The organism is Corynebacterium sp. HMSC069E04, assembly GCF_001813175.1.
GTDB lineage: Bacteria > Actinomycetota > Actinomycetes > Mycobacteriales > Mycobacteriaceae > Corynebacterium > Corynebacterium aurimucosum.
The window spans coordinates 57,672-144,841 of sequence record NZ_KV811627.1; the positions used below are offsets into that span (position 1 = coordinate 57,672).

Annotated in this window: 95 protein-coding genes and 4 tRNA genes (1 of these 99 only partly in view); 44 read left to right on the forward strand and 55 right to left on the reverse strand. The window is 60.7% G+C overall.

What is annotated here, in order from left to right; genetic code table 11:
• A protein-coding gene (locus HMPREF2896_RS13020; RefSeq protein ID WP_012714759.1) for a PMP-22/EMP/MP20 family protein crosses the window boundary here: on the reverse strand, positions 1-248 show its 5' portion. It extends 436 nt beyond the left edge of the window; 248 of the gene's 684 nt are visible here — the first part of the coding sequence; it begins with the start codon at positions 246-248; its stop codon lies off the left edge, out of view.
• 418 nt (positions 249-666) lie between these two features.
• On the opposite strand from HMPREF2896_RS13020, the gene HMPREF2896_RS01200 reads away from it, so the two are divergent.
• Positions 667-1,401: a queuosine precursor transporter gene (locus HMPREF2896_RS01200; protein WP_010188418.1), complete on the forward strand. Its 735-nt coding sequence runs from the start codon at positions 667-669 to the stop codon at positions 1,399-1,401.
• Positions 1,402-1,581: 180 nt separating this feature from the next.
• On the forward strand, positions 1,582-2,322 hold the full coding sequence (locus HMPREF2896_RS01205) for a sortase family protein (RefSeq protein ID WP_070717043.1): 741 nt from the start codon (positions 1,582-1,584) through the stop codon (positions 2,320-2,322).
• On the opposite strand, the gene tgt is transcribed toward HMPREF2896_RS01205, so the two are convergent.
• Positions 2,310-3,593 (reverse strand): tRNA guanosine(34) transglycosylase Tgt, encoded by a 1,284-nt coding sequence (gene tgt / locus HMPREF2896_RS01210; protein WP_070717045.1) that lies wholly within the window; start codon positions 3,591-3,593, stop codon positions 2,310-2,312. The genes HMPREF2896_RS01205 and tgt overlap by 13 nt on opposite strands.
• A gap of 6 nt (positions 3,594-3,599) precedes the next feature.
• A complete protein-coding gene (locus HMPREF2896_RS01215; RefSeq protein ID WP_070717046.1) occupies positions 3,600-6,032 on the reverse strand; it encodes an MMPL family transporter in 2,433 nt (810 codons plus the stop codon).
• Between the two features lie 181 nt (positions 6,033-6,213).
• On the opposite strand from HMPREF2896_RS01215, the gene HMPREF2896_RS12765 reads away from it, so the two are divergent.
• Positions 6,214-6,381, forward strand: coding sequence for a hypothetical protein (locus tag HMPREF2896_RS12765; protein WP_010188407.1), 168 nt, complete (start codon positions 6,214-6,216; stop codon positions 6,379-6,381).
• A gap of 47 nt (positions 6,382-6,428) precedes the next feature.
• Here HMPREF2896_RS12765 and HMPREF2896_RS01220 read toward each other — a convergent pair.
• The 4 genes from HMPREF2896_RS01220 to HMPREF2896_RS01235 all read right to left on the reverse strand — a co-directional run bounded on the left by HMPREF2896_RS01220 (position 6,429) and on the right by HMPREF2896_RS01235 (position 7,882).
• Positions 6,429-6,519, reverse strand: a tRNA-Ser gene (locus tag HMPREF2896_RS01220).
• Between the two features lie 91 nt (positions 6,520-6,610).
• Positions 6,611-6,808: a CsbD family protein gene (locus HMPREF2896_RS01225; RefSeq protein ID WP_010188406.1), complete on the reverse strand. Its 198-nt coding sequence runs from the start codon at positions 6,806-6,808 to the stop codon at positions 6,611-6,613.
• Positions 6,809-6,900: 92 nt separating this feature from the next.
• On the reverse strand, positions 6,901-7,344 hold the full coding sequence (locus tag HMPREF2896_RS01230) for a nucleoside deaminase (protein WP_070717048.1): 444 nt from the start codon (positions 7,342-7,344) through the stop codon (positions 6,901-6,903).
• Positions 7,345-7,378: 34 nt separating this feature from the next.
• The gene (locus HMPREF2896_RS01235) at positions 7,379-7,882 is read right to left on the reverse strand and encodes a tRNA adenosine deaminase-associated protein (RefSeq protein WP_070717054.1); all 504 of its coding nucleotides are present in this window, start codon (positions 7,880-7,882) and stop codon (positions 7,379-7,381) included.
• Between the two features lie 39 nt (positions 7,883-7,921).
• Here HMPREF2896_RS01235 and HMPREF2896_RS01240 point away from each other — a divergent pair, with 39 nt between their 5' ends.
• Positions 7,922-8,950: a prephenate dehydrogenase gene (locus HMPREF2896_RS01240; protein ID WP_070546946.1), complete on the forward strand. Its 1,029-nt coding sequence runs from the start codon at positions 7,922-7,924 to the stop codon at positions 8,948-8,950.
• Between the two features lie 281 nt (positions 8,951-9,231).
• Here the strand turns inward: HMPREF2896_RS01240 and HMPREF2896_RS01245 are convergent, their stop codons facing one another.
• From HMPREF2896_RS01245 to HMPREF2896_RS01270, 6 genes are all read right to left on the reverse strand, one after another.
• Positions 9,232-9,420, reverse strand: coding sequence for a hypothetical protein (locus HMPREF2896_RS01245; protein WP_046648858.1), 189 nt, complete (start codon positions 9,418-9,420; stop codon positions 9,232-9,234).
• Between the two features lie 11 nt (positions 9,421-9,431).
• Positions 9,432-10,550 (reverse strand): trypsin-like serine protease, encoded by a 1,119-nt coding sequence (locus tag HMPREF2896_RS01250; protein ID WP_070717055.1) that lies wholly within the window; start codon positions 10,548-10,550, stop codon positions 9,432-9,434.
• On the reverse strand, positions 10,550-11,455 hold the full coding sequence (locus HMPREF2896_RS01255) for a DUF418 domain-containing protein (protein ID WP_070717058.1): 906 nt from the start codon (positions 11,453-11,455) through the stop codon (positions 10,550-10,552). Before HMPREF2896_RS01255 ends, HMPREF2896_RS01250 begins: the two co-directional genes overlap by 1 nt.
• Positions 11,456-11,570: 115 nt before the next feature.
• Entirely contained in the window at positions 11,571-12,050 is a 480-nt protein-coding gene (locus HMPREF2896_RS01260; protein ID WP_070717061.1) for a hypothetical protein, read from the reverse strand.
• Positions 12,051-12,219: 169 nt separating this feature from the next.
• Positions 12,220-12,295: transfer RNA gene (locus HMPREF2896_RS01265), tRNA-Arg, on the reverse strand.
• 225 nt (positions 12,296-12,520) lie between these two features.
• The gene (locus HMPREF2896_RS01270) at positions 12,521-14,095 is read right to left on the reverse strand and encodes an SLC13 family permease (RefSeq protein WP_070444291.1); all 1,575 of its coding nucleotides are present in this window, start codon (positions 14,093-14,095) and stop codon (positions 12,521-12,523) included.
• 468 nt (positions 14,096-14,563) lie between these two features.
• Here HMPREF2896_RS01270 and HMPREF2896_RS12285 point away from each other — a divergent pair, with 468 nt between their 5' ends.
• Positions 14,564-15,394, forward strand: coding sequence for a DUF559 domain-containing protein (locus HMPREF2896_RS12285; protein WP_246823956.1), 831 nt, complete (start codon positions 14,564-14,566; stop codon positions 15,392-15,394).
• A 106-nt stretch (positions 15,395-15,500) separates the two neighbouring features.
• On the opposite strand, the gene HMPREF2896_RS01280 is transcribed toward HMPREF2896_RS12285, so the two are convergent.
• The 6 genes from HMPREF2896_RS01280 to HMPREF2896_RS01305 form a co-directional block, all read right to left on the reverse strand.
• Positions 15,501-15,800 carry a DUF202 domain-containing protein gene (locus HMPREF2896_RS01280; protein WP_070717063.1) on the reverse strand — a complete coding sequence of 100 codons (300 nt, stop codon included), beginning with the start codon at positions 15,798-15,800 and terminating at the stop codon, positions 15,501-15,503.
• Positions 15,797-16,159 (reverse strand): YidH family protein, encoded by a 363-nt coding sequence (locus HMPREF2896_RS01285; RefSeq protein WP_046648866.1) that lies wholly within the window; start codon positions 16,157-16,159, stop codon positions 15,797-15,799. The genes HMPREF2896_RS01280 and HMPREF2896_RS01285 overlap by 4 nt, the downstream gene beginning before the upstream one ends.
• A 60-nt stretch (positions 16,160-16,219) precedes the next feature.
• The gene (locus HMPREF2896_RS01290) at positions 16,220-16,903 is read right to left on the reverse strand and encodes a potassium channel family protein (protein ID WP_070444297.1); all 684 of its coding nucleotides are present in this window, start codon (positions 16,901-16,903) and stop codon (positions 16,220-16,222) included.
• A 1-nt stretch (position 16,904) separates the two neighbouring features.
• Positions 16,905-18,269 carry a TrkH family potassium uptake protein gene (locus HMPREF2896_RS01295; protein WP_070717066.1) on the reverse strand — a complete coding sequence of 455 codons (1,365 nt, stop codon included), beginning with the start codon at positions 18,267-18,269 and terminating at the stop codon, positions 16,905-16,907.
• 104 nt (positions 18,270-18,373) lie between these two features.
• Positions 18,374-20,422, reverse strand: coding sequence for a YhgE/Pip domain-containing protein (locus HMPREF2896_RS01300; RefSeq protein WP_070717068.1), 2,049 nt, complete (start codon positions 20,420-20,422; stop codon positions 18,374-18,376).
• A complete protein-coding gene (locus tag HMPREF2896_RS01305) occupies positions 20,422-22,962 on the reverse strand; it encodes a YhgE/Pip domain-containing protein (protein WP_070717071.1) in 2,541 nt (846 codons plus the stop codon). The genes HMPREF2896_RS01300 and HMPREF2896_RS01305 overlap by 1 nt, the downstream gene beginning before the upstream one ends.
• A 185-nt stretch (positions 22,963-23,147) precedes the next feature.
• Between HMPREF2896_RS01305 and HMPREF2896_RS01310 the strand changes: the two genes are divergently transcribed.
• Positions 23,148-23,540, forward strand: a complete 393-nt coding sequence (locus HMPREF2896_RS01310) for an NUDIX hydrolase (protein WP_070717073.1) — start codon at positions 23,148-23,150, stop codon at positions 23,538-23,540.
• 350 nt (positions 23,541-23,890) lie between these two features.
• Here HMPREF2896_RS01310 and HMPREF2896_RS01315 read toward each other — a convergent pair.
• Positions 23,891-23,979 (reverse strand) — tRNA-Ser (locus tag HMPREF2896_RS01315).
• A 45-nt stretch (positions 23,980-24,024) separates the two neighbouring features.
• A complete protein-coding gene (locus HMPREF2896_RS01320) occupies positions 24,025-25,179 on the reverse strand; it encodes a PucR family transcriptional regulator (RefSeq protein ID WP_070717076.1) in 1,155 nt (384 codons plus the stop codon).
• 113 nt (positions 25,180-25,292) lie between these two features.
• On the opposite strand from HMPREF2896_RS01320, the gene HMPREF2896_RS01325 reads away from it, so the two are divergent.
• From HMPREF2896_RS01325 to HMPREF2896_RS01340, 4 genes are read left to right on the forward strand one after another with little or no spacing between them, the layout of a single operon-like run.
• Positions 25,293-26,690 (forward strand): amino acid permease, encoded by a 1,398-nt coding sequence (locus HMPREF2896_RS01325; protein ID WP_083311436.1) that lies wholly within the window; start codon positions 25,293-25,295, stop codon positions 26,688-26,690.
• 13 nt (positions 26,691-26,703) lie between these two features.
• Positions 26,704-28,377, forward strand: a complete 1,674-nt coding sequence (locus HMPREF2896_RS01330; protein ID WP_070717080.1) for an alpha-keto acid decarboxylase family protein — start codon at positions 26,704-26,706, stop codon at positions 28,375-28,377.
• Positions 28,378-28,387: 10 nt separating this feature from the next.
• Complete coding sequence (gene hisC / locus HMPREF2896_RS01335) at positions 28,388-29,446, forward strand: histidinol-phosphate transaminase (protein WP_070717082.1); 1,059 nt, start codon at positions 28,388-28,390, stop codon at positions 29,444-29,446.
• Positions 29,447-29,467: 21 nt separating this feature from the next.
• Positions 29,468-29,839 (forward strand): phage holin family protein, encoded by a 372-nt coding sequence (locus HMPREF2896_RS01340; RefSeq protein WP_039673133.1) that lies wholly within the window; start codon positions 29,468-29,470, stop codon positions 29,837-29,839.
• On the opposite strand, the gene HMPREF2896_RS01345 is transcribed toward HMPREF2896_RS01340, so the two are convergent.
• Entirely contained in the window at positions 29,836-30,090 is a 255-nt protein-coding gene (locus HMPREF2896_RS01345; protein WP_070717191.1) for a MoaD/ThiS family protein, read from the reverse strand. The two genes, HMPREF2896_RS01340 and HMPREF2896_RS01345, sit on opposite strands and share 4 nt — an antisense overlap.
• 40 nt (positions 30,091-30,130) lie before the next feature.
• On the opposite strand from HMPREF2896_RS01345, the gene HMPREF2896_RS01350 reads away from it, so the two are divergent.
• From HMPREF2896_RS01350 to HMPREF2896_RS12290, 7 genes are all read left to right on the forward strand, one after another.
• A complete protein-coding gene (locus tag HMPREF2896_RS01350; RefSeq protein WP_070717085.1) occupies positions 30,131-31,282 on the forward strand; it encodes a molybdopterin molybdotransferase MoeA in 1,152 nt (383 codons plus the stop codon).
• Complete coding sequence (locus HMPREF2896_RS01355; RefSeq protein WP_070717088.1) at positions 31,279-31,749, forward strand: MogA/MoaB family molybdenum cofactor biosynthesis protein; 471 nt, start codon at positions 31,279-31,281, stop codon at positions 31,747-31,749. Before HMPREF2896_RS01350 ends, HMPREF2896_RS01355 begins: the two co-directional genes overlap by 4 nt.
• Positions 31,739-32,158: a molybdenum cofactor biosynthesis protein MoaE gene (locus HMPREF2896_RS01360; protein ID WP_070717091.1), complete on the forward strand. Its 420-nt coding sequence runs from the start codon at positions 31,739-31,741 to the stop codon at positions 32,156-32,158. Before HMPREF2896_RS01355 ends, HMPREF2896_RS01360 begins: the two co-directional genes overlap by 11 nt.
• Before the next feature lie 216 nt (positions 32,159-32,374).
• The gene (locus HMPREF2896_RS12605) at positions 32,375-33,376 is read left to right on the forward strand and encodes a hypothetical protein (RefSeq protein ID WP_141754744.1); all 1,002 of its coding nucleotides are present in this window, start codon (positions 32,375-32,377) and stop codon (positions 33,374-33,376) included.
• Between the two features lie 66 nt (positions 33,377-33,442).
• On the forward strand, positions 33,443-33,658 hold the full coding sequence (locus HMPREF2896_RS01370) for a hypothetical protein (protein ID WP_070444330.1): 216 nt from the start codon (positions 33,443-33,445) through the stop codon (positions 33,656-33,658).
• 21 nt (positions 33,659-33,679) lie between these two features.
• On the forward strand, positions 33,680-34,762 hold the full coding sequence (locus HMPREF2896_RS01375) for a ThiF family adenylyltransferase (RefSeq protein WP_168165678.1): 1,083 nt from the start codon (positions 33,680-33,682) through the stop codon (positions 34,760-34,762).
• Complete coding sequence (locus tag HMPREF2896_RS12290) at positions 34,746-35,009, forward strand: type II toxin-antitoxin system RelE family toxin (RefSeq protein WP_083311434.1); 264 nt, start codon at positions 34,746-34,748, stop codon at positions 35,007-35,009. Before HMPREF2896_RS01375 ends, HMPREF2896_RS12290 begins: the two co-directional genes overlap by 17 nt.
• Here HMPREF2896_RS12290 and HMPREF2896_RS01380 read toward each other — a convergent pair.
• Positions 35,006-35,320, reverse strand: coding sequence for a DUF4288 domain-containing protein (locus HMPREF2896_RS01380; protein ID WP_070520233.1), 315 nt, complete (start codon positions 35,318-35,320; stop codon positions 35,006-35,008). The two genes, HMPREF2896_RS12290 and HMPREF2896_RS01380, sit on opposite strands and share 4 nt — an antisense overlap.
• A 252-nt stretch (positions 35,321-35,572) precedes the next feature.
• Here HMPREF2896_RS01380 and HMPREF2896_RS12770 point away from each other — a divergent pair, with 252 nt between their 5' ends.
• The 5 genes from HMPREF2896_RS12770 to HMPREF2896_RS12300 all read left to right on the forward strand — a co-directional run bounded on the left by HMPREF2896_RS12770 (position 35,573) and on the right by HMPREF2896_RS12300 (position 37,993).
• Complete coding sequence (locus HMPREF2896_RS12770) at positions 35,573-35,713, forward strand: hypothetical protein (RefSeq protein ID WP_168165679.1); 141 nt, start codon at positions 35,573-35,575, stop codon at positions 35,711-35,713.
• A gap of 197 nt (positions 35,714-35,910) precedes the next feature.
• Positions 35,911-36,642, forward strand: a complete 732-nt coding sequence (locus HMPREF2896_RS01390) for a DUF1648 domain-containing protein (protein WP_070717192.1) — start codon at positions 35,911-35,913, stop codon at positions 36,640-36,642.
• Positions 36,643-36,646: 4 nt separating this feature from the next.
• On the forward strand, positions 36,647-37,402 hold the full coding sequence (locus HMPREF2896_RS01395; protein ID WP_070717096.1) for an NAD-dependent deacylase: 756 nt from the start codon (positions 36,647-36,649) through the stop codon (positions 37,400-37,402).
• A gap of 57 nt (positions 37,403-37,459) precedes the next feature.
• On the forward strand, positions 37,460-37,714 hold the full coding sequence (locus tag HMPREF2896_RS12295) for a prevent-host-death family protein (RefSeq protein ID WP_371325882.1): 255 nt from the start codon (positions 37,460-37,462) through the stop codon (positions 37,712-37,714).
• Positions 37,715-37,723: 9 nt separating this feature from the next.
• Entirely contained in the window at positions 37,724-37,993 is a 270-nt protein-coding gene (locus HMPREF2896_RS12300; protein ID WP_070444336.1) for a type II toxin-antitoxin system RelE family toxin, read from the forward strand.
• 79 nt (positions 37,994-38,072) lie between these two features.
• Here HMPREF2896_RS12300 and HMPREF2896_RS12775 read toward each other — a convergent pair whose 3' ends face one another.
• On the reverse strand, positions 38,073-38,213 hold the full coding sequence (locus HMPREF2896_RS12775; RefSeq protein WP_168163677.1) for a type II toxin-antitoxin system Phd/YefM family antitoxin: 141 nt from the start codon (positions 38,211-38,213) through the stop codon (positions 38,073-38,075).
• A 352-nt stretch (positions 38,214-38,565) separates the two neighbouring features.
• Positions 38,566-38,653, reverse strand: a tRNA-Ser gene (locus HMPREF2896_RS01405).
• Positions 38,654-38,799: 146 nt separating this feature from the next.
• Here HMPREF2896_RS01405 and HMPREF2896_RS01410 point away from each other — a divergent pair.
• Positions 38,800-39,696, forward strand: a complete 897-nt coding sequence (locus HMPREF2896_RS01410; protein ID WP_070710431.1) for an NAD(P)/FAD-dependent oxidoreductase — start codon at positions 38,800-38,802, stop codon at positions 39,694-39,696.
• A 15-nt stretch (positions 39,697-39,711) separates the two neighbouring features.
• On the forward strand, positions 39,712-40,668 hold the full coding sequence (locus HMPREF2896_RS01415; RefSeq protein ID WP_070717097.1) for an NAD(P)H-quinone oxidoreductase: 957 nt from the start codon (positions 39,712-39,714) through the stop codon (positions 40,666-40,668).
• Here the strand turns inward: HMPREF2896_RS01415 and HMPREF2896_RS01420 are convergent.
• Positions 40,665-41,876 carry an aminotransferase class V-fold PLP-dependent enzyme gene (locus HMPREF2896_RS01420; RefSeq protein WP_070444342.1) on the reverse strand — a complete coding sequence of 404 codons (1,212 nt, stop codon included), beginning with the start codon at positions 41,874-41,876 and terminating at the stop codon, positions 40,665-40,667. The two genes, HMPREF2896_RS01415 and HMPREF2896_RS01420, sit on opposite strands and share 4 nt — an antisense overlap.
• A 195-nt stretch (positions 41,877-42,071) precedes the next feature.
• Between HMPREF2896_RS01420 and HMPREF2896_RS01425 the strand changes: the two genes are divergently transcribed.
• Both HMPREF2896_RS01425 and HMPREF2896_RS01430 read left to right on the forward strand, forming a co-directional pair.
• Complete coding sequence (locus HMPREF2896_RS01425; protein ID WP_070444741.1) at positions 42,072-42,923, forward strand: galactan export ABC transporter permease subunit Wzm/RfbD; 852 nt, start codon at positions 42,072-42,074, stop codon at positions 42,921-42,923.
• Between the two features lie 12 nt (positions 42,924-42,935).
• A complete protein-coding gene (locus tag HMPREF2896_RS01430; protein ID WP_070444344.1) occupies positions 42,936-43,733 on the forward strand; it encodes a galactan export ABC transporter ATP-binding subunit Wzt/RfbE in 798 nt (265 codons plus the stop codon).
• On the opposite strand, the gene HMPREF2896_RS01435 is transcribed toward HMPREF2896_RS01430, so the two are convergent.
• Positions 43,730-44,620: a Fic family protein gene (locus HMPREF2896_RS01435; RefSeq protein WP_070710439.1), complete on the reverse strand. Its 891-nt coding sequence runs from the start codon at positions 44,618-44,620 to the stop codon at positions 43,730-43,732. The two genes, HMPREF2896_RS01430 and HMPREF2896_RS01435, sit on opposite strands and share 4 nt — an antisense overlap.
• A 63-nt stretch (positions 44,621-44,683) precedes the next feature.
• Positions 44,684-45,289, reverse strand: a complete 606-nt coding sequence (locus tag HMPREF2896_RS01440; RefSeq protein ID WP_070644682.1) for a GNAT family N-acetyltransferase — start codon at positions 45,287-45,289, stop codon at positions 44,684-44,686.
• Between the two features lie 197 nt (positions 45,290-45,486).
• Between HMPREF2896_RS01440 and HMPREF2896_RS01445 the strand changes: the two genes are divergently transcribed.
• Together HMPREF2896_RS01445 and HMPREF2896_RS01450 are read left to right on the forward strand one after the other, a co-directional pair.
• On the forward strand, positions 45,487-45,945 hold the full coding sequence (locus HMPREF2896_RS01445; RefSeq protein WP_070717101.1) for a hypothetical protein: 459 nt from the start codon (positions 45,487-45,489) through the stop codon (positions 45,943-45,945).
• 60 nt (positions 45,946-46,005) lie between these two features.
• On the forward strand, positions 46,006-46,911 hold the full coding sequence (locus tag HMPREF2896_RS01450) for a galactofuranosyltransferase GlfT1 (RefSeq protein WP_070717103.1): 906 nt from the start codon (positions 46,006-46,008) through the stop codon (positions 46,909-46,911).
• Here HMPREF2896_RS01450 and HMPREF2896_RS01455 read toward each other — a convergent pair.
• The 4 genes from HMPREF2896_RS01455 to HMPREF2896_RS01470 are packed head-to-tail and all read right to left on the reverse strand — an operon-like array spanning position 46,908 to position 49,106.
• Positions 46,908-47,363, reverse strand: coding sequence for a GtrA family protein (locus HMPREF2896_RS01455; RefSeq protein ID WP_070717105.1), 456 nt, complete (start codon positions 47,361-47,363; stop codon positions 46,908-46,910). The genes HMPREF2896_RS01450 and HMPREF2896_RS01455 overlap by 4 nt on opposite strands.
• A gap of 2 nt (positions 47,364-47,365) precedes the next feature.
• A complete protein-coding gene (locus HMPREF2896_RS01460) occupies positions 47,366-47,776 on the reverse strand; it encodes a GtrA family protein (protein ID WP_046647042.1) in 411 nt (136 codons plus the stop codon).
• An 11-nt stretch (positions 47,777-47,787) separates the two neighbouring features.
• Positions 47,788-48,663, reverse strand: a complete 876-nt coding sequence (locus tag HMPREF2896_RS01465) for a plasmid pRiA4b ORF-3 family protein (protein WP_070717108.1) — start codon at positions 48,661-48,663, stop codon at positions 47,788-47,790.
• A gap of 20 nt (positions 48,664-48,683) precedes the next feature.
• Positions 48,684-49,106 (reverse strand): hypothetical protein, encoded by a 423-nt coding sequence (locus HMPREF2896_RS01470; protein WP_070717111.1) that lies wholly within the window; start codon positions 49,104-49,106, stop codon positions 48,684-48,686.
• A gap of 36 nt (positions 49,107-49,142) precedes the next feature.
• Between HMPREF2896_RS01470 and HMPREF2896_RS01475 the strand changes: the two genes are divergently transcribed.
• The 5 genes from HMPREF2896_RS01475 to HMPREF2896_RS01495 all read left to right on the forward strand — a co-directional run bounded on the left by HMPREF2896_RS01475 (position 49,143) and on the right by HMPREF2896_RS01495 (position 57,095).
• The gene (locus HMPREF2896_RS01475) at positions 49,143-49,421 is read left to right on the forward strand and encodes a hypothetical protein (protein ID WP_070644676.1); all 279 of its coding nucleotides are present in this window, start codon (positions 49,143-49,145) and stop codon (positions 49,419-49,421) included.
• Positions 49,422-49,569: 148 nt separating this feature from the next.
• Positions 49,570-50,985 (forward strand): decaprenylphosphoryl-beta-D-ribose oxidase, encoded by a 1,416-nt coding sequence (locus HMPREF2896_RS01480; protein ID WP_070717114.1) that lies wholly within the window; start codon positions 49,570-49,572, stop codon positions 50,983-50,985.
• A gap of 14 nt (positions 50,986-50,999) precedes the next feature.
• Complete coding sequence (locus HMPREF2896_RS01485; protein ID WP_070710451.1) at positions 51,000-51,758, forward strand: decaprenylphospho-beta-D-erythro-pentofuranosid-2-ulose 2-reductase; 759 nt, start codon at positions 51,000-51,002, stop codon at positions 51,756-51,758.
• A 38-nt stretch (positions 51,759-51,796) separates the two neighbouring features.
• Entirely contained in the window at positions 51,797-53,737 is a 1,941-nt protein-coding gene (locus HMPREF2896_RS01490; RefSeq protein ID WP_070717117.1) for a galactan 5-O-arabinofuranosyltransferase, read from the forward strand.
• A gap of 31 nt (positions 53,738-53,768) precedes the next feature.
• Positions 53,769-57,095 (forward strand): arabinosyltransferase domain-containing protein, encoded by a 3,327-nt coding sequence (locus HMPREF2896_RS01495; protein WP_070717120.1) that lies wholly within the window; start codon positions 53,769-53,771, stop codon positions 57,093-57,095.
• Between the two features lie 2 nt (positions 57,096-57,097).
• On the opposite strand, the gene HMPREF2896_RS01500 is transcribed toward HMPREF2896_RS01495, so the two are convergent.
• The gene (locus HMPREF2896_RS01500; RefSeq protein ID WP_070717123.1) at positions 57,098-57,928 is read right to left on the reverse strand and encodes an alpha/beta hydrolase; all 831 of its coding nucleotides are present in this window, start codon (positions 57,926-57,928) and stop codon (positions 57,098-57,100) included.
• 14 nt (positions 57,929-57,942) lie between these two features.
• Entirely contained in the window at positions 57,943-59,859 is a 1,917-nt protein-coding gene (locus tag HMPREF2896_RS01505) for a M13 family metallopeptidase (RefSeq protein WP_070717126.1), read from the reverse strand.
• 42 nt (positions 59,860-59,901) lie between these two features.
• On the opposite strand from HMPREF2896_RS01505, the gene HMPREF2896_RS01510 reads away from it, so the two are divergent.
• Positions 59,902-60,393, forward strand: coding sequence for a hypothetical protein (locus tag HMPREF2896_RS01510; RefSeq protein ID WP_070644670.1), 492 nt, complete (start codon positions 59,902-59,904; stop codon positions 60,391-60,393).
• Complete coding sequence (locus HMPREF2896_RS01515) at positions 60,390-61,232, forward strand: PrsW family intramembrane metalloprotease (protein ID WP_070717130.1); 843 nt, start codon at positions 60,390-60,392, stop codon at positions 61,230-61,232. The genes HMPREF2896_RS01510 and HMPREF2896_RS01515 overlap by 4 nt, the downstream gene beginning before the upstream one ends.
• Before the next feature lie 74 nt (positions 61,233-61,306).
• On the opposite strand, the gene HMPREF2896_RS01520 is transcribed toward HMPREF2896_RS01515, so the two are convergent.
• Positions 61,307-62,074, reverse strand: coding sequence for a hypothetical protein (locus tag HMPREF2896_RS01520; RefSeq protein ID WP_141754745.1), 768 nt, complete (start codon positions 62,072-62,074; stop codon positions 61,307-61,309).
• Between the two features lie 273 nt (positions 62,075-62,347).
• On the opposite strand from HMPREF2896_RS01520, the gene HMPREF2896_RS01525 reads away from it, so the two are divergent.
• Positions 62,348-63,655: an HNH endonuclease signature motif containing protein gene (locus HMPREF2896_RS01525; protein ID WP_246823957.1), complete on the forward strand. Its 1,308-nt coding sequence runs from the start codon at positions 62,348-62,350 to the stop codon at positions 63,653-63,655.
• Between the two features lie 82 nt (positions 63,656-63,737).
• Here HMPREF2896_RS01525 and HMPREF2896_RS12305 read toward each other — a convergent pair whose 3' ends face one another.
• The 6 genes from HMPREF2896_RS12305 to HMPREF2896_RS01550 form a co-directional block, all read right to left on the reverse strand.
• Entirely contained in the window at positions 63,738-63,998 is a 261-nt protein-coding gene (locus tag HMPREF2896_RS12305) for an MGMT family protein (protein ID WP_246823959.1), read from the reverse strand.
• Positions 63,970-64,674 (reverse strand): VOC family protein, encoded by a 705-nt coding sequence (locus HMPREF2896_RS01530; RefSeq protein ID WP_070717138.1) that lies wholly within the window; start codon positions 64,672-64,674, stop codon positions 63,970-63,972. Before HMPREF2896_RS01530 ends, HMPREF2896_RS12305 begins: the two co-directional genes overlap by 29 nt.
• The gene (locus HMPREF2896_RS01535; RefSeq protein WP_210384562.1) at positions 64,674-64,952 is read right to left on the reverse strand and encodes an RNA-binding S4 domain-containing protein; all 279 of its coding nucleotides are present in this window, start codon (positions 64,950-64,952) and stop codon (positions 64,674-64,676) included. Before HMPREF2896_RS01535 ends, HMPREF2896_RS01530 begins: the two co-directional genes overlap by 1 nt.
• 19 nt (positions 64,953-64,971) lie before the next feature.
• The gene (locus HMPREF2896_RS01540) at positions 64,972-65,619 is read right to left on the reverse strand and encodes a LysE family translocator (RefSeq protein WP_070644664.1); all 648 of its coding nucleotides are present in this window, start codon (positions 65,617-65,619) and stop codon (positions 64,972-64,974) included.
• A gap of 80 nt (positions 65,620-65,699) precedes the next feature.
• Entirely contained in the window at positions 65,700-66,392 is a 693-nt protein-coding gene (locus tag HMPREF2896_RS01545) for an SDR family oxidoreductase (protein ID WP_070717141.1), read from the reverse strand.
• Positions 66,393-66,397: 5 nt separating this feature from the next.
• A complete protein-coding gene (locus HMPREF2896_RS01550; RefSeq protein WP_070444398.1) occupies positions 66,398-66,934 on the reverse strand; it encodes an NADPH-dependent FMN reductase in 537 nt (178 codons plus the stop codon).
• Between the two features lie 99 nt (positions 66,935-67,033).
• On the opposite strand from HMPREF2896_RS01550, the gene HMPREF2896_RS01555 reads away from it, so the two are divergent.
• Positions 67,034-67,657: a sugar O-acetyltransferase gene (locus HMPREF2896_RS01555; RefSeq protein WP_070717144.1), complete on the forward strand. Its 624-nt coding sequence runs from the start codon at positions 67,034-67,036 to the stop codon at positions 67,655-67,657.
• Positions 67,650-69,830, forward strand: coding sequence for an ATP-dependent RNA helicase (locus HMPREF2896_RS01560; RefSeq protein WP_070717146.1), 2,181 nt, complete (start codon positions 67,650-67,652; stop codon positions 69,828-69,830). The genes HMPREF2896_RS01555 and HMPREF2896_RS01560 overlap by 8 nt, the downstream gene beginning before the upstream one ends.
• Here the strand turns inward: HMPREF2896_RS01560 and HMPREF2896_RS01565 are convergent.
• Complete coding sequence (locus tag HMPREF2896_RS01565) at positions 69,827-70,597, reverse strand: TSUP family transporter (protein ID WP_371325884.1); 771 nt, start codon at positions 70,595-70,597, stop codon at positions 69,827-69,829. The two genes, HMPREF2896_RS01560 and HMPREF2896_RS01565, sit on opposite strands and share 4 nt — an antisense overlap.
• Positions 70,598-70,613: 16 nt before the next feature.
• On the opposite strand from HMPREF2896_RS01565, the gene HMPREF2896_RS01570 reads away from it, so the two are divergent.
• On the forward strand, positions 70,614-71,660 hold the full coding sequence (locus HMPREF2896_RS01570; RefSeq protein ID WP_246823961.1) for an AbrB family transcriptional regulator: 1,047 nt from the start codon (positions 70,614-70,616) through the stop codon (positions 71,658-71,660).
• A gap of 47 nt (positions 71,661-71,707) precedes the next feature.
• Here the strand turns inward: HMPREF2896_RS01570 and HMPREF2896_RS01575 are convergent, their stop codons facing one another.
• Positions 71,708-73,369 carry a DUF885 domain-containing protein gene (locus HMPREF2896_RS01575; protein WP_070444406.1) on the reverse strand — a complete coding sequence of 554 codons (1,662 nt, stop codon included), beginning with the start codon at positions 73,367-73,369 and terminating at the stop codon, positions 71,708-71,710.
• Positions 73,370-73,439: 70 nt separating this feature from the next.
• Positions 73,440-74,009: an LOG family protein gene (locus tag HMPREF2896_RS01580; protein WP_070710523.1), complete on the reverse strand. Its 570-nt coding sequence runs from the start codon at positions 74,007-74,009 to the stop codon at positions 73,440-73,442.
• Positions 74,010-74,106: 97 nt separating this feature from the next.
• Here HMPREF2896_RS01580 and HMPREF2896_RS01585 point away from each other — a divergent pair, with 97 nt between their 5' ends.
• On the forward strand, positions 74,107-75,183 hold the full coding sequence (locus HMPREF2896_RS01585; protein ID WP_070444410.1) for an ROK family protein: 1,077 nt from the start codon (positions 74,107-74,109) through the stop codon (positions 75,181-75,183).
• On the opposite strand, the gene HMPREF2896_RS01590 is transcribed toward HMPREF2896_RS01585, so the two are convergent.
• From HMPREF2896_RS01590 to amn, 6 genes are all read right to left on the reverse strand, one after another.
• Positions 75,180-75,749 carry an HAD-IA family hydrolase gene (locus HMPREF2896_RS01590; protein ID WP_070444412.1) on the reverse strand — a complete coding sequence of 190 codons (570 nt, stop codon included), beginning with the start codon at positions 75,747-75,749 and terminating at the stop codon, positions 75,180-75,182. The genes HMPREF2896_RS01585 and HMPREF2896_RS01590 overlap by 4 nt on opposite strands.
• Entirely contained in the window at positions 75,691-76,077 is a 387-nt protein-coding gene (locus HMPREF2896_RS01595) for a hypothetical protein (RefSeq protein WP_070444414.1), read from the reverse strand. The genes HMPREF2896_RS01590 and HMPREF2896_RS01595 overlap by 59 nt, the downstream gene beginning before the upstream one ends.
• A 64-nt stretch (positions 76,078-76,141) precedes the next feature.
• A complete protein-coding gene (locus HMPREF2896_RS01600) occupies positions 76,142-76,624 on the reverse strand; it encodes a ferritin (protein ID WP_070444417.1) in 483 nt (160 codons plus the stop codon).
• 133 nt (positions 76,625-76,757) lie between these two features.
• Positions 76,758-78,206: a SulP family inorganic anion transporter gene (locus HMPREF2896_RS01605; RefSeq protein WP_070717152.1), complete on the reverse strand. Its 1,449-nt coding sequence runs from the start codon at positions 78,204-78,206 to the stop codon at positions 76,758-76,760.
• Entirely contained in the window at positions 78,206-78,721 is a 516-nt protein-coding gene (locus HMPREF2896_RS01610; protein WP_010188260.1) for a phosphoribosyltransferase, read from the reverse strand. The genes HMPREF2896_RS01605 and HMPREF2896_RS01610 overlap by 1 nt, the downstream gene beginning before the upstream one ends.
• Positions 78,722-78,774: 53 nt before the next feature.
• The gene (gene amn / locus HMPREF2896_RS01615) at positions 78,775-80,178 is read right to left on the reverse strand and encodes an AMP nucleosidase (protein WP_070717155.1); all 1,404 of its coding nucleotides are present in this window, start codon (positions 80,176-80,178) and stop codon (positions 78,775-78,777) included.
• A 167-nt stretch (positions 80,179-80,345) separates the two neighbouring features.
• Here amn and HMPREF2896_RS01620 point away from each other — a divergent pair, with 167 nt between their 5' ends.
• On the forward strand, positions 80,346-81,095 hold the full coding sequence (locus HMPREF2896_RS01620; protein ID WP_070717157.1) for an esterase/lipase family protein: 750 nt from the start codon (positions 80,346-80,348) through the stop codon (positions 81,093-81,095).
• Here the strand turns inward: HMPREF2896_RS01620 and HMPREF2896_RS01625 are convergent.
• Genes HMPREF2896_RS01625 through bioB form a run of 3 tightly spaced genes read right to left on the reverse strand, consistent with a single transcriptional unit; the run spans position 81,092 to position 83,261 of the window.
• Positions 81,092-82,015 carry a Sir2 family NAD-dependent protein deacetylase gene (locus tag HMPREF2896_RS01625; protein ID WP_070717160.1) on the reverse strand — a complete coding sequence of 308 codons (924 nt, stop codon included), beginning with the start codon at positions 82,013-82,015 and terminating at the stop codon, positions 81,092-81,094. The two genes, HMPREF2896_RS01620 and HMPREF2896_RS01625, sit on opposite strands and share 4 nt — an antisense overlap.
• An 11-nt stretch (positions 82,016-82,026) precedes the next feature.
• Positions 82,027-82,281: a biotin synthase auxiliary protein BsaP gene (locus tag HMPREF2896_RS01630; RefSeq protein WP_070717164.1), complete on the reverse strand. Its 255-nt coding sequence runs from the start codon at positions 82,279-82,281 to the stop codon at positions 82,027-82,029.
• The gene (gene bioB / locus HMPREF2896_RS01635; RefSeq protein WP_070717167.1) at positions 82,281-83,261 is read right to left on the reverse strand and encodes a biotin synthase BioB; all 981 of its coding nucleotides are present in this window, start codon (positions 83,259-83,261) and stop codon (positions 82,281-82,283) included. Before bioB ends, HMPREF2896_RS01630 begins: the two co-directional genes overlap by 1 nt.
• A 77-nt stretch (positions 83,262-83,338) precedes the next feature.
• On the opposite strand from bioB, the gene HMPREF2896_RS01640 reads away from it, so the two are divergent.
• Complete coding sequence (locus HMPREF2896_RS01640) at positions 83,339-84,655, forward strand: M20/M25/M40 family metallo-hydrolase (RefSeq protein ID WP_070717172.1); 1,317 nt, start codon at positions 83,339-83,341, stop codon at positions 84,653-84,655.
• Positions 84,656-84,696: 41 nt separating this feature from the next.
• The gene (locus HMPREF2896_RS01645) at positions 84,697-85,212 is read left to right on the forward strand and encodes a hypothetical protein (protein WP_371325883.1); all 516 of its coding nucleotides are present in this window, start codon (positions 84,697-84,699) and stop codon (positions 85,210-85,212) included.
• Positions 85,213-85,216: 4 nt separating this feature from the next.
• Here the strand turns inward: HMPREF2896_RS01645 and HMPREF2896_RS01650 are convergent, their stop codons facing one another.
• A complete protein-coding gene (locus HMPREF2896_RS01650) occupies positions 85,217-85,513 on the reverse strand; it encodes a CHY zinc finger protein (RefSeq protein WP_010188246.1) in 297 nt (98 codons plus the stop codon).
• Entirely contained in the window at positions 85,513-86,340 is an 828-nt protein-coding gene (locus HMPREF2896_RS01655; RefSeq protein ID WP_070717176.1) for an esterase/lipase family protein, read from the reverse strand. The genes HMPREF2896_RS01650 and HMPREF2896_RS01655 overlap by 1 nt, the downstream gene beginning before the upstream one ends.
• Before the next feature lie 104 nt (positions 86,341-86,444).
• Between HMPREF2896_RS01655 and HMPREF2896_RS01660 the strand changes: the two genes are divergently transcribed.
• The gene (locus HMPREF2896_RS01660) at positions 86,445-86,978 is read left to right on the forward strand and encodes a lipoprotein (protein WP_070717179.1); all 534 of its coding nucleotides are present in this window, start codon (positions 86,445-86,447) and stop codon (positions 86,976-86,978) included.
• Positions 86,979-87,170 lie beyond the last annotated feature (192 nt).

An 87,170-nucleotide genomic window follows, 5' to 3' on the forward strand; every position in this document is an offset into this window, starting at 1 on the left:
CTAGGGTTAGCCCCCGCAGGGCTTCCCGGGGCAGAGCCGAAACCGGAGCCCCGACCAAAATCAGTACCGGAGGAAGGCTTCTGCGCTGGGGTCTGGGCAGGATTCTGTGCTGGATTCGGGGCACCAAAACCACCGGGACCCCCAGCCCCACCGGGCGCGCCGAACCCGGAACCTGCACCTGGCTGATCAGCCCCTTGCGGCGGGCGCCCGCCAAACTGTGGCGACGAGCCTGGGGAACCAAACGTCATATCGATGACCTTCCCTTAAACGAAGTTGGGCCACCGGCGAACCTGGTACCTTCCCCATCTAGCGACGCAGAAGGTAGAAGATCCGCCGGAAAGCTCTAAGGACCAGAAACCAAGGTAGCCGCACCCCCTGACATGACGTGTCTTTCTCTGGCCTCGAAATTCGAACGCGCCCGAATCTCTTCGAGCGCGCGCCATGCACACAATAGACAGGAAACGTTCAGGGAATACGAAAACGTTGCAAGCAAAAGAATGCCATACTGCGTGCATTATTTCTGCCCAGTTCATAGATCTTTATGGGCACAGCACCAAGAGCGCACCCCCGAAACAGCCAGTTCCGCTGCAGGTTCTCAGGAAACAGCCGGGTGAGGGAGCACTCCCCATTTCTGCTTCCCCCAGTTTCGTGGAAAAATGCTGTTCCATGACAACTCAATCGGCAACCGCAACCACCACAAACGGTGGCGAGAGCATCCGATTCATCCCGGTACATTCCACTTTGTACCCGTGGCTGGTCGCGGTGTTCGTCGTTACCTTCCTCATTTCGAACATCAACGCCACGAAGGGTGTCCAGCTCGGCCCGCTCATCACCGATGGCGCCTTCTTCCTCTTCCCCATCGCCTATATCGTGGGCGATGTTCTCTCTGAGTGCTATGGCTTCAAGTCCACCCGCCGCGCCGTGTATATCGGTTTTGCCATGGCGCTTCTGGCCGCAGTTTCCTTCTATATTGCGATCTGGCTGCCCGCGGCTGATTTCTACGAAGGTCAGGAAGCCTTCGCCGCCACGCTGGGCCTGGTTCCGCAGATCCTGCTGGCTTCCCTGGTCGGCTACGTCGTAGGCCAGCTGCTCAATTCCTTCACCTTGGTCAAGATGAAGGCCCGCTCAGGCGAGAAGGGTCTCATCGCCCGTCTTGTGGCTTCCACCGTCGTCGGCGAATTCGGCGATACCCTGCTGTTCTGCGCCATCGCCGCACCCGTCATCGGTATCGATTCCTTCAGCGGCTTCCTGAACTACGTCATCGTGGGATTCCTGTGGAAGACCGCCTGCGAGGTGATCATGCTTCCACTGACCACCCTGGTTATCTCCTGGGTCAAGCGCCGCGAGGACTACGTGCCTATCGACGAGGCCGACGCCCCTACAGCAGCGCCGTCTAAGTAGCAGCGACCCGTCCCGATCTTTCACCCCCTTAGCACGCACTGTGCTGAGGGGGTCTATTTCTCTCTTCCTTTCACCCATCATGCGTAATACGATGCATTCACAGTGACAAAGGAGAATAAATGGCTGCAGAGGATTCCGGCGAGCGCTTTAACCTCGATGAGGTCTTAAAGGACATCTACGATGCATAAGCATCTTCGAGCTTCCTTCCTCCCTATCCTTGGCCTAGCCACAGCCTTAAGTCTTGTGGCGTGCTCGGCGGGGACGGAAGAAGACCCGTCGCCTGAAACGACGAGCCACGCGGCACCGGAAACGACGGCGGTGAGCAGTGAGGCGTCGCCAAGCACAGCACCCAGCACCACCCCTACCCCGCCGCCGCTCAATGAGGGCCCGGCACCCGCACTGACCGGAACGTTTGAGATGGACGGCCCAGCCACCATCACGGGCGCGACCTATGATTCAATGCCCTTCGTCGTGCCCCTCAACCCCGCCGGACCGCAAGAAACCATGGTGCGCTGGGTGCAAGACTGGGGTGAGTCACCCGCCACGGCAGAACAGGGCACCACCTACGTCTTGGGCCATGCCTGGGGCCAACAGCAACTGGTGTTCAACCCTTTCTCCGAGGTGGTCACTGCCAACGTTGATCTGAGCAACCCCACCACCGTGGAGGGCCTCGACGGGCCGCAGGTGCAGCGCTTTACGACGCCCATCCTCAACGGCTCCCACATCCGCATGACCTCCGAGGGCGGTGCCGGGCGCGAGTGGATCGTGGATAACGCCTTCCTGGTTGATAAGGAGCAGCTGGGCAGCGACGCCGACCTCATGAATACCGAGGTCCCCGGGCGTATCGTGCTCATTGCGTGTGCGGTGGACGGCACATCAGACTTGGAGTACAACGTCATCGTCACCGGTCACTTGGCGTAATAGCGCCCCAGGAATTCATCGCGATAAGCCTCGTAATAGCCGCCGTCGATGGACTCCCGAATGTTATCTACCAGGCGGATCATGAACTCCAGGTTGTGGATAGTGCACAGCGTGCCAGCCAAGAATTCCTTGGCTTTGAGCAGGTGGTGGAGGTAGGCGCGGGAGTAATTCTCCGACACATAGCCGCCGAATTCCTCATCCACACCAGCAAAGTCGCGCTTGAAGCGCGCATTAGTGAGGTTCATGCGGCCATCAAGGGTGTAGACGCCACCGCGGCGCGCCAGGCGGGTCGGCGCCACGCAGTCGAAAGTATCGGCACCAGCCTCAACGGCGGTAAAGATGTCATCCGGTTCAGAGATACCCAGCAGGTGCCGGGGCTTATCGACGGGCAACTCATCGCATACCCAGCCCACAATCGTGCCCAGGTTCTCCTTCTCCAATGCGCCACCGATGCCGAAGCCACCGAATCCGCGACGGCCATTCGCTTCGGCGCGATCGGAGAGCTCCACCAGCCCGCGCGCGGCCTGACGGCGCAGGTCCTCATACTGCGCGCCCTGCACCACGCCCCACAGGGATTGGCGCGGTTTCTGCGGGCCGCGGGCGAGCGTCAACCGGTCGTGCTCATCCAGGCAGCGCTGCGCCCAGCGGCGCGTGCGCTCGACGGATTCCTCCTGGTAGGTGCGGGTATCCACGAGCGTGGTGAGCTCATCGAAGGCAAACACAATGTCCGCGCCCAAGCCATGCTGGATCTGCATGGAGACCTCTGGGGTGAAGCGGTGTGTGGAGCCGTCGATGATGGATTTAAAATCCACGCCATCCTCATCGACCTGCGCCATACGCTCCTTCTTGGCCGCACGGATATCGGAGTCCGTTAGGTCCGCCACGTCCATGGCGAGGACCTTTTTGAAACCCACGCCGAGGGACATGACCTGGAATCCGCCTGAGTCGGTATACGTCGGCCCATGCCAATTCTCGAAGGCAGCCACGCCACCGGCCTCGTCCACGATGTCGTGGCCCGGCTGCAGGTAGAGGTGATAGGCATTGGACAAGATAGCCTGGGCTCCGGTCAAGCGAATCTGCTCCGGGGTCAGCGTCTTCACCGTGGCCTTGGTGGCCACCGGGATGAAGGCCGGGGTCTGGATATCACCGTGCGGGGTATGGATAACACCGGTGCGGCCGTGCTTTCCCGGTTGTGCTGGACCGCTTAAATCCAGCTCCTTCTTCACGTCGAAGGAAAGGTCGGTCTCAAGCTGCGGCTTAGGGTGAGTCATAGGGAACTATTCTACGGGCTGCGCTGCCTTATCCTCTGCTTCACGGGATGCTGCCGCGTGTTTGCGCTCCCATTCTTCTTCCAACGCCGTGCCCTCGATGTCGAGCTGTGGGATCAGCTTGTCCAGCCACTTCGGCATCCACCAGGTGGTGTGCCCCATGAGGAACATGGTGGCGGGGACAAGCGACATGCGGACTAGGAAGGCGTCGAAAAGCACGCCCGCCGCCAGCGCGAAGCCGAAGATCTGGATGAAGGGCAGCGGCTGGCTGATAAAGGCCACGAAGACGGAAATCATGATGATGGCCGCGGCGGTGACCACGCGGGCACCGGCGGTAAAGCCGGCGATGGTGGCCTCATCATTGGCGTTGTACTTGCTGTACTTGCCACCGCTGCCCTGCGGGTAGCGGGAGAAGTGCTCACGCATGCGGGTGACCAGGAAGACCTGATAGTCCATGGCTAGGCCGAAGGTCACGCCGATGAGGAAGATGGGCATGAAGGAAATCAGCGGGCCCGGCGCGGGCACCAGGCCGGTGAGACCGTCCTGCCACACCAGCACGGTCAGGCCAAAGGCGCCGCCGACGGAAAGCAGGAAGCCTAAGCCCGCCACCAGCGGGACCAAGATGGAGCGGAATACCGCCAAGAGCAGGAAGATAGCCAGGCCCACCACGATGGCGAGGTATGGCCCCATGGCCCCTTCAAGGCGCTCGGTGATATCGAGCTGCACCGCAGTCAGGCCTGTCATGCCGATCTCGGCACCGGTGGCATCCTCCAGCTCCGCACTAGCGGTGCGCAAGGCGGAGGCGGTGCCAACCGTGGCCTCATCCGTCGGCGCGGTAGTGGGACTGACCATGATCTGCGCTGCCTTCATATCCTTGCTCACGCCCACCAACTGGGCGTGCTTGACCCCGCCGACCTGGTTCAGGCGCTGCACGGAATACATAAAGGAAGAAAGAGCGGCCTTCTTCTGCTCATCCTCTTCGCCCTCCTGGCCCTGGATATAGGGCTGCAAAGCCGCGGAATCCGGGTTGGCGTTAGCGCCATCCACGATCACTAAGAAGGGGCCGTTGATGCCGGGGCCGAAGCCCTCGGACAGCAGGTCCGCCGCCTTGCGCTGGGTGGTATCCGGATTAGACGTGGTATCCGCCGGAAGCGCCAGCTCCATGTGCAGAACCGGAGCGGTCAAAGCACCGAGGCCGAGCACCACCAAGGCCATGACGACACCGGGGACACGCTGCACCGTGCGCACCCAACGGTTACCCATCGTTGGCTTCGTGCGGCGCGGTCGGCGCTTCGTCGGATTTCCGGCCACGCCGGGGATGCGCCCGGCGAAGGCCTTATCACCGAGCAGGCCCAGCATCGCGGGCACCAAGGTCAGCGCCACAAGCACGGCCATGAAGACCGTGCCCGCAGCCGCCAGGCCCATCGCCGTCAAGAAACTAATGCGTGCCACCAGTAGGGCGAAGAGCGCGATGAAGACCGTCGCACCGGCAAAGACCACCGAGGAACCCGCCGTACCAACGGCCATGCCGGCGGCATCCGGCCCGTCCATGCGGGAGCGCTCCTGCCGGTAACGCGACATGATGAACAGCGCATAATCGATGCCCACGGCCAGGCCAATCATGACGGCCAGCACCGGGGTGAGGTTGTTGAGCTCCATCCAGTGGGTCGCGATCATGACGCCCATCGCACCGAGCCCCACCCCCACAACCGCGGAGATAAGCGGCATGCCCGCGGAAGCCAAGGAACCGAAGGTAATGATGAGGACGATAAACGCCACGGCCAGGCCGATGACCTCAGAAATCGAGTTGACCTGGATTTCATCACCGAAGCCTGCGCCGCCGGCCTCTACCTCCAAGCCCACCGCACGGCCGATATCCATGGCCTCATGGACCACGTCTTTATCCGCGGGGTCCACCGAATAGGGGCTCTCCGCGTCAAAATCGAAGGTGGTATAAGCAATGGTCTCATCGGCATTGACCATGGCCAGGTTGTCGGCATCCGCCCGTGCGGTCTCCTCCGGCAAGCCCATGGAGGTGAACTGCTCGATGACCTGCTGCTGCAGTGCTGGCGATACGTCGAGCGGGTTACCCCAGCGCTGCTGGCTGCCCTCCGGGATATCCAAGCCTTCTGCAATGTGGTGCACCACGTCCTCGACCGCTTCTTTATTCTGCGGGTCACTGAGCTTCTGCCCTTCCGGGGCCTTGAAGACGAGGTTGACCGACGGCGCATTGGCCGGGTTACCGTTCTCCGGGAAGAGCTCCACCGCGCGGCGGGTGGCATCAATAGCGGGCGTGCCGCTGATGGAGTACTCCGTGGTCATCGGCTTCATCAAGCTCAAGGTCGCTCCGCCCGCGGCCGCCACGATGAAGATCCAGGCAATGATGACCTTCCATCGGTTGATGTAAGACCAGCGGCCTAGGTGGTAGAGCAGCTTTGCCACGGAAATTCCCCTTCACATGCGCGATTATTGCTCGCGGAAGCTTTGGTGGTGGACACGAATGTGCACCAGTTTAACCAGTTGGGCTGTGAAGCCCTAACGGTCTCGTAAGAGTTCAACGACCCCTCCAGAGTGTGGCCAGCGCTACAATACGGAATTACTGAAATACTCTAGGAGCACCACCATGTCTACTTTCGTCATTGTCGCCGTCGCGGCCATCCTTCTCATCGCCATCCCAGCGGGCATGATGAGCCGGCGGATTCACAAGCGCACTGAAGACCACGACCCCGAGGCACGCCAAGCCGCGCTGGATTTCCAAAGAGATGTTGATAGAGGGCGAGCTGGCTTCTAAAACACAAAAGACCGGCACCCCAGAGCTAAGAACTGGAGTGCCGGATGTGGCGGTGGCGGCGGGATTTGAACCCGCGGTTGGGGGTTACCCAACAATCGCTTTCGAGGCGATCACCTTCGGCCGCTCGGACACGCCACCGCGTTCCAGATTACGTCGAGTAGCCCCGAGCGACAAAATCGCTGCCCACGCCAGGCGGCGGGACAGCGATTCAGCTACTTAAGGCTAGGAATTAGTCCTTGAGGTTTCCGATGACCTCGTTGGCCTTGTCCTTGACGCCCTCAACGGCGTCGGAAGCCTTCTGCTTGGCCTCGGAGGTGACCTGGTCGGCCTTGCCCTCGTTCTCCAGCTTCTCGTTGTCGCTTACGTTGCCAGCGGCTTCCTTAGCCTTGCCAACAAACTCGTCCTTCTTGTTCTCGAAATCACCCATGGTTTTCTCCTTACTCTCTACGTCTCTCACGTGGACCACCCAGCCTACACGCGAATCGGAAGGTGGATCCGAGACCACGTCCAAACTCAGGGCTACTCGCTGCTTCCGCGCAGACCCCCGAAGAAGCTCGTGAGCAGCTCTGCGCATTCTTCCTCCAGCACACCGCTGCGTACCTCCGGCACGTGGAGGGTGCCAGGGGCGCGCAATACCTCCACCAGCGAACCGCACGCCCCCATCTTCGGCTCAAAGGCACCAAAGACCACCGAGGACACCCGGGAAGCCTGAATCGCACCAGCGCACATCGCGCAGGGCTCCAAGGTGACGACCAGCTCGCAGCCTTCCAGCCGCCAGCCATCGCCATGCACGCGCACCGCCTGACGGATGGCTTCCACCTCTGCGTGCGCGGTGGGGTCATTCAGCTGCTCGCGGCGGTTAACGCCGGTGGCGAGTTCGTTACCGGAGGCGTCGTACAGCACGGCTCCTACCGGGATATCCCCCGCCGGCGTGGTGCGTGCGACCTCCAGGGCGCGACGCATGCGAGACTCCGCGCGGACCAGCCCCGCCGCTGGTTTAAGAATCATCCGAGTCGAGGCCGTCGATGAAATCCTCCAGCTCATCACCAAAGCCCAGCTCGCCGGCGATGCGCAGGAGCATATCGGAAGGCCAGTCCTCATCGTTGTCGATGATGTAGCCCACCTGGTCCTCATCGAGGCCGAGGTCCGCGAAGATGTCGAAGTCACCGTCACCGTACGGGTCGGCGTCCTCCCACTCGTCTTCGTCCAAATCCGGGATATCGATATCGCGCAGGTCCAGGAAATCCGCGGCGAAATCGTCTTCGGAGGCATAGGTGGCGTCGGAAAGCAGCATGCGCACATCCCCCGGCACCGGGCGCACGACGACGAAATAATCATCCTCCACGCACAACAGCGCAAATGCCGCTCCCTCCGAACGCAGGTTGCGCACCGCCTTGATGGAGGTGTTGACGTCGGTAAAGTCATCCTTGAAGGGGCGAATCACCCACGCGCCTTCGGCGCTGGGGACGGTGATAGCAAAGGACAGATCGTCGTGGCTCATACCTCGTCAGATTAGTCGGATTGTGCGACAATTGTCACCGTGAGTTCTCAAGATGTTCAACGCCCCGTCTGCATTATCGGCCTCGGTCTCATTGGAGGTTCCCTCCTGCGAGACCTAGCTGCTGCACGCCATTCCGTGTACGGCTATAACCACTCGACTTCTGGTGCGCGAACGGCCATTAAGCAGGGCTATGACGTCACCGATGATCTGCCGGCTATCCTGCGCCGCGCCGAGGAGGACAATGCGCTCATCGTCATCGCGGTGCCCATGGATGCGGTTGCCTCGGTCCTCGACGTCATTCAGGAACACGCCCCGAGCTGCGGGCTGACGGATGTCGTCTCGGTCAAGGCCGAGGTTCGCCAGCTCATCGTGGAGCGCAACATGGAGTCACGCTACGTGGGCGGCCACCCCATGGCCGGCACCTCCAAGTCCGGTTGGGAGAACTCCCACACCGGACTATTCAACCGCGCTGCTTGGGTTATCACCTACGACTACGCCGCTGAATGCGATGCGCGCGGCGAGCGCATCCCCACCGAATGGGAGAACATTTTTGCCGACGTGGTCCGCATGACCCAGATGGTTCACGCTGAGGCGGTTCCGGTGCGTGTGGCGAACCACGATGCCGCGGTCGCCCGCATTTCGCACCTGCCACACGTGCTGGCGGAGACCCTCGCGGTGGTCGGCGATAATGGCGGCATTCTGGCACAGTCCCTGGCGGCTGGCTCCTTCAAGGACGGCACTCGCGTGGCGGGCACTCGCCCGGACCTGGTGCGCCAGATGTGCGAGACCAACTCGACGGCGCTGGTCCAGGCCCTCGACGAGGCCCTCGAGTTGCTGCAGGATGCGCGCGACTCGCTGGCCTCGGAGCAGCCTTCCATCGCCGCGCTTGCCGACGCTGGCTTCCGCGCCCGCACCCGCATCGAAGCCCGGTCCGGCGCTCGGAAGGAATCGGTCTCCCCGGTGAAGATCTCGTCTCGCCCGGTTCTGCGTTTGCACCCGGGTGCGCCGAACTGGGTGGCGCAGCTGCGCCAGACCGAGTCTTTGGGCGGGCGCATCGAGATCTTCTAGCCCGCTCTGACAGCGAATATCAGCCGGAAGGCGGTTCTGTCCACGGGGCAGCCCGCAGTTAGCAAAAGGCATCTTGCAGATGGCATCTGCCAAAAGGCGTTTTCAGGCGAGAAAACGCCTTTTGGGGTGTTCACATGGCGTTTTTGGCCCCTAAAACGACTTCTAGCGGATGCCTTTTGTGGGGCGCCATGTGTCGACGGTTTGTGGGGGCCATCTAGCGACCGACCGTGAAGCAGCGTGCGCGGCAGCGTAGTGCGGTGGCGTGGAGCGGCGTGGGGCGCTTAGTCGCGGAAGGTGTCGTCGCGGCGCTTGCGGGCTTGGGACTCATCGCGTGTGATGCCCAGCAGCGGGTAGCCAGCAAGGCCCGCCGCTAGGCCCACCGGCAACATCCAGAGCATGCCGGAAGCCAACCACAAGACCACGCCGAGGATGGCACCAGCGATCAGACACGGAACGAGTTTCTCCTTCATGGAGATTCAGCCTAGTTGGTACTCCGCGCGGCGACAGACTTGCGGTTGAGCAGGCGCGAGATGATGGCTATGGCGATAAGTCCTACTACCGAAGCAACGCCCGCTGGCCATGCAACCGGGGCGCTGACCTGCATCGTTGTCGGTGGTGCCGGGGAGTTATCGGCGTTGAGGACGCCGTCGGTATCGCGGCCGCTGGTGGCGTCCTCGATCCAATCGCGGACCTCGACCACCGACGTAATCGCCGCGGTCGGGGAAGGCAGATCCGGATCCGCGTTCGACGTTCCAGCCGTGGCCACGCCGACGAGGCGACCGTTGACAAAGAACGGACCACCTGAGTCGCCGCCTTGCATGCCCTCACCATTAAGGGACTTCACGTCCATGATGGCAGCGGCAATCATCGGGCCTACTCCCCCGAGTTCACCGGCCGGGATACTTTCCGCGCCGTCGGGTCCAACGGCGATCTCTGGCATGTCGCCGCCCTTCATCACCTGGGGCGCGTCGGATGCGTCGGGGGCGGGAGCGACCATTCCACCGGGGGCAGGCACAGCCATGTCGCCAGGTGCCGCGGCGCCGGAATCGCCCGGCGCCACCGGTGTCATCTTCTCACCGGACTCGTCTGGGCTCGCCGGCGGGGTGCCGCCGGATAGCAATTCACCTACTTCCATCTCAGCCATCGGCAGCTGGCCTTTGCGGGCCATGCGGGAGCTGCTGCTCCAGCCGTAGAAGTGGCCTTTCTCACCAGCGGTAGGAACAGCGTCCGCGAGCTTGGCGGGCTTAACGCCCTTGACGGGCTCGGTCAGGTGCATGAGGCCGGCGTCGATAGTCGGCGAAACAGCCCATGAATCCACGTCATAGACACGGGTGTCCTTGCCCTGGCCAAAGCGTGCCTGCGAGCCCTCGTTGTTGACGGACTCCAAGCAGTGGCGGGCGGTCAGCACCCACTGCTCAGCCACCAGCGTGCCGGTGCAATCGCCGAAGTTACCAATCTTGCCCATACGCAGCGCAGCTACGGCAGCGCTTTCCTCCGAGTGAGGTGCGGTCTGTGCAAATTCCAAGGCCATGGCCGGTGCAGCGCCCAGCCCCACGACCACAGAGCTGGCCAGAACAGCAGTTATCTTTCGTGCCGCCATTACGCGGCCACCTCCTTGATTGCCCAAGCCACGACCCTCTCGGCCGGACCCTTTCCACAGAACTTCTTCCACAGCGCGCTCAACAGAAGGAACGCGAGCACAAAGCCCAGTGCCGCCGTGGTGTTGTGCAGCGAAACGTTCGCCTGCCAATAACGAGCGGTGAGAATGTGCAGGATATAGATGGTCAACGACATCGAGCCCAATGCTGCGAAGGGGAAAGCCAAGCGTGGCAGCTGACGGCCAATGATCAAACACAGGTGCAGCACCACCGCGGTGACTGCCACGGAGAGAAGGATTTCACCAAGCACACCCGTATGCCCGGTAAAGCGCAGCCAGCCGGGGATATCCGGGTTGAAGCGCTGCCACAGGCCAATACCGGTGACAACGGCAGCCACCGCGGTCGTGACGATCTGGGTGCGGGTGGGGCGGGTGAGGTAGACGTCGTAAAGCAGCATGCCTGCCACCATGTACGCCAGGAAAGCCACGAGGGGGTAGACCTGCGGGAGGGTGTACGGCGCGTAGAGCACCGTGGCGCCCGCGGTGGCCAGCGCGAAGAGCAGAACCTTCCACACGGTAGCCAGCGGTGGGACCCAAGCGGTAAGAGCCATTGCCGCGCCCATCACCACGAGAACGACCTGAATCTCACCACCCACAGGTAGCAAGGCCACACCGATGAGCATGACTATCATACCGCGGGCAACCAGCTTGAGGAAGACCCGCAGCGAGTAGTCGCGAGCAAGAATCATCATCGTGGTACCTGCAATGATGGCGAACCCCGCCGCCGGCAGCCCAGAGAGCACCACTTTGGTGCTCCAGACCAGGTTGGCCATGTGCAGAATAATCATCCCGATGATGGCCAAGGAACGAGCAATATCGAGGCCCACTATTCGGGCGCGCGCTGACACCTATTCATCTCCTTGCAGTTGAAAACGTTTAAGACCGACCAGTGGCTCTGGCCGGTCTTCTTATTTGTGTTTGTTTTCAGCTCTGCATTTCACTCAGCTCTGCGTGATATGCGTCTCAGTGGCTAAGGGCGATGGATTTCTCATCGCGCACGAGGTAAATGCGCTCAGGGGTTGCGGAGGCATCGGGGTCCACCATCACCGTTACTGGTCTTTGAAGAAAGCCAATGAGAGTCCCGTCCGATTGCGGGCCAAAGCAGATATTGTCCGACATCAAATCCCACGTGATATCTATCTCACTAGCCTCGTTACTCTCAAAATGGAAACCGGCATTATCGCAAGAGAACTCCAAGTACTGATCCCTAAAGTTCACGTAAAAGGAATCCGGCTGCTGCGCGGACTTCCACTCGGAATTCACCACAAACTCCAACTGCTGCGCATTGGCGGTGACCAAGCCTGCGGGCGTGCTAGTAATAATGTTGCGGTGTGAGGATCCAGCTTCCGCTATGTCCGAGCTCCCCGGCAGTTCCGAGGAGCCAACAAAAGAGAAGAGGGAGGAAATGAAAAGCAGGATAGCGGAGAGAATCGCTTGAATCATGGGCCAAAGTATAGCCCCAGGTGAAGGACCGGTGTTTGCAATCTGTTTGCACCGTGTTTGCACCCACTTCGGTTTACCTGGGATTACTCGGGCCTACTTTTAGGCGACCAAAACGCAAATAAACCCCCAAGCTATCCGGCGTTTATACCGTTTGACCTGGGGGTTTAGGTGGTGCGCCCGGAGGGATTCGAACCCCCAACCTTCTGATCCGTAGTCAGATGCTCTATCCGTTGAGCTACGGGCGCAGTCCGTTGGTAAGCAGTGCGTGTGCTCTGCCGTGCAACGAGGAATAACTATACCTACGGTCTGAAAAACTAACAAATCAGCAGTTCACGACCATTTTTCACCTTGAGTTTCGAGCTTCCACTTTACCCACTGTTCACCTAACCGGTAGGAGCCTTGAGCTTAAAACGCACTCTGTCCCCGGCACCGAGTCATCGCTTCGGCGCCAGGGACAGAACTACCAGAAACTAGACCGCCAGGCCGAAGATGGGCACAGCCAACAGATAGACAGTCAGGGTGATGAGGAAGATGCCCAGGATGTTGAGGCCCAGACCACCCTTGATCATCTCACCAATCTTGACGTAGCCGGAGCCGTACGCGATGGCGTTCGGCGGAGTAGCAACCGGGAGCATGAACGCACAGGTTGCAGCCAGCGCCACCGGGATGGTGAGCAGCAGAACGTTGATGTCACCCTCCGCAGTCAGGCCAACACCCACGGCAACACCGCCCATGATCGGGATGAAGGTCGCGGCGGTCGCAGTGTTGGAGGTGATCTCCGTCAGGAAGAGCACGAGAGCGGCCACTGCGGCAACGATGAGAACAGTTGGTAGGACACTGAGTCCCTTGGCCATCTCACCAATCCACAGGGACAGACCGGACTTGTTGAACATGGCCGACAGCGACAGGCCACCGCCGAAGAGAAGGAGCACGTCCCAGGGCATCTCGTTGGCGGTCTCCCAGTCTAGAAGGCGAATGCGGCGCTGGTTATCCGCAGGCAGGATGAACAGCAAGATGCCGGCCGCGATGCCCACGATGGCATCGTCGTAGTTCTCGAATTCCTTGAGCACGAGCGGCAGGGTCACCCACGCCGCCGCTGCGAACAAGAAGATAATGCCCGTCATGATCTGGGGACGGGTCCAGGGGCCGAGGGCCTTAATTTCATCGTCGATAAGCTCGCGACCGCCCGGAATTTCGGTCATCTCCGGCTTGAAGACGGTGATGAGCAAAAGCCATGCGATGATCAAGAAGATTGCAGCCAGCGGCACACCAACGGCCATCCAGCGACCAAAGCCCAGGGTCACGTCCCAGGTGTCTGCCATGTAAGCATTGAGGAAGGCATTCGGCGGAGTACCAATAAGGGTTCCCAGCGAACCGATAGATGCAGAGTATGCGATACCCAGCATGAGAGCGGTGGCGAACTTCTTCTGCTTATCCCAGCCGCCGACGGTCTCCGCGGTCAGCGCCAGCACCGAGGTGCCAATCGGCAGCATGACCACAGCGGTTGCGGTGTTAGACACCCACATGGACAAGAAGCCAGTAGCGAGCATGAAGCCCAAAATCAGGCGCTTCGGCGAGGTACCGATCAACTTCACCACATACAGCGCGAGGCGGCGGTGAAGGTTCCAACGCTGCAGGGACAGTGCGATGAGGAAGCCACCCATGAACAGGAAGATGGTCGCGGACGCATACGGCGCGCCGACTTCCTTGATGGCCCCTACGCCCGCCAGCGGGAAGATGACCAAGGGCAAGAGCGCGGTAGCGGCCAGCGGGATGGCCTCCGTCATCCACCACACGCCCATGAGAATGGTCACGGCCGCCACGGCACGCAGCGCACTCTGGGTGTATTCAACATCATCCTTGGCGCCGGGTGATTGCAACACCGTGTCGACGGCGTTACTAGGGAAGAGAAACCACACAAGTGCGGCGAGGACGAGTCCGACGATAAGGCCAATGGCCATGCGCCGCCATTCGCGTGTATCGACGCCGCGGTCGTCTTCACCCTCCGTGTGTGCGGTTGAGACGTGAGTTTGCGGGGTAGTCATCTGCCCCCTCCTTTTCCTGGTTAACCAGCCCCCATTCAGTTGAGAGAGTTACTGAAATCACTGAATGGGCCTACACGTTCAGGCTATCGAGACCACAGACAGCCAACAAACACTTTCGCCCCATTACCCCCACTAAGGCCACAGATTCACCCCTGTTAGCAAAATCTTTTGCAGATTAGCTGCAAAGAATGCTCACCAATGTGTGGGCAGTCCGCAGCCAATTCCCCTCCCCCAGATCCCCAGACCTCGATCCCGCAACCTGCAGGTGGGCGTCGCCAAGCGCTTGCCGACGCCCACCACCCACCAGGGGGTTGCGGGATCGAGGTCTGGGGGTTTGGCCCTGAATGCTGCTCAGCGCGCGCGAGCTGCTCGAATGCGCTAAAAGTAAGCCATGAACAACCTAGGCATCTTTCACTACATAGACACCCACATGGTCGATCTGCGCACGCTCACCAACGACGACCCCCGATGGGGAAAATTCACGCAAGGAAATTCCATAAGCTCGCGTGGTGCTATGTCATTCCCCTGCACCGATGGCTGCACTTGAAACCCTGGGAGCGAGAAACCGCAGAGGTTTATGCCCATGCGCGTGCCGCACCGCGGGCAACTCTCCTGGGCAAAGCGGCTGCTCGCATCCATGGCATCCCTACGCTCACAACGCCGAGCGAGTATTTCGCGACAGTCCCCTCCAACTCCGTTCCCCAAAGGTCCAAGCGCCAATACTTCCGTTACAAGCAGACAAAGCTCAACAATCAAGTCACAGAAGTCCACGGGATCCGGGTTACGTCCCTGGCACGCACAGCGATCGACATCGCGCGTTTCGATGGCTTCGTCGAAGGTCTCGTCGCCGCAGACTACGTACGGTCACGCCGGGTATCAAAGGACACCCTCAACTGGGTTCTTGGCAACATGGGTCGCGTGAAAGGAGTCGCGGATGCCCGGCGGGCCGTGGAGCACAGCGTCAACAGCTCCGAATCTCCTTGGGAGTCTTATGCGCGGGCGCTTATTCTTGACACGGGCCTTCCCGCGGTTCGCAGCCTGCGCGCCCAATACCGGGTCAATCAGTACTACGCCGACCTCGCGATTAATGGCTGGCTGCTCATTGAAATTGACGGCAATGTGAAATACGAAAACGAACTGGAAGAGGTAATTCGGGCCGAACACCAACGCCAAAAGGCGCTCCTCAACCAGGGCTTTGTCGTCTTACGCTTCTCACCCCAAGAATTGCGCGAAGCTCCAAAAGACTTTATCGCCACCATCGCGCGGCACTTAGCTGCGGGGCCTAGGAACCTTCGCTAGATCCCCAGACCTCGATCCCGCAACTCCCTGGTCGGCGGTGGGGCGTCGGCAAGCGCTTGGCGACGCCCACCTGCAGGTTGCGGGATCGAGGTCTGGGGGTTTGGCTCTACCAGATAGCGGCAAAGGCAACTGCCCCGAGGAGCATCGTCCCCAGCGCAACGGCGGCAAGCGCCGGAGCTCCGGGCAGGGCAGGTGATTCGGCCCGAGCCAGGATCTCGTCAGCATGGCGGAGCTTGGCGGTGGCCAACCACAGCACCACGGCCACCACTACCCCTACAATCAGGGCGGCCCATGGCGCAACGGAACGAACGACCAGCAAACCCGCGATGAGGCCGGCTAGACCCGTGCGCTGCCAGGCTAAGCGGGTGCGCTCGGGTTGGAGGCCGGGATCAAAAAGCTCGCTCACGCTAGCAGCTCGCCCACCAGAATCATCAGGCCGATGATGATCACCACACCAACAATCAACGCCAACGCTGGGCTAGCCGGGAGCGGACGCCCATGGCGCATCGCGCGCTCAGAGGCACCCCAGTGAAACCATGCCACTGCCGGCAGGATGATGGCCACGATCAGCATGATGACAGAAACGACGCGAGTCAGCGTCGTGTTCAGCGGCAGTTCGAAGGTCTCCAGAGCCACACCACCGGCGATAAAGGCCAGCGACGTGCGGATCCACGCCAAAAAGGTGCGCTCATTAGCCATGCTGAAGCGCGGGTCGGGTTCCTCCCCTGTTCCATACACCGAGCCCGGAAAACGTGCCTTCGTCATACGCGCCACTGTAGCGCCCCGCTCCTCGCTCCACAGTGCGAGGCACCCCAAGCACCGCGCTTAGGACTGCGAGAAGGCCTCAAGATCCGCTGGGCTACCGGCGACGACGATGAGGTCGCGGTGGGTGAGCTCGGTGCCGTCGACAAGCGGGCGCCACTGGCCAGGCCCCTCACAGCGGGAGATGAGCTGAACGTTGTGCTCTTCCCACACCTGGTGCAGGTTGAGCGGACGCTTACTTATCGACGCCGGCGGGGTCATCGCCGTCACACCATAGTCGGTGGCGATCTCCGCAAAATCCTCGAAGCGCCCGCCCAACAGGTGCGCCACGCGGCGGCCCGTATCGCGCTCTGGGCGGATCACGTGGTGCACTCCCAATTGGCGCAGGATACGGGCGTGCGCATCCGAATCTGCCTTGGCCCAGATATCGCCTACCCCCAGTTCCACCAAGTTCGAGGCGGTGAGGATGGAATCTTCCAAATCGGAGCCGATGGCCACGACCACGCGTTCCACTTCATCAACGCCCAGCTGGCGGAGTGCCTCGGCGTCGGTCGTATCCGCGGTCACGGCCTCGGTGAGGTACGCGGCGTGCTCGCGCACGTGCTTCTCCTCGGCATCGATGCCAAGAACCTCCACGCCATGCTCCATCAATTCACGGGCCAGGGAAGAACCGAACCGCCCCATGCCAATGACGACGACCGGCGGAATATTGATGGAAGACTTCTCACGCCGCAGGGCGCTGAACATGTTAGCCAATGAACGGCCTTTCTTCTGGGTAGCGGTAGCGCAGGCTAATAGTCCGGGCGGCCAGTGCCGCCACGAAGGTGGTGGGGCCTACGCGGCCAACGTACATGATGAGACACAGCATGAGTTGTGATGGTGCGGACAAACTTGCGGTAATACCCGTGGACAAACCCACGGTGGCGAAGGCGGACATGACTTCGAAAGTGACCTGGTCCGCGGTGAACTCGGGGTCCCAGATGCGCAGCGTTGCCACGCCTACAGCAACAACGATCATTCCGGCGGCGGTCAGCGCGAGGGCCTGGCGGAAGGTGGACAGCGGCAGGCGACGGGGCCCGATGGAGGTGTCTTCCCGGCCCAAGAATTCAGAGATCATCGCCGCGCCCAGAACGCATGCGGTCGTCACCTTGATGCCACCCGCCGTACCGGCGGAGCCGCCGCCGATGAACATCAGGATATCCGTGACCATCAGCGTCAACGGATGCGCTTCCCCGTAGTCAATGGCGTTGAAACCGGCCGTGCGGGGCGACGCACTCATGAAAAAAGCGTTAGTGAGCTTCTGTCCCAGCGGCATCCCGTGTAGTACCCCAGAGTTTTCTGCGAGGAAGAAAACAACGGTGCCGCTAAGCAACAAAAACGCTGTGGCACCCAGCGTCATCCGGGCGGTCATGGACATGCGGTGAATGCGTGGCGTGCCACCACGCCAGCGTGTTAGCCGTGCGCGGGCCCGTCGCACGAACTCCGCCAGCATGGGATAGCCCAAGCCACCCGTAATCAGGGCGCAGGCGAGGGGCAACAGGATCCAAGCATCGGCGGCAAAGGAAACGACGCTATCGGAATAGGTACTAAACCCGGCGTTGTTGAAAGCCGAAATAGCGTGGAAGATGCCTTCCCACACCGCGCGTCCTGGTGCTACTCCGTGTTCGGTGGCTAAACGCACGCCGATAAATACGGCAACGATGGCCTCGCAGATCAGAGTCATCACCAAGGTAAGCAGCAAGGCGCGGCGAATTCCGCCAGAGACCACGGCGCGGCCCTCCGCAGCACTAGTTCTGCGAGCTTTGAAGCTGATGCGTCCGGTCAGAAGCATGCCCGATAACGACGCCAAACTCATGATGCCGAGGCCGCCCAGCTGGATGAGCGTAATAATGACCACTTGGCCGAAGGGCGTCCAGTAAGTTCCGGTGTCCTCCACCACGAGACCCGTCAAAGAGACCGCTGAGGTTGCCGTAAAAAACGCAGGCAAGAACGGAGTCCACTGCGGAACGTTGGCGGAAATCGGCAGCATAAGAAGCACCGTTCCCACGAGGATAAGCAGAATAAAGCCCGCGGCGGTGAGCCGAGCTGGGCCCAGGAAATGACCGCGTTTCACAGCGCTTCAGCTTACCGCTGGGTGCCGTTTCACGGGACCCCACTAACCTGTGAGTATCTCCAGAGTTTTATGTAAATAGCATCGGCTGCACCGTGCGGTAAGCACTACATCAGCTTGGTCTTCTCCAAGGTCTCCACCCAGCCATTGGTGAACTTCTCCAGCGGCTTGTGGAAGACCACGCCCAACACGAGCATCGGTACGGCAAAGAGCAAGAGAGCGAACAGGGATAGCCAGAAATCACCGTGGTAGGTTCCGGCGATGGCCGCGCGGAAGGCGCGGATGGTGTAGGTCGCTGGCAACCAGGGGCTAATGTTCTGGAACCACTCCGGAAGCACCGGCAATGGGTAAGCACCGCCCGAAGAAGAGACCTGGATGACCAGCATGAGCACCGCTAACGCCTTGCCCGCGTTGGCAAACGACACCACAAAGGTGTAGCAAATCAGCATAAAGATGAGCGAGCTTACCCAGCCCGCCAGCAGCATGAGGATGGGGTGCGCGGGCTCGATGCCTACGAAGAAGATGAGGCCCAGGATGAGCATCGTCGACTGCACGAGGCCGACCGCCGCGAAAATACCGAAGCGGCCAAAGAAGCGCTGCATCGGCGAATACTTGTCCTTGTCCACAACATCCGTGCGCACGCTCACCGCAGTCAGCAGCGCGCCGACCCACAGTGCTAGCGCCGTGTACATGGGCGTCATGCCGGCGCCGAAGCTCTTGACCGGGTAGACCGCTTGCCTGTCGACGTCCACTGGGGCCGCAATCGCGTGCGCCAGAGCGTCCGGATCGGATCCAATGAGGTCCGCCAGCTTCTTCAGATCCCCGGATGCCGCAGCGGAGTCGATATCCTTCCGCAGGTCGCCGAACTTGTTGGCTTTATCCTGCAGGCCAGAGGCGAGCTTCTGTACCGCATCCCGGGCATCCGTCAAGGAAGAGGAATCAATGGTGACGGGAGTCTTCGCGGTATCCAGATCCGCGCTTACCTGGCCCAGGGAATTCTGCAGCGCGCGCAAGGATTCACGCAGACCGGAGGTGGAGATTCCCTCCACTGCCTTCTTGGCATCATCGAGGCTGGAGAGATCCGGCTTCGTAGGTTCGGGTGCGTTGGCGGCGGCCGTAAGGCGCGCGTGAAGGGCACGCTCGGCGTCGATAGCGTCCTCGATCCGGCTGAGCGCTTTCTCCTTATCCCCTACGGGAATCGGGAGGGCCTCAATGTGGCCATGCAGGTTCTGGTACTGCGCAATGGTGCCTTCTACCTGGCCGGCCAAGGTGTTGAGCGCGGCGACGCGGTCGGCGCGGGAGGCGGAGGCGTCGTCGTAAAGCGCATCAATGCGTTGGCGCACCACATCATAGCTGGCGCTGGTCGCATCGAGGGATTGTTGCAGCGCATCCGTCGAAACATTGAGTGAGGAGGACTGGACCTCCGGCAGCTCCAGGTCCGCCGAGTCCGCAATGCGCTGGGCGCTTTCCATGAGCGGAACCGCGGTATCCACAAGTCCAGCCAAGGAACGCGCGGTACGTGCCGCCATATCCAGCTGGGTCTGCACACCATCCGCGCGCGCCTGCATCCGGTCCAACACGGCCTTGGTATCGCCCTGGCTCAAGAAGTCGGAGAGTGAGGTAACCAGGTCGAAGGAAACATCGCCGACCGTCGTGGTGAAGGCCTCGGCCACCTGCGCCGACACGCCCTCTGCACCCTGACCTGTAATCTTCGGCGCCAGCGCATTCTTCTTTTCATTCATATAGAAGGACAAATCCGCAGGCTGGGAACCATCCGTGTAGAAGTTCATCATGTCGGTACTGAAATCTTCCGGAAGCACGATGGCTGCGTAATACTCACCGGACTTGGTACCTTCTATCGCCTCATCGGAGGTGGTCACAACCCAATCCAGCTGCTCGTTTGCACGTAGCTCATTGAGCACCTGGTCGCCGACGTTGATGGGCACCGGCAACAGATCGCTTTTGTAGCCGGTGTCCTTGCTGGCCACCGCCACCTTGAGCTGGCTGGTGTTATCGAAGGGATTCCAGCTGGCCAGAACGTTAAACCAGGTGAACAGCATCGGGATAACGACGAGGCCCACGAGCATCACCGCGCTCATCACGTTGCGGCATGCGGTGCGCATGTCATTCAGAAAAAGATCGAGTGTTCCACGCATTAGTTATCCCCCTCCGTGGACTCCGCGCCAATGCGCGCTGGATGTTTGATGTCATCCTCATCCAACGTCACCAGCTCTGCGGACTGCTTCAGGCTAATGCGCAGGTACTCCAGGGTGACCGCGGCGATAATGATGAGGAAGCACCATGCCGTCCAAATAGCCAGAAGCAGCGGCTTCTGGTCGGGCAAGAGACCCGAGACGACGATGAGGATCACCACACCGATAACACCGGCGATGCCCACCAGCTTGAGCCAATAGCCCCAGTTGTGCGCGCGGCGGTCCAGATCCTTCTTCAGGCCACTGCGGCTATCCAGCGCCTGGATGACGTCCGCGATGCGGTAGCCGGAGCCCACAACCTGCACGTTTTCATAATCAAAGAGCTCGGTATCCCGCAGCTCGCGGTTGAAGATGACATTGAAGTGCGCCAACGCCTTACGCAGCAGCAGGCCGAAGACGAAGAACAGAATGAACATGAAGGCGAGCACGGCCATGTTCTTGAAATAGTGGTTGCCGTAGAACCCACCGATGGTTTCGCGCATGGCATCGATGCCGTACGTGAATGGCAGTAGTGGGTAGATGGTGTGGAAGAAGTTGGGCAAAAGCTCAATCGGGTACAGGCCCGAAGCACCCGGAATCTGGATAATGACAAAGACCACGCAGAGGCCACGCCCCAGGTGTCCCAGGGATGAGGACAGTGCGTAAATAATGCTCAAGTAGGCCAGTCCCACGAGTATGCTTGTCAGGACGAAAGCCGGCGCATTCACGGTCTGCACGCCAATGAGCAGGTCACCGACGGTCACCGTGATGGCCTGGACGATGACCATCAAGGCCATGAGGAGGAAGCGGCCCAAGTAGGCCTGGCCCACTGTGACGCGGTCGAAGCCTTCCTTATCCACCTCGACGCGGAAGATCACCATGAGGACGAAGGCACCGATCCACAGGGAGAGGTTGGTAAACAGCGCCGCCATAGCGGAGCCGTAGCTGTCCACCGGGTACACGGTTTCGGTCTTCAGCTCGATGGGCTCGGCAAAGAATCGACCGATCTCTTCCGCATCCAGCCCCGTGACGTCTTCGACCACCTTGGAGTTCATTGCGGCCCGCAGCGAGCCCACATCGCCCTGCATAGCGCGCAAACTGTCTTGCAGGGCAAGAAGGTTGGCATCGAAATCAGACAAGGTGTCCTTCGTGGCACGCAGCTGCTGGGCCACACCATCTAGGAGACCGTCTGCCTCCTGCATGGTGCCCTTCTGGGCTTCCAGGGTGGAGCTCAAAGCGCTCGCCATGGAGCTCAGATTGCTCATGGCGCGGTTGATTTCGGGCACGGCGGATGTCACGGTATCGCGCAGCGTCTGCGAGGTGGCCTTGGTATCGGCCGCCGCCTGGTTGATGGCGTCCGCGCTAGCCTGCACGTTGTCCGCCGCGGCCTGCGTATCCTTGCTCAGCGCGCTGAGGTTTCCCACCAGCTGGCGGTTGGATTCATTACCCTCATCAAGGCGCTGGATGGCGTCATCAATTTCCTTAGCCACCTGTGGTGACAGCGTTGCGGAATCGCGCAATGCCTTGAGCTGCGCAATCGATTCTGCGCTCGCATCAATGGCGGTATTAGCCCGCTGCGTGGCGTAATCGAAGCGGTCACCGGCCTGGTTCAGGCCAGCGGTGACATCAGCGATGGATTCCTGCGCCTGGGCGGTGCCGTCCGCCACCGCAGTCGCACCGTTGACGAAGGCGCCGGTGGTCTGGTCGGTGAAGTCCCCAATACCACCTTGGGCCTGCTCGACCAGGGAGGAGACCTCGGCGAGGGCGGTTTGGGCGTCGCCCAGCGCAGCACTCACATCAGCCACCGTGGACTTAGCTCCCAACGTGGAGTCAGCAGCGGCGTCAAGCTTTCCCTGGATCCGCGCGAGGTTCTCACGGTTGCCGTCGATCTCCTGCGCGGTCTCCCCAAAAGCGGAGCTGGTGTTGTTCATCGCGCGCGTGACTTTTCGCTCAAAGTCGGTACCGGTGTCCTTGACGTTCTCCGCAGCGACGGTGGCCACCTGCTCCTTAAAGGCCGCCGTGATCTGCTTGTCCAGACCATTGGCACCGGTATCCGTGATCTTGACGGCGATGGCGTTGTTCTTCTCGTTGACGCGGTAGACCAGCTGCGGCTGCGTGAACTTCCCGTCGAGCATGCTCACGAGGTTCTCACTGAAGTCCTCCGGAATCGTCACCGAGGCATACACGTCTCCCTCTAAAAGGGCTTTCTCGGCTTCGTCGCGCTCAAGGAATTGCCAGCCTATCTGGTCATTCTTTTTCAGTTTCTCAATGACCTCGCTGCCGACATCAATGTCCCCAGTGAGCTCATTGTTAGCACCCTTGTCCTCGTTGACCACGGCCACCTTAATGTTGTTGGTATGGCCATAAGGGTCACGAAAAGCCGCGATGTTCACCCATGAATACAACGCGGGGGTGATGATGAGTCCGATGAGGATGATCCACGCCCTGGGGACGCGGCCAAGCCTGGCTACATCTCTGATAAAAATCTTCCAACTTTGGCGCACTGAAGGCAGTGTACCCGTTGAAGCTTCGAGTCTCTAACCTGCCGAAACCCATAAAGTAATTTCCATGATTAACAATTAAAGGTTGATATGGTTTGCTAAAACAAAACCCTTGCCCACACCCCGCCAACTTGTATTGATAAACAAATTTTTCTAGCACCCTCACTACCCCACTACAATCGGCGGCCATGATTGAAGTCGCAGCCGTCGTTATCCGCAACCCACAAGGCCACGTGCTTACCGTGCGCAAGAAGTCCTCCACCAAGTACCAGCTGCCCGGCGGCAAGCCCGAGGCGGGCGAAGCGCTTGTCGACGCCGCCCTGCGCGAAGTCGCCGAAGAAGTAGGCCTCACCCTCGACGCCGAGAGCCTCAACGAACTCGGCACCTTCGACGCTCCCGCCGCCAACGAACCAGGCGAGGTCGTCGTCGGCACCATCTTCACCTGCACCCGCACCGTCACCGCCGACGAACCCCATGCGGCCGCCGAAATCGGCGACACCGCCTGGGTCGACCCAGCAGCGCCCGACCGCGAGCTTGCGCACCTGTTGCGTAACCGCGTCTTCCCCGCGCTGGCTGGGTAGGTCCGTTTTCGTAAATAAGGCCTCAAAATCTCGAAAATCAGGGCCTTAGATGCGAAAATGTACCCCAACCGGGGACAATTGGAGAGACTTGGCTCCAGATGACATCATGTGTCACGTTTTCTACAGCGACCAGCGACCGCCAGTGCCCCCTCGGCTAACATAGACTGCATGAATGCTAAGGCTGAACTCCCCTCTTTCGATTGCGGAGGGCCGGCTCTTATCGATCTCAACGACAAAGAAGCCGTGTGGGAAGCACTCGATGCCCACTAGAAGTCAGAAATGCCTATCTAAAACAACAAAACGCAGAACCCGAGTCACCAGTGAAACGATGACTCGGGTTCTGTAGTTTGCGGAGACGAGAGGATTTGAACCTCCGGACCTACGCAAGTAAGTCAACTCCTTAGCAGGGAGCCCCATTCGGCCGCTCTGGCACGTCTCCAGCGATTCGCAATGAATCGTCCATCACTCTACCTGAGCGCTTCCCCTATGGACAAAATGGGGCTTCCCTATTCTTTCCCTGAAGCGCCGCGTGCAGCTTGAGGGCAACGTAAAGAGCCGCGCAACGCCAGCCATCATCGAGCACGCCGGGCCCGAGGATCTCACGCACGCGGTCTAGGCGGTAATGCAGAGTAGCGCGGTGAATGTAGAGCGCATTAGCGGTCGCAGAGACATTGCGGGAATGCTCAAAATAGGTCAGCAGGGTGTGCCAGTAGGAGTTGCGGGGGTCGTCGAGAAGCACCGCGGCATCCGGGCTCATCGCCACCACCGTCGCGGGGGTCAGCTCCCATCCGCGCAGCAGGCGCCACGCGCCCGCCTCCTCCCAGCGCAGCGAGTCCTGGCCGCAGAGTTTGGCCACGTCCGCCATGAGTCGCGCCTGCGGGGCCGTCGGCGCCGAGCCGCGGGCCACTACCTCGGCGCCGGCGACGAGCGACGCACTCTGTAGCTCCTCCATAAGGGCCTCGGTGTCCTTGTCATCGCGACGGCACTCGACAAGCACGAGGGAATCATGAGAGTCCGCGACCAAGAAGGGCCGGCGCACCAGCGGGCGGGCAAGTTCCACGGCCACCGCGCGCTGATCGCCTTCCACCAGCACGCGATGCACGGTCAGCTCGCCATCAGAGGGCAAAAGATCGCGCTCACGCGCCCCGGCCAGCGCGGCCAGATCACCGGTAAGCACCTCGCGGGCCAGCTCACCGAGCTGTTGGGCGCGGGCGGCGAGGGGCGCATCGCGTTCGTCGATAAGCCTGGCCAGGGGCGCAAGCAACGAATCCAGGCGGACCAAGGGGGCATCACCCAGCGCGGGCTCATCAATAATCCAGAGGTAGCCCACGAGCCGATCCTCGTGGCGCAAGGGGATGACCACGCGGGGCAGCATGTCATAGCGCGGGTTGGCGGGCAGGCGCACCGGCAACACAGCCTCCTGAATACCGAAGCTCAACATCCACGGGATCGGCTCTGGGGGCGGGGTGCGGTTAAGAATAGAGGCCGCACGGTTCTTATCGATGGCACCAATCTGGGCACTAGCGGCAATCACCGCGATGGCGGGGGTAGTCACCTCGACGGAGCGCTGCAGGATCTGGGCGCATTCGTCGACGATATCCTGAATGCTCGTCAGCTGCGGGGGTGTCACTTTTGACATATGTCAAAGATACTTCCGAATATTGTCTAGTGACAAACAAAACTGTGGTGCGCAATAATCTCCTACAGTTCAATGACTCACGTCACAGATATACGTTCATGAAGGGCGTCTACATGACCACAACCAACAATTCCGTCAGGGCACAGGACGTTGTCGCCAGCGACAACGCCAGTACAGACGACGGCCTGCAGCGCGGCATGAAGTCGCGTCATCTGCAGATGATCGCTTTTGGCTCGTGCATCGGCACGGGCCTCTTCTTAGGCTCCGGCGCCTCCATCCAGGAGGCCGGTCCGGGTGTTATCGCCGCCTATGCCATCGGCGGTTTCATCATCTTCCTCATCATGCGCATGCTCGGTGAGATGGCCGTGGAGCACCCCGTCGCCGGCTCTTTTAGCGCCTACGCCCGCGAATACATCGGCCCCATCGCCGGCTTTGTCACTGGTTGGAACTGGTGGTTTACCACCATCGTTGTCGGCATGGTGGAGCTTACCGCCGCTGGCACCATCATGGATTTCTGGTTCCCCGGCATCCCGCACTGGCTCACCGCCCTCGTCGCTCTTGTCATCGTCACCGCCATCAACCTGGTGCACGTCGGCGCCTTCGCCGAGGCAGAATTCTGGCTTTCGCTCATCAAGGTTGCCGCGCTCATCCTCATGATCGTCGTCGGCGCGGCCATCATCTTTGGCCTCACCCCGGAGCCGGCCCTGGGCTTAAGCAATATCACCGAGCACGGCGGTTTCTTCCCCAACGGTGCCTCCGGTGTGCTCTTTTCCCTCGTCGCTGTTATTTTCTCCTTCGGCGGCATCATCTCCATCGGCACCGCCGCGGGCGAGGCGCAGGATCCCGCTAAAAGCCTGCCCAAGGCCATCAACAACGTGATCTGGCGCATCCTCATCTTCTACGTCGGCGGCATCGGCATCATCGTGCTGCTCGCTCCGTGGAACGAACTCGATACTTCCACCTCACCCTTCGTACGCGCGCTGAGCACCCTAGGTATCACGGCTGCCGCCACGGGCCTCAACCTCGTCGTGCTCGTCGCCGCCGTCTCCGTGTTCAACACCATGACCTTCTCCGGCGCGCGCATGTTGCGGGATCTCTCCCGCGGCGGCCAAGCTCCGCCCTTCTTCAACTCCGTCAGCGCTAAGGGCGTGCCGGTTCGCGCCCTGCTCTTCAACTCCCTGCTCATGGGTTCTGCCGTGCTGCTTAATTTCCTCTTCGAGGGCAAAATCCTGATTGTTCTCCTCGCCATCATCGTGGGCGCGGAGCTCATCTCCTGGTCCGCCATCGCCGTAGCTCACCTGAACTTCCGCAAACGCTGCCCGGATGCTGCTTTCCGCGCGCCCCTCTGCCCCATCGCTAACTACCTGTGCTTGGCCTTCTTCGCCCTCGTCATCGCTTTGATGTTCATGCTGCCGGACTACCGCACCGGTGCCATTGTCCTACCCTGTTGGATTGTGACCTTGGCACTCATCTGGCTGGGGAAGAAGCGCCACGACGCACGAAACACATAGAAAGGACCCTCTCATGCAGACCACCATTGGTGATTTCATCCTGGACCGCCTCAAGGCCATCGGTATTACTGAAATCATCGGCGTGCCCGGTGATTTCAACCTGAGCTTCCTCGAGCAGATCGAGGCCTCCGAGGGCATCCGCTTCGTCGGCGCCTGCAACGAGCTCAACGCCGCCTATGCCGCTGACGGCTACGCCCGCCAACGCGGCGTGGGCTGCCTGCTCACCACCTATGGCGTGGGCGAGCTTTCCGCGCTCAACGGCATTGCGGGCGCACGTGCCGAGCACGTCCCGCTGGTGTCGTTGGCAGGCGCGCCGCCGCAGTATGCGACCGAATTCCGCTGGAACCTGCACCACTCGCTTGCCGACGGCGACTTTGCCAACATGCTCGATTCCTTCGCGCCCTTCACCGAAGTGGCCACGCGCGTGTCCCCCATGAACGTGGTCGAGGAATTCGACCGCGCCCTGCACACCTGCCTGCGCGAGAAGCGCCCGGTGCACATCCAGATTCCTTCCGATATCACTCACCTGACCATCGAGGTCCCCGACGAGCCTTTCTCCACCGAACTCGCCCCCTCCGATCCGGAGCGCCTGAACGCTGCCGCAGACTACGTGCTGGAGCACTTGGCGAAGGCCAATGACCCGATCATCCTCATCGATCAGGACACCAACCGCCACGGTTTCACGGAGAAGCTCCGCGCCATCATCGACAAGGCCCAGCTGCCTTACTCCCAGCTTTCCTCCGGCAAGGCCATCCTGTCTGAGCGCCACCCGCTGTTCATCGGCACCTATAACGGTGCGGCCTCCGCACCGGGCGTGCAGGAGCGCATCGAAAAATCCGACTTCCTGGTCACCACGAACCCGCGCTTCATCGAGGTCAACTCCGGCTCCTTCACCCACAACCTGGCCGATGCCCGCGTCTATAACTTCGGCGACCAGCACCTCAACGCCGACGGCGAGTTCTTCGTGGGCATCAATACGCTGGAGCTTCTCGACGTCCTCCTCGACCGCATCCAGGAAGCCGAGACGTCGCCAAGCGCGGCCTTCGAACCCGAGCCCTTCGAGCCGAACCCGGATGCCCCGCTGACCCAGGAGCGCATCTGGCCGCAGATGCTCGGCTTCATCCAGGACGATGACGTGGTCATCGCCGAAGCCGGCACCTCCAACATTGGCTTGGGCCAGCAGCGCATGCCCGAGGGCGTGCAGTACATTAACTCCACCATTTGGGGCTCCATCGGCTTTACCCTGCCCTGCGTGCTGGGCTCACAGCTGGCCAACCCGGAGCGCCGCCATGTTCTCTTCATCGGTGATGGCTCCTTCCAGCTCACCGCCCAGGAGCTCTCCACCATCCTGCGCCAGGACTTGAAGCCCATCATCGTGTTGGTGAACAACGATGGCTACACCATCGAGCGCTACATCCTGGGCATGGAACGCGAATACAACGAGATCCAGATGTGGGACTACACCGCACTGCCTAAGGCCTTCATGAAGGACACCACGATGGAGTCCTACGTGGCCTCCACCGAGGGCGAGCTGGCGAAGGCCCTAGACGACATCGCCGCCCACCCAGAGCGCGGCGCCTTCCTCGAGGTGCGCCTTGATGCTTTCGACGCGCCGAAGGGCCTTCAGGCCTTCGGGCCGCAGACCGCTGACTTCGACTTCGGGCCTCGTGGGCCCCGCAACGCCTAAGGTAGAAAACATGATTCGACCAGACCTTTCCTCCCTGCCCGCCTACGTTCCCGGAAAGAACGCCGAGCACGCCTTGAAGCTCTCCTCCAATGAGGCAACTCAAGAGCCGCTGCCCGGCGCGCTCAAGGCCATGGAGGCTGCAGCCGCGCACGTCAACCGCTACCCGGATATGGGCGCGGTGGAAATCCGCAAGGCACTCGCCGAAAACCTTGGTGTCACCCCGGAGCAGGTCACCTGCGGCGCGGGTTCCTCCGCCATCTGCCAGCAGCTGGTACAGATCACCTCGGTGCCCGGTGATGAGATTGTCTTCCCCTGGCGCTCCTTCGAGGCTTATCCCATCTTCGCGCAGGTCGTGGGCGCTACCCCGGTCAAGGTTCCGCTCACCGCGGATCACCGCGTGGACTTGGAGGCCATGGCGGCTGCCATCACGGATAAGACCCGCCTGATCTTCGTGTGCAACCCGAATAACCCCACCGGCTCCATCATCACCAAGGAGGAGCTCGACGCCTTCCTGGCCAAGGTCCCGAAGGACGTCATCGTGGCGCTCGATGAGGCCTACATCGAGTACAACCGCAACGACGCCGTCCCGCTGGCCACTGACTACGTCCACACTCACGACAACGTCATTGGCCTGCGCACCTTCTCCAAGGCCTATGGCCTGGCCGGCATCCGTTTAGGCTATGCCTTCGGCAACGCCGAGATCATCGAGGCGCTAAGCAAGGTGGCCATCCCGTTCTCCGTGAACTCGGTGGCACAAGCTGGCGCTGTGGCCTCGCTGGCCGCCCAGAAGGAGCTGCGTGAGCGCACCGACGAGACCGTGGAGCAGCGCGACCGCCTGGTGGAGCACTTCGCCGACTTTGGCGTGCCGGAATCCCAGGCCAATCACATCTGGTTCGCCGCCGACTCCATTGCGAAGCTGGGCTCCCCGCAGGACGTTGCGGCACAGCTTGCCGAGAATGACGTTCTCGTCCGCGCCTTCCCTGAGGGCGTGCGCATTTCCGTCACCACGGCGGAGGAAACCGACATCCTGCTTAAGGCGTGGGACGCTGCCTTCAGTGCAGAGGAGTAGTTTCCGCGTTAGAGTGCAGTTGTGAAGACATTTATCAATTTTGCACTCAACGTCATTGCCGTCGCGGTGGCCTTCTGGGCCGTGGTGGCGATTGTCCCCGGAATCGACATCGTCCCCGCTAGCACCCAGAATTTCCTGCTCATCGCGGCGGTCTTCATCATCGTCAATGAGGTCGTCACCCCGGTGCTCCGCTTCCTCGGCGCCCCGCTGACCTGCCTGACACTGGGCCTGTTCGCGCTCGTCATTAACGGCGCGGTCCTGCTCCTCGTCAGCGCGCTGATGGACTCACTCGTCATCGACGGCTGGGGCGCCGCCATCATCGGCGCGATTGTTCTCGCGATCGTTTCCGGCGTGGTGAACTTCTTTACTAGTCCCCTGCGCAGCCGAAACTAACCCCCAGCAAAGGGTGGGAGGACGTCGACGCGGGAGGCGTCGGAAAGCACTGCGTCCTCTGTAGCGCTCGCGCCATCCACCAGGAAGGTGCAGCGCTCCAGCACCTCCGCAAAGCTCATTCCGGCCTCGGTGCTGCCGGTATGCTGAGCACGCAACACGTCCAGCAACTCCCCCAGCGTCGCTGCCTGCGCTGTGTCCTGCGCGCGCCCCGCGGCGGCGCGAGCTGCGGCAAAGTAGTGTATGTCAACCATGGTTGCCACTATGCCAGCCTCCGTGACAGGAAGGAACCTGATGCGCACCTATGAGGAACACCTCGCCGCCGTTCGCGCGGCCCTTCCGCAACCCCGGGTGGTGTCCACTCCCCTGACCAGCGCCTTCGGCCGACGTGCCGCCGCGACGTACCGTGCGGAGCAGGACCTTCCGCCTTTTGATAATTCGCAGATGGATGGCTATGCGCTTTCCACATGTGACGGCGGCACCTTCACCGTCGGCCGCACTATCGCGGCGGGGGATCCCCCGGGCTCGCTCGAGCAAGGCACCGCTCTCCCCATTATGACCGGCGCGAAAATCCCCGAGGGCACCGTCACCATCGTCCCCGTCGAGCACTGCGAGCCCCCGCACTTCCCGGAAGAGGGCGCCACGGTCACTGTGCCGGCAGCCCCTGAGCAGTTCATCCGCCGTGCGGGCTCCGACGTCAAGGCCGGCACAACCCTCATCAATGAGCACGCGCTTCTCGACGCCCCCTCCATCGCCACCCTCGCCTCCCAGGGCCTGACCGAGGTCCTCACGTACGCGCCCGCCCGCATCCTCATCTGCACCGGTGGTGCTGAAATCGGTGGCGACGGGGAGGCGACCATCCCCGATTCCAATGCACCGATGCTCGCGGCCCTGGCCACGCAGTATGGCATCGACGTGGCCGGCTACGTGAGCACGAACGACGATCCCGATACTCTTCGCTCCGACCTCGCCGAAGCAGTCATTACCCACCGCCCCGATGTCATCGTTACTTCCGGCGGCATCTCTCACGGAAAATTCGAGGTCATCCGTCAAATCTTTGAAGAGGATGGCTGGTTCGGTCATGTGGCGCAGCAGCCCGGCGGCCCACAGGGCCTGTCCCGCCTTGGCGAGGTCCCCGTGGTCTGCTTCCCCGGCAACCCCATCTCCACGCTGGTGAGCTTCCGCCTCTACTTGGCGCCCGCCCTTGGCCATGCCTCGGAACCAGTTCGCGCGCACCTTGTTGAATCCGCGGATGGACTCAACAACCGCGAACAGTTCCGCCGTGGAACTATCAGTATTTCCGATGGCACAGCAACAGCCTCCTTCCTCGGCGGCACCAGCTCCCATCTGATGTCCCAGGCCATCGGCGCTAACGCCCTCATCCGTATCCCGGCTGACACGCAGCTTTCAGCCGGCGACCTCGTGGAGGTGTTCCCACTCTCATGACCCGCAGCGCACTCGTTATCGTTGCCTCGACCCGCGCCGCCGCCGGCGAGTACGAGGACCGCTCCGGCCCCATCTTGGTGAACTTCCTGCGTGAACAGGGCTTCGATACCCCGGAGCCTGTCGTCGTCGCGGACGCCGACATCGACTCCGCCCTGGCCACCGCCTTCACCGATGCCCCCTCCGTCATCCTCACCTCCGGCGGCACTGGCATCACACCGGATGACCGCACCGTTGAAGCACTCGCCCCGCATCTCGAGCGCGAGCTCCCCGGCCTGGCCCACGCCTTCTACGCGCACTCCGCCGGCATCCCCACTGCGGCGCTCTCCCGCACGGTTGCCGGAGTCACCGGGTCCACTTTCGCTATGGCCCTGCCCGGCTCCACGGGTGCGGCCAAGGACGGCTGCGCGGTCCTCGAACCGGTGCTTAACCACATCATCAACCAGCTGGAAGGCATTCATGAGCACTAACTTCGGCTTACTCGGCGCCCACATTAGCGCTGAGCCCATCTCCGCCCCGGACATCGCCACCGCTGAAACCGGCGCCGTCGTTTTATTCGACGGCATCGTGCGCAACCACGACTCCGGCCGGGGTGTGAAACTCCTGACCTACACCGCGCACCCCAGCGCCCAAGAAGAGATCGAGCGCGTTGCCGGCGAGGTCGCCGCTGCCTTCCCCGCCGTGCGCCTCTGGTGCGCACACCGTACTGGCCCACTAGAAATCGGCGAATCCGCCTTCATCGTCGCCGCTTCCTCCGCACACCGCAAGGACGCCTTCGAGGCAGCCTCGACCTGCGCCGACCGCGTCAAGGCGGAAGTCCCCATCTGGAAGGAACAGCTGCATACCGATGACACCACCACGTGGGTAGGCCTGGAATAAACAGTTGTATGCACTGTCGGAATTCGGTACGGACGGGAAATGGGCTTAGATCCAGAAAGTGAAAGCGCAATGCTCATAGCACTACTTCGAAAACTCCTAGCGGTTTGCGCTCTAGGCGTCTGTGCACTTGTCGTTTCTTCGTGCGCGCAAGAGCGTTCACAGACATCGAAATCTTTTGCCACTTGGGAATGGGGCGGGATCGCTAGAGCTGTGTCTGTGACTCCTTCCGTAAGCAACCACAATTATGTTTTTGGAACGAGCACTGATGAGGTGGACTCTCTCGCTGAACTTGCATCGGTGTATAACCCTTCGATGGAGAGGCTCGGTGAAGGGTATGTGGCTCCAGATAAGGATCAATTGGTTGTCTTTGATTCAGATTTTCGCAAACAATCTGAGAAACCACTCGCAGGTTTAGGTCTACCGACCCAAACAGCTTCTGCTGGTTCTGTGGACAATAAAGCAGCAGTGTTTGTTTTTAACGAAGGCATGAGCGATAGTCCGTATGCGAGCCGCATAGTGCTCGCAACTAAGGAATCTACAAGCACGGTAACTCGCGATAGGAGACCAGTCGCGTTAAGGGCTTGTACTGATGAAAAAGCTGTCTGGATAGAACGTGATGAAGATGACGGAAGCGGTTTAACGCTTGTGCGTATGGGAGGCGACGGGTTGTTGTCTGAATCTCGCCTTGATATACCTGCCGGAACAGTCGCATCCGAATACTTCTCTGCTCTTGGGTGTGGGAAAGAAAAATCATATATTTCTTTTCCTGACGATACTGGTGGTGCGTATGTTGTCTCGGTTGGTACCTCGAATGAAAAACCAACTTTAAAACACGAAGGAAATATCGAAAGGCTGCCGATACCAGGCGTAAATAGGTCCTCTCGCTACGAAGAAGGAAGCGTGTCGTACTTTACGAGTCGAGGAACGATCGTGGCACTTGATCTCGAGCGTCAGGAAGTTAAAGAAACTGAACCGCTAATCGGCGCAGATCGCCGTCCTGTATCTGCAACTATCGACGGCGGAAATCTATATATCGTGACTCAGCCGATTGAAGGTGCTGAGGAGCTTCGCGTACATTCTTTTACATTCAAAGACCCAGCTGCGGATAAGGATGGCGCGCATATCGCGAAGCTTAGCCAGCTTATGCAAGGTGGTACTGCAAAAGGTGCATACACAATTCCGATGTCTATTTACCCTTTCGATAAACGGACGGAATAATGCCTAGAAGAGCTTTATTTTCTGCTCTTTACCTCGCATGGAAATCGCAAGTCCACTGCCTGGCTGATGCGCCTAGCCGACATTTCTGACAAAGATGAACTCGTCATCAAGGTCAACACACTGGTGGCCATCAAGGGCGTGCATGACGTTCGAGTGAGCGTCGAGGTAGGACGAAGCACGATTCCGCCAGAGCTTAGAATATCGACACCAACCGGGATTGAAACCGAATTCTTTAATCAGAATCCACTGCAGGAAACAATAGAAATCAAGGCAAAAGTCTAGGAAAACTCGGAGCACTTCAGAATGAGTTCACGCTACGCACGTCAGGAAGCCCTCTGGGGAACCTCCACACAGCAACGACTTCGCGCTTCCACAGTCGCCGTCATCGGTGCCGGCGGCCTGGGCTCGCCTGCCCTTCTCTACCTGGCAGGCGCAGGCGTGGGGCGCATCCTGCTTTTCGACGACGACACCGTCTCCCTCTCCAACCTGCACCGCCAAGTCATCCACAGCACGGCGACCGTGGGCCAGCCCAAGACTGAATCCGCCGCTGAAGCCTTGAGCGCCCTCAACCCCGAGTGCACCGTCGAGCAGTTCTCGCGCCTCACGCCTGATACCGCCCTGGCGCAGCTGCGCGGGGCTGACCTCATCATCGACGGCACCGATAACTTCTACTCCCGCCACCTGGCCTCCTGGGCCGCCCACGAACTGGGCATTCCACACGTGTGGGCCTCGCTTCTGGGATACGACGCGCAGCTCACCGTCTTCCACTCCGGCCACGGCCCGGTCTACGAGGACCTCTTCCCCACCGACCCGCAGGTACCTTCCTGCTCGCAGGCCGGAGTGATGGGACCGGTCGTCGGCGTGGCCGGCTCCGCCCTAGCGGTGGAGGCCCTCAAGCTCCTCACCGGCATCGGCACCCCGCTCATCGGCACGCTGGGCTACTACGATTCCCTCGCCGGTACCTGGGAATACATCCCCGTACGCGCCAACGGCGCCGTCCCGACGCGCCCCGACAACCCCACCGACGTCCGCGAGATCCCTGAGGACGCCACGCTCATCGACGTCCGCACATCCCCCGAACGCGCCGCTTCCCTCATCCCCGGCTCGCAGCACCTCCCACTCGATGAGATCCTTGCCGGCCACAACCCGCCCCTAAACTCTGAGGACCTCGCCGTCCTCTACTGCGCCAGCGGCCTGCGCTCCTCCCAAGCAGTCGAGGCCCTGCGCGCCCGTGGCTTCAGCAACGTCTACTCGCTGCGCGGCGGCATCGACGCTTGGTTGGAACACATCTCTGAGCTTGAGTCCGAGGCAGCGGCCGCACGCCGTGGCGAGCTAGAGACCATTTCTCTTGAAGACCTAGAGGCTGAATGTGGCGTGGAGAATTAGCTTCACGCCGCGCGGTGCAAAAGCCTTCCGAAAGTTAGACAAACCAACGCAGAAGAGAGTCAGCAGGTTTCTTCGCGAAGTGGCAGAACTCGAAGACCCGCGCTCGCGCGGCAAGGGTCTCGTGGGGGATAAATCCGGCCTGTGGCGCTGGCGAGTCGGGGACTACCGCGTTATCGCGGCAATATACGAAAACACAGTCACGGTCACCGTTGTTGACTTAGGTCACCGACGCGAAGTCTACGATTAATCAGCCAGCGGGTCGGTTCCGCCGAGCTTCATCTCGAAACGCTCGTAGTCCTCTAGGCTCGCAAAGTGCCGCGAGTAGAGATCACAATCGCGGTCTACATAACCATAGAGGGCTGGCGCGACATCCACGATGTGCCGTACCTTCACGTCCTCACCATCGGCCTGCTCGTTCGCCATCGCTTCAACGCGTTCTCGAGCCTTCTCGTCCGACTCCGCATACACAATATAAAAGTCCTCGCGGAAGAAGCTTTGGGCAGATGAACTGGACTTCTTAGCAAGCTCCATCACGACAATTCCAACATAAGGTTCCATTGCCGGCTACTGTCCTTTCCGGTTCTAGGTCAGCTTGGACTCGACTCTACCTGCTCACCCAGACCATGTAACGCGGAAAACTCAGCCAGCCGCCTTGAAAGCTCACTGTCATGCAGACCCGCCAGTATTACGTCGCCACCACTGCGGTGTGTGCTCTTACGCTGGGGCCGAACTGCGGCGCAAGGACTCGGCCCCAGGTCCCATCCCTGACCGCTTCGATCCGAAGTCTTTCCTCAACGCAACGGCCCTGATGTGCGCCATAGCGCTACCGCTGCAGGTGTCACCGTCTTCTACTCCGCGCAAGCAGTCGACGCCCTGCGCGCCCGCGGCTTCAGCAACGTCTACTCGCTTCGCAGCGGCATCGATGCCTGGCAGGAGCACAACGACACATAGACCAAGCCCCTGCTCAATCTCCTCTGCCCACATGGCATCTTGTAAAAGGCATCAACCAGAAGGCGTTTTCAGAGCCAAAAACGCCTTTTACCCCGCGCAAATGGCGTTTTTAATCCCAAAGATGCCTTTTGACAGATGCCATTTGCCAGACGCCTTTCGCAGAGGTCCTCGGCCTGCCGCCTTGTAAGCTTACTGCCATGAGAAGCCGCCAGTATTACGTCGCCACCGCTGTGGTGTGTGCTCTCACGCTGGGGTACATGCTGCTGCGCTGGGATTCGGTGCCTGATCCCATCCCGGTCCACTTCGATGGCTCGGGCAACCCGGACCGCTTCGAACCCAAGTCTTTCTTCAACGCCACCGCTTTGGTGTGGATTGGCGTTGTATTCGCCATTGCGCTGCCGCTGTGCGTGCCACCGGTCTCGCTGGCGCGAAAGACAACACGGGTTCCGGCGGAGTCAGCGCTTCCTTTCTCCGAGGCCACCGCACAGCGCGCGGAGCTGCTCGCTGAAAAGACCGCCACGTTCATCGCTCAGACAGTCCTCTCCATGACGACCTGCGTGTGCCTCACCGCGGTCTGCACGGTTGTACCGGACATCCCCTTCTCGGGCTTTCTCCTCGTGGCCGCGTGGATAGCCTTCACCCTGTTCATCATGATTCAAGGCGTCCGATTGACGCTGACATCTGCGAAGGCCGTGAAAGCCATACCAACCGACGATGATGAACAGGTTCGCAACGAAGCACTCCGCTTTGCCGGTGGCATGGGAGTCTACAAAGAACCTAAAGACCCGATGTGCATGGCAGTCTTTTCCACGAATCCTTCGAAGCTGCAGATCAACACCGCCCACGAACCGGGACGGCGCTACCTGTGGCGCATGGGCATTGCCCTTCTCGTATCCATAGCATTCTGCGTGCTCATCGACGTACTCTAGATGCATGGAGCACCTGTTTGAGCGCGCACACTCGATTCTTTCTGATGCCACTCACGTTGAGGTGTTCACCGGCGCGGGTATGAGTGCGGATAGCGGCATCGCCACATACCGCGATGCGCAGACGGGCATCTGGGAGAACGTGGATCCGGTCGCGATGGCGTCGATAAGCGCATGGCGTAATGAACCAAAGCCCATGTTCGCCTGGTACCTGTGGCGCGCCCAGCTGGCGCAGCGGGCCGAACCCAACGCCGGGCACCGCGCGATTGCTGCCGCACGCGGCATGACGGTGACCACGCAAAATATCGATAACCTGCACGAGCGCGCCGGAAGCCAGGACGTGGTCCACCTACACGGCTCCCTATTCGCCTTCCGCTGCACCGACTGCGATACACCGTACGACGAGGACATTGCGCTGCCGAAGAAACCGGTCGAGAGCATCACTCCACCCGAGTGCCCCGTGTGCGGCGGGCTCGTACGCCCAGGCGTGGTGTGGTTCGGTGAGGCTTTGCCCAACGACGAATGGGCCGAGGCCGAACGCCGCATGTCCACCGCGGACGCGCTGCTCATTGTGGGTACCTCCGGCGTGGTCTATCCCGCCGCCGGCCTGCCGCAGATTGCCCACGCGCGCGGCATCCCCATCGTGGAAGTCACCCCGCAGCCCACGGACCTCTCGCCGCTTGCCGACGTCGTGGTCACCGCCACCGCAGCGGAGGCGCTGCCTCGCATCTTGGCGGGGCGGATCGATGGCAAAGACGAGTAGCAACCAGAAACCCCGCGGCCCTTGCCCACCGAAATGTACAAGATGTACATTTGCAGTATGAAAACGATGTCAGTGGCATCCAGCCAATTCCGCCAATCCCAAAGCCAAATTCTTGAAGAGGCACAGCACACACCCGTCGCCATCACTAGTCGTGGAAGCCGGATTCGCGCTTTTGTCGTCTCTCCTTCATTTTTCGCCCGCGCAGTCGAAGCACTAGAAGATCGTGAGGATGTTCAGACCGCAGAGATTGCCCGAGGAGAAGCCGTAGAGATTTCACACGAAGACCTCAAAAAAGAACTCGGACTCACCTAATCGCCTTCTATGGCTGACTCCACTTATCACATCACCTATAAGGCATCCGCAGCCAAGGAGCTACGCAAGCTCGACAGGCCGACACAGAGGCGACTACTTGCTGCAATCGAAGACTTGGCCGTTACCCCTCGCCCTGATGGAGTAAAGAAGCTAAGAGCCTCAGACGACCTGTACAGAATTCGAGTCGGACACTATCGCGTAGTTTATGAAATCTTAGACGGAAAACTCGTGGTGCTCGTCCTGCGCATTGCTCACCGACGAGATGTTTACCGGAAATAGGTAAAATTCCTCTCAGATAAACAAAACCGGTTCCACCCTGCCAGAAGGTGAATACTCCACTTCGATCGGAAGATAGTTCTTACACAGCTAGATCGATGTCGTGCTCCTTAGCCTTTCCGTCTAGCACTTGCTCGTAAGACTCCAATAGCCGGCGAGCATTGACTGGGGAGCCGAAAAGATAATCAGTCTCTACCCACGCCGAATAGTTATCCTCTGACATCACGAAACCGCCTTCCTTACCACAACCATTATTCCCCCCGAGAGGAGATGAATCCATGCTCTACCTAGTTCCAGGAGCCTTAGCGGGAATCGTCTTTTATGTCATTCTCGCAGCAGTGAGCTGGGCTATCGAGAAAGCTTGGCCGCAATGCCACCTTGGAGCGCATAGCCGGTTGGTCATCCACTGCCTTGTCGCGATTGCATTTTCGATTTTCCTCGTCGTGGCTGGCGGCGGCGGAAACTCGGCCACCCACCTGCAAATTAGCGGATTCCTACTGGCAGGATGCGTTCTGAGCTTCGTTACAGCCGCATGGGACAGAAGCAAAGCCGCTACAAATGACCCCCAAAACAATTGGCGGAGGCGGCGGGATTTGAACCCGCGGTGAGTTTCCCCACGCTGGTTTTCAAGACCAGTGCATTCGGCCGCTCTGCCACGCCTCCTCGTCACGCGTCAGCATGCACCGCGCGCAACACGTTCAGAGTACTAGACTCCGCCGCGGGAGAAGAATTCGGCTCATCACGTTGTGCAAAGCGCAACCTACTGAAAGCCATTGCCGCATATACCTTGCTCTGGTTTACTCGGGCCTATGCAGACAGTCGATACCCTCATCATCGGCAGTGGCGCGGCCGGCCTTCAGGCAGCACTGGTCATGGTCCGCGCCCGCCGCAGTGTCCTCGTTGTTGATTCCACCACTCCCCGCAATCGCTTCGCCCACGAAATCCATGGTGTCATCGCCCTCGAGGGCACACCACCACTCGAGTTCCAGGAGCGCGGTAAGGAGCAGCTGCGCAACTACGGCGTACAGATCGTCAACACCACCGTGGATTCCGTCACCGATAATGACCGAACACTCACCGCCACATTGAGTAATGGAGATACCGTCGCGGCCCGCTCCATCATCGTCGCCAGCGGTGTGGACGACGTACATCCAAACATCCCGGGACTCGAAGAAAACTGGGCAGATACAGTCCTCCACTGCCCTTACTGCCACGGGTTCGAGGTCGCCGACAAGAAACTCGGTGTTCTCTGCATCGGCGAGTTCTCCCTGCACCATGCAGCGCTCCTGCGCCAGTGGTCCAAGGACATCACCTTCTTCACCAACGGCATGAAGCTCACCGAGGAACAGCGCGCTGACCTGACCCGGCGGGGCATTGCGCTTGTCGACGGCCCCGTCACCGCCTTCCAGGACGGAAAAGTCCTGGTTGGGAGCACAACCCATGCCGTCGATGCACTGTTCTACATGCCTGTCCCTCACCCGCACGATGAGTTTCTCGCTGACCTCAACCTTGACCGCCACAGCCCGCCGTCGGGCATGGGCGGCAGCCTGATCAAAACGGGCCTCGCCGGTGCCACCAGCCACCCGCGCATCTGGGCGGTGGGCAACGTGGTCAACCCACCGGCACAGGTCGCGGTAGCGATGGGCGAAGCCAACGCCGCAGCCATCGCGGTCAATGCCTTCCTGGTCGAGGATGATTGGATTTAAGTACGGTGGTGTGGCATGAAAGCCATCATTCAGACCAATCTGGACGACCCGCACTCGCTGGAGTTGGGGGATGTCGCCACACCAGAACTAGCTGCCGGCGAAGTCCTCGTTAAAGTCAAAGCCGCCGGCGTAAACCGCGCCGACCTGCTCCAGGCCCGCGGGCACTACCCGCCGCCGCCGGGCGCTTCGGAGATTATCGGCCTCGAAGTCGCCGGTGAAGTCGTCGACGCAGGCACCACCGACGTCGAGCTGGGATCCAAGGTCGGCGCGCTGCTCGCCGGCGGCGGCTATGCCGAATACGTCGCCGTACCCAAGGGCCAGCTGCTGCCCATCCCCAGCGGCTACTCCTTTGCCGAAGCTGCCTCCGTTATCGAAGTGGCCTGCACCGTATGGTCCAACATCGCTATGGAGGCGAAACTAAACAAGGGCCAAACCATCCTCATCCACGGCGGCGCGGGCGGTATCGGCACCTTCGCCATCCAGGTGGCGAAAAACCTCGGCGCCACCGTCGCGGTGACGGCTGGCTCGGACGAAAAACTCGAGACCTGCAAGGAACTCGGCGCGGACATCCTCATCAACTACAACGAACAGGACTTCGCCGAGGAACTGAAGAACCAGTGCGATGTCATCCTCGACATCATGGGCGCGAAGTACCTCAAGAAGAACCTCATCGCGCTGGCTAAGGGCGGCCACATGGTCACCATCGGAATGCAGGGTGGCACGAAGGCCGAGCTCAACATGGCCATCCTCCTCAACAAGCGTCTGACCCTGCAGGGCACCACGCTGCGCTCCCGCTCGTTGGAGGGCAAGGCCGCCATCGTTGCGGACACCGTCAAAAATGTCTGGCCCTGGCTAGAGAACGGCAGCGTCAAGCACCACCTGCACGCGACGTATGCGCTTGCTCGCGCCGCCGAAGCCCACAAAGCCCTCGACTCCGGCGAGGTCACGGGCAAGCTCGTCCTCGAGGTCTAAGCCAAAGACGCGACCACGCGGGTGAGGTGCTCCACATCGTGGTACGTGCTAAACGGACTCAGCGAAACCGTGACGGCACCGCCGACCTCCTCCACTCCCATCTCCGTGAGCAGCGGGGTGTGCGGAGCGATGGTAGTAACTAGGCCATTGTCGAAGAGCCGGCGGTGGATCACATCCGCCGGAACATCGCGCACGGCGAAGGTGAGGCGCGGGAGGCGGTCATCGGAGGCGTCGGCAGCCGCCTCACCCGTCACACCCAGGATGTGAACGGCCGGTAGCGTGCCCAACAGGCTGTAGAGATCCCCGGTGAGATCCTCCATATAGCCGGAGAGAGCTTGCATCGAACGCGTCAGGCGCACGCGGCGCGAACCGCGCTCCCCGCCGGCGAGTTCCGCCACATGATCCACTAGGGGGCCAACGCCACCCGCCAAGCCCGCGGAAACCGGGCCAACGACAAGCTCATCGAGGCGACGGAACATCGCAGTATCGCGGAAGACCAGCGCCGCCATCTGCGGACCACCGAGAGCACCCACATCCACGCCGAGGATATCCGCCCCAATCGCATCAAAGTCGAGGAGACGGTAGGGGGCGATCGAGGAGACGTCGACAAGCGCCCATGCGCGCGAACGCTCATGGACCGAATCAATAATCTCCGCGGCCGGTGTTACAGTGCCCAGCAGCTCGTGGGCGGCAGAAAAGGCGACAAAACGCGTAGAGCCATCCACCAGATCAGCGTATTGGAATGCCGGAAGCTCGCCAGTTCCTAAATCCGGCTGCGCCCACCGAATATCAGTACCCAGGTGTGCGAACGCGCTCGTAAACTCCGGAGAATCAAAACGGGAGAGCACCACCGAAGACTGTCGGCGCAACAGCGGGCGCAGTGCAACGCCCAAAGCCTGATACAGCACCGGCAGCGACGGGCCCAGGATGACCCGTTCCGCCGTCGCCCCCGTGAGATCCGCCACTGCCCGGCGCGCGGAAGCATACATGTCCGCCGCGTGGAGCTCTCCGGGGTCGTGGTGCGCCGAGTGCGCGCCCACGGCATCCTCCAGCGGTTTCACCGTGGCGGACATACGGAAAGAACGGGCAACGCCAGAGGCCACGCGTTCTGCAATCTGCGACGCGGCGTGCGCGTTCAGGTAGGTCCAACCATCGGACAGACCAGTGTAAAGACCTCGCACGCTGGCGACGTCATACTGTTCCGTCATGCTTCAACCCTTCCTCGAATCGTCCGATCGACTCCCTACTCTATACGCCCCACGTAAATCTTTCCTAACCCTCGATTTTCCCAGCTCGCTCGTGTTTTCCCAGGTTAAGGGCGTGTGTGTAGGTGTTTGGCGGAGGTGCGCGCTAGGGTGAAGGACGTGCAAGACAAGAAAAACCTGCGTGACGACGTCGCCCGCATGACCTCCGCGCCTGCACCCGGCGAGGAGCCGGCCTCGCGTTCCATGACCATGTCGGCGGCTTTCGCCGATCTGTTGCAAGGCGCGCGCCAGCGCGAGCTGTGGTTCAAGCTGGGCATCCAAGACATCAAGCAGCGCTACCGCCGTTCGGTGCTGGGTCCTTTCTGGATCACCATCGCAACCGGCGTGATGGCCGCGGCCCTGGGCCTGCTGTATTCCATGCTCTTCCAGATCCCGGTTGCAGAATTCCTGCCCCACGTGACCGTGGGCTTGATTATGTGGAACTTCATTTCGGGCGCCATTAAGGAAGGCTCGACGGTCTTCATCGACAACGAGGGCCTGATCAAACAGCTGCCCGCACCACTGTCGGTGCACGTCTACCGCCTAGTCTGGCGGCAAACCCTCTTCTTGGGCCACAACCTCATCATCTGGCTGCTGCTCATTCTTATCTTCCCGCGCCACTTGGGCTGGGAGTTCTTCCTGTTCATCCCGGCGCTAGGACTCTTCCTGGTTAACGGCGTGTGGGTAGCCATGTTCTTCGGCATCATCGCCACCCGCTTCCGTGACGTTGCCCCGCTGCTGGAGGCTCTGACCCAGCTGCTTTTCTACGTCACGCCGATCGTGTGGATGACCAACACCCTGAAGGAGCAGGGAGGTGCCGTGGCCAGCCGCGCGCGCATCGCTGAGATCAACCCGCTCTATCACTACATGGAGATCATCCGCGCCCCCATGATTGGTGAGCCCGTCGCCGGTTATCACTGGCTCATCGTCATCGGCTGTACCGTCGCCGGCCTGCTCATCGCCGGCCTGGCCATGCGCCAGTGGCGCTTCCGCGTCTCCTACTGGGTCTAGAAAGGATCGTCCATGGTTTCCATTGATACGTATAACGCTTGCGTGGACTTTCCCATCTTTGATGCCAAGTCCCGTTCTCTCAAGAAGGCGATGCTCTCCACGGCCGGTGGCTCCATTGGCAAGAATGACCAGAACGTGGTCATGGTGGAAGCGCTCAAAGACATCAACCTCCACCTGCGCGAAGGTGACCGGGTGGGCCTCGTCGGCCACAACGGCGCGGGCAAAACCACTCTGCTGCGCCTGCTCTCCGGCATCTACGAACCCACGCGCGGTGCTGCCGACGTCCGTGGGCGCGTCGCCCCCGTCTTCGACCTCGGCGTGGGCATGGACCCAGAGGTCTCCGGCTACGACAACATCATCATCCGCGGCCTCTTCTTGGGCCAGACCATCAAGCAGATGAAGGCCAAGATGGATGAGATCGCGGAGTTCTCTGAGCTGGGTGATTACCTCTCCATGCCGCTGCGCACCTACTCCACTGGTATGCGCGTGCGCCTAGCGCTGGGCGTGGTGACCTCCATTGAGCCAGAGATCCTGCTTCTCGACGAAGGCATCGGCGCCGTCGACGCTGCTTTCATGGCCAAGGCCCGCGTCCGCCTTCAGGACCTGGTGAAGCGCTCCGGCATCCTGGTCTTTGCTTCCCACTCCAATGACTTCCTGGCCCAGCTGTGCGATACCGCCCTATGGATCGACCACGGCCAGATCCGCTCGGTGGGCGAGGTCTCCGACGTCGTCGGCGAGTACGAAGGCCCTGAGGTGGGCCAGTACGTGCGGGATCTGCGTAAGCGCTTCGATAACGAGGAGAACGTTTAGCCCCTGCTACCTGCCTCGTTGACATATTGCGCGTCAATCATCCACGTTCCACGCTGTCGGAAGGCCGGAATGGTACCCCGCGCCGCCTTATTGGCGGCGACGGACCCAGAGACACCGTTAACCTTTGCCCATTCCGACAGGCGAATTACCCTCGGCGCGGTCAGCAGCGTGATGCGCTTGTGCAAGGACTCGACGAGTTGCCGCGCGATAAGTGTGCTCAATGCAGAAAAGTCCCCACTCACCGGGTAGCCACGGAACACTGGGTAGTAGTGGCGCTCTTTTCCCTTGTTCGGAATGATGATGGGCGGCGCCCCTAGCTCTAAGAGTTGTTGATTGATAATGACGCGCCCGATGCGCCCATTGCCGTCTGAAAAAGGATGGATGGTTTCAAATTCCGCGTGGAACCGCGCGATTCGGTCAACAAAGAAGTTAGTGTCCTCGTAGTATTCGGCAATGGCTGTGTCCACCAGCCTGTCCACGTATTCAGGGTTGGCTCCCATATGAGCGCCCACGCGAACCCACTCCCCCCTTCGACGAAAGCGCCCCGCCCAGTCGTCATTGATGCCGCGAAGCAACATACGATGCAGTCGCAGAATGAGGTTTGCATCGAGCTTACCGACGCCCCGAATAAGTTCCTCAGTCACGTCCGCCAGGTTTTTGGCTTCAAAAACTTCTCGTAAATCGTGCGGCCTAGCGGTAAACCCCGCCAAGATGTTCTCGGTCTCCTCCAAAGTCAGCGTGGAATTCTCAATGGCGTTCGAGTTATACACCGACTCCGCCACTTCTGCGCGTGCTATCTCCGCGACGGCCTCGGGGGCGTCCTCCCGCAACGCCGCATACCGATCAAGAAGAGCGTCGATTTTTGAGGCGGACCGCGCGTTAAGCATGCCAACATTCTACAAGTTTCCGTGAAATTGAGTAGAAACTCTCCCATTTTCACGATTTATTCCTCAAACAGCGAAGTTGGCTCCCAACATCGCGCGCAGTTCCTCACTCATGCCGGCCACAGCCACTTCCGGCCCCGGCTGATAATCCTCTTTGCGCAACACTGCTTTGTTGCCGTTGATGGTGTAGCCCAGCTTGTGCGACACAGCCTGGGAAGCTTCATTTCCCGGCTCCCACTCCGAGCGCAACCGATGCGCACCCAGGTAATCAAAGCAGAAGACCGCAGCGGCATGACGGATCTGCGTACCTATCCCGCGGCCCTGAAGGCGGTGGTAGATCCACGATCCGGTTACAACCTCATGGTTATCGGAGAAATTCTTCGCCCGCAGATCCACCGAGCCGATAACCTCACCATCAAGATGCACTCCGAAGTCGAGCGACCATTCTTCCGGGGACATCTGTGCGCGATGCGCCCACCGGAAACTCGGATCAGGCTTCTGCTTCAACCACGGGAACGTGTACTCCGGAAGCGGCTCGCCGAAAATCTCAGCGGCGCTAACCCCATGAATGGCGGCGATGTCACTGTCGCGCAGCACCCGCAGACTCAGCTCACCCACGTGGATGGAAACCCTAAAGGGAGCCCACATTTCTTCAACGCTTCTCACGGTCATGAGATAACTGTACTTTGCGTAGAACTCACCTTTAGTCTCATGCACTGGAAATATGCATACCCCCTGTATGGGCGAATCACGAAAGAAACTTTTTCTATTTGCTTCTTTTCTCAGATCCTTTCAAGTCCTTTCAAGTTAAAATCGTCGCGAGCCTGAATCACAGGCACTGTTCTCTCTTAACGCTAAGGAGCCCTATCATGAAGCGTTTCGCCGCTGGCGTTGTAGCCGCTGCTACCGCACTGTCCCTGTCTATCGCCCCGGCCACCGCTGCTGAGAAGGGTTCCTCCGAGGTTTCCGAGGCCGAGGTCCTTGGCTACATCTTTACGCAAGGACTCAAGGAAGCCGTCGGTGGCGATGGCTACGCCTCCTCCGTGGATTACGGCATTGAGAAGGGCGCTGAAGCTATCAGCAGCAAGGGTAGTAGCGAGGGCAGCAGCACCCCTGAGGAAATCAATGAAGCCCTGGAGACTGCTGGCTCCGCCAAGGATGTCGCCATGTCTTCCCTGAAGAATGACACCGCCAAGGAATACCCGGTGGGAACCACCGCTGAAATCCTCGTTGGCACCTCTATCGCCGCGATTGTGCTCGGCCTCATCGCTGGCGTTGTCAATGCTGTGAACTCCGGCTTCATCAAGATTCCGGGCTTCAACGCCTAAACCTTTGCCACCTCCATGTCACGCACCTGAGTGCCACAGGCGGGTGGCACAATAGAACCCATGACTGCCACCCTGTCCCAGGCCGGTACAACGGCCGCTGTGATCGTCACCCACCAGCGCGTGGAGCTACTGCGCGCCTCCCTTGAACAGGTGGTGAACCAAACGCACCCAGTGCAGTGGGTGATCGTAGTGGATAACGGTGCGGAAGCAGCAGTAGAGGAGCTCCTCCACGAACTGGCCGGCGAGCGCGGCGTCTACGTGCCTTCTGAAACCAACCTTGGCGGTGCGGGAGGCTTCGCGTTGGGCTTCCTGACGGCGTTGGCCCTCGGCGCGGACGCGGTGTGGTGCGCGGATGATGATGGCCGCCCCGCCGACCACCACGTGCTAGAGGAGCTCTACCGAGTTGCGGAAAACAACGCACTCCACGAAGTCTCTCCCGCCGTGTGCAACATCAACGAGCCCGCGAAGCTGGCCTTCCCGCTGCGCCAAGGCCTGGTGTGGCGGCGCTACATGAGCGAATTAGAGGGCGACTTCCTCCCCGGCATCGCCTCCCTCTTCAACGGCGCGCTCATCTCCGCCGAGGCCATGGAGATCATCGGCGTGCCAGATTACCGCCTGTTCATCCGTGGTGATGAGGTGGAGTACCACCGCCGCCTGGTCAACTCGGGCTTGAGCTTCGGCACTGCGCTGACCACCAGCTACCTGCACCCAGACGGCTCCGACGAGTTCAAGCCCATCCTCGGCGGAAAAATGCACACGCAATACCCAGACGGTGAGTTCAAGCGCTTCTTTACCTACCGCAACCGCGGCTACCTTCTGTGGCAGCGCGGCATGCGCAAGCTGCTACCGCAGGAATTCGCACGTTTTGGCTGGTTTTTCCTGGTCCAGCAACATGACGTGAAGGGCTTTGTAGAGTGGTTGCGCCTGCACAACCGTGGCCGCAAGGAAGACTTCCGCAGGCCCTAAACCTCAAAGGACTTGCGCGTGCTGCGGAAAATCACCCAGCGCTGCACAAAGAAGTTGATGAGTGTTGCCGTGCCTTGCGCAATCACAAAGGCCACCGCCAGTGCCCAGGACGAAGGCCAGTCTAGGTTGTGGTCGAAAAAGGGGAAGGCCCAGCGATACAACAAAATGTTGACCGCATAGGTCATGGCGTAGGTGGCCAAGACCGCAACAAAGCGGCGCTTCGAGGCCCGCGCGTTGAAGGTCCAGCGCCGGTTCAGCAGGTAGGCCACGAAAGTACCCACAGCAAAGCCAATAGTTCGGGAGCCCACGTCGCCGAATACGCCTAATCCGATTTGGAAGAGCCAGGTCAGGGAGACGTCGATAAGCGCGGCAATAGCTCCCGTGATGGCGAACTTCGCACCCTGCGCATGCAGGGAGTTCGACTGGGAGAAGCGTTCGGCGCGACCTGCCATAGTTACTTGCCCTTAAAAATGAACACGCGCTGAATGGCGAAGTTAGTCACCGTGGCCACGCCCTGCGCGATGACGAAGGCGATAGTGTCCTTCAGTGCGCCCTCAAAGCCCAGACTGATCAGCGGAGCGTTGAGCACCCAATACAGGAAGTTCTGCACGGCGAAGGTAGACAGGTACAGCATGCCCACGGCACCGGCGGTACGCCCAGATACTTGTGCACCGAAAGTCCAGCGAGCATTGGCCACATACGCGGCGATGGTACCGAAAACCCAGCCAATCGCCTTGGCCAGGGAACGGTGCAGGCCTAGGTACGTCAGGAAGAGGGTGAGGCCATAGTCGATGGCCGCAGTGAAAACACCGACGGAGACAAAGCGCACGAGCTGTGTCTTTAGGGTGGAAGTAGGTTCAGTCACGGCGCAATACTCTACCCGCGGATGAGGGCGCGGTAAATGTCCAGGCGATCCACGGGTGCGACGGCGTCTTCACCATAGGCGCCGAGAGAAGAAAGCACCTTAAGCGAAGCCGTGCACAGCTCCCGAATCTCAGCACCGCGAAGCTCCTCGCCGTCATCGTCGACCCAGCCCAACGCCGCCATGGCGGTCTCCACCACGGAATCCGTCAGCTCGCGCCCGCCCATACAGGACAGCGCCAGCGCCATCGACCAAAAGGCGTCCTTGCCTTCGTTTGTTACTTCTCGCGGCAGAGTACGCAGCTGGCGGTACGCCCGAGCATCAATGCTGACTTCGCGATGCAAGTCCAAAGCTTGGAGGAGCGGAACGAAGTCATAGAGCCGGGTTCTTTCAATGAGCGCGCGGACGGGACTAACCACAAGATCCAGAACTTCATCAATCGTTTCCTGGCCTGTGAGCTCAGCATTCACGGCGGTGAGATCAAAGGGTGTGTGGAAAGAACCGGAACCGCCCACGCACAGGGCCTCCGGCGTGCCGTTATCGCGCGGATAGGTCTCCACCACGACTATCTCGAAATCCCACAGCCCCCAGGCATAATCAATCTGCTCGCCTTCGCGGCTTAAGAATTCGCGCACGGTATGGCTCGGATCGATTCGTTGGCCGCGGGCATCGGTATGTTCAAAAAAGTGCCACGGCGAATCCTCTTGAGGCAGTCCGAAGCAGACCTCGAGAATATGATGAAGCTCTTCCAGCGTGAGTGCGTCCGAGAAACCAATCTGACGGTGCACCTCGGCTTCCGCGCGGACGTTGGACACCTGACACAACAGGGTTCGAGCAGAATCACCACGTTTGGCGCGGACCTGCGCCAAATCTGTGACCTGTGAGCTCATGTGCCCCACCATACGCACTTTTAGTTTCGAGCGGCGTTCTCGCGTGCTTCGAGCTCGCTGAGGATGAACACGATGGCGGCCCCGATTCCACCCCACACCGTCCACGGTTTTGCCACGCCGCGGCGGCGGATAAAGCCAACGATTCCCCGCTGTGCCTTAATCCCCAACCAGCCGCCAACCACGAGCGCACCAAGGCCAACCGGAAGCGTCCACAGCGGCACCTCCGGCTTCTCCGGCTCCGGTTGCCCCTCGTGGCTCTCGGCATTAGTAATTGCCACGAGTGCACCAAAGCCTAAGAAAGACAGGACATAGGCGGACACGAGCGCAGTCTTGTTCTTGATCCAATCCGGATAAGAGGTCATGATCGCCACGGCCGCGGCTTGGGTGATGCGTCCGGCGAGGGTGTCATCCAGCGCATAATTATCTTGCTTGGGAGAGGTCATACCGCCCCACTTTAGGCGGGCGGTAGGCTACCGTGCATGTACTCCTCTAAAAAAGAGCACCTCACCCCGGCACAGCGAGCAGCGCAAGATGAGCGCGCCGAGGAAGACAAGCGTCACGGTCACTTTCTGGCGACGGAACACACCTCGCTGCCGCTTAATGGTTTTATGACGCGACTCATCGCCGAGGAACTGCCCATCCTCGATTCCACGTCGCGCGGCCGCGTCTATGAGATCCTGCGCGCCTATGAAGGCCCAGAAATTAGCTCCCAAGAAGAACTGCCGGAAGAAATCCGCGAGATCATGGATCTTTACTAATTCCGAACTAAACCCACACAACCGGACAGCACAAATGTTCCGTTTGCTTGGCTTTTGTACCTAATCTCACGTTTTCACTGCCGCCACAGGCACGACTGCCTAGGTAGTGTAGGAAACCGACCCATCACATCGAATCAAAGAGTAAGAGATGGAACTGCATACTACTGAGAAGTCCCTCCACGGTTGGGGCCGCACGGCGGCAACAACCGCCCACGTTTTGTCCACCCCGGACGTCGACGTCATCAAGGCTGCCGTCGCCCAGGTGGCTGAGGACAATGCTGATAAGCCTTCCCACCTGCGCCGCGGCGTCATCGCCCGCGGTATGGGCCGCTCCTACGGCGACCCCGCGCAGAACGCCGGTGGCCTCGTCATCGACATGCAACCGCTCAACAAGATCCACTCCATCGATCCGGAGTCGGGCATCGTCGACGTCGACGGTGGCGTCACCCTCGACCAGCTCATGAAGGCTGCCCTGCCCTATGGCCTGTGGGTTCCTGTTCTGCCGGGCACCCGCCAGGTCACCATCGGTGGTGCTATCGGCCCGGACATCCACGGCAAGAACCACCACTCCGCCGGTTCTTTCGGTGACCACGTCACCTCCATGGAGCTGCTCGTGGCAGACGGCCGAGTCCTCCATCTGACCCCGGAAGGCTCTGAGGATGACCCGAGCGGTGATCTTTTCTGGGCCACCGTCGGCGGCATGGGCCTGACCGGCATCATCCTGCGCGCCAAGATCAAGATGACGAAGACGGAAACCGCCTACTTCATTGCGGATACCGACCGCACGGATAACCTCGATGAAACCGTGGCCTTCCACTCCGATGGCTCGGAGCACAACTACACGTACTCCTCCGCGTGGTTCGACGTCATCTCCCCGGAACCAAAGCTGGGCCGCTCCACTATTTCCCGCGGCTCCCTGGCCACCCTGGAGCAGCTCGAAGAGCTCGCCCCGAAACTGGCGAAGGACCCGCTAAAGTTCAATGCCCCGCAGCTGATGACGGTTCCGGATATCTTCCCGAACTTCACCATGAACAAGCTTTCGCTCATGGCTATCGGTGAGGCCTACTACCTCATGGGCGCCCCGGCGCGTAACCAGGTCAAGAACCTCACGCAGTTCTACCAGCCGCTCGATCTCATCGGCGAGTGGAACCGCGGCTACGGCTCCAACGGCTTCCTTCAGTACCAATTCGTGGTGCCGACCGACGCCGTCGAGCCCTTCAAGGACATCATCCGCGACATGCAGCGCTCCGGCCACTACTCCGCGCTCAACGTGTTCAAGCTCTTCGGCCCGGGTAACAAGGCCCCGCTGTCCTACCCGATGCCGGGCTGGAATGTCTGCGTGGACTTCCCCATCAAGCCGGGCCTGGGCGCTTTCCTCGATGATCTGGATAAGCGCGTCATGGAATTCGGTGGCCGCCTCTACCTGGCCAAGGAGTCCCGCACCTCAGCGGAGAACTTCCACAAGATGTACCCGGGCCTCGAGGGCTGGCTCAAGACTCGCAACGACATCGACCCGACCGGCGTCTTCGCCTCCGATATGTCCCGCCGCCTCGAGCTGCACTAGAAAGGAATCACCTCATGCTGAATGCAGTAGGCCAAGCACAACACATCCTCCTTCTCGGCGGCACCTCCGAGATCGGCCTCGGCATCGTCGAGGAATTCCTCGAGCGCGGCCCGGCCAAGGTCACCCTGGCGGCTCGTGCGGACTCCCCGCGTATCGCGGATGCTCGCGCAACCATCGAGTCCCGCGGTGGCGACGTCGAGGTCATCGACTTCGACGCGACTGACTTTGAGGGCCACGGGGACGTCGTCAACCGCGCCTTTGAGCGCGGCGATGTCGACGTCGCCATCATCGCCTTCGGCACCCTCGGTGACCAGGAGGAACTGTGGCAGGACCAGGCCAAGGCAGTTGCCTCGGCCCAGACTAACTTCACCGCACCGGTTTCCCTCGGTGTCTTACTCGGCCAGAAGTTCCAGCAGCAGGGCCACGGCACCATCGTGGCGCTGTCTTCCGTCGCCGGCATGCGCGTGCGCCGCTCCAACTTTGTTTACGGCGCCTCCAAGGCCGGTGTCGACGGCTTCTTCATCAACCTCGGTGAGGCCCTGCGCGGCTCCGGCGCCAAGGTGCTCGTGGTTCGCCCAGGCCAGGTGCGCACCAAGATGTCGGCGGAAGCCGGCGAGGCTCCCCTGACCGTCAACGTCTCCGACGTGGCTAAGGCCACCGTCAAGGCGGTGCTGGATGGCAAGCAGTCCATCTTCGTGCACCCGCTGTTTGAGTACGTGTCCTTGGGATTCAAGTTCATCCCACAGGCGATATTCCGGAAGCTGCCTTTCTAAAGTTCCGCTATGTCCACGGCGTATGGGAAACTACTTACATGACTGAGTCTCCCGCCACGTCGTCTATCTCCCCCACCGTGGAATATAACGTCGACCGCTTGACGCGTCGCGCCAGCCTCGTGGGTATTGCCGCCGCCGCTGTAGGTGGCGGCCTTGTTACGCTCATTGGTTTCTTCGCTTTCAAAACGGTCTCCCTCCCGGCGTTCAGTACGTCGATGGTGACCCGTGCGTTGAGCACGGCGGGAACTGCGCTCACCGTTCTCTTGGTGGGCGCTCTGTGCGCGTGGTGGATTATTACGCCGCGCCCCCGCTGGCGGACGTGGCTCACCACCGCTGTGTGTTATATCTCCCCAGCGCTGCTCACGCTGACCAGTATCGGCTTGCCCCTTTCGGCTTCCCGCCTGTGGCTCGACGGCGTCCAAGTCGACCAGGTATTCCGTACCCAATTCCTCACCCGCGCCACAGAGGCCAGCTCTTATGCGGACATGAACTACGAGGGCCTGCCTACCTTCTACCCGTTGGGCTGGTTCTGGATGGGCGGGCGGCTCGCGAACCTTCTCAACATGCCGGGCTGGGAGGTTTATCAACCGTGGAGCCTTATCTCCCTGGCCGTGGCCGGGTGCATCCTGGTTCCGGTGTGGCAAAGGCTCAGCGGTTCGCTGCCAGTTGCCACCGCCATTGCGTTGACCACCATGGCGGTGACCCTGACCATTGGCGCTGAGGAGCCCTATTCCGCCGTCATCGCCATGGGCGTCCCGGCAGTGGCCGTCCTGTGCTCCCACGCTTTCTACAGGGCTTCCTGGTTCTCTACTGCCGCAATCGCTATCTACCTGGGAGTTTCTGCCTGCTTCTACACGCTCTACACGGGTGCAGTGGCGCTCACCATCGTCAGCCTCATTGCACTGGTCACCGGCGTCGCTGAGCGCACATGGGTACCCCTCGTGCACTTGGTCACCATCGCGGCCGGTTCCCTGGCCATCGCTGCGATCGCCTGGGCGCCCTACCTCTACGGGGTCCTGCACGCCACTGCCCCGCTGGAGTCCACCGCGCAGCATTACCTGCCGGAAGAAGGCACCCAAATCCCGGCGCCTTTCCTCTCGTTGTCCGTCATTGGCATCCTCAGCCTGATCGGCTTGATTTACCTCGTCATGCGCATCGACGAGCCCGAAATCCGCGCTCTGAGCACCGCTCTTGTCGGCACCTACCTGTGGATCTTGGCCTCCATGGTCATGGCCCTCGCCGGCAGCACGCTGCTGGGCTTCCGCCTAGAGCTGATCGTCGTGGTGCTTTTCGCTACGGCCGGCATCCTCGCGCTGGCCGACATCCGCCTCATGGGCCTGCCCACGCTCTACCCGGAAGGCTTCAGCGAGGTCACCAGCAAGCGCCTGACCCTAGCCTTTGCCATCCTCATGGGGCTTGGCGGTGTTTACTATGCCCAGCAGATCCCGGCAACGAACGTGACCGCCTTGGACCATGCCTATACCGATACCGACGGCTACGGGGAACGCGCGGACCGCTACACCAGCGATTCTTCCGCCAACTACGGCGAGATCCGCGAGTTCATCGATGCCCAGGGCTACGAGGCCAATGACACGGTTGTCCTGACCGATGAGAAGCTCTTCATGGCCTATAACCCCTACTACGGATTCAACGCCTTCACCAGTAATTACGCCAACCCGCTGGGAGAGTTCAGCACCCGCAACCTGCAGATCGAGGAGTGGGCTTCCAAGTCCTGGGAGCAGACTCCGGAAGAGTTTGCGAAGTCGCTTCAGTCCGCACCGTGGCGCGGGCCGGACGTCCTCATCTTCCGCGGCGACCTAGAAGAACCCGGCGATGGTTACAAAACGCACTTGGCGGAAGACATCTACCCCAACCAGCCCAACGTGCGCTACCGCGCGGTGTTCTTCAACCCAGAGGTCTTTGAGGAAGGTTGGAACACGCAACAAATCGGCCCCTTCGTCGTGGCGGCGCGATCTTAAGAAGCCAAGGCGGTGACGTAGACTGATCGCCGTGTCAGATCGGAAAACCTCTTCATTACGTGCACCGCAGTCCCTGCGACTCACCGCCATCATCGCTGGATTCATTGGTTTCCTGTGCTTCGTGGCGACGCCGCTACTGCCGGTGAACCAGACCCAATCCTCCTTCGATTGGCCCCAGCAGGGCTCCCTGCAGTCCATCAACGCCCCGCTCATCTCGGTGGCGCCGGAAGAAATTGATGCAGAGATCCCCCTGGAAGCCGTCGACAAGCTGCGCGACGGCCAGGACCTGCTCTACGGCACCGTGCCCCCGGAGTCCAAGAAGGCCTCCAACCGCGGTATGTTTGTCCGCGCCGGCGAGGGTGGCCTCTCGGTAACCAGCCTCGATGAGGTCATTTTCTCTCTCACAGCCGAGCAGGTGGCACAGCTACCAGAGGACGCCACCCTCAGCATCGCCTCCACGGAGGACGGGACCACCGTCTCCGTGGGCAAGCACAAGAAGACCACCGAGGAGGATCTGCGCCCGCAGGTCACCGGCGTCTACACCGAGATTGATGACACTCCGGAGAACCTCGCAGAGCTTGGCGACGACCTCCGCATCCACGTAGAGATCAACTCTCGGTTTACCTCCTCCCCGACACCGCTCAAGCTCATCGCCATGTGGCTGGGCCTGGCCATGGTGGTCATCAGCCTGGTCTGCCTGTGGCGGATTGACCGCCTCGATGGCAAACGCCTTGGCTTCATGCCCGAAACCTGGAAGCAGATCCGCCCGCTCGATGGCGTCGTGGCAGCTGTACTCGGCTGGTGGTACGTCTTCGGCGCCAATACCTCCGATGATGGCTTCATCCTCACCATGGGCCGCGTTTCCGATCACGCGACCTACATGGCGAACTACTACCGCTGGTACGGCGTCCCCGAGGCCCCGTTCGGCGCGCCGTACTACGACCTCGTGGCATGGCTGGCACAGTTCTCCAGCGCCTCCATCATCGTGCGCCTGCCCTCGCTCATCTCGGCGCTCATCATCTGGTTTGTTTTGTCGCGCGAGATGCTCCCGCGCTTCGGTACCCGCGTGAACGAGCGCCGCCTCGCGCACTGGACCGCCGCGTTCATGTTCCTGGCTTTCTGGCTGCCCTATAACAACGGAGTACGCCCAGAGCCCATCGTGGCCCTCGGTGTCATGTTGACGTGGGCTTCCTTCGAGCGCGCCATCTCCACCCAGCGCCTTCTGCCGGCAGCGGTGGGCACCATCATCGCCACCATCACCCTAGCCGCTGGCCCCACCGGCCTGACCGCGGTGGGCATCTTCCTAGTCTGCCTGCCCGCGCTGTTCCGCATCATGGGCACGCGCGCCCCCGAAGTCACCTGGCCGGCACTCATCGCCCCGTTCCTTGCCTGCGGCACTGCCGTCATGGTCGCCGCCTTCGGGGACCAAACATTAGCGTCAGTCATCGAATCGACGCGCGTGCGCTCCGCGGTCGGCCCGTCCCTGCCGTGGTACTCCGAGTTCGTGCGCTACTCCACGCTCTTCGAGCCCTCCGTGGATGGCTCCCTGACGCGCCGTTTCGCCATGTTCACCATGCTTTTCTGCCTGGCGCTCATCATCTACGCCTTCATCAAGAACCACCGCGTCGTCGGTGCGGAGGCAGATCCCACCAAGCGCCTGCTGGCCATCATGGCGCTCTCGGCTTTCTTCCTCATGTTCACGCCGACGAAGTGGACGCACCACTTCGGTATCTACGCCGGTATCGCCGGCGTCATCGCCGCGCTCGGCTCGGTGGTCCTGTCCCAGATCGCCATGCGCTCCCCGCGCGCCCGGACCTTCTCCGTCGCCGCAGTGATTTTCCTCCTCGCCATCTCCCTAGGTGGCTGGAACGCGTGGTGGTACGTGTCTTCCTTCGGCATCCCGTGGTGGGACCGCACGGTGCAGTTCAAGGCCATCGAGGCCAACACCGTGGTGCTCGCGATCGCCATGGTGGTCCTAGCGATTGGCCTCTACCAGTCCCTGGTTCACAGCTATCGCAAGAACAAGGCCGAAACCGCCGGCACCCTTGAGGAATTCGAGGCCGCCAACGCCGCCAAGGTTTCTCGCTGGGCAGGCGCCATGTCCGCACCGATTGCGGTGGCCTGCATCCTCATCGTGGCCTTCTCCTGCGCCTCCTTTGCCAAGGGCTACGTGGCCCAGGCGGATTCCTACTCCGTGGGCAAGGGCAACCTGGCGTCCCTGCGCGGCGATGTCTGCTCGCTGGCGGATGCCACCATGGTGGAAACCAACACCAACGAGGCTTTCCTCACTCCGGTCGACGGCGACCTCAAGGATTCGCTGGTTGACGAAGACGAGGATAACTTCGGTTTCGGCCCCAACATGATCAAGGAAGATATTGAGCCGGAGAACCTCAACTCGGCGTCGGTAGGCGCCATTGCCAACACCACCGGTGATGACTCGGCTGCTTCCAATGAGGAAACCACCGAAACAACCGAAGTCACCGATTCTTCCGCCGGTGGCGTGCGCGGAACGCTAGGCGTCAACGGCTCCGAGATGCACCTGCCCTTCAACCTGGATTACACAAAGGTCCCGGTCATGGGTTCCTACGATGAGTCGCAGCGCTCCACCGCCACCATCACCACCCAGTGGTACAACTTGCCGGAACCAGGAGAAAACACCCCTGTCCTCGCGGTCTCTGCTGCCGGCAAGATTTACCACCACGACGTCAACGGTGTAGAGCAGGAAGGCACCGAGCTCACCTTGGAGTACGGCACCCTCAAGAACGGCAAGGTCACCAACAAGGGTGAGGCCGAGCTTTCCGACGTCGGCGCGACCCCCAAATGGCGCAACCTCCGCATTGCTCTAGACGAGCTCCCGGAAGAGGCCAACGTTGTACGCCTCGTTGCGGTAGATGATTCCACCGATGAAGACGATTGGATGGCGTTTACCCCACCGCGCGTACCGGAGCTGGCCACCATCAACTCCCAGTTCGATTCCTCCACCCCGGCACTCCTTGACTGGTCCGTCGCCCTGCAGTTCCCCTGCCAGCGCACCTTCGACCACTACGCCGGTGTGACGGAGATTCCGGAGTTCCGCATTCTTCCCGACGCCGCCGCGCAAACCTCCCTCACGGACTTCCAGTCCTTCTCCGGTGGTGGCGCGCTGGCAACCGCGGAGGCAGTGAACTACTCCTATGAGATCCCGAGCTACCTCAACAACGATTGGGCACGCGACTGGGGCGCCATTGAGAAGTACGAGCTGCGTACTAACTCCCGGGGCGAGGAACCGCTGAAGGCGGATATCGACCAGGAAGTCATCCAGCGCTCTGGCTTGTGGAAGAACTCCGAGATGAAGATTCGCCCGGAGGGCGAGCAGTAGCCCTACAGGAACTCGGCCGAATCTTTAATGCGCTGCCGCGCCACGGCCGGGATGGAAATGCGGTGCATAGACACGTAGTCCGCGGTCTGTGCACCGGGAATCTCCACGCGTTCCGCAATCTCATCCTGCGTTGCGGTCTGGACCAAGATGTCAGAATAGGCTGCTGCCAGCGCCGCCTCGTCGAGGACGTACTCACCGCGGATGTCCTCCGGGAGCTTGGCCAGCGCGCCGAAGTCAGGGAAGGTGAGGAGGAGGGCGTCGGCAGGCACCAGCGCTGCGAGCGCCCCACCCGAGGAATAGCCCCACACCGTCACGCGCTCGGCACCGTGTTCGCGGGCATAATCGACGGCCGCCTGAACCGACTGAGCCATCTCCGCCACAGTGTGCTCGGGTGCCAACGGATAGTCGACATCAATGATGGTGGTTCCGGACAGCTGTGCTGCAGCAGCCACTTCGGGCCGCCACTGCATCTCTAGCGCCTTGCCGTCACCACGCCACCATCCGCCAGAGTGCAACGACACCGCCCAACGACCATTCTGCTCTGAAGGAACAAAGATCGCTCCCACCTCAGAGTCTTCAACACGTACCCCCTCCGTGAAGGCAGTACCAGGCAGCGAGTGATCCACTGCGGAACCCAGCACCATCATGGAGGCCTGCACGATGCGGTCCGGCAGCAACGCACAGTAGCGGTCCGCCTCCGGCGAACCTCCACCGGCCCACGGCGGGCGGAAGTCCGGCAGCGGGTAGTGCACCTCCATGTAGGAGGAGAGCTGCTCGAGCTGTTGTTCCGGACTTAGTTGGCGATCAGTACCACCGATATTCCACTCACTCATGGCCCCCAAGGGTACTACCAGATGGTGACGCGCTCCTCCGGTGCTAGACCACCCTCGACGTCAAAAGCCTCGTAGAATTCATCGATGTTTTCAGCGATGATGTTGCAACGGAACTCCGCCGGCGAGTGCGGATCAATGGCCAGGTACTGCGTGGCCATCTCCGGGCGGATGGCAGTGCGCCACACGCGCGCCCACGCCAGGAAGAAACGCTGCAGACCGGTGTACTCGTGCTCTGCCAATTCCGGCTCAGCGCCCTCAGCCTCAAAGGGCGTGACCTGGCCATTGATGTCCAGGCCCTTGTCGGCGCAGTAGTTCTTGTAGGCCACCACGGCGATTCCCAATCCGCCCAGGTCACCGATGTTCTCACCCAGGGTGAAGCTGCCGTTGACGCCTGCGGAATCGGTGCCTTCCAGCACCTTCGGTACCTGCCCCTGGAACTGGTCCACCAGTTTCGCGGTCAGCTTCTCGAAGGCCGCACGGTCCTCCTCCGTCCACCAGGAGTTGAGGTTGCCCTGGCCGTCATACTGCGAGCCCTGGTCATCAAATCCGTGGCCGATCTCGTGACCAATCACCGCACCGATAGCGCCGAAGTTCTCCGCCGCGTCCGCCTCAGGGTTGTAGAAGGGCGGGCGCAGAATCGCTGCCGGGAAGGTGATGTCATTGACCACTGGATTATAAAAAGCATTGACCGTCTGTGGGGTTGCGAACCATTCATCGCGGTCCGCCGGCTTGCCAATCTTGGCCAATTCATAATCGTGATTCCACGCATTACCCGCGCGCACATTGGCCACCAAGTCCGCTCCCTTCGGAGAAAACTCCAGGTCAGAATAGTCACGCCAGGTATCTGGATAGCCAATCTTGGCCTTGAACTGGGAGAGCTTCTCCAGCGCGCGTTCACGAGTAGCCGGAGTCATCCACTCCAGCTGCGAAATCCTCTCACGATAAGCGGCGGTAAGGTACTCCACCAGCTCATCCATCTCGGACTTCGAGGAGGGCGGGAAGTGCTTGTCCACGAAGACCTTGCCAATCTCCTGTCCCACCATGTTTTCCGCTAGGCCCACGGCGCGCTTCCAGCGGCCACGCTGCTCCGTGGCACCGGAAAGCTTGGTTCCGTAGAACTCGAAGTTCTTCTTACCGATCTCCTCGGAGAGGTAAGGCGCGCGCGATAGCAGAATGTGCCACGTTGCCCACAGCTGCCAATCCGCCATACGGCCGGCGGTGAACAGGCCCTCGAGGTGCTCGAAATAAGACGGCATCATAGCTACCGCACGGTGCTCGGGCAGTCTCCCGCCCTGCAGGATGGCGCGGGTGATGCTGGGCAGCTTGGCGACGTCCACCGGGTTATACGTCTTCACCGCATCACGCGAGGCCACCACATCCCAGTGGCCGGCCGCGATTTCTTTCTCTAGGTTTACGATGCGCGTCGCGGCCGTCTCCGCGCCCAGTCCGAAGAGGCGGGCGGGATCTAAGAATCCCAGCATCGCCGCGACGTGCTTCTCGTAGTCAGCGAGCGTCTGCGCGTGGGCTTCCTCGCGGTAATAAGCCTCATCTGGCAGACCTAAACCGGACTGAATAATGTAGGCCACCGCCTCCTCGGTGCCGGAGTCCTTTTCCACCCAGAAGGTAACCGGGGCGCCAACGCCCTCGCGCTCCAGCACACCCAGGTTGTGGGCCAGCTCCTCCGGGTCCGCCGCCACCAGCTTGTCGAGGTCCTCGTCAAGTGGCGTCGTTCCCGCAGCATTGACTCCTTCTACATCCATGTGGGCGGAATACACGATCCCTGGGCGGCCCGTGTCTTCCTTAACGATGTCGTGGACGAGTTCCTCGGCTTCGTCGCGAAGCGCGTGAAAAGTGCCGTCGACGCCACGGTCATCGGGGATAACGTGGGACTCAATCCAGGGGCCATTAACAAACTGATACAGATCCTTCATGCACTTCACTCTATGTCAGAAGCACGCGTTAGTGTGGTGTGCATGACTTCTTATCGTTTCCCGCCAGCGAAGATGACGGGGCCGTTTTTCGCTGTGCTGGGAGTGACTCTCCTCGTGCTGGGCACGCCCGCCATCCTCAGCTTGGCACTGCCGGAACACGAGCCGGAAACAGAGCCAGTCGTCCTCGATGATCCGGAGTGGCATCAGCCCATCGACGGCGTCGAGTGCAGCGTTAACTACGATTCCGTGGCCAACCAGGCGTGGGACTGCGGCGACACCTTGGTCGAGGCCTATCTCACCTCTGATGTCGACGATGATGAGCTAGCCCTGCGCCGCGCCGTTCGCGCGACCACCTTCGGGTCGATGCCGAAGGAAAAAGTAGAAAACCAAGACGGCATCCTCGTCCTGCGAACGTATACGTACATCCCGGTCGTTGCCTTCAGCGTGGCCAAGGGAAACCTCAACTACGAGCTCGTCTTCTCGGATGGAAACCCAGAGGAATTCGCCGATCAATTTATGGAGGCCTTCAAGTGAGCAAGATCTTCCGCGTAACCCTGTGGGTCTTCATTGGCGTCTGCCTACCCGCCGCTCTTATCAATCTGTTGGGCTCCTTTCTCGTTGCCCCGCTCCCAGGCCTGATAAGCCTGCTGATCGGACTAGCCTTCCTAGCACTAGGCCTATACCTGTGGCGCCTCAGCCCGATGTGGGCCGCACCGGCCAAGGGCTGGGCCACTGCCAGCGTGCTGTGGGGAGGCGGCACCGCGGTATCTTTAGCGCTCCTCTCCGCACTGCCGTTCACCTCCCTCACCAAAGGTGTGGGCTGGGAAGAATCCATGATGTCCTGGTCCGGTGCTTATCCGGAGGAATTCGCCAAGGCCCTCGGCGTGGTCTTCATTCTCCTCAGCTTCCGCCAGCTCAACCGGCCCTGGCACGGCTTCATCGTCGGCGCACTCGTGGGCTGGGCTTTCGATGTTTTCGAGAACATCCTCTACGCCTCTCTCGGCGCCGTAATGCACCCGACGTCGGATTGGATTGGCATGCTGCAGATGTGGGGACTGCGCCTTGTGGCGGGACCAGGTCTGCACATGTCACTGACGGCCATCGCGGGCTTCGGGATCGGCTGGGCCATTTACGCTGCCCATAAAACTTGGTGGTGGCGTCTCGGCGTCGGCGTGGGCGCGCTTTTTGTTTCCTTTTGTCTCCACTTCGCGTGGAACTACATGTGGGAAGAAACCTGGCAGCTGATCACGCAGTATATCGTCGTGGCGCTCATCCTCTACCCCACCGTCATCACCCTGGGTATTCGGGCCCACCGTCTGGCCAAGTCGGACGATACCTACTCGCACTCGCCGGGCTTAGCCAGCCTGCGGTGAATTAGTCGAACTGCCCCTGCAGCTCTGATGTCGCGCCCGAAGGATACTTTCTTTACTTCCGACAACGGCTACGCTTAGCATGCCTGCGATGAGCTCGGCACCGCCCGTTTTAGTTCCGCACATGCTCTATCGCGCGCGTCCTGTAGAGGCGTCGGCAAGCCTGGCGCCTGTGGTGCAACCTCCACCGCTCCCAGCACATCCCCCGTGAGATCCGCGGGGGATCCATAAGTATTAGCCGCCACGCTATACCCAGGGCCGAAAGAGGCACTAGCGTGAACCTGACGGTTGTCCGACCATCCAAATTTCGTTCCAATGATGCCCGGGATGCGTGCGGTGCCAAAGTCCTGGCGGTAGCCGTCGGATGCCGCAGGCGCTACCGCCGCCATACCCTTCATGAGCGGCGCGGCAGCCGGATCGCCAGATATCGCCCCTATGAAGCGAGTGAGATCCTCCGTCGACGTCGTGGTATTTCCCCAGTAGCCATTGTGGTGAGTCTCTCCTAACCGATACTCCCCGATGATAGAGGGAATGGCCTGTGGATACTTCCGCTCCAAGTCACTGGCGGTGCCGTCCTCAGAAAAACGAATCATGTTCTCCACCCGCGCCTTATCCTCCGATGCGCCATATTTCAGTACCCACATACCGAGATACAGCTTCGCCAGGGAAAGCGCGGGGCGGGACTCGTGGCTATTCCCAGTGGAAACTGAATTTCCATCGGCATAACGCACGGTCATCTGGGTGCGTGGTGGGACTTTTCCAGGATCGAAAGTCAGAGCCTGGGCAGAAGGCGCGGTGACGGCTGCCAGGGCAAGACCGACAATGATGGAACGAGGCTTAAACACTTGTATAGATTAACTCAAGTCACAGCTTTAACAGCTCTGATTGGAGATTTGACGCCCTAAACCCCCACTGGAAATCTCGAATGTTCGTTTTATCTGGCGCTTACCCCACGACTTGTGTTGAGCACCAGTTTTTCCATTTACCCCTCTAATCACAACTTCTTTCCGCAGTATGGACTTCTCCAGAGATACCGAATAAGCTCTTATTTCGAAAGGGATTGCGAACGGTGGGGGTTCGTCCCTTCGCAGTAGCTCGACCAACAGTAGGGGGTTGAAGTGTCTTCCACTTCAGACGTTGTTGTTTCCTATTTTTCTCATTCCAATCCGAACGACCCAGTATGTATGAAAGGCAAGGACATACGCCAAGCAGACTACGAGTTCTGGTCTAGCATCCTTCCCGCCTTGGACGAAGATTCAGACACAGCGTGTATGCGCCTTGGGTTAAAGACCGGCAAAACGGCCGGGGCAGTTGCTCGCATAGTCATGGGGATTTACCGCCTTAGAGAACTCCCCCAGCTCAAGGCCCTACAAGATGCTTATTATTTGCTGGACCTACCTGCCTTGATTGCCATTGACCAGGTCATGGCTAAGCTGGGCCAGCCTTCCCCAGAGGTAGTGGCTGCCATCGATACTTCGTTGGCCCGTTGGTTTACTCCTACGAAGCCCAATCAGGCGTTTCCCAGCACTTCGCAGATTCGCCGCCGCATGCGTGATCTCGTCAAGGTTCATGATGACTCCATCGCGGTGGAAGATACGCGCCCGAAGAACCGGTATTCCATACTCACCCGCGCCCAGCGCGCCACCATCGAACTAGAGGTTGACAGCAGCATCGGGGTCATTATTCATGAGGCTATTAAGGCAGCGGCGGAAAAGTATGAGGTTTCTATGGCCGAGGCACTCATCCTCCTCATCACTGGGAAGGTAGAGCCAGAGGCTGCCCGAGTAGTACTCCACACTTATCAAGCTAATGACGTCGAGGATGCACCAGTATATGTAGAAGGCCATGGCTGGCAGGTGGGCAATATCCCCGCACAGGCCGTAACAAAAAGGGATTTAAGCACCAAGCCAGAGGCCTCCAAAAGCTACGGACCAAACACGATGGTGCGCAAATATGTTGAGGGCCGCGATGGCACCTGTCGTGCAGCTGGCTGCGGAATGCCTGCGTGGCTATGCCAGTTGGACCACCGTATTAACTACGCCGATGGCGGACCAACGCACCCGGACAACATGGTCGCGTTATGCCAGCATCACCACAACATGAAGACCGACGGACGGGCCTTTTATATTCTGGACCCGGATACCGGCGATGTGGTCTGGCTTTTCGAGGATGGCACGTGGGCGATCACAGAACCTTCCGGGCCACTAGCCCCTAAGAACAAGCGCTGGGCGCGAAGTGTGGCACAAGATATTGAGAGCTTCCGCGCCCGGAAACACCGTGAGGCCCAAGAACTTAAAACTGAGCTAGACAAAGAACAACAAGAGGCCGCACACACGCACCTACAGAAAAGGCAGAGAACAAGGAACCTGAAGGCGGTGAGGAAATCCCCTTCTAAGAAAGGTCCGTCGTTTAAAACGACGCAGTAGCCACCCCCTTACCAAGAATGGCAATTCTCAAAGCGGATCTTAATAGGCGCTGCCTCCCAGATCCGTTGCATCCAGCCCACACTCAGAAAGGACCACGCGGTCCGCCGCGGTGCGGGATGCCTTCTTCATCCCAATGGGCTTGGGCGGCCGAGGTGTGGGCGCGGCCCGTGCTGTTGACCACCCGCCACCAGGGCAGATCTGCGCTTTTCGACATCACCCAGCCCACATACCGCGGGCCGGCCCCCACCACTTTGGCGATCTCTCCGTAGGTGGAGACATTGCCAGCTGGAATGCGGAGAACGACCTCCGTAACCCTAGAGCTCGATGGGTTCTTCGGGGGCATCCTCAACCTCACACAAGGTGAGCGCCGCACCTGTGTAATCCTCGATCAGACACAGACGGCCGAATGGGGAATCGTGGGGCTCACGAATGATCTTTCCGCCGTTATCAATTACAGCCTTAGCTGCCTGGTCAATGTCCCGCACGCCCAGGTAGGTTTGCCAGAAACTCGGCAAGCCCTCCGCGTGCCAAAATCCGGCGAAGGCAGCGCCTTCTTCCTCCGCTACTGCGTAATGCTCATCACCACGGATTTCCCAGTTGAAGAGCTCGCCATAAAAGTCCAGCGCTGAGTGGAAATTCGCCGAAACCGTCAGCTCATGCCACACCGGAGTACCCGGCTCTCCGCCGGCGACGAAGCGGTCGAGCTCCGGCTGCGTTAAACCAAACATGGCACCGGAATTGTCTAGAACGAGCGCCAGCGGAGCACCGAGAGCAAGAATTTTTCCTCCCAGTTGTTCTACCCGGGCGCAATCGGCTTCCAAGTCGCGGGAGAGGAAGTAGGTGGCCCAGGTGTCTTGGCCTGGGACAATCTCCGCGATGGGAAGGCCCTGCAGTCGGGCAATGCCGTCTTCGAATTCCCAACCCAACACGGCCGAGTAAAACTTTTCGGAGGCCTTCACATCAGAGCTGGCCAGAGTAATCCAGTAGGGCATTCCTACTTCTGCTTCAAAAGCGGGCATTAGAGGTTTCTCCACTTCTCCGGGTCAAAGTCATCATCGGCGGTGGCTTCATCGAAATAATCGTCGTCGTCTTCAACGACGCGGGCGCAGGTGTCGGAGACACAGATGACGTCGCCAAGCACCAGCGTTGCACCGCGCTGCTTAGTGACTTCCCCATTGACGGTGACCTGGCCCTGCTCGATGAGTTCTTTGGCCTCACCCCCGGTTGCGACCAAGGAGGCCAATTTGAGGAACTGGCCGAGCTTGATGGATTCTCCCTTAATTGAGACTTCTAGCATGCTGACCAGCATACCCAGCTCAAAGCGCAAGGAGTCCCTCCGTCAGAATGATGACGCCAAGCAGGGCAAACACGACACCACTAAAGATATCGACACTGGCGGAGTTCTTCGCCATCCACTTCGACACCGCACGTGTGCACAGCGCGACGCCAACGAAGATGATGAGGCTTTCGAGGATGAGCACTGAGCCCACCGTGGCATTGGCACCAAACCCCATGCCGGGGTCGATGAAATTGGCAAAGATAGCGCCGAAGAAGATCAGCACCTTGGGGTTGGAAAGGTCGCTGACCAGGCCCATGCGATACGCCGTGCCGAGTCTGATGATGCCGTCCGGGGTGAACCCGCGCGGTTGGGGATTCATAGTTGCCGGTGCACGGCGCTCTTTGATGCCACCGCTGATGGCAGAAAAAGCCATCCACAGCAGATAGCTGCCGCCGGCAATCTGCAGCGCCACTAGGATTTCCGGGTGCGCCGAAATCAATGCGGTGAGCCCCGCTAGCGAAGCAACGGTCCACATCATCAAGCCGGTGGTGCTACCGATTGCGGCCCACACCGCCGCGCGCGTAGAGCGGGCGCCCAAACGAATAATCTGCACCACGTCTGGTCCCGGCGAGGCCATCGCCGCGAACCACACACCCATTAAGGCCACTATGGCGCTGAATGCCATCTAACACCCCCATACTCACATGCATTATCACTAACGCATGCCACTGTAGAGCGGGCTTCATCTGCAGCGAAACAGGTAATTTAGCTTTGCGTGCGCGGCTTAATGGTCATGGTGTCAATGTTGACGTGCTCCGGCAGCGAGGCCACCCAACGCACGGCCTCAGCGATGTCTTCTGCGGTGAGGTTGAGTTCGCCGTCATAAACCTGTGCGGCACGCGTTTTGTCGCCCCGAAAACGATTAAGGGAAAATTCTTCCGTGGCCACACGGCCTGGGTCGAGTTCGGTGACGCGGACACCGTGCTCCTCGATACGTAATGCACGAGAAATCACGCGCACGCCATGCTTGGCGGCGTTGTAGCCGGAGCCGCCCTCGTAGACGTTCCACCCGGCAACGGATCCCATGTTGATAATGAGCCCACCCCGCAGCTTCGGCATGAGGGCTTGGATCATACGGACAGTGCCGAGGACGTTGACGTCGTACATCCACTGCCAGTCCTCTACGGTGGTCTCCACGAGAGGTTCCAAGCCCTTCGCGCCACCGGCGTTGTTGAGCAAGAGGTCCACGCGGTCGAGGTGGGAGACGAACTCAGCCACGGACTCGTCCGAGGTTACGTCGAGGGCATAGGCCTCGCCGCCGATGTCCTTCGCGAGGGCCTCAAGGCGCTCTACGCGACGCGCACCGACGACGACATGCCAACCGTCGGCCGCCAACGCTCTTGCCGACGCCTCCCCGATCCCCGAGGACGCTCCTGTGACAACTGCTACCTTTTCCATGCGCCCTAGGATAGGACTTCTTCCAGCTCGGCGCAGATGTTTTCCACGATCTCGATCTTGAAGTCGGCCGGGGTAAAGGTGCCATCCTTCATGTCAGTATTGAGCGAGATATCAAGCTGAGTGCGCAGCTGCTTCATGGAGAAATTAGCCATGATGAGACGCCACGCCTCCACCGCGCGGATGCCGCCGCTAAAGCTATAGCCCACATAGGCAATCGGCTTGGCCACCCACTCAGCGCCCAAGGAATCGACGGCGTTCTTGAACGCACCCGGCACGGAGTGGTTGTACTCCGGGGTAACGAAGATATAGCCGTCGCAGGCATCAATGGCATCGGACCAAGCTTGGACATTCGGGTCCTCGTAATTTTTGTTTGCCGCCATAGGGATGACGGAAGAAGTGAGAATTGGAACGTCGAAGGCCTTGAGGTCAATGAGCTCGTAGTCAACGTCGCGACCTTGGGCCAGGTCAGTGACCCATTGGGCGATGGCCAGCCCGGCGCGGTCGTCGCGGGTAGAGCCAAGAATGATGCCGATTTTTGCCATAAATATGCCTTTCACATTTTGTTAACGTGTCAACGTTTGAGCGTACGCCGATATGCTCACGCGATCGACATTTCCGCTCAACATGTTTATTCTTTTGCCATGTCACAGGAGAACTTGGCGGATCACGGATCCATTGAGCGCATGACCAGCGGGCAGTGGTTCATGCCCAGTGTCAACGAGGAGGTTAGCGCCGAGCACCAGCGCGGATTCCGGTTGGTCAAAGAACTCAACGAGCTGCACAACACCGATCGCGACCGCGCGCACGACATCCTGCGCGCGCTGCTCTCCCCCGAGTCCGAAGTACCCGGCCTCCACACGCCGCTTAACCTGGAATACGGCCGCAACGTCACGGTTGGCAAAGGGGTGTTCATCAACTTTGGTGCGACAATCCTGGCGCAAGCGCCTGTAACCCTCGGAGACCGCGTCATGATGGGGCCGAACTGTTCGCTCATCACGGTGGGCCACCCCGTCAACGATCATGAGATGCGGGCGGAGGGCTGGGAAATAGCTAAACCTATCACCATCGGTGATAACACCTGGTTTGGCGCCAACGTCACGGTCCTGCCTGGCATCACCGTGGGCAAGAACTGCGTCGTAGGCGCGGGCTCACTGGTGACCCGCGACGTACCGGATAACTCGCTGGTCCTGGGCTCGCCGGGGCGCGTGGTGCGCAAGCTGGAGGACAACGAAGATAGGTGGGAGCGCCAGGATCTCGATGTTTGATCTCAAAGCGATCGGCAAGGGGCTTCCCGTCCTAGAGACCATTGATTCGCTTCCTTCAGACGGCCACGTCGTGGTCCAGGCCCCGCCCGGCACCGGTAAGACCACGCTTATTCCACCGGCATTAGCGAACCAGGTAGAGGGCAAGGTTCTCGTCACCGCACCACGCCGCGTGGCGGTGCGTGCGGCGGCAAACCGCCTTCAGGAGTTGTCAGGCCAGCGCATCGGCTATGCGGTGCGCGGTGATTCCCGCAAAGGCGCGGACGTCGAGTTTGTTACCCCAGGTGTTTTGTTACGCCGACTGTTGCGGGATCCGGAACTTGAAGGGATTTCCGCCGTGGCCATCGACGAGGTCCACGAACGCCAGCTCGATACTGACCTCGTACTCGGTATGTGCTTAGAGTTGGCGCAGCTCCGCGATGACTTTCGGGTTATTGCCATGTCCGCGACTGTCGACGCCACCCGCTTCTCCCAGCTTATGGGGAATGCGCCGATCCATTCCACTGAGGCTGTCACGTACCCACTCGATATTTCCTATGAACCGATTCCGGGGCGCGCTGCGGGAGATCGAGACTTTTGGAAAGGCGTGGCGAGGGTTGCCGCGCGGCAGCACGAGTCCACGCTGGTCTTTGTTCCCGGCGTGCGCGAGGTCAACCTGGTGTGTGATGCACTGAGTGGCCATAACGTTTTTCCGCTCCATGGCCGCCAGACCACGCAAGAGCAGGATGCTGCGCTTTATACGCGCGAGCCGCGCATCGTGGTGGCGACGTCCATCGCGGAATCTTCGCTGACCGTGCCAGGCGTGCGCACCGTCATCGATGCCGGGCTATCCCGCGTGCCCAAGCGGGATGCGCAGCGCGGGATGAGTGGGTTGGTGACAGTGTCGACGTCGAAAAGCAGCGCCGATCAACGCGCCGGACGTGCCGGACGTGAGGCGCCGGGTACCGTCGTCCGCTGCTATTCGCAGGAGGATTACCAGCACTTTTCCCCGCACCTGATTCCAGAAATTCTTTCTGCGGACCTCACGCAGGCGGCACTGTTCATGGATAGTTGGGGCGCGGGACCGGATTTCCCCTTGCTGGATCCCCCACCGGGGCCCGCGCTTGCCGACGCCCACCGCACCCTAGATCTGCTCAACGCTGGCGAAGAGCTGGCGTTACTGCCAACGCACCCACGATGGGGCGCGGCACTGTTGAAGTACGGCGCGGGAGCAGCACAGACGATTGCCCGCCTGGATGATTCGGATCCGAAGCGGCTTGCCCGCTTGGTGCCCAACAAGGGTCCGGTGGACCCAGGCGTGGTGGTCGCTAGCGCCTTCCCGGAGTTCGTGGCTAAGCGCGTGGGCGACAAGGAGTTTTTGCTCGCCAGCGGTACGCGCGCGCGGTATTTCGAGGATGGTCACGACTGGTTGGCGGTGGCTGAGGTGTCGTTGGCGCGATCTGGAAACGCCATCATTCGTGAAGCAGTGCCCATTGCGGAAAAGGACGCACTCGACATCATCGGCGTGACCGAAGAGACGCGAGCATTTCTCGACGGTCCCAAGGTCCGTGGCATGCGCGTGCGTGCGGCAGGCTCCATCGTGTTGTCGGAAACCCCAGTGAAGGTCTCCGGTGATGAGGCGGTGGAGGCACTACGCAACTCCGGACAGGGTTTAAATCTGTTTCACTTCAGTGACAAGGCTCAAAACCTGCGGGAACGTATGCGTCATCTGCATAGGGCATACGGGAATCCGTGGCCGGACGTGGACGGCGATGATCTGAGCTGGCTGGAGCCGGAGCTGCATGAGATGGCTGCCGGGAAGCGGCCAGACATGTACCCGGCGCTGCAGCGCTTGCTCCCCTGGCCCGAAGCTAGCCGCTTGGATGAGCTCGCGCCGGAACGGTTAGCGGTTCCGTCCGGACGTGCTGCGAGGATCGATTGGTCCGGCGAGCGTCCCGTGGTCTCCATCAAGCTGCAGGAATGCTTCGGCCTGGCTGAATCGCCCGAGTACTGCGGCCACCGCGTGCAATTCCATCTGTTGTCTCCCGCCGGCCGGCCACTTGCCGTCACCGATGATCTGGCGAGCTTCTGGTCCGGGCCCTATGCCGGCGTGCGCGCCGACATGCGCGGGCGCTACCCCAAACACCCGTGGCCGGAGGATCCATGGAACGCTGTGGCCACGGCGAAGACGAATTAACCCCACTGCTGCCAGGACAGGTACACGCTCATCACCACGACGAGTGCGAGAAGCGCATAGCGGATGAGCTTTGCACCACCGCCAAGCACAGTCCGCGCGCCCAGCTGCGCGCCAATGATATTTGCTGCTGCGAGAACTAAGGCGAGACCCCACACCACGTGCCCGCCCACGATGAAGACCACGAGCGCACCGACGTTGGTACACGTGTTGACCACCTTCGCCATCGCTGCGGAGGCGAGGAAATTCTGCGAGAAGATAGCGGTAAAGGCCATGATGAGGAACATGCCGGTGCCGGGGCCAAAGATGCCATCGTAGAAGGCGATGGCAGCGACAGCGGCTAACCCTGCCCACGTGCGCCAGCCGCCGCGGATTCCGTCGCCGCTGCCGAAGTCCGGGCGAAAGGCCACAAAGATGCCGACTGCCACCATAAGCACGATGATGACCGGCCGCATGACGTCCTTATCCATGAGTGCGGCTGCTGTGGCCCCGAGTCCAGAGCACACCAGCGCGGTGAGTCCCATGCGGATGAGCTCACCTTTCGGCGGGCGCACCTTCTTGACGAGTGTTACGGCAGCAGAGGCCGTTCCAGAGACCGCCGCCACCTTGTTCGTGGCCAGGGCTGTGGCGGGCGCAAGCTGGGGTGCGACCGCCAGGATGAGCGGAATGAGCACGAGCCCGCCGCCACCAATGACGGCATCGATCCATCCGGCCGCGGTGGCGCCGATGGTGAGAATCGCCCAACCGCTTAATCCGAAATCCATGTCCATCATTAAACTCGATTCCATGTCTGTTCGTACGCGATGGGTCATCGTGGCCCCGGGGTCTGCAGCACTGGGGGCATTGTTTAGCTACCTTCACGTACCCGCAGCCTGGATCCTCGGCGCCATCGTGGTCTCGGGAGCCATGGCCTTGACGACGGGCAAAGAACTCGCCGTTAACGAGCACTTTTATTCTGTCGCCCGCGGGTTCATCGGAATGATGGCGGGCATACCACTGACCTTAGTTCCTGCCTCCACGCTCCTTGGCTTTATGCCAGCCGCGGTGACGATGTCACTCATCACCGTGCTTATCGGTGTCGCCGGCGGCGTGCTGCTGCACCGCTCACAGCCAAAAGATATTTCCTGGGAAACCGGAATCTTATCCATGCTGCCGGGCGGGGCCTCGCTCATGCCCGCGCTAGCCAGCGAACTCGGTGCGGACTACCGCTACGTGGCGCTGACGCAATACCTGCGCCTTCTGGCGGTGTCGGTGTCCCTCCCCTTGGTGGTCTCCTTGTTAGACGCCCCCGCGGGCAAAGGCGTCGACATGAGCGTTGACGGCGAGGTCACGTGGTGGATCGTGGGGTTGACGGTCGCCATCGCCGTGGTTGGTGAAAAGCTAGGCAAGCTGGTGTGTTTGCCAGCTGCTGCTGTTTTGGGGCCGCTCCTCCTGACCGTGCTGGTCGCCCAGGTTATTCCAGCCGGCCACACTTTGGAGCCGCTCTACGTCTTCAAAATCATGGCTTTTATGTCCATCGGCTGGGTCTGCGGTGGTGGGCTGTCGGTACCGGCACTGCGGGCCTTCGCTAAGCAGCTGCCGGCGACGATCCTCTTCATCATTGTCGTCATCGGCGTGTGCGCGCTCACTGCTGTGCCTTTGACCGCATGGCTGGACATCACCTACTTCGAGGCTTACCTCGCCACTTCGCCCGGCGCGCTGGAGACCGTCCTCGCGCTCTCCGCGGAAGGAGGGGCGGGTCCCGCCGTGGTGGCCGTGCAGATTATCCGGCTCATCATCGTGCTCGTCATCGCGGGATATTTGCCCCAGATTTTGGGGCTATTCCGCCGCTAGTGGATAAATCACAGAGTCACTAGTGGATAAATCCAAGAGTCTGACAACTAGTCCAGAATTGTCTCGCGCAGAATCGACATCGGCACAGAACCTAGGGCCAATGCCTGGGAGTGGAAATCACGTACGTCCATGCCCTGCTCCACGGCAGCGTCGCGGGTCTGCTGCCACAGGCGCTGGCCCAGAGCATAAGACGGCGCCTGGCCCGGCCAGCCCAGGTAACGAGTGACCTCGAAGGAGAGGTTAGCGTCATCCATCGCGGTGTTCTCACGCATGAAGGTCTTGACGTGGGACTTGTCCCAGATGCCGGACGCAGTGCACTCCGGCAACGCCTTGCCCAGGTGGAGTCCGATATCCACCACGACGCGGGCGGCGCGGAAGCGTTGGGCGTCGAGAAGCCCCATGCGGAAGCCCGGATCATCCATGTATCCCAGCTCCGCCATGAGTGCTTCAGCGTATAGAGCCCAGCCCTCACCGTGGCCAGAGTTCCACGTCACCGCACGGCGCCATAGGTTGAGGTCCGGTTGGGTCAGCGCGGCGCCAATCTGCAGATGGTGGCCCGGCGCGCCCTCGTGGTGGACGGTTGTCAGCTCCTGCCAGGTGTGGAAAAGCTCCTGGCCAGCCGGTACGGACCACCACATGCGGCCGGGGCGGGAGAAATCATCGGAGGGCGAGGTGTAGAAGATGCCGCCGGTGCCGGCCGGGTCGATACAGCACTCGATTTCTTTAACGGCCTCCGGGATGTCGAAGGCGTTGCCGTCGAGGTCCTTGATCGCGCGGTCCGCGGTGGACTGCATCCACTCCACTAGCGCGTCGGTGCCGTGCAGCTGGTAGCGCTCCTCTTCGTTGAGTTTGCGCATGGCCGCGCGCACGGTGACGTCGGAGCCGTAGAGCTCGTGGGCGATCTTTTCTTGTTCCGCCTTGATGGAGCGCACCTGGTCCATGCCCCACTCATAGGCCTCATCGAGGTCCACGGCATCGCCAACGAAAAGCTTGGAGAAGCGCTCGTAGCGCTCGCGGCCCACCGCATCCTGCGATGGTGCCTGCGGCTGCAGCTCGTTAGAGAGCCAATCGGCGAACTCGCCGAAGGCTTCCTTGGCCGCGTCCACCTCTGGGCCTTCAACGCCAAGGTCCTCGAGCATGGAGCCGGCGTCGGCAAGCCGCTCGCATTGCACGAAGACATCGGAGATCTGGCGCTGCGGCGCGACCATGCCACGCGAAGCCGCCTCGGTGAGGGACTCCTTGTAGCCGTTGAGCGAGGTTGCCACCTTCGACAGGCGCGAACGCAATGCATCAAGCTGCTCCGGGGTGTCCTTCGGCATGAGCATGAGGGTGTCGCGAATGGTCTGCACCGGGGAGGCAATGTTGTTAAGGCAGCGGATGTCCTCACCGGCATGGTGCAGGTCAAGATCCAGGCAGAGACGGTCGCGCAAGACGGCGGCGGTGACGTAGTCCACCTCGTCAAAATCGTCGTCATCGTCGGATTCGTCGGTGGTGTCATCGAGGGCATCGAGATCCGCCATCATCTCACGAGTGCGATCCGCCACGGAGGAGTAGTACTCCGGGGAGAAATCTTCCAACTCACCGTCGAAGCCGGGAATTCCCCACGCGGTGGCATCGGTGGGCGTGAGCTGCGCGAGGTCGTGGACGAAATTATCGCACGACGCGTCCAGCAGCGAAGGCTGGCGCTCTGCGTTCTGGTCAAAACTCATAAGGGCGAAGTCTAACGAAGATCCAGGGGTTTGGGCCAACCCAGCGCCGCCTTATTTACCAGCTTGTTAGCTAATTGTTGCTCCACTTACTTCCCGGGCTTGTCCAGGATGTAAATTCGTTGAGCACTTCAGCAGGAGAGGGGTTCACCACGAGAGCATCGAGGAAGCGCTTCTGAACGAACCCCTCCTGCACCATTGCAGAGTACATTCTTATAAACGGCTGCCAGAATCCCTTCACGTCTACGAGACCCACCGGGCTATCCAGGTTCCCCAACTGTTGCAAGGTGAGCACCTCGGTGAGCTCCTCTAGCGTTCCCACGCCACCCGGCAGGCACACGAAGGCATCCGCGAGTTCCTCCATACGCGTTTTGCGCTGCGCCATGGTGTCCACGACTTCGAGTTTGGTTACCCGCTGGTGTGACATCTCGTAATCAACGAGCTGCCGCGGGATAACCCCAATGACCGTGCCGCCGGCGGCAAGACAGGAATCTGCGACGATGCCCATCAGGCCTACGTCACCGCCGCCATAGACCAGGGTGAGGTTGCGCCGCGCGAGCTCCTCCCCCAAAAGGTGTGCGGCTTGGCCATAGGCTTCAGAGTTTCCGGCGGCGGAGCCGCAGTACACAGCAACAGAATCCATGAACACTACTCTAACGCAGGCACACTTCTAGACTATGATGTCTACTGAATCCCAATTTCTATTAGACAATGCGGTCTGCTGAATTTATACTTGCGCCATGATTAAATCTGGCCCCGTGTTCACTCGCCCCCGCACCCCAGCGGCGAAGTGCCTCCACATCATTCGACTCAACCCCGTTGTTACCCGCAGTGAACTTGTCGAAGCCACGGGACTCTCCCAGCCGACGATTACCCGCGCCACTGCCGCACTGCTGGGTGCTGGACTGATTCGTGAGCGCACGGATTTGACGCAGTCCCGCGGCCGCGGGCGCCCCACCGTGCCCCTGGAAGTGGCGGATAATGATTGGATGCTGGTTGGTATTGCGGTTGGCACCGCCTTTACCCGCATCGCCTTCTTCGACACCAAGGGACGCACCCTGCGCGAGGAAGACGTGGCTACCCCGGTGTCGCGCTTGAGTGCAAGCGATGTTATCGAGCACATCATTGCTGGTGTCAACCGCCTGATGACCGGCCTGGATCGACGTTTGGTTTCAGTCGGCGTGACCACCTCCGGCAGCGTGAACGAAGCTGGACGCATTACCGCCCACAACCTGGGCTGGGACGAGATGGATATCGCCAGCCGTCTGGAGTACCAGTTCGGCGTTCCGGTTGTCGTGTCCTCCGTCATCCCTGCCATCCTGGGATCCGAGACGCAGTCTGCGGAGCTGGGCGCAGAGAAGCCCGTCATGGTGCTCTACGCGGATGACTCCGTTGGCGCCGCGCTGACCTTGGGCGATGAAATTGTGCAGCTCGAACTCGACGAAGCTGACGTCCTGGCCACGCAGGCGATGCTGAATGAGACCGGCGGAGACTCATTCCCAGACGTGGTCGCGAATGCTGATGAAGAAACGCGGGCGCTTCTCGACGACCGCGCGCGCTCCCTCGGGGCCACCGCTGCTGAACTTTTAACGCAGCATAAGCCCGATACCCTCGTAGTCGCCGGCGGCGCCTTCTCCGATGATCCGGCGGCCCCGAAGCTCTTTGCTTCCGCCGTGCGCCAGGCCACCGATCACCCAGTGGAGCTGCGCATGATTCCTTCGCACACCGAGATTGTTCGCGCCTGCACCCGCGCTGTAGCGCTTGATCCGCTGCTGCGCGTTCCGCTGGAGCTCGGCCGCGAGGCGAAAGCTGCCTAAAAGTAAACCGAGTCGATTCCCGTAAAAAGGTGGGCCTTGAGCCCGAGACGCTGGGCGGCGGTGACGAAGTCCGGCCGATCATCGAAAAAGTGCGTGTCCTTGGCCTGCGCGCCGAGGGCATCCACGGCCACGAGGTAGGCCTCCGGATCCGGCTTGGCTACCCCAATATCGCAGCTCAGCGTCACGGCAGCGCATTCCTTCAGCCAAGGCTGCGTCTGGCGGATCCGAGTTCCCAGAACCGTCGGAACATTCGCCAAAATGCCGACGCTATGCCCTTGAGCAATAAACCCTAGGACCGCGCGCACCATCTCTTCATCGGCGACCAACAGGCGCTCGGTGTCCAGTTCGGTCGCGTGGCTGACGTCAAAGGAGCTCAGTTCCGTCAGCGCGCGAATGCGGCCCCAATACTGCGCATCGCTCAGGTGCCCAGCATTATAGGCAGGGCGAAACTCCTCATAGATGGACCAAAAGTGCTCTACATTTTCGGGACGGAGGTAATCCTCCAACTCAGAGTTCCCGGCGGGCCGCATGAGCACGCCATAAAGGTCGAAGAGCAAACTTGCCATGCGCCCAGTGTAGCCAGACCGCACTAGCTCCAGTCAGCGTGCCCGCCACGAAGAGCGGGAGCGACAGCGTGCCCTGCGCCCACAACGTCGAGGTGGCCCCCACGAGGAACAAGCCGCCGACGCTAAACAGGGAGCGGCTCAGCGCCGTCGATGCCGCGGCGGCGCAGAGCAACAGTGCTAGACCCGCGAACGGGCCAAGCATCACGGCGAGAGCGAAGAAGAAGGTTCCCAGCGCCATGTTCGTTGCGGCCAGCCACGTGCCGCCGACCAATGCGATCACAAGGCCGGCCAGGGCACCGCAAATGAGCATCAGGCGCGTTGTAGTCATGAAAGAAATTCTCCCACCAACCGCAGAGGGCTGTGGGAGAATTCCTAGAAACTATATGGCTTCGTTACCGTTGCGCCAACGAACCATCGACGCGCAGTAGGCCCGAACCGTCATTGCCCACCAGCTTGAGCTGGTCAATGATCTCAGACACGGTGGATTCTTCCTCAACCTGCTCCTCGAGGAACCAGTTGATGAGGGCGCGGGAATCGAGATCCCCAGCGGCATCCGCGGTGCGGGCGATCTCCCGGATCTGCTCCGAGACCTTCTGCTCATGCGCGAGGGATGCCTCAAAAGCATCAAGCGGGGTGGCGGCCTTGACGGAGCCGACCTGGATATCCTCCAACTCGACGCGGTAGCCACGGTCCAACAGGTGCTCGGCGAACTTCTGTGCGTGCTCGCGCTCTTCCTCTGCCTGCTTGAAGAACCAATCGCGCATACCCGGGAAGGACAGGTTGTCCATCTCGTAGGCCAGCTGGGTGTAAATCAGGGCTGCGCCGTGCTCGTTATTGACCTGGGCGTTGAGGAGCGTTTGCAGTTTCTCATCCATAAGAGTTAATCCTTTCGTGTGTTGTTCCCACAATTTCGTGTTTTGTTCCCACAATACAGAAATTCTCTGGACGCGCTAGCAAGGCGATCTTAAGCAAACTCGCACCTCATAACACTTTTTCTGGTAGGTTTACCTAACCCAAACCAGAAATTCTCTGGTAGCGCGCGAGGCTAACGCCATCGAGGCCGCGGAATTCCACCGCTACTCCACGACTTGCGTACTTGTTTTCCACGGATTCAAGCACCGCCACGGTTGAGGCATCCCAAATATCGGCCTCCGAGAAATCCACAATGACCTTGTCCACCGGCAGGGTGTAATCGAAGGCGTAGACCAGATCGTTGGACGACGCGAAGAAAAGCTGGCCGCGCACGGTGTAGACGTTGCCCTCCAGCTCCACCGACACCAGGTGCGCCACGCGGCGCGCAAAGGCCACCGAGGCGGTGAGGACGCCGAGGATCACACCGACCGCCAGGTTATTCGTGGCCAAGGTGCCAATCACCGTCACGAGCATGACGAGGGTTTCGCTCAGAGGCATACGGTGAATCGTGCGCACCGAGCGCCAATCCACGGTGTGGAAAGACACCATGAACATGACCGCCACGAGAGCAGCCATGGGGATTTTCCCTACGGTATCCCCCAACACGAGGATGAGGATAAGGAGGAAGACGCCGGCGAGGAACGTCGACAAGCGCGTGCGTGCCTGGGATTCCTTGACGTTGATCATGGTCTGGCCGATCATCGCGCACACGCCCATGCCGCCGATGGCCGCGGCGAGCATGTTGCCGATGCCCTGTCCTACGGATTCGCGTGTCTTATCGGAGTGGGTGTCCGTGAGGTCATCGACAAGCTTGGCGGTGAGCAGAGATTCCATGAGGCCGACTAGCGCCACGCCCAGTGCATAGGGAAGGCAGAGGAGGAGAGTGTCCTTCGTCCACGGCACATCCGGAATAATGAAGCCAGGCAGGGAGGTCGGCAGCTCGCCTTGGTCTGCAACGTCGGGAACCTGCCAGCCGAAAATCACAGTCAGCACGGTGACAACCACGATCGCCATGAGCGGCGCAGGGATTACCGTGGTGATTCGCGGCCACACCACCATGATCAGCAGGCCCAAGGCGACGAGGACATACACCAGCCACGGCACGTTCCACAGATGGCTCAGCTGCGCGGTGAACATGAGGATGCCTAAGGCGTTGACAAAACCCAGCATGACGCTGCGAGGGATGAAACGCATGAGCTTGGCGACGCCCAGCACTGCCATCACCACCTGCAGAATTCCCGCCATCCAGATGGTGACGAGGACGTAGTGCAGGCCATGCTCGTGGGCAAGTGGTGCGATGACCACGGCGACCGAACCCGCCGCGGCGGAGATCATGGCTGGGCGCCCGCCGGTGATGGCGATGGACATCGCCATGATGACGGAGGCGAAAAGACCCACCTTAGGGTCGAGTCCGGCGAGGATGGAGAAACTTAAAACTTCCGGGATGAGGGCGAGCGCAACAGCAAGCCCGCCAAACACTTCTTTACGGAAGCGGGCGGGCGAGTTGAAAGCCGCGCGGAAAGAACCGGCGGAGGCTTCTGACATTAATGTCCTTCCTGGAAAGAGCCATCGCGCGTGATGACCGGGAGGACGGACCATGCGAAGTTGATCCACTGGTCGGTCTTCTTCCACGAGAAGTCCGGCTCAAAGATGGTGGTCGGCTTCGTGTAGATCACCGCGGACTTGACCTCGGATGCGGTCTGCTCGAGCAGGTTGACCACGAGGTCGAGGGTCTTGCCGGAATCCGCCACGTCATCAACGACGAGGACCTTCTTGTCCTTGAGCGAGTCTGTATCTAGCTGCGGGTTAAGGAGAATCGGCTCCGGAAGGGTCTCACCGATATCGGTGTAGAACTCCACGTTGATAGCGCCCATCTCCTTGACGCCGATGGCGTAGCCAATAGCGCCGGCTGGGATCAATCCACCGCGGGCCACGCCCACGATGAGGTCCGGGAACCAGCCCGAATCCACGATTTCTTGGGACAGGAAGCGACTGGCCTCACCGAAGACCTCCCAGGTCAGGTTCTCGCGTTCCGGGTTCCACCACTCCGGGGTGCTCATCGTCTAGGTCTCCTTCGCCAGATTGTGCATTTCCCTCAGTTTAATCATCTCCCTCAGCGGAACGGAACCTCTGCCACCGTTCGCCGCAATTTGCGGGTGCGCAGCCGCTCCGGATTCTCCGCCAAGGCCTCCACCGCGCGCACCGCGCACATGACGTGAGCCTCCTTGGAATTCGAATAAAAGGCCTGCGCTTGGGCAGGAAGTTTAGGCACGGCGTGCAATGGAAGATCGGACACGGATAGCAGTGTGCCGTACGGGATGCGGTAGCGGTAGCCGTTGGCGGCGAGGGTGCAGGATTCCATATCTACTGCCACTGCGGTGGAGTGGCGCAGCCATTCCCACAAATCCCGGGAGGTGCGCCACTCCCAGTTGCGGTCATCGGTGGAGAGCACCGTGCCGGTGCGCATGAGCGAATTGTCTTTCCCATACACCTCGTCGACGGCGGCCTCCAGCATGCGCTGGATCTCCGGGATGGCGGGAATCGGGTTGCTGGTGGTGACGGTGCCGTCGAGGATGTGGTCTTCACGCTGATAAGCATTGCCCAGGATGAGATCACCGATGCGCATGCGGCCATCAAGTCCAGCGCAGTGGCCGATCATGATCCAGGCCTCCGGGCGCAGCACCGCGAGGCAGTCCGTGATGGTCTTGGCGTTAGAAGGGCCGACTCCAATGTTGATCATCGTGATGCCGTCGCCGCCGGCGGTGATGAGATCAAAGCGCGGCATCTGGTAGCGCGAGGTGAGGGTGAGCTCGTCGACGTCGAGAAGCACCGCGTCGTTGGGGTGGATGGTCTCCCCCGTGGGCAGCACGAGCGCGGTATAGCGCGAGTCTTCCCGGGCCAGCTCGCGCAGGCCGAACTTAACGAACTCGGTGGTGTGCATGGCGTAGTTGGTGAACAGGATGTACTTCTGCACGGTGTCCACCTCAATGCCGGTGTAGTGCTCGATGCGGGCGCAGGCGATGTCGAAGCGCTGCGGGCCAAAGTGAAAGAGTGGCTTTTCCTTCCCGTGGAAGGCTTTCCAGGCGCCGTCAACGATTCCGTCATGCACCGCATCGAGCGTGGGCCGGGGTATGTCGCCGCGGTCCTGGGGAATTTCTGTAATCCCCCGGATATATTCCGGCGGGATGCGCTCATCTGATTGGCCCACGTAAATATCGCAGGGATAGTTATTGGTGAGCCGCGTGAGCTGCTCTGTGAGGTATCCACGAATCAGCCATGGCTTTGATATCACCGCCGAGTAGCGGCCCTCTTGGTCCACGTAGCCGAAGGGTTCAGAGCGGTCGATGGGCGTCCACTGACGCACATGCACGGTGATCTTCGGGTAGACCACGTGGCGGTAGGCGTCGTGGCCCCCCGAGGCGAGTGCGTGACGTGCCAGCTCGCAAGAACTGTCATAGAGCTCGCTGAGGCGCGCAACCGCTTCGTTGACGGAGTGGACATGCTGCAGGTCGGTCATGCCCGCGAGTGTATCCATGAAAGAAGCCCGCCGCGGTGAAGCGGCGGGCCCTATCCCCATGACTAATCCGGTAGCGCGTGCGGTGTGGAGCTCACCGCCGGACCAAATTAGGCAAGCCTTAGCTTAGTACGAAAGTTGGATAAGGGTCAAGAGTAAACTGAAATTCCATGATCCCACTCCCCCTCGGTGCCCGCAGACGTCCGCGCGGCGTCTACGAAGACGACTGGTCCGCGCGTCCCACCGCCGAACGACCCTGGGCGGTTGTTTTGATCCACGGAACCTGCGACAGCAAGGGGATATGGCAGGTTCTCGCAGGAATGCTCCGCGCCGCTGGCTGGGCCACCTTCGCCCCTGACTACGGGACCCGCGCCACCGGCCCCCTGCAGGAATCCGCCCGGCAGCTCGACGCCTACGTCAACGCCGTCCGCACCGTTACCGGCGCTGAAAAAGTAATCCTCGTCGGGCATTCACAAGGTGGGTTATTGGCTCGGTACTGGATGCGCATGCACGACGGCGCAGAGTGTGTACGGCACGTCGTCTGTATCAGTGCACCCAACCACGGCACGACCCAGGGTGGAATCGCCAGCCCCCTCTTTCGCAGCGAAAGGCAGGAGGAAGTGGCGCGCTCGCTTATCGACGCCTGGTTTGGCCCCGCCGGAATGCAGCAAGTAACCGGCAGCAAGATAATTGAGGACACGAACCGCGGCAGTGAGGTCGAACCCGGAGTGAGCTATACGTGCATCGCCACGCGCTCCGATGCCATCGTGGTTCCGCCCAACACCTGTTTCCTCAATGGCCAGCAGGTAAGAAATATCTATATTCAGGACATCGAGCGCCGCGCGATAATCCGCCACGAAGATATGCCCATGGATAGGCGGGTATGCCAGTTTGTCCTCGAAGAACTGGAGCAACTCTAGAGTTCTAGCTCGTCCAGGATCGCATCGAAAGCCGGGCCCACTTGAGTGCGCCACAGGGTGTCTACGCGGTCATCCGCGCGTCCTGGCCCTCCATTGATGGTGGCTACGCGCTTGCCCTGTTTCTTGGCCTCCAGAACGAAGCGGAAGCCGCTCATGACCGCCAGCGAAGAGCCGGCTACCAGCAGGGAGTCAGACTCGTTGACCATCGCATAGGCGGCGTCCTTCTTATAGGTGGGGACGGGCTCCCCAAAATAGACCACGTCTGGCTTGAGGCGCTGTGAGCCGCACCGCACGCAGCCGGGCATGACAAATTCTTCGACCGCTTCGTGGCTGAGGGCAACGTCGCCGTCGGGGTTAACGTCCTCTTTGTTGACTGCCCAGCGTTGCAGATATGTCGGGTTGGCTGTGGCCGCGCGGGCGTCGTAGTCCGCGCGTGTTTCTTCGTATCCGCAGCTCAAGCACACCACGTGTTGCATGTCCCCGTGCAGGGCGATGAGGTTGCGCTGCCCGGCTTCCTCGTGGAGGCCGTCGACGTTTTGGGTGACAACACCCGTAAGGAGCCCGGCGCGCTCGAGTTCGACCAACGCGTAGTGCGTGCGGTTGGGGTGTGCGGCCTGCATGACCCGCCAGCCAACGAAAGCACGGGCCCAATAGCGGTGCGAGGCCTGCGGATCGTGGAGAAATTCCTGATAGGTCATGGGGCGGTGGCGGCTGAGGGAACCGTGCGGGCCGCGGTAGTCCGGCACGCCTGATTCCGTGGACACTCCCGCCCCGGTGAGGACCATGACGTTGCCGCGGCGCAGTTGCTCGGCGACGGCCTCCAGTGCCTGTTGTGGGGGAGTCGGCTCCGCAATCTCGGCGACGACCCGGGAGATGGAGCGCAGCGCGGACTGGTGGGCGTGGGCAACGGCGGGATCCATGGTGCCCCAGCTTACGGAAGTGCCTCCTCATAGAGGTGGTCCGAGTCGAGCTCGCCGTGGCGCGAACAACGCGCGTTCCAGCCGTCCGGGCGCACCTGCACCACCATGCGACGCCCGCACAGCTGGCAATAGCGCGGGACGTCCAGGCCCGCCGCGGCTGCTGGATGGAGGGGAAAGTTTTCACTGAGCGGCTTGCCGGTGTTGGGATGGAATAGTGGCTCCTCGCCGGCAAGGACGGCGGCGGCCAGCTCCGTCGAGCTGTTCATCAGAGCGCCTTGATGGGCAGATCGATGCGGCCGAGCATGTCGACGTCCTTCTCAATCTGCTTGCCCAGCGTGGTCAGGTAGTTGCCGGCGATGATGGCGTTGATGCCGCCAAGCAGGCCCTTTTCCGTGCCGTCGTCGCCGAGCGAGAGCTCGCGGCCGCCTGCAAAGCGGAGGGTCACCGACGGCATAGCCAGGCGGAAGGCGGCCACGGCACGCAGCGCCTCACCGAGCGGGACCAGGGGGTAGTTCGCGAACGGGGTGCCCGGGCGCGGGTCGAGGAAGTTCATCGGCACCTCGCAGGGCTCGAGCTGGGCCAGCTGGTAGGCGAACTCGGCGCGATCTTCGAGAGATTCGCCCATTCCGATGATGCCGCCGGAGCAAATCTCCATGCCGACAGCACGGACGTTCTCGAGGGTTTCTTTGCGCTCCTCCCAGGTGTGGGTCGTGACCACGTTGGGGAAGAAAGACTTGGAGGTCTCCAGGTTGTGGTTGTAGCGCTGGGCGCCCATATCCTTAAGGCGCTGGGCTTGTTCGCGCGTCAGCGTGCCCAGGGATAGGGAGATTTCGATATCGACTTCATCGAGGATGGCCGGGATGGCCTCGGCAACCTGGGACAGGAGGTTCTCATCTGGTGCTTTGACCGCAGCCACGATGCAGAACTCCGTAGCGCCGGTCTTAGCGGTCTTCTTGGCGGCTTCCACGAGCTCCGGGATGTTGAGGCGCGCGGCGCGCACGGGAGACTCGAACAGGCCTGACTGCGAGCAGAAGTGGCAGTCCTCCGGGCAGCCGCCGGTCTTAATGGAGATGATGCCTTCCACAGACACGTCCGGGCCGCACCACTTCAGGCGCGTCTTATGGGCGATGTCGGCGATCTCTTCCAGCTGCTCATCCGGGATCTGGAGGACTTGCAGGAGTTCTTCTTCGTTCAGGCCGATGCCCTGCTCCAGGGCCTTCTCGCGTGCGATATCTACGATGCTCATGCGGGAAACCTTACTTGAACACCGTTCAAGTTGCGGTAAATCGACGCGCTTTTTTGTGCACGGCTACTCTTTATGCCATGGATTCCACGCTCTATGACGACACCCTCACACTACTTCAGGAGCTTATTCGCAATGCTTGCGTGAATGACCTCACGCCGGACTCCGGCAACGAAGTCCGCAATGCTGATACCTTGGAGCGATTTTTTGCAGGTACCCCAGTGGAGATCCAACGCTATGAATCGCACCCAGGCCGCGTGACCATCGTGGTGACCGTTCCGGGTGACCCGGACAAGGAGCCGCTAACGCTCATGGGGCATACGGATGTCGTGCCCGTCGACGAGCCGAAGTGGACCAAGCCTCCCTTCGACGCCGTCATCGAGGATGGCAAGCTCTACGGCCGCGGCGCGGTAGACATGCTCTTTATTACGGCGACGATGGCGGCGGTGACTCGCGATGTGGCCAAGCGCGGCAACCCAGGCGGCACCCTGGCCTTCGTGGGCATGGCCGATGAAGAAGCCCGCGGCGGTTTAGGCTCCATCTGGATGGACAAACACCACCCCGAGGCCTACTCGGTGCGCAACTGCCTCTCGGAGACCGGCGGCAGCCACCTGCCCGGCGCGCTCGGCTTCAACGTCGGCGAGAAGGGCGCGGGCCAGCGCCGCCTGCACGTGCATGGCGATGCCGGTCATGGCTCAACGCCTTTCGGCAAGGACTTTTCCATCGTCAAGATCGGTGAGGTCGCTCGCCGCATCGCCGCCGCTGAGCCGCCCGTGGCCACGGATGAGGTGTGGCAGGGATTCGTCAAGACCTTCCGCTTCGACCCCGCAACGGAGGCAGCGCTTCTCGACGGCTCCGCTACCGCTGCCGACTACGAAAAGTTCGGTAATTTGTCTGCCTACGCCCACGCCTTCTCGCACACGACGATTGCCCAAACTGTCCTACGTGCAGGTGGTGCCATCAACGTACTGCCCTCCCACGCCTATCTAGAGATGGACATCCGCCCCTTCCCCGGCCAGACCCAGGAGGAGCTCGACGAGTTCCTGCGTGAGGCCCTCGGCGATATGGCCGAGGAGGTAGAGATCGAGCACCTTATTACTGAGGACGCCACGCAGTCCTCCACCGACACTGAGCTCTGGCGCTGCATCGAAGAGACCGCTCACGAGTTTTTCCCGGATAAGGAAGTGCTGCCAGTGCTGGCAACAGGTGGCTCCGACTTGCGCGTGGCTCGTCGCCGCGGCGGCAATGCCTACGGTTTTGCACTGCATGCCGAGGATCGGGACATGGCCAGCGCAAACTCACAGCTGCACAGCCACGATGAGCACCTTTACCTGGAAGACTTGGATTTGACTGTGAAGGCGTATTTTTCGCTGGTAAATCGTTTCCTGGCGCGTTAGTACTTGCACAAACGTGTAAAAGCTGTGGCACAATGTGGCGCATGAGAAATAAGCTTGTCCTCTGCTCCGTTGCTGCTGCCATCGGTCTGTCCGCTCCTGCCGCCTCCGCCGACATGGTGGATGACTATCTGGCCAAGGTCCCGGCCGGCCAGATTTCCTGTGAGCAGGCCACCAAGTACTACACCAACCCGTCCGACTACAACAGCAAGAAGTCCCAGGCACTTGCTGCTGCTAACTTCCACCCGCGCGGCGGCGAGATCCGCGATGCCATCGCCCGCGCCGACGAGGCCATCGCTCGCTGTGGCCTAAACGGTGGCGGTGGTACACCTGCCAACAACGGTGGTGCCCCAGCCAACAACACCGCTCCTGCCAACAACGGTGGTGGCCACAACGGCGGTCACAGTGCTCCAGCCAATAACGGCAATAACGCCCCAGCGAACAACGCTTTTCCGACCTTCCCGGTGACCATCGGCAACTTCACCTTCAACGTCCCGGACATTCTGGCGTACCTGAAGACCCTCGTCGAGGGCACCCCGCTGGCCCCGCTTTTGCCGTAGTTGCCTAGCTGAAATACGTCCCCGCGTGCAGCGCACAGCCTGGATTGAAGGCGTGCCCGCACGCGGGGCATTTATATGCCGAGTATTCGGCGTAGGTCATTGTTCGGCCGCAGGCCCCACACATGACGCACAGCTCGTCCTTCGGCATGGGCCCGAAGTCATGATCCGTTAATTCCGCGTGGCAGAGCGAACACGCGAACCATCCGCCGCAGGTGTGGCACTTGTTCGCAATGACATCGACAAGCGTGTGCCAGTGACGGCACCTGCCTTCCGCGTCGATGGCCCCTTGGATTTGGGTCATTAGCGCGTCAGTCCCCATATGATCTGTTCGTGCACGCGCGAATCATGGGGCAGCTGCCCGTGCTCGACGGGAGCGGACTCCACGTTGGCCACGTCCGCGCCCGGGACAGCGGTGAGCTCAGAGGTCCGATTTGGCGTCACGGTGTTATCCGCCGGCGAGTAGATGGACGTGTAGGTGACGCCGGGCGCGGTGTCCGGAAGCTGATTGAGATCCTCCATAAAGTCCGAGCCCTGCAACTGCTGGATGCCGGCGCTGGTGCCCAGGAAATCAACCACATCGGGCGCGATTTTGGCCGCCGTGCTGAGGGGTGTTGCTCTGTCACCCCACGTTGTCCCGTGGAAGTTCGCACCGATTGTAACCACTCGGTTCACTTCCTCTGCTGAGCCGTAAAGCTGCGTGAAGGTCTTGGTGTGCAGGCCGCCTTGGGAGAAACCGACGAGGTTTACTTTGTGTGCTCCGGTGACCTCACGGATGTGCTCAATGTGCCCGGCTATTTCGCGCCCTGAAGAATCCAGATCCGCAATACCCTTCATGTAGTCATAGGCATTCTGGTACGTGATGTCCTCGGCGCCGTAGTCGAAGGCCCACACGCACATGCCCTGCTCGGTGAGTTTTGGGATGAGATCATTCCAATCGGCCGCGTTGGCTGAGGTGCCGTGGAGAAGGACGACCGGCTCGGTGACCGAACCCGTGGGCTTACAGTCAGGATCATTGATACCGAGATCCTGCGCGGCGGAGGTCTCGATGGTCTGGGCATGAGCCGGAACAGGAGCGGCGGTGCCGAGGAGGATGGCCAAGAAAGCGCGCTGTAGAAAGCCGTTTTTCATGAGGCACTAGCTTATCCTCCAAGGCTGGCCATTTACTGTGTGGTTTCTCTGCGCATGTGGGGTGGCGGCCACTAGCATGATGATGGATAGACAAAGGATCTGAAATGAAGCGACTTCTCTCTCTTGCCGCTGCGCTCTTTGTGCTCAGCGGCTGTTCCTCACTCGACGTTGAATCCACTCCTGAGAGTGAGACGTCACCAAGCACAAGCACCAGCGTTACTGAAACAGCAGAAGAGACCCCACGCCCCACCCTTCCCACTGCCGAGGAAAGCGCCGAAGATATCGGCGTGGATCAACCGCAAGAAGAAGTCATCGGCTTCACCGAGGCGCCTGGTGTAGCGCAGCCTACTCCGATGGAGAAGACCATCGAATCCTGCGGTGACGTCTCACTGCACGAAACCGGAACCACATTCTTCAGCGATGGAACTTCTGGCTGGACGCAACAATGCGCCGACGAAATGATGGCCGCGAATCCCCCAGTGCAAGAGGCCGCCGCTATTTATGAAGCACCCGCCGTACAACAGAACTACGTTCACCCCGGCGCGTATTGCAATGGCGGTAGCGGCGTATCAAAGAAAGGTGTCCCGATGACGTGCGCGCCCGCTTCTGATGGCAGGATGCGCTGGCAAAGCGCTTAAGCCGGCGGTACACCCCTTCTCACGAACCTGTCACTGTCGTTCACGGTAAATAAGAGCGAAAAACTTCAAATTTCTGGCCACTATTTACCGTGAACGTAGGCTTACCCGAAAACGACAACAGCCCCGCAAGAAGATGCGGGGCTGTTACAGCGTGCCCGGGGCGGTGTCTGGTTCGGAGACATCGTTCCGCAT

What these genes read in the sequence shown, in the direction of transcription:
- HMPREF2896_RS01200 (WP_010188418.1), top strand. Translation starts at nt 667, where the DNA reads ATGACAACTCAATCGGCAACCGCAACCACCACAAACGGTGGCGAGAGC.
- HMPREF2896_RS01205 (WP_070717043.1), top strand. Translation starts at nt 1,582, where the DNA reads ATGCATAAGCATCTTCGAGCTTCCTTCCTCCCTATCCTTGGCCTAGCC.
- tgt (WP_070717045.1), bottom strand. Translation starts at nt 3,593, where the DNA reads ATGACTCACCCTAAGCCGCAGCTTGAGACCGACCTTTCCTTCGACGTG.
- HMPREF2896_RS12765 (WP_010188407.1), top strand. Translation starts at nt 6,214, where the DNA reads ATGTCTACTTTCGTCATTGTCGCCGTCGCGGCCATCCTTCTCATCGCC.
- HMPREF2896_RS01225 (WP_010188406.1), bottom strand. Translation starts at nt 6,808, where the DNA reads ATGGGTGATTTCGAGAACAAGAAGGACGAGTTTGTTGGCAAGGCTAAG.
- HMPREF2896_RS01230 (WP_070717048.1), bottom strand. Translation starts at nt 7,344, where the DNA reads ATGCGTCGCGCCCTGGAGGTCGCACGCACCACGCCGGCGGGGGATATC.
- HMPREF2896_RS01235 (WP_070717054.1), bottom strand. Translation starts at nt 7,882, where the DNA reads ATGAGCCACGACGATCTGTCCTTTGCTATCACCGTCCCCAGCGCCGAA.
- HMPREF2896_RS01245 (WP_046648858.1), bottom strand. Translation starts at nt 9,420, where the DNA reads ATGAAGGAGAAACTCGTTCCGTGTCTGATCGCTGGTGCCATCCTCGGC.
- HMPREF2896_RS01250 (WP_070717055.1), bottom strand. Translation starts at nt 10,550, where the DNA reads ATGGCGGCACGAAAGATAACTGCTGTTCTGGCCAGCTCTGTGGTCGTG.
- HMPREF2896_RS01260 (WP_070717061.1), bottom strand. Translation starts at nt 12,050, where the DNA reads ATGATTCAAGCGATTCTCTCCGCTATCCTGCTTTTCATTTCCTCCCTC.
- HMPREF2896_RS01270 (WP_070444291.1), bottom strand. Translation starts at nt 14,095, where the DNA reads ATGACTACCCCGCAAACTCACGTCTCAACCGCACACACGGAGGGTGAA.
- HMPREF2896_RS12285 (WP_246823956.1), top strand. Translation starts at nt 14,564, where the DNA reads ATGGGGAAAATTCACGCAAGGAAATTCCATAAGCTCGCGTGGTGCTAT.
- HMPREF2896_RS01285 (WP_046648866.1), bottom strand. Translation starts at nt 16,159, where the DNA reads ATGACGAAGGCACGTTTTCCGGGCTCGGTGTATGGAACAGGGGAGGAA.
- HMPREF2896_RS01290 (WP_070444297.1), bottom strand. Translation starts at nt 16,903, where the DNA reads ATGTTCAGCGCCCTGCGGCGTGAGAAGTCTTCCATCAATATTCCGCCG.
- HMPREF2896_RS01300 (WP_070717068.1), bottom strand. Translation starts at nt 20,422, where the DNA reads ATGCGTGGAACACTCGATCTTTTTCTGAATGACATGCGCACCGCATGC.
- HMPREF2896_RS01310 (WP_070717073.1), top strand. Translation starts at nt 23,148, where the DNA reads ATGATTGAAGTCGCAGCCGTCGTTATCCGCAACCCACAAGGCCACGTG.
- HMPREF2896_RS01320 (WP_070717076.1), bottom strand. Translation starts at nt 25,179, where the DNA reads ATGTCAAAAGTGACACCCCCGCAGCTGACGAGCATTCAGGATATCGTC.
- HMPREF2896_RS01325 (WP_083311436.1), top strand. Translation starts at nt 25,293, where the DNA reads ATGACCACAACCAACAATTCCGTCAGGGCACAGGACGTTGTCGCCAGC.
- HMPREF2896_RS01330 (WP_070717080.1), top strand. Translation starts at nt 26,704, where the DNA reads ATGCAGACCACCATTGGTGATTTCATCCTGGACCGCCTCAAGGCCATC.
- hisC (WP_070717082.1), top strand. Translation starts at nt 28,388, where the DNA reads ATGATTCGACCAGACCTTTCCTCCCTGCCCGCCTACGTTCCCGGAAAG.
- HMPREF2896_RS01345 (WP_070717191.1), bottom strand. Translation starts at nt 30,090, where the DNA reads ATGGTTGACATACACTACTTTGCCGCAGCTCGCGCCGCCGCGGGGCGC.
- HMPREF2896_RS01350 (WP_070717085.1), top strand. Translation starts at nt 30,131, where the DNA reads ATGCGCACCTATGAGGAACACCTCGCCGCCGTTCGCGCGGCCCTTCCG.
- HMPREF2896_RS01355 (WP_070717088.1), top strand. Translation starts at nt 31,279, where the DNA reads ATGACCCGCAGCGCACTCGTTATCGTTGCCTCGACCCGCGCCGCCGCC.
- HMPREF2896_RS01360 (WP_070717091.1), top strand. Translation starts at nt 31,739, where the DNA reads ATGAGCACTAACTTCGGCTTACTCGGCGCCCACATTAGCGCTGAGCCC.
- HMPREF2896_RS01370 (WP_070444330.1), top strand. Translation starts at nt 33,443, where the DNA reads ATGCGCCTAGCCGACATTTCTGACAAAGATGAACTCGTCATCAAGGTC.
- HMPREF2896_RS01375 (WP_168165678.1), top strand. Translation starts at nt 33,680, where the DNA reads ATGAGTTCACGCTACGCACGTCAGGAAGCCCTCTGGGGAACCTCCACA.
- HMPREF2896_RS01380 (WP_070520233.1), bottom strand. Translation starts at nt 35,320, where the DNA reads ATGGAACCTTATGTTGGAATTGTCGTGATGGAGCTTGCTAAGAAGTCC.
- HMPREF2896_RS01390 (WP_070717192.1), top strand. Translation starts at nt 35,911, where the DNA reads ATGAGAAGCCGCCAGTATTACGTCGCCACCGCTGTGGTGTGTGCTCTC.
- HMPREF2896_RS01395 (WP_070717096.1), top strand. Translation starts at nt 36,647, where the DNA reads ATGGAGCACCTGTTTGAGCGCGCACACTCGATTCTTTCTGATGCCACT.
- HMPREF2896_RS12295 (WP_371325882.1), top strand. Translation starts at nt 37,460, where the DNA reads ATGAAAACGATGTCAGTGGCATCCAGCCAATTCCGCCAATCCCAAAGC.
- HMPREF2896_RS12300 (WP_070444336.1), top strand. Translation starts at nt 37,724, where the DNA reads ATGGCTGACTCCACTTATCACATCACCTATAAGGCATCCGCAGCCAAG.
- HMPREF2896_RS12775 (WP_168163677.1), bottom strand. Translation starts at nt 38,213, where the DNA reads ATGTCAGAGGATAACTATTCGGCGTGGGTAGAGACTGATTATCTTTTC.
- HMPREF2896_RS01410 (WP_070710431.1), top strand. Translation starts at nt 38,800, where the DNA reads ATGCAGACAGTCGATACCCTCATCATCGGCAGTGGCGCGGCCGGCCTT.
- HMPREF2896_RS01415 (WP_070717097.1), top strand. Translation starts at nt 39,712, where the DNA reads ATGAAAGCCATCATTCAGACCAATCTGGACGACCCGCACTCGCTGGAG.
- HMPREF2896_RS01420 (WP_070444342.1), bottom strand. Translation starts at nt 41,876, where the DNA reads ATGACGGAACAGTATGACGTCGCCAGCGTGCGAGGTCTTTACACTGGT.
- HMPREF2896_RS01425 (WP_070444741.1), top strand. Translation starts at nt 42,072, where the DNA reads ATGACCTCCGCGCCTGCACCCGGCGAGGAGCCGGCCTCGCGTTCCATG.
- HMPREF2896_RS01430 (WP_070444344.1), top strand. Translation starts at nt 42,936, where the DNA reads ATGGTTTCCATTGATACGTATAACGCTTGCGTGGACTTTCCCATCTTT.
- HMPREF2896_RS01435 (WP_070710439.1), bottom strand. Translation starts at nt 44,620, where the DNA reads ATGCTTAACGCGCGGTCCGCCTCAAAAATCGACGCTCTTCTTGATCGG.
- HMPREF2896_RS01440 (WP_070644682.1), bottom strand. Translation starts at nt 45,289, where the DNA reads ATGACCGTGAGAAGCGTTGAAGAAATGTGGGCTCCCTTTAGGGTTTCC.
- HMPREF2896_RS01445 (WP_070717101.1), top strand. Translation starts at nt 45,487, where the DNA reads ATGAAGCGTTTCGCCGCTGGCGTTGTAGCCGCTGCTACCGCACTGTCC.
- HMPREF2896_RS01450 (WP_070717103.1), top strand. Translation starts at nt 46,006, where the DNA reads ATGACTGCCACCCTGTCCCAGGCCGGTACAACGGCCGCTGTGATCGTC.
- HMPREF2896_RS01455 (WP_070717105.1), bottom strand. Translation starts at nt 47,363, where the DNA reads ATGGCAGGTCGCGCCGAACGCTTCTCCCAGTCGAACTCCCTGCATGCG.
- HMPREF2896_RS01465 (WP_070717108.1), bottom strand. Translation starts at nt 48,663, where the DNA reads ATGAGCTCACAGGTCACAGATTTGGCGCAGGTCCGCGCCAAACGTGGT.
- HMPREF2896_RS01470 (WP_070717111.1), bottom strand. Translation starts at nt 49,106, where the DNA reads ATGACCTCTCCCAAGCAAGATAATTATGCGCTGGATGACACCCTCGCC.
- HMPREF2896_RS01475 (WP_070644676.1), top strand. Translation starts at nt 49,143, where the DNA reads ATGTACTCCTCTAAAAAAGAGCACCTCACCCCGGCACAGCGAGCAGCG.
- HMPREF2896_RS01480 (WP_070717114.1), top strand. Translation starts at nt 49,570, where the DNA reads ATGGAACTGCATACTACTGAGAAGTCCCTCCACGGTTGGGGCCGCACG.
- HMPREF2896_RS01485 (WP_070710451.1), top strand. Translation starts at nt 51,000, where the DNA reads ATGCTGAATGCAGTAGGCCAAGCACAACACATCCTCCTTCTCGGCGGC.
- HMPREF2896_RS01490 (WP_070717117.1), top strand. Translation starts at nt 51,797, where the DNA reads ATGACTGAGTCTCCCGCCACGTCGTCTATCTCCCCCACCGTGGAATAT.
- HMPREF2896_RS01500 (WP_070717123.1), bottom strand. Translation starts at nt 57,928, where the DNA reads ATGAGTGAGTGGAATATCGGTGGTACTGATCGCCAACTAAGTCCGGAA.
- HMPREF2896_RS01505 (WP_070717126.1), bottom strand. Translation starts at nt 59,859, where the DNA reads ATGAAGGATCTGTATCAGTTTGTTAATGGCCCCTGGATTGAGTCCCAC.
- HMPREF2896_RS01510 (WP_070644670.1), top strand. Translation starts at nt 59,902, where the DNA reads ATGACTTCTTATCGTTTCCCGCCAGCGAAGATGACGGGGCCGTTTTTC.
- HMPREF2896_RS12305 (WP_246823959.1), bottom strand. Translation starts at nt 63,998, where the DNA reads ATGCCCCCGAAGAACCCATCGAGCTCTAGGGTTACGGAGGTCGTTCTC.
- HMPREF2896_RS01530 (WP_070717138.1), bottom strand. Translation starts at nt 64,674, where the DNA reads ATGCCCGCTTTTGAAGCAGAAGTAGGAATGCCCTACTGGATTACTCTG.
- HMPREF2896_RS01535 (WP_210384562.1), bottom strand. Translation starts at nt 64,952, where the DNA reads ATGCTAGAAGTCTCAATTAAGGGAGAATCCATCAAGCTCGGCCAGTTC.
- HMPREF2896_RS01540 (WP_070644664.1), bottom strand. Translation starts at nt 65,619, where the DNA reads ATGGCATTCAGCGCCATAGTGGCCTTAATGGGTGTGTGGTTCGCGGCG.
- HMPREF2896_RS01545 (WP_070717141.1), bottom strand. Translation starts at nt 66,392, where the DNA reads ATGGAAAAGGTAGCAGTTGTCACAGGAGCGTCCTCGGGGATCGGGGAG.
- HMPREF2896_RS01550 (WP_070444398.1), bottom strand. Translation starts at nt 66,934, where the DNA reads ATGGCAAAAATCGGCATCATTCTTGGCTCTACCCGCGACGACCGCGCC.
- HMPREF2896_RS01555 (WP_070717144.1), top strand. Translation starts at nt 67,034, where the DNA reads ATGTCACAGGAGAACTTGGCGGATCACGGATCCATTGAGCGCATGACC.
- HMPREF2896_RS01560 (WP_070717146.1), top strand. Translation starts at nt 67,650, where the DNA reads ATGTTTGATCTCAAAGCGATCGGCAAGGGGCTTCCCGTCCTAGAGACC.
- HMPREF2896_RS01565 (WP_371325884.1), bottom strand. Translation starts at nt 70,597, where the DNA reads ATGGACATGGATTTCGGATTAAGCGGTTGGGCGATTCTCACCATCGGC.
- HMPREF2896_RS01570 (WP_246823961.1), top strand. Translation starts at nt 70,614, where the DNA reads ATGTCTGTTCGTACGCGATGGGTCATCGTGGCCCCGGGGTCTGCAGCA.
- HMPREF2896_RS01575 (WP_070444406.1), bottom strand. Translation starts at nt 73,369, where the DNA reads ATGAGTTTTGACCAGAACGCAGAGCGCCAGCCTTCGCTGCTGGACGCG.
- HMPREF2896_RS01580 (WP_070710523.1), bottom strand. Translation starts at nt 74,009, where the DNA reads ATGGATTCTGTTGCTGTGTACTGCGGCTCCGCCGCCGGAAACTCTGAA.
- HMPREF2896_RS01585 (WP_070444410.1), top strand. Translation starts at nt 74,107, where the DNA reads ATGATTAAATCTGGCCCCGTGTTCACTCGCCCCCGCACCCCAGCGGCG.
- HMPREF2896_RS01590 (WP_070444412.1), bottom strand. Translation starts at nt 75,749, where the DNA reads ATGGCAAGTTTGCTCTTCGACCTTTATGGCGTGCTCATGCGGCCCGCC.
- HMPREF2896_RS01595 (WP_070444414.1), bottom strand. Translation starts at nt 76,077, where the DNA reads ATGACTACAACGCGCCTGATGCTCATTTGCGGTGCCCTGGCCGGCCTT.
- HMPREF2896_RS01600 (WP_070444417.1), bottom strand. Translation starts at nt 76,624, where the DNA reads ATGGATGAGAAACTGCAAACGCTCCTCAACGCCCAGGTCAATAACGAG.
- HMPREF2896_RS01605 (WP_070717152.1), bottom strand. Translation starts at nt 78,206, where the DNA reads ATGTCAGAAGCCTCCGCCGGTTCTTTCCGCGCGGCTTTCAACTCGCCC.
- HMPREF2896_RS01610 (WP_010188260.1), bottom strand. Translation starts at nt 78,721, where the DNA reads ATGAGCACCCCGGAGTGGTGGAACCCGGAACGCGAGAACCTGACCTGG.
- amn (WP_070717155.1), bottom strand. Translation starts at nt 80,178, where the DNA reads ATGACCGACCTGCAGCATGTCCACTCCGTCAACGAAGCGGTTGCGCGC.
- HMPREF2896_RS01620 (WP_070717157.1), top strand. Translation starts at nt 80,346, where the DNA reads ATGATCCCACTCCCCCTCGGTGCCCGCAGACGTCCGCGCGGCGTCTAC.
- HMPREF2896_RS01625 (WP_070717160.1), bottom strand. Translation starts at nt 82,015, where the DNA reads ATGGATCCCGCCGTTGCCCACGCCCACCAGTCCGCGCTGCGCTCCATC.
- HMPREF2896_RS01630 (WP_070717164.1), bottom strand. Translation starts at nt 82,281, where the DNA reads ATGAACAGCTCGACGGAGCTGGCCGCCGCCGTCCTTGCCGGCGAGGAG.
- bioB (WP_070717167.1), bottom strand. Translation starts at nt 83,261, where the DNA reads ATGAGCATCGTAGATATCGCACGCGAGAAGGCCCTGGAGCAGGGCATC.
- HMPREF2896_RS01640 (WP_070717172.1), top strand. Translation starts at nt 83,339, where the DNA reads ATGGATTCCACGCTCTATGACGACACCCTCACACTACTTCAGGAGCTT.
- HMPREF2896_RS01645 (WP_371325883.1), top strand. Translation starts at nt 84,697, where the DNA reads ATGAGAAATAAGCTTGTCCTCTGCTCCGTTGCTGCTGCCATCGGTCTG.
- HMPREF2896_RS01650 (WP_010188246.1), bottom strand. Translation starts at nt 85,513, where the DNA reads ATGACCCAAATCCAAGGGGCCATCGACGCGGAAGGCAGGTGCCGTCAC.
- HMPREF2896_RS01655 (WP_070717176.1), bottom strand. Translation starts at nt 86,340, where the DNA reads ATGAAAAACGGCTTTCTACAGCGCGCTTTCTTGGCCATCCTCCTCGGC.
- HMPREF2896_RS01660 (WP_070717179.1), top strand. Translation starts at nt 86,445, where the DNA reads ATGAAGCGACTTCTCTCTCTTGCCGCTGCGCTCTTTGTGCTCAGCGGC.